Source organism: Thermodesulfobacteriota bacterium (assembly GCA_025062045.1).
In the GTDB taxonomy this organism is placed as follows: Bacteria; Desulfobacterota; Syntrophorhabdia; order Syntrophorhabdales; family JANXAF01; genus JANXAF01.
Map to the genome: position 1 here is coordinate 113,766 of JANXAF010000003.1, position 99,807 is coordinate 213,572.

Below are 99,807 nucleotides of genomic sequence, written 5' to 3' on the forward strand. Positions count from 1 at the left end.
GGTGTTCTCTCTAAAATATCAGGTGTACTCGCAGAATATAACATAAGCATCCAGGCAGTGATTCAAAAGGGAAGGAAGGAAGGGGGATGGGTTCCAATTGTGATGCTTCTCCATGAGGCAGAAGAAGCTTCGCTAAAAAAAGCAAAGGAAGAGATAGATCGTCTACCTTTTATAAAGGAAGAGAGTCTGTATCTCAGGATAGAAGAACTGAACATATGAAGTACCTAGTACTTATCGGTGATGGAATGGCAGATTTTCCGCTGGAAGAACTGGGCGGAAAGACTCCTCTGATGGTCGCAAAAAAAAGGTACATGGATATGATGGCTCAAAGAGGTATCTCTGGTAGGGTGATAACCGTACCGGAAGGTTTTCCCCCTGGAAGTGATATCGCCTGCATGTCCCTTTTTGGATACGATCCGAGGATTTATTATACCGGTAGAGCTCCTATTGAATTTTACGGAATGGGCTATGATATGGAAAAAGACGATGTGGCCTTCAGATGCAACCTCGTGTACCTTATAGAGACTGAGGATGGACTGATAATGGGGGACTATAGCGGAGGGCATATCCCCAGGGACGAGGCAATTTCTCTGATCTCGGCACTCAACGCTAAGCTAAAAGATAAAGAGATCTCATTCTTTCCGGGCATGGGTTACAGAAACATAATGCTCTGGAAGAATGGAAAATGGATGATGGAAACAACACCTCCCCACGATATTCAAGGAAAGAGGATCGATAATTTTGTCCCTAGGGGTGAAGGAGCCAGTTTTCTTATCGAAATCATGGAGAAGGCAAGGAATGTGCTTAAGGATCACGAAACGAATAAAAGACGGATTATGAGAGGGGATCATCCTGCCAATTCCATCTGGCTTTGGGGACAAGGAAAGAAGGGAGACTTCGTACCTTTTAAAGAAAGATTCAGAATGGATGGAGCAACTGTCTGTGCAGTCGATCTTATAAAGGGTATAAGTAGGCTTGCAGGTCTTTTTACGCCTTATGTTGAAGGAGCAACCGGTTATCTCGATACAGACTACTCGGCCAAAGCAAAGAAGGCTATAGAGCTTCTCAGTGAGTTCGATGTGGTCTATGTTCATGTAGAGGCACCCGATGAGGCATCACACGAAGGAAAGATTGAGGAAAAGATAAAAGCGATAGAGAACATAGACTCCAAGATCCTAGGGCCCATATACGAGGAAAAAGGGGATGAGGTGAGATTTTTAATTGTGACAGACCATTATACGCCCATACCGCTTAGGACCCATTATGCCAATCCGACCCCCTTTGTGATATTCGATGAAAGGGCAGAAAAGAGCAAAAGTGATCAAAGGTACGATGAGACAATCGGAGATCCCCTTTTAGACGCAAGAGATTTACTCTCCCTCTTTTTTGGAAAAGATTTGCCATGAGGCAGAAGATAATATTCGTTACAGGTGGAGTTGTCTCTTCCCTGGGGAAAGGCATCGCATCTGCATCTATTGGAGCCCTTTTGGAGTCGAGAGGGCTTACTGTCTCTCTCAAAAAGCTCGATCCATATATAAATGTCGATCCTGGGACTATGAACCCTTTTCAGCACGGAGAGGTCTTTGTGACCGAGGATGGTGCAGAAACGGACCTCGACCTTGGCCACTACGAAAGATTCACAAACGCGAAGATAACCCAAAAGAACAATTTCACAACAGGCCAAATTTACGACACGGTGATCTCAAGAGAGAGAAAGGGAGAGTATCTGGGTGGCACGGTCCAGGTGATTCCGCACATAACCGATGAAATTAAAAGGAGGATACTCGATGTAGAAGAGAACGTCGATGTACTTATAGTAGAGATCGGAGGAACGGTTGGAGACATAGAAAGTTTGCCTTTTCTTGAAGCGATAAGACAGCTAAGAAACGATCTTGGCAAAGAGAACACCCTTTTTGTTCATCTTACTTTGGTCCCTTATATAAAAACTGCCGACGAGATGAAGACCAAACCGACCCAACACAGTGTTAAGGAGTTAAGAGAGATAGGGATCCAGCCCGACATAATCATCTGTCGGACTGAAAAGCCCCTCTCCAAAGAACTCAAAGAAAAGATAGCCCTTTTCTGCAATGTTCAAAGGGATGCAGTTATCACTGCACTGGATACGGATATTGTATATGAGGTGCCTGTTCTTTTTCACAAAGAGGGCCTCGACGACAAAATCACAGAGATGCTGAACATATGGGCGAAAAGACCTGATCTTGAGAAATGGGAAAAGATTATCCATGCCATAAAGAATCCGAAGAGATCCGTAGATATAGCTATGGTTGGTAAGTACGTAAGATTCAAGGACTCATATAAAAGCTTAAATGAGGCATTAGTTCACGGTGGGATAGAAAATAACTGTCGGGTAAATGTTCACTACATAGATTCTGAACTTTTAGAAAAAGAGGACTTTTCGTTGCTTCAAAACGTAGACGGAATATTGGTACCGGGTGGGTTCGGTGAAAGGGGTATTGAGGGAAAGATCCTTGCGATAAAATACGCCAGAGAGAAAAACATACCCTTTTTAGGTCTCTGTTTGGGAATGCAGCTTGCAGTAATTGAGGTGGCAAGGAATGTGCTGGGTTACAAAGAAGCGCATAGTACCGAATTTAACGAATCGACTCCCCACCCAGTAATCTATCTAATAGAGGAATGGGTCGATAGAGAATCGAAAATCCAAAGGAGGGACAAGTATTCAGACAAGGGTGGGACCATGAGGCTCGGTTCCTATCCATGCAAAATAAAGGTAGGAAGCTTGGCTCATAAGGCATACCAACAGGAGCTTGTTTACGAAAGGCACAGACACCGTTACGAAGTTAATATGCGGTATAGAGAAGAACTTGAAAAAGCAGGTCTCGAAATAACAGGTATTTCACCGGATGAAAAATTCGCTGAGATAGTTGAGTATAGGCCACACCCATGGTTTGTTGGCTGTCAATTCCATCCAGAGTTTCAGTCTAAACCGTTCAAACCGCATCCCCTAATTAAGGAGTTTATCAGAGCTTCCGTTAAGTACAGGCAGGAAAGGAAAAAATGGAAAAAAAAGTAAGAGTTTGGAATGTTGAAGTCGGTTCAAGACCTTTCGTTTTCATAGGTGGTCCTTGCGTTATAGAGGGGGAGTACATAACTCTGAAGACGGCAGAAGAGTTAAAAAAAATAACGGAGGAACTTTCGATCCCATTCATATTCAAGTCGTCTTACGACAAAGCAAACAGAACGTCGATTTCAAGTTTTAGAGGGCCAGGCCTAAAAGAGGGGTTGCGGATATTAAAAAAAGTCAGGGAAGAGGTGGGGGTACCGGTTCTTACGGATGTTCATTCCGTACAGGAAATCGAAGAAGTTAAGGAAGTTGTGGATGTTTTACAGGTACCTGCTCTCCTCTCAAGGCAAACTGACCTCCTTCTTGCATGCGGGAGATCTAAAAAACCAGTAAACATAAAGAAAGGCCAATTTATGTCTCCGTACGATGTGAAATACGCGATAGAGAAAGTTGAAAAGACTGGATGTGAATCCATAATGGTGACAGAAAGGGGAACCTGTTTCGGATACAGAAACTTAATTTGCGACTTCAGATCTATACCTATTATGAAGGATTTTGGATATCCGGTGATATTCGATGCCACTCACAGCGTTCAGACTCCAGGAGGAATGGGCGATAAATCTGGGGGAGATAGGAGGTTCGCCTTTCCCTTAGCAAGATGCGCGATTGCCTGCGGAGCAGATGGGATCTTCATGGAGGTTCATCCGGACCCTGACAGGGCGCTTTGCGACGCAGAAAACTCTGTGGCTTTAAAAGATTTAAAGGAGATACTTGAAGTGCTAAAGGATATAGAGGAAGCTGTATGGACAAAAAAGAGGTAGACTCTATTGTTAAACTGGGCAAAGAAGTCCTAAAAAAAGAGGCGGAAGCTATTTTGAAGGTAATGGAAGAACTGGATGAAAACTTCTATAAAGCCGTACAACTTATAGAATCCTGCAAGGGAAGGATTATCGTTTCGGGCATGGGCAAGTCCGGAATCATATGCAAAAAGATAGCTGCTACTCTTACAAGTATCGGTAGCCCGGCCATATTTTTACATCCTGCGGATTCATTGCACGGAGATCTAGGAATGTTGCGGAAAGGAGATTGTGTGGTGATCGTAAGCCGGAGTGGAGAAACGGAAGAGATCATAAGGATCCTACCCCTTATAAAACGGATAGACCTTTCTACCATAGTAATAACTGGCAACATGGATTCGACCATAGCAAAATACGGAGATGTCGTTTTGAAAATAGACGTTGATGAAGCATGCCCTTTTAACATAATCCCCACATCCAGCACGACCGCATCCCTTGCCCTTGGAGATGCGATAGCCGTAGCCATAATGGCAATAAGAAAGGTAAAATTAGAAGACTTCGCATGCTTCCATCCAGGTGGTACAATAGGAAGAAAGCTACTACTCAAAGTTGAAGATCTTATGCACACTGGTGATGAGATGCCGAAGGTCTACCAAGACACCCTTATGAAGGACACGATCTTAGAGATAACCTCAAAAAGACTAGGTGTGACCGGTGTTTATAACAGAAACGAGGAGCTCGTTGGGGTCATAACCGATGGCGATCTGAGAAGGGGGATAGAAAAGTACAAAAACCAATTCCTTGAGAAGACCGCGTCAGAGGTCATGACATCGAATCCGAAAACGATACTGAAGGAGAGTCTCGCCACAGATGCCCTAAAAAAGATGGAGCATTACGCTATCACTTCCCTTTTCGTACTTGAGAAGGAGGGGGACAAAAGACCTGTCGGAATAATACATATCCACGATCTTTTAAAGGCAAAAATAGTTTAAGGTTCGATCGATCTAATGTTTCTAAGAAGAATAACAGTATATGCCTTCTCAGGGTTGGTATTACTGGTAACGCTCCTTTCATTTTACTTCTTTTTTAAGAAACCTTACAGGTTCAATCCGCCGAAAATAGCCGAAGAAACAAAAAGAATGGTAGTAGTAAAAGATGCGATCTATTCAACCGAAAAGGATGGAACTGTGAATTTTACAGTCCGAGCTAAATTGGCAAGGAAGTATTTGGAGAGAGATGAGATAGAGATGGAAGGTATCGAAGGCACCTATCTCTCAGGACGTAGAGGCAAATTTCATTTTAAAGGGGAAAAGGGGATCATCGACACGGCAAAAAAAAGAGGAACAATTTATGGATTTACGGCTAGTATTCTCGACGAATATCTGATAAAAATAGCATCCGTAAGCTTCGATTTGAAAGATGCTTTAGCGACGAGCGAAGATCGTGTCTACATTGAGGGAGAAAGGCTAATGATGCAGGGAATCGGTATAAAAGGAGATTTAAGAAATGGGAGGTTTACTCTGCTTAGAAGCGTATCTGGACTTGTCAGGATAAACGATGACGGATACAGTTTTCAGTCAAATACTTTCACTTACGACAGGACAAAATCGATGTACACGCTCTCTGGGAAGGTAAAAGTATTGAAATCTGACACTCGGATTAGATGTGACACTATGCACGTGTATATGGATAAAGATAGGCCAAAAAGGCTAGAAGCCATAGGGAGCGCAGAGATGTTTTCCAATGGAACTGTTGCGAAAAGCGAAAGAGCGGTATATGATTTTAGCCAAAAGAGGATCTTTTTTCTCGGTAATGCTTATGTAAAAAGGGATGATCTGGAGCTCAAAGGAGAAAAAATAGAATACGACTTGGAAAGGGGGAGTTTCATAACCGCATCACCAAAGATGAAAATGTTTCGGAGTGGTTTTTAAGTGCTTCAAGCATTAGGCATAAGTAAGTCCTACAACGGAAGGCTAGTGGTGGATGACCTGAACCTTTCCGTAAAGGAGGGTGAAATAGTTGGACTTTTCGGTCCAAATGGCGCAGGGAAGACCTCTTCATTTTACATGATCATTGGCTTTCTCAAGCCCGACAGAGGAAGAATAATGCTTGACAAAGAAGATATAACGGCTCTGCCCATGTTTATGAGGGCCAAAAAGGGCATCACTTACCTTCCGCAGGAGCCTTCTGTTTTTAGGAAGATGACGGTGGAAGACAACCTTATAGCCATTCTGGAGTTTCACGGATTAAGTAAGGAGGCGATAAGAGGCAAGGTAAATGAGTTGCTTGAGGCCTTCAAGCTTGAACATCTGGCTAAAAACAGAGCCGAGTCGCTTTCTGGAGGTGAAAGGAGGAGACTGGAAATAGCCCGTGCCCTTATGGTTTCTCCCAGATTTATTTTGCTAGATGAGCCATTTTCCAGCATAGATCCACTTTCAATATCGGAATTGAAAAAGATAATAAAAAACCTAAAAAAGAAAAACATAGGAATTCTCCTTTCCGATCACAATGTTCGGGACTCTCTTCCCCTGTGTGACAGGGCTTATGTTATAAACAACGGGAAGCTCTTATTAGAGGGTACCCCTGACGAGATAGCGAACGATAGAACTGTTCGTAAAATCTATCTGGGGGAGGAGTTCTCCATAAATGCTTGAGCTAAAACAAGAGCAAAAACTAGCACCGATTCTTACCCAGAGGCTTCAACAGGCAATCAAACTGCTCCAGCTTTCCCGAATGGAGCTTATGGATGTAATTGAGGAGGAACTAAGAGAAAACCCTGTTTTGGAGATCAAGGAAAAAGATGAAGGTGAAACACAAGAAGAAAGTGTAACAAAAGAGGAAATCGTCGAACTTCTGGAGAAATACTCACCTTCCGAGGGCTATGAAGAGTACGAGGAAAAGGAAGTTCCAGACTACGAGAGAATCTTAAAAAAAAATCAGAATCTCAGAGATTATCTTAGGTGGCAGGTGAGTGTTTCTGATTTTTCCCAGGTGGAAAGACAAGTTGCAGAGTGGGTGATAGAGAGTATAGACGACAATGGTTATCTCATGACAGACCCGGAAGAGATATCGAAAGAATCAGGATTTTCAAAGGAGCTCGTAACTAAGGTTTTAGAGAAGATTAAAAAACTCGACCCTCCCGGGGTTGGAGCTCAGAGCTTGAAGGAATGTATACTTTTGCAATACTACTCTAAAGAAAAGGCAGACCCACTCTTTGAGCTAGTTCTTAAAAAGTACTTTGAGTTGCTTAAGGATGGGAAACTTTTAGAGATATCGAAAAAGACAGGAATTCCACTTAGCAAGGTCAAAGAGATGTATAATGAACTTAAGACCTTCGATCCAAAACCGGGCCGAAATTTTGCGGACGAAAACACGATTTATGTGGTGCCTGACGTATTCGTTGTGAGAAAGGATGATGGGTTCGATGTGGTGCTTAACGATGAGGAACTGCCGGAGCTCAGAATAAATAAGTATTACCTTCAACTATACGCCGACGATAAAGTAGACCCTAAAACAAAGAAATTCATAAAGAACAAGATTAAACAGGCAGAGTGGTTCATAAAAAGTTTGGAACAAAGAAGAAAGACACTTTACATGGTGGCAAAAAGTATAGTCAGGTTCCAAGAGGAATTCCTAAAAAAAGGTATACGCTATTTAAAACCTCTGACACTTAAAGATGTTGCCATAGATGTTGGAGTTCACGAATCAACTGTGAGCAGAATCACGACAAACAAGTATATGTCTACTCCTTTTGGAACGTACGAGATGAAATTCTTCTTTCCTCAAGCCATAGATAGCGTTGCGTCCGATTCTGTAATGAATCTCATAAAAGAGCTGATCGACAAGGAGGATAAAAAAGCACCCCTAACGGACGATGAGATAACTTACATACTTAGGGAAAAGTACGGAATAAAAATCGCAAGGAGGACGGTCGTAAAGTACAGGGAGGCACTAAATATAGGTTCTTCAAGGCAAAGAAAAGAAAAAATGTGATGAAGATTTTATCGGAGGGGAAGGATGGAGATATCTATAAGTTTCAGACACATGGAACCGAGTGACTACCTCAAACAATATGTCGAGGAAAAACTAAAAAGGCTCGAACGGTACGTGGAGGCACCCCTTGATGCCCATGTAGTGATGTCTGTCGAAAGGAAGCATCTAAAAAGAATCGATGTTATGCTTAATCTCAACGGGATTGTGATAAACGCGCAAGAAGTGATGGATGATATGAGGGCTGCTATAGACAAGATTCTAGACAAACTTGAAAGGAGACTTAAAAGATACAGAGAAAAGATCAGAAAGATGAGGGAGAAAAGAAAAAAGAGGGAGGAACCTCTGGCTGAAGAAGAGATCGAAAGGGTGGTAATCAGAAAGAACATAGACCTTAAACCCATGGATGTTGAGGAAGCTATCCTTCAACTCGAAGCCTCAGGAAATAACTTTGTGGTATTTAAAGACAGGGAAAATGACCACGTCTGCGTTTTATACAAAAGGAAGGACGGAAACTTCAGTATAATTGAAACAAGGGGCAGAGCCGTTTGAGACTTTCTGACATCCTAAAAGAGACCTGCGTTCTCCCATCGTTAAATGTCAAGACTAAAGAAGAGGCTATAAAATACTTAGTCGATCACCTTCATAAACAGAACCTTATACCTGATCCGGAAGAAGCGCAAAAGGTAGTAATGGAGAGGGAACGAATCGGTTCTACTGGAATTGGCGATGGAGTAGCAATTCCCCATGGTAGGTTAAAGAGCTTGAAAAATCCAGTCTGTGCGCTTGGTGTATCGCAGGCCGGTATAGATTTCGACTCGGTCGATGGTAAACCAGTACACCTGATCTTTTTACTTTTCACTCCTGAAGTTGGTGTCTGCACCCATTTAAGCTTGCTGTCAAAGATATCGAGAATCGTAAAAAACAGTGTGGTAAGTAAAAAGATAACTGAGAGTGGTTCGGCGCAGAAAATATTGGAGATTTTAAAAAGAGAGGCCTTTGATACGGAAGATGGCTAATGATGGGCTTCGTGTTGTAATAGTTACGGGAACTTCTGGATCGGGAAAGACAACCTTTTTGCGCGCCCTTGAGGATTTGGGCTATTTCTGCGTCGATAATTTTCCTGTTGTTATGCTCGATCGATTCTTAGAGCTTTTCTCACTATCAGACAAAAAAGAGAGAAGATGTGCACTTGTTATAGACGTAAGAGAAAAGGAGTTCTTCTTAGAGGGGCAAGATATTGTAAGATCTGCAAAGGAAAAGTACAATGCGGAAATCGTTTTTCTCGACAGCTCGGACGAAGTTCTCATAAGAAGGTTCAGCCAGACGAGGAGAGCTCATCCGCTTTCTTACAAAGGGAGTGTAAAGGCAGCAATTGAAGAGGAAAGGAAACTTCTAAAGTGGATTAAAGACCTCTCGGATAGGATAATCGATACATCTTCAATGTCGGCTAGAGAGCTTAAAAATCTCGTTTTTAAGAACTACTCCGTTTTGGGGAAGGGGATGAAAGTAAACTTGATCTCCTTCGGCTATTCTTATGGAGTTCCTCTAGAAGCTGACTTGCTAATAGATGTGAGGTTTTTGCCAAATCCGAATTATGTCGAAGAGCTGAAGTCAAAAACGGGCCTTGATGACGAAGTGAGATCTTATATCCTTCAAAGCGAGATCTATGGCATTTTTAGCGAAATGCTATGGAATCTTCTCTCCTTTTTGTTACCCCAGTACGAGAAAGAGGGAAAAAGCTATCTTACGATTGGGTTCGGTTGTACAGGCGGTAGGCATAGGTCTGTCTGTGTGGCCACGGATTTCTCTGAAAGGTGCTCAAATATGGGATATAATGTAACCGTAATCCACAGGGACATAGGAAGGTGAAGGCATGGTAGGAATCGTTGTGTGTGCTCATTTCAATTTGGCGAAGGAAATGGTGCTTGCTACTGAGTTAATTGCGGGAAAACAGGATCAGATATGGTACGTAAATGTGAATCCCGAAGTGGATATGGAAAAAGTGAGGATGGAGCTTGAAAGGGCGATAAAAGAGGTCGACTCTGGAGAAGGTGTGATAATATTCACCGATATGTTTGGTGGGACGCCCTGTAATATAAGTCTTTCTTTTCTTGAAAAAGGGCGAATAGAAGTGATAACTGGAGTGAATCTTCCCATGTTGATAAAGACGGTTCTGGAGAGAGAGGGTAAAAAACTCGATGAACTTGCAGAAACAGTTAAGGATTACGGCCAGAAACATATATATTTAGCGAGGGACCTTCTTAAGTAATCGTGGTAAAGAGTAAGTTCGTTATAAAAAATAGACTGGGTCTTCATGCGCGGCCTGCTGCGATTTTTGTCAAAAAAGCAAATGAATATAGCTCTGAGGTCCGTATCGAAAAGGATGGTAAAAAAGTGAATGGAAAGAGTATAACGAGCCTCCTTATGCTTGCATGTCCATTTGGGACTGAAATCACACTTGAAGTGGAAGGTGAAGACGAGGAGGAAGCTTTTAAAGAACTCTCAAAAATAATAGAAGAGGGGTTCTACGAAGAGTGAGTCAAGAAAGAAGGGTAATTAAGGGAATCGGAACATCATCAGGAGTCTCAATAGGAAGGTCCTATGTACTAGAAAGGGGGAAGATCCCCGTACCGAAGAGAAAGATAAGACCTAAATTGCGGGAAAAGGAGATAAACAGATTTAGGAATGCATTGCAGGATGCCCAGTATGAGCTTAGATCTATAAAAGACCGACTCGACGAGGAGATAAGGAAACACGCATTCATAATAGATGCACACCTTTTAATCCTCCAGGATGAGTTCCTCATAAACTCGGTAATAGATGTGATAAAAACCGAAAACGTAAACGCCGAATGGGCACTCGATATTGTGGTATCGAAAATCCTTTCGACCTTAGAAAAGATAGAGGACCCTTACCTGAGGGAAAGGGCCATGGATTTTGAGTATGTGTATAAAAGACTCATGCGACTTATGGTAAAGAAGGTCAAACTGGACTTAGACAAGATAAATGTGTCCGGAAAGACCATAATTGTAGCTCACGATCTCTCACCAGCCGATACCATACATTTGAACCTAAGAAAAATAGCAGGGTTTGTAACTGACATGGGCGGAAGAACATCCCATACGTCGATAGTGGCCAGGGCTTTAGAAATACCAGCAGTTGTGGGAGCACAGGTTGCATCAAGCACCATTAAAAACTTTGAGAGGATAATAATAGATGGGGACGAAGGAATAGTCATCGTAAATCCCACAAAGGAAGATATAAGGTATTATAAGAGGAAGCAAAGAATTTTAAAGCAAAAAAAGAACCAGTATTTGAGAATTGCCAAACTAAAATCCGAAACGAAAGACGGGTTTAAGGTAAAAATCGGTGCCAATATAGAACTCATTCCGGAGATGGAGATTGTGGAAAAGTATGGTGGTGAGGGGATCGGTCTTTACAGAACCGAATATCTTTATCTTTCTAGGAGGGATGTCCCCACAGAAGAAGATCACTTTCAGGTATATAAAAAACTGGCAGAAAGAAAGAGTTTCCAATACGTTACAATAAGGACTCTCGATATAGGGGGGGACAAATTCGTCTCCCATCTTGATCTGGCGAAAGAGCTAAACCCAGCAATGGGGCTTAGGGCAATAAGGCTTTGCATAAGGGAAATTCCACTTTTTAAATCACAGCTTAAAGGTATTTTGAGGGCAAGTGCCTATGGACCCTTGCGAATACTTATTCCGATGGTATCTGGGCTTGAAGAAGTTCTAAAGACAAAAGAGATCATAAATGAGTGCATGAAAGAACTCGATGAAAAGAATATAAAGTACGATAGGAACATAAAAATCGGGGTGATGGTGGAGGTACCGTCCTCCTGTTTGATAAGTGATATTTTGGCAAAGGAAGTAGACTTCTTTAGCATCGGCACAAATGACCTTATCCAGTACACTTTAGCCATAGACAGGGTAAACGAGTACGTATCTTACCTTTACGAGCCTCTCCATCCAGCTGTTCTCAAGCTCATAAAGAATACAGTTGATGCTGCTCACAAGGAAGGGATAGAAGTGGCTTTGTGCGGAGAGATGTCCTCTGAGCCTCTTTACATCCCGGTTCTTTTGGGACTCGGGATAGATGAACTGAGTATGAACCCGTACTCCATACCTAGAGCTAAAAACGTTATAAGAAAATTGAATCATGATTATTGTAGGGATTTAGCGACACATGTTTTGGGAATGAAATCAGGTAAAGAGGCAGAGGAATTTCTAAAAAAAGAGCTAAAGGATCTATTGAAAGAAGAATGGGTTTTAAACGATAATAGGTGGATTCACTGAAAAAGAGCAAAATATCAAGGAGGAAAGAATGGAAATGAAGAGGTACTTATTTACTTCGGAATCTGTAGCAGAGGGCCATCCAGACAAGATTGCTGATCAGATTTCCGATGCGGTTCTCGATTCGCTAATCGAACAAGATAGAACAAGTAGGGTTGCCTGTGAGACACTTGTGACAACTGGTCTTGTTTTTGTCGGAGGAGAAATAACTACCAAAGGCTATGCGGATATTCCAAAAATAGCTAGAGAGACAATAAGGGAAATAGGATATAACAACTCCTCCATGGGTTTCGATTGGGAAACCTGCGCGGTTATCACCGCAATCGACGAACAATCGCCTGACATAGCCATTGGAGTGAATGAAACTGAAGACCACGAGATGGGAGCAGGAGACCAAGGGATGATGTTTGGTTATGCCTGCACAGAAACACCAGAACTTATGCCCATGCCCATAATGCTTGCGCACAAATTGGTAAGAAGATTATCGGAAGTGAGAAAGAAAAATATACTTCCATTTCTCAGACCAGATGGGAAGAGTCAGGTAACGGTCGAGTATATAGACAGAAAACCAGTAAGGGTTGACGCAGTTGTAATAGCCGCGCAACACTCCCCTGATGTGGATTATCAAACACTAAGAGAAGGGATAATCGAAGAAGTAATAAAAAAGGCTATCCCTCCTGAGATGATGGATAAAGATACAAAGATATACATAAACACAACAGGTAGATTCGTAATCGGAGGACCCAGGGCTGATTGTGGTATGACTGGCAGAAAGATAATTGCCGACACCTACGGAGGGGTGGCAAGCCACGGCGGAGGTGCGTTTTCCGGGAAGGATCCGACCAAAGTCGACAGAAGCAGTTCGTACATGGCCAGATACATCGCAAAAAACTTGGTAGCGGCAGGGGCCGCCGATCAAATAGGGATCCAGATTGCTTATACGATAGGTATTGCCCGTCCTATATCAGTGATGATTGACACATACGGAACATCCAAAGTCGATCCCGAAAGGATTCTAAAACTTGTAAATGAACTCTTCGATCTTAGACCGAAAAAGATAATAGAACATCTTGACCTTCTTCGACCAATTTATAAGAAGACCGCCTGGGGAGGTCACTTTGGAAGGGAGGAGCCCGAATTTACATGGGAGAGGCTCGACATGGTAGATGTAATAAAAAGAGAATTGGGGCTCTAAAGTCTTTACGGGGGAATAATGGATTACCACATAAAGGACATAGGACTTGCCAATGAAGGATTGGAAAAGATAGAGTGGGCCGAAAGAAGAATGCCGGTCCTAAAAAGGATAAGAGAGAGGTTTGAAAAAGAAAAACCGCTTCTTGGTGTGAAAATAGCGTGTTGTCTTCACGTAACTACAGAAACTGCGAATCTTTTAAGGACTTTGAAAGATGGAGGTGCGGAAGTGGTACTCTGTGCCTCCAATCCGTTGAGTACCCAGGACGAAGTTGCCGCCTCCATAGTGAAGCATTTCGAAATCCCGGTCTTTTCCATAAAGGGAGAAGATGAGGATACGTACTACACCCACATATCAAAAGCATTAAGCTTCTTTCCCAATATAACCATGGATGATGGAGCTGATCTTGTAAGCTCCTTACATATGATTGCGACGAAGAGGTTCGACGTCCTTCCGAAAAAAGTGAGAGAATGGGCCGAAAGTATAAGCGAAGAAGAAAGAAAAAGGCTTGTAGAAGGTGTTATTGGCGGAACTGAAGAGACCACAACTGGAGTCATAAGGTTAAAAAGTATGGAAAAAAACGGTGTACTTCTCTTTCCTGTGATTGCCGTAAACGATGCCTACACAAAGCACATGTTCGATAATAGGTACGGTACTGGTCAAAGCACAATAGATGGTATACTTAGGGCAACGAATGTACTCCTTGCCGGTTCGAAAGTTGTCGTTTCTGGTTACGGATGGTGTGGAAAAGGCGTAGCCATGAGGGCAAGGGGGATGGGTGCCCATGTAATTGTAACTGAGGTTGACCCAATAAGAGCACTAGAAGCCCACCTAGATGGGTACGAGGTTATGGAGATGAGGCGGGCGGCAAGAATTGGAGACATTTTTATTACTACGACAGGCAATATAAACGTAATCCGAAAAGAGCATTTCGAAGTGATGAAGGACGGAGTTATCGTTGGAAATTCTGGACATTTCAACGTAGAGATAGACATACCCGCCCTCGAGGAGATGAAGGTAAAAAAGAGAAAGATAAGGAATTTTCTGGAAGAGTACCTTTTAAAGGACGGAAGACGGATATATCTTGTGGCCGAGGGGAGGCTTATAAACTTGGCATGTGCGGAAGGCCATCCTTCAGAGGTTATGGACATGAGCTTTTCGAATCAAGCGCTTTGTGTCGAATTCATTTGGAAAAATGGAAAGAAGCTTCAAAGAAAAGTTTATCCTGTCCCAAAAGAGATAGATGAAGAAGTGGCCGCCCTTAAGCTCTCATCGTACGGAATAAAGATAGATAGGCTTACAAATGAGCAACGATCATACCTTTCCTCATGGGAACTTGGAACGTAATCAATCTTATTGCGGTAGGTACGATTGCCTTTGACTCGATAAAGACACCTTTCGGAGAGGCAAAGGGTATAATCGGTGGGTCGGTACTACACTTTGCTAGCTCGGCAAGTTTTTTCTCTGATTGTGGAATAGTTGCCGCTGTTGGTGCAGACTTCGATATGGGTCAAATTAAGTTCTTGGAGGAAAGAAACGTTGATTTAAGAGGGATCGAAATTTTGGACGGAAAAACGTTCAGATGGCAGGGCATGTACGGGTATGATCTTAACGTGGCTTTCACTCTTGGGACTGAATTGAACGTGCTAGAAAATTATAAGCCTGTTCTTCCAGAGGCCTTCAGATCTGCGAAATTTGTGTTCCTTGCTAACATAGATCCGGAACTCCAAGCTTTTGTTATCGATCAGCTAGAAAACCCCATGGCATATATTGCGCTTGATACAATGAATTTCTGGATAGAGAGAAAAAAAGAGGCTCTGCTTAAAGTTATAGAGAGGGTTGATATGCTAGTTGTCAATGAGGCAGAGCTAAGACAGATAACTATGGAGTATAGCCTTCTCAAAGGGACAAGAAAGATCTTGTCAATGGGGCCGAAGACAGTGGTTGTAAAAAGGGGAGAGTACGGAGTTTTAATGGTAAACGGTGAAGACATCTTTCTGTGTCCTGCCTATCCATTGGAAGAGGTCTTCGATCCTACAGGCGCCGGGGACACATTTGCAGGTGGAGTTTTAGGTTACTTATCGAATGTGGGTGAAGTGTCGACCGAGTCTTTAAAGCAGGCGGTGATCATGGGTTGCGTTATGGCCTCCTTCAATGTGGAGGACTTTGGTCCAAGAAGGATGGTTTCGCTAACCCACAAAGAAATAAAAGAGAGGTATTCGAAATTCAAAAAATGTGTTGAGTTTGGAGATCTAAGGCTTTAATGAGCACTAATTAGAACATGGAAAGTCTTCTCATTGCGTCCAACTTTTCCCTGTCTTTCAACTTTGCTTTCTCTATGGCGGATTTTAAAAATTCGATAGTCTCGTCGTAAACTTTTCTATTTACGGGATAAGGATGTCCGTCTTTTCCGCCATGAGCAAAACTGAACCGTGCAGGATCTTTAAAGCTCGGCGGGCTTTGGTATATGAGCTCGGAGACTAAGGACAAAGCTGCGATTGTCTTTTTACCGACTCCGTAAATCTTTATGAGGTCAACGTAAGATTCGGGTTGGTTCTCGTGTATAAGAGTGAGGATCTTTTTAAGCCTCTCCATATCTAGATCGTCTTTTGATATATAGTGCCTTTCAGGCATAGAAAGTGTAATCTTTTTTAGATCTTTCATCATGAGATCAGGGTCCTGTCTTACAAAGTCGAGCATCGCCTCTTGAGCCTTTTTGCTCTCTTTTGTTGCGAGGTTAAGTACAGTATGAGTTTTGTCACAGGTGATACCGGTGTGCGGATCTGCGACTAGATCCAGATTTTCACTTGACAGCCACTGGTAGCGACGGGCCATTCGAGAAGTCTCGTTTAATCCCTGCTGAATTACGGCCCAACTACCGTCCTTTGTGAATATGAAGGTATGGTGGTAGAGATCATATCCATCCTGAAGTAAAACATTATCGATTTTTGCACAAAGCCTACTTTTTTCGATGAGTGAATCCACATCAATCCCCCATTTCTCTCCGTAAAAGATTATCTCCTTTGGCGTCTCGAGAGCCTTTTTTGCCTTCCCGCCACAAATCGCGATAGGTAGATCTGGAAGCACCAAACTTGCCTCCTTTATAGCAGCGCAAACGGTTGTTGTTAGGCCGCTACTGTGCCAATCGAATCCTGCAGCCGAGCCAAAAGCCTGAAACCAGATAGGATCAGAAATTCTTTTCAAAAACTCATGCGGGTTGTATTCAAAAAGGATGATCTCCATCACACTACATGCAAACTTCACCATCCTCTCAAATAGCCAAGAAGGAGCCTTTCCATGGTGAAGAGGCAAAAGCGTAACTTTCCTTCTCATAGAGTATGTTTTATAATTTGTGTGGCTTTTCTTCAAGACATAATGGAGATTCTTTTTAGACCCGGAAATCTTTTACCGACGATAGAGGATATGCTAAGAAGAGGTTTTCCAAATGTAGGTGAAAAGATTGCGAAGGTTTCAGAAATATTTCTCGGTGTCCCGTATATGGAGAAGACTTTACCGGATTGGAACTCGCATGAGGTATTAGTTGCCAATTTTGAAGGGATGGACTGCATGACTTTTTTAGAGTACGTTGAAGCTTTACGCCACTCCTCAAATTTTGAAGAGTTTTTCGAATGGCTCAAAAAAGTAAGGTACAAAGAGGGAAAAATAACGTTTAAAGACAGGAAGCACTTCTTCACGGACTGGATATACTACAACACGGGCCTAGATGAGGTCACAGGGTCTCTCAAAAAAGGGGGCTTTAAAAGGATTGTAAAGATTCTCAACGAATCTGAAAATGGTTCGAGGATCATTCCCGGACTTGAAAGAGAAGAAAGAGAGATCCTTTACATACCCAAAGAGATGATCGACAAGGAAGTAACGGAGAAGCTTTTTCTGGGTGACTACGTAGGATTTTTCACCCATAAGGCGGGGCTTGACTGTTCCCATGTGGGAATAATCGTAAAAAAAGGGCCTAAGACCTACCTCAGGCACGCATCCAAAGTAAAGGGGTGCGTATTGGATGAAGACTTTTTGGACTATGTGGAGAAGAAGGAAGGGATAATCGTTTTAAGACCGAGGTAGAAATGCTTGTACCAGTTTTTCTTCCCAACCTTGGGTGCTATTCGAGGTGTATTTATTGTGATCAAAGCTACATAGTGGATTTGAAAAATGAGAATCTAAAAGACTACATAGATCGAGCCTTAAGAAAGGAAGGCCCGTTCGAAGTTGGACTTTATGGTGGAAATATCTTGGGGATGGATAAGGTACAACTACAGAGCATCCTTAGACTTTTCGATCCCTATCTTGAAAAGATATCGAGAATTCGATTATCCACAAAACCTGTAAGACCGGAAGGGGAAGTTTTAGACGTTATACACCTTCTTCAGACCTACAAGGTCGAAATCTTCGAACTTGGCATTCCGATCTTCGATGACGGGATCCTTAACTTTCTCCAAAGAAACCACACGGTAAAGGACTTGGAAGACATGTATAAATACTTGAGGGAAAGCGGATTTAAAGTGGCACTCCAAGTTATGGTTGGCCTTCCCCATGAAACTCGGATACACGTAGTAGAGACCGTAAAAAGGATACTAGAGCTAAAACCCGAATATATAAGGATCTATCCTTTAGTAATCATAAAAGGAACGCCTATGGAAAGGATGCTTTTTGATGGAAAGATAAACCTTGTAGACTTTGAGGAAGTAAAAAAAAGGACTGCTTACATTTATGCCAGTGCTGCGATAAACGGAATTATGACCTTAAAGATAGGGCTTACTGATAATGAAGCCCTAAGAAAAAATACTGTTGGCGGCTTTTACCATCCTTCCTTTGGCTATCTAGTAAAATGCTATATCTTCTGGGAGGCCTTAAAGGGGGCTATGCTGAAATATAGGATTAACGGAAAGACGGATTTGATTATAAACGAGGAGAATATTGCCTATTTTTACGGTTATAAAGGAGAGAATCGTAGAGCTTTAGAAACCTTGGGTATAAGTTTAAAAAAAACCGACCCGTCCTTAGATAGCTGGGAGTTTGTCCTAATACGTGAGGATGGCTCGGAAGTGAAAGGAAAGATTCTCGAAGTTTTTTTAGAGAGCCTCTCATTCTTTCCGCAAACTTGATTGACAGTCTCTTTAATCTGGGGTACAGTATACTAGTGATTGAAATAAAGTTTATCGGCAGGGGCGGTCAAGGAGCTGTTGTTGCCGCCCAGATACTGGCTAAGGCGTTCTTTTTAGGGGGTTTTTATCCCCAGTGTTACTCCCTATTTGGGGGCGAAAGAAGGGGCGCACCGGTAAAAAGTTTTTTAAGGGTAGATTCAAATCGAATCCTTTTAAAATGCGAGATAAAAAGAGCAGACCATCTTATAATCATGGCCAAGGATCTTCTCCTTGAAGAGCCGATCACAGCCAACGTAAAGGATGGAGGGATAGTTCTTATAAATTCGTCCGCTCCAGTTGAGCTAAAAAAAGATATAAAGGTTGCTTATATAGATGCGCAAAGGATAGCTCGCGAGTGTGGTCTCGGTCCAATCATAAACACTGCTATGTTGGGAGCTTACGCTAAGATAAACCCGGACCTCAAAATAGAAGAGCTTGAAAGGGCAGTCAGAGAGTACGTGCCGGCAAAAGTGGAAGAGAACGTTACTGCCTTGAGGAGAGCGTATGAGGAGACCAGTCCCGTTTGAAGAATTAATGCCCATCTCCAGAGTCTCAACTGAGATTCAAAAAACCGGTCTATGGGGAAAATTAAAACCCCTCTACCAGGAAGGGATCGGACCCTGCAGGGAGTCGTGCCCTTTGGGGACCGACATACCCCTTTTCGTCTCCTTCGTAAAAGAAGGCGATTTTGTCCGGGCTAAAGAGACCATCCTTTTCGAGAACCCATTTCCTGCTGTATGCGGGAGAGTATGTTACCATCCCTGTGAAACGAGCTGCAATAGGAGAGAGTTCGATTCATCGGTCTTGGTGAGGGCCCTCGAGCGATTCGTAGGAGATCATATTTCATTTCACATACCTATCTCGGAAAGTAAGAATTCGAAAAAAGTTGCCATCGTCGGCTCTGGCCCCGCAGGCCTTTCTTGTGCCTATTTTCTTTTGAGGCTAGGTCATAGAGTTACAATCTTTGAAAAAGAAAGAAATTTGGGAGGACTTTTGAGATGGGGTATACCCCCCTACAGGTTGCCAAAGGAAGTTTTAGAGCGAGAAATATCGAGGCTTTTGGCTCTGAATCCAAAAATAGAGCTAAAGAGAGAGATTTCGGGAAATGAAATCCTTTCACTCCTTCGTGAGTTTGACTACGTTTTTCTTGGCGTGGGGCTTGGAGAGCCAAAGACTCTAAATGTGGAAGGGGCCGAAAAAAAGGGAATTCATTACGGATTCGAATTTTTAAAGAACCGGACAATAGCAGAAGATGAGGTGTGGGACGTTGTGGTGATAGGCGGAGGCGATGTGGCAATGGATGCAGCCCGAACGGTAAAGAGACTTAGGCCTAAGGCCACTGTGCGAATCTTTGCCCCTGAAACCGTAGATTCGCTTCCAGCTTTAAAGGAAAACTTTGAAGAAGCGAAAGAGGAAGGGATTGAGATTGAGGGTGGATATGTGCCCATTGCATTTAGGGGAAGAGAGGGGGTTGAGAGTGTAATTTTTCGGGAAACGGAAGTAAGAAGGGACCCAATGACAGGTGATTTAGTCTTTAATCCAAAGGATGGCATTATAGAGGCGAAAGCAGATACTGTAATTGTGTGCATAGGGCAGAGGCCCGAAAAAAAATTAGTTGAAAGCGGATTCATCGAAGGGAGGGGGTTCATACTTACGGATAGAATGGGAAGGACAAAGATAAAAGGTATCTACGCCGGTGGTGACGTGACAGGACAAAAAGCCTCTGTTTCTGATGCCTTAAGCTCTGGAAAAAAAGCCGCCATAGCCATAGATATGGATGCAAAAGGGTTAGAGATCCCTCCCGAAGAACTTTCTTTGGGCCAAAAAGGCTCCGTTTCTTTCAAAAAATATTTGGATCTGGAAAAAAAGAATGTGAAAAAGGTAGTCTTCTTTTCCGACCTCAATACACTGGTTATAGAGAGAGAACCGGAAGCAAAGATTTGGAAAGAGCCTCCAAAAGAGAGGATAGTCGATTTCAGGGAGGTATCTAGGACCCTTGAGGAACTGGATGCAAAATCGGAAGCGAGTAGATGCCTCACCTGTGGGCAGTGCAGGAAGTGTGATCTTTGTTTTTATTTATGTCCAGATGTCTCGGTAAAAAGAAAAGATGAAGGGCTTTATGAGGTAAATGAAGATTACTGTAAGTCATGTGGAATATGTGTGAGGACATGTCCTTCCCACGTAATAGAAATGGTGGAGAAAAATGGTGGAGCTACTTTCCGGTAATCACGCAATAGCAGAGGCTGTAAGACTTTGCAAGGTCGATTTTATTGCCGCCTATCCCATAACACCCCAAACACCGATATACGAAAAGATTGCGGAGATGGTTTCGGATGGAAGAATAAAGGGACAGATGATGAGGGCAGAATCGGAACATTCTGCAATGGCTGCCTGTATCTCAGCTTCTCTCACAGGAGTGCGTGTTTTTACGGCAAGCTCATCCCAAGGAATCGCATTCATGCATGAGATGCTCCATTTTGCTTCAGGTAACAGAGTTTCTATCGTTATGGCCTGCGTAAACAGGGTAGTTTCAGCGCCATGGGCGTTTGGCAGCGACCAGACAGATACCCTTTCCCAGAGGGATACCGGATGGATACAGCTTTACTGCGAGGATGGACAAGAGGCACTGGACACGGTGATTATGGCGTATAGAGTCGCCGAGACTGTCTTTTTACCAGTTATGGTCACGATAGACGGTTTTTATACATCCCATTTCATTGAACCGGTTGACATTCCAGATGAGAAGGCCGTTGATAAGTACCTTCCTCCAAAAAGTTTACCCAACAGATTCGATTTGAAAAATCCTGCCTTTATCCAAAATGTCGTGGATTCGCATTACTATTCTGAGTTCAAAAAGAGACAATTCGACGATACAATGAAAGCAAAGGAAACAATTATAGAGGCAGATAAAGAATTTGGAAAATTATTCGGAAGATCATACGGTGTGGTTGAAGCTGATGATCTAGAGGACGCGGATGTAGGTATAGTTACATCTGGTGCTCTCGTCTCATGTGCACGGATAGCTAAGAAGAATCTTAGGGAAAAAGGAATAAAAGTAGGCCTTTTAAAGATAAAACTCTTTAGGCCATTTCCGTATGACGAGGTCATAAAACATTTAGCAAACCTAAAGAAAGTCCTAGTCATAGATAGAAATGTGTCATGTGGCAAAGGTGGCATATTCTGCGATGAACTGAAAGGGGCCATGTACAATTTAGAAAAAAGACCGAAGATATACGGATTTATAGGAGGCCTTTGCGGCGAGGATTTGCCTCCAGAGACGATAGAGAAAATAGCGCTTTACGTCATAAATGAAGATAAGGCCCCGGAGAAGCCGATATGGATACACGGGATGACCTTCTAAGACAGGGACATTACGCGTGTCCTGGATGTGGTCTTGCTATAGCGATGAAACTTGTTCTTTCGGCACTTGGGGAAAGAACCATAGTAGTTATAATTCCTTCCTGTGAGGCAGTGATAAGCGCCACGTATCCCTTTTCTGCTCTCAAAGTACCAGCATTCCATTCCGCCTTTGTAATTGCCGCACCGACAGCAGCGGGAATCTCAAGGGCGCTAAAGGTGAGAGGCGAGGATGATATAACCGTTTTGGCTTTCGCAGGTGATGGGGGTACTTATGACATAGGTCTCCAATCTCTATCAGGTGCGGCAGAAAGGAACGAAGATTTCATATACGTCTGCCTCGATAACGAGGCTTACATGAATACTGGGATCCAAGCAAGTTCTTCAACACCATTTTGTTCTTGGACTGTAACCACACCCAAAGGTAAAAAAGAAAGAAAAAAGAGGCTTATGGATATAATCGTTGCGCATTCTATCCCTTACTGTGCGACCGCAACCATAGGCTATCCTGAAGATTTAATCGAAAAAGTAAAAAGGGCGAAGAAGAAAAAAGGGACAAGGTTCATACATATACTTACCCCTTGTCCCACCGGCTGGAGAATGAGAGAAGATCTAACAGGTATTGTCTCCATGCTCGCCTTTGAGACAAAGATCTTTCCACTTTACGAAGTATACGATGGCGAAATCTATAGGATAACGAAGATGCCCAAGGGGCTACCTGTCAAAGAGTACCTTTCCCTTCAAGGAAGGTTTTCCCACCTAAAAGAAGAAGAGATAGAGGAAATCCAAAAAAATGTCGACAAGGAATGGGCAAGGCTTTTATACCTAGCCAAAAGGAATGCGGAGAATTGCGCTTAAAAGAGCGGAGTCGATAAGAAAAAAGGTCTATAAATACCTTAGGGAAAAGATACTGAAAGGAGAACTGAAGCAGGGCGAACGGATTTATGAGGGACGAATTGCGAAAGAGATAGGTGTTTCCCGTACCCCAGTGAGGGAAGCACTCCACGCTTTAGAGCACGAAGGGCTTTTAGTTTCACGTTCCAGGGTTGGCTATACGGTGAAAATTTTAAGCAAAGAAGAGGTTTACGAAATATGCGAGATAAGAAAAGTTATCGAAGGACTCGCGATTTTATGGGCAATGAAAAAGAATAGAGAGAAGCTCATCCGGGAGCTGAGAAAGAATATAGAGCTTTCTGAAAAGAGATTGAATGACGGTGATGTAAGGTCATTTATAGATCTCGATGCAAGATTTCACGAAGCAATCGCGAAAATAAGCGGTAGCGAAAGGATCCTAGAGCTTGCGCTCACTTTAAGACGCCATATGCTCATGTATAGGATTGAGAGTATTTACGCCAGAGAGAACGTGGAAAGAGCAATAGAGGGACATAAAAAAATACTTATGGCATTAGAAGAAGGCTCTGAGGATCAAATAAAAAAGGCGCTAATGGAGCACATAGACACATCGAGAGAGGATATTTTAAAATACGCCTTTTGAGGGGTTTATGGGGAACGTCTTCCATATAAATTACGAGGATAAAAAGCTACAATTTGTTCTACCCTCAAATTGGAATGTGAAGGTTTTGGAGGGAAAAAGATCTTTTGATAGCTGTCTCGATGATGAATCGGAGATAAAAAGAGCCATAGATGAGCCGATCAAATCCAAAAGACTTGAGGAATTGGCTAAGCTTTCTTCTGAAATTGCGATTCTTTTCGATGACGCACAAAGAAACACACCGTGCCATAAGATAATTCCGATTGTTGTCGATAGGTTAAACAGAGGAGGAATACCAGACGAGAGGATAAGACTCGTATGTGCCGTGGGAACCCATCCAGTCCTTACCGATGAAGAGCTAAAAAGGAGAGTGGGTGAGTCTCTCTATGAAAGGTTTAAAGGTAGGATATTCTCCCATGACCCATTCGGGGAACACGTCTTTATTGGAAGGACAAGACGGGGTACGCCAGTAGAGATTAGTAAAATAGTACATGAGTCCGATCTTATAGTCGGTGTTGGTAGTTGTATGCCCCACCCATCCGCAGGGTTTGGAGGGGGATATAAGATAATCATGCCAGGGGTTGTCTCGTATGAGACCACAGAAAGGCACCACATGACCTTTCTGAGGAATAGAAAAAGTACCGTGAGCCTTCTTCGGGGGAACCCTTTTTACGAAGAGATCAAAGATATAGGAGAGATGGCCGGTCTAACCTTCAAAATAGACGTGGTCCTTGACGAGGCTGGAAGACTCCTTAAAGCTTTTGCTGGCCATCCTTACTTTGAGCATGTTTCCGCTTCTCGATACTCCGCTCGGGTGCATGAAACTTTGGTAGATGGTCTTTCAGACGTCACAATCACATCGGCCCATCCGCTGGAAGTGGGTGTTCAGGCAACAAAGGCCCTTCTTTTTGCCCAGTATGTGACAAAAAGGGGTGGCGTAATTGTGTGGGTTGCACCGCACAGAAAGGCAGGTTCCATAGGTCCTCTTTTGGAGGAGATGAAAAAACCACACTCCGCCTCCGAGTATCATAAACGATTCATTTGTGAGGGGATTCCGGAAAATCTAAAGCATCTGGGGGTATCGTACGTAATGCAGATTGTCCATTTTAAAGAGATAGCTGAAAGGTACAAAGTCATACATGTAACGGAAGGTCTTGGGGAGGAAGATGTGAGAAGAATGGGATTTCGCTACGCAAGATCGATGGATGAGGCGATAGATTTGGCACAAAGCATGATCAGAAAGGACGCCAACGTTTATGTCATACCTTCTGGGGGTAGCATCCTACCGAGGGTTGTCAATTTATAAAGACCCTTTTATACCTTTCCATATCTTCCAATGTTTTACCCGCACCTATAACTACCGATGTCAGTGGATCTTCCGCCATTCGCACAGAAATCCCAGTTTCAAGCTCAATTCTTTCCCTTAGACCTTTTAAGAGGGCACCACCTCCTGTCAAGACCATCCCGGACTCATTAAGATCCGAAACGAAATCAGGAGGAAGCTTCTCAAGTGTTCTCTTTATCGCCTCAACTATCGCAGCGACAGGTTCCTCCACGGCCTCCGCCAGTTCTTTTTTCGATATTTTGACACTCTTTGGTGTTCCTGTCAAAATGTCCTTCCCGACGATTGTTACGTACTCATCGGATGAAGGATAAAGAGATGCGTGTTCTATTTTAATTTTTTCAGCGGCTATGAGACCTATGGAGATCTGATGTTTTTTTTGCAAGTACCTCACTATGGACTCATCGAGTTCATCCCCAGCAACCCTTAAAGACTCACTGAAAGCGACGGCAGATAGACTTATTATGGCTACCTCTGTGGTTCCCCCGCCTATATCGACAACCATGTTGCCCCTTGGAAGCTCAATCGGCATCTCAGAACCGATTGCCGCTGCCATCGGTTCTTCTATAAGATAGATATTTTTGACACCCACCTGTAGACAGGCGTCTATCACCGCCTTTTTTTCCACCTGCGTTATTCCGGATGGCACCCCTACGACCATCTTTGGTCTAGATACCTTTCTTTCCTTCCTGACCTTTTCAAGAAAGTACTTTATCATTGCCCTTGCCACATCGAAGTCGGCAATAACCCCGTCCTTTAGGGGCCTTATGGCACTTATATTGGGAGGCGTTCTGCCGATATATTCCTTTGCCTGTCTTCCAACGGCTATAACCCTGCCTAGGTTGTTGTCTATCGCCACAACGGATGGTTCATTAAGTACAATGCCTTCTCCCCTCATGTATATGAGAGTATTGGCAGTTCCCAGATCCATTGCCAGATGCGATGAAAAAAACCTCGATATTCTATCAAGGAATCCCATTATCCGCCCCCTTATTCTCCGAGTTTTTCAAGAAGCGAGGCTAATTCTACACCATCTTCCGGAAAAAAAACTAGTCTTGACTGAACAGCCTCCTCTTTTCTTTCGAACTTGGTTTTTCCGTTGTAACATTCGTAGATGGCCTTAAAAATAGTATAATCGATTATCTTTGCCGTATTTTTCACACTCGATGGGTCCTTCCTCGGAAAAATTAGGTAGAATTTCCCCCCGCTCTTCCTTGCCACAAAAGAGGTCCCTCCTGAAATATTCACTATTAGATGGTAGGCCTTTCTCAAGACTTCTTCGGTAAAGTCTATGCCCCTTTCACGGTTAAACGTCCGGATATTCAGTAACGCAACCTTAAGAAGAGCAAATTTTATCGGTTTTTTTATAAGCTCTTCGGCAATACGCAAAAAGTAATTAAACTGCAAAGCACCCGTCACGGGATCTGCCTCTTTTAATTTCTCAAGGTACTCCTTTGTCCATAATGCCGAATAGTACATTGAAAGCATTGTAGAGATGTCCCTCAAAGTGGTAATGGAACTCTCAAAGAGCGGTCTATTTTTACTTGTTGCGAATCCTAAGACGCCAAAGACGATGTCTTCGACAAGAAGAGGAAAACCGAAAAATTGTCGGGCTCGAAAGACTTCACCTTCAAAAATTAGAGGTTTCTCCTTGAAATACCCAGTGTCGAAGGGAAGAAGGAGTTCACCCCCTCCCTCTATGACGCTTGAGGCTATGCTTTCCCCAATGGGAGAGATTCTGCCGTTATACTCGGTTGCTCCAATTCCAACCGCGTCCTTTATTTCGAGTTTTCTTCCCTTTTCCAACCCAACAAAGCACGTATCACCACCAGAAAGTCTAAGTGCTTCGAAGAGTAAATCTCGAATGGTTAGCTTTTTAGAAAGTAGATCTCTGAACATAGAGAATATAAACTTCTTTGTGTTAAGTTCGTTTATCTTTTCTTCCAGTTCCGAACCTTTATCCTCCTCCTCTATCTCCTCGATTATAAGGGGAATGAATCCGGCTAAATTTTTTTTCTCCTTATCCGTGAAGGAATACTTCTTTTTACTGTCAAGACATATAACCCCTACTTCTCCTATAGGATAGGCCATAAAAGACTTTATCTCCTCATCTTTCTCGTAGTAGCCGAGAGCTCCGGTCTCAGTTGAAAAATTGGCTATTATGAGAGGTTCTTTATGCCTTAAGACCCATCCCGCCAAGCTTTCGTCCAAAGAGAGGGTTTTCCATTTTGTGAAGTTTGTGGAAAGTGTATAGAAAGAAAGACATCTAAGTGCGTTACTTTCTCTTTTGTAAATGGCGACTGTGTGTGCCTCGTAGATATTGAAGATAAGCCTGCAAAGACTGTCAAGCCTTTTCATAGACTGAAATCCAACTTTTCGTATTTAAAAACACCATCTGGGTTTATCTTTTGAAGGAGCGAGCAAAATGCACATTTTTCACCGACGGATGGATAATTGCACAATCTGCAATAGTTCGAAGGCTTCTCTTTGCAATCTTCAGTCTCTTTCTCGACCCTTTTGAGATAACCTTTAACAAAATTAAGCTTTGTTCCGGGAGACTCATTCTCTATTCTATTTAAGATCTCTTTGTATAGAAGGGTCTTAGCACCTACCGAGTAAGGACACTCATCTTGTACATAATCTATGCCGTTTAGTAAAGCATACGCGGCTATTTCTCTCTCGGATAAGAGAAAGAAAGGTTTTATTTTCCTTGAAAGGCGGTCTTTTTCAGCTTCCAAAGCTATATTTTTCTTCCAAAGGTAGGGTTCCTTCCAGTATAAGAGGTTTCCCAAAAGAGAAGAAGCTTCGTCGTCTAGATTGTGCCCCGTTGCCAGAGAGTCATATTTTTCTTCGAGGGCAACCCTGTTCATTATGTACCTTTTGATGGTTCCACATGCAGAGCAGCTCTTTCTCCTCATAGTATGGGATAATTCTCTGATACCTTTTTCGAATATCTCTTTTAGACGGACAACGAAAAGCTTTCCACCTATTTTTTTTGCGAAATTGACAGCCTTCTCCAAAGAGATATCAGAGTATCTGTCTATGCCCAAATGAATGTAAAGCCCATCCGATTTATAGCCGAGATTTTTTAAAATGTGCCAGAGCGAAAGACTGTCTTTCCCACCAGAGACAGCGACGAGAACCGACTCCCCCTCTTTTAGCAAGGCAAAGGTTCGAATAGTTTCTTTTGCCCTTCTTTCCACAAACGACAAGAAGTGGTCAGAACAGAAGGCTGTGTTATAGGCCCTTATTTTTATCACAGCCTTACTGTTACAGAACCTGCATCTCAACCGCCAGAAACCACCTTGACAATTTTTACAATGTCACTATTTTTTACGACTTCTTCCTCTGTGGCAAGCCTTCCATTTACAAGGACGAGAAAACTTTCGGGATTGAGGGAAAGCCTCTCAAGTAATCTTTTTACCGTAGTAGGCTCATCGATATCGATTCTCTTTCCCTCGAAATCACAAGGCATGAGAATTGATAACATATAAAGCCTTAATTTTCAAGGGCCTTATAGCAAGATTGCTAAAAAAAGCCTCTTTTCAATCTTGTTTTTTATAACCCTTTTTTGATCTCGTCGAATACGTTGAACTCCGGAAAAGGTGATGGAGTAAAAGAGAGGGCGAAAATGAAAAAGATTAAAATTGCAAGAAACTTTCTCTTTCTGTCTAACTCCGTTTCCATATCGTACGGCTCAGGATGCCTCATTCCAAAAATCATAAGAAGCAAAACTAAAGCTAGCCATCCGGGATTGTAAAAAACCGAAAGAAGAATCATAAATACCATCGTACCAAAATAGATTACCCTCGAGCTCGGACCGAAGATAGCATAAATTACGTGACCGCCATCCAGCTGACCAACAGGGAGAAGATTTAAGGCTGTTACAAATAGACCTACCCATCCGGCGTATCCAAAAGGGTGAAGCACTATATCGTAGCCGGAGGGAAGCTCGCCAAAGAGGATCCTTTGCACTATCTTGAAGAGGTAGGGATCTCCAAGCCTTATAAATCCTGGTCCCTCTGGAATCTTCTGTACGTTCGAGAGTTTCATTCCGATTACAGTAAATGGTAAGGAAAAAATAAAACTCATTATAGGACCCGCAACGCCGATATCGAAAAGGGCTTTTTTGTTTATTATTATTCCTTTCATTTTTATTATGGCGCCAAACGTTCCAAATGGAGAAAGAGGAAAGGGGATGAAATAGGGGAGACTCGCAGGAATCCCGTATCTTTTGCTCATAAAGTAATGGCCCATCTCATGGGCAAGAAGGATAGTCATTATGGCAAAGCTGTACTGCGGACCTCCAACGAGTGTGGTGGATAGAACGGTAAGTATAAAGAGGATGAGCTTAAACATCGAAGCCCCTAAGAAGGATCAATTCGAGTAGCGTTCTTTCAAACTTAGTTCCCGTTTTTAACTTTAGATCGTATGTACCAAGCGACCTCAAAAGGTCTTTGAGCCGAATAAGCGACACTCTACTAGCAAAAGCAGCAATATTCATTGCATGCCTTGGGTTTAGACTTAAAAAGTAATTTTTTTTGTCTTCCGAAGGAACAGGGTACGTCTGCTTTATACCGTAGAACTTTCTCATAAATGAACTTTCCGAATTGTAAGGGTCTAAAAGATGGGAGAAGTCCTTTGCCTGTAAAAGGAGCCTAAGTATGCGTGATAAATATGAACTTACGATCAAAGGGGCAAGGCCCCTATCAAGAAGGCCGTTAAGTACTTTTGTAGCCTCTTTTCGATCCCCACCTTTTATAGCATCGAAGAGGCGGGATACGTCGGCTTCGTCGGAAGACGTGACGATCCTTTCAACGTCCTTCGATTTGATCTCCGTTCTCTCGCCTACATAGTTTACAAGCTTCATAAGCTCAGCCTCTAGAAAGTCCGAATTTCCCACTCGCCTAGTAAAGAGTAAGAAAGCCTTATCTGTCATGGTCTTTTGGTGTTTCTTCAGAAATGAAAGCACACTTTTTTTCAAATCTCTCTCCGTTTCATCAGCCCTCTTTGAGATTGTCCTATCGTCCTCTTTTACCTCGTATATAACGACCCAGATCTTTTTGCTTACCTCGTCAATCTGATCCTTTAGAACCTTTAACGTGTCTCTTTGAGGATCGACAAGGACTAAAATCAAGTTTTCTTCAGGGAACAATGAAGAATAGATTTTCATTATCGCATTTTTTATCTCCTCTCTTTCTGCAACAAGGACCTTAGGAAAATGGTGTAATCTTCTTGCCGTCTCACGAATGTCTGATACTAGTTCACCTTTCTGAACCGATCTGATTAGAATACCGGCCACGACGTTTTCACGCTGGTCTTACTTTAAAGGTGGGATGCGGACGATAAATTTTGTCCCTTTCTCCTCTTCACTGTGTATCTGAATATCTCCTCTTGCTCTTTCTAAGATGACTTTAACACAACTCAACCCGAAACCCAATCCTTCCACATTACCATCTTTTTTCAGACCCATATGAGCGAACCTTTTAAATATACATTCCTTTTTTTCCTGGGTTATGCCAGGACCATCGTCTTCGACTTGAATATATAAGTCCCTATCGCCAAAAACGTTGATCACGACATTCTTTCTTCTGTACTTAAGTGCGTTACTAAAGAGATTCCTCATAATTTGCAACACCTTTGTACGATCGTGGAAGAAGTCTTCATTTAAATACCTTCCCTCAATTGTCACAAATATGCAAGCATTTTGGAGCTCGGATATGAAATTTTCGTCGTCCTGACAAAGATAAAGCCTTTCCGCCAATTCAGGAAGTTGCAGATCGAGTACTTCTATGAGTGCTTCTTTTATCGCGTCTTTGACAGAAAAGTAAGAACCGTCAAATCTTCCCTCTTCGGATTTTAAAGCCTCCACCATCTCTGAAAGGAGATACTGCGCCTTTTTTGCATTTCTTAGAGTCCTTTTGAGCACTTTTTTCTGCTCTTCTGTGAGTTTTCCGTACCTCTCTTCCTTAAAGAGAAGGTTTGTAAGGTCACTATTGATTATAGAGATAGGACCCCCAAGGTCGTGGACAAGAAGATCGTGTAGACTTTCTTTCTTTCGCACAGCGAGTAATATGTTCTAAAATTATGAAAGGTTTGTCAACAAGCTACCCAAGCTTTTGCGCGAAAAAAGCTTCTGTGGTATAAGTTTTAAGGCAATGGAAATCTTCGTTCTTATGGATAGCGCTTTCTTCGGAAGGGGTGTATTCGGAATATTTACGAGTATGGAACTTGCTACAAGTTACAGAGACTCCATCGACGATGTGATCTCTTGGTGGGAAATAAAAAAGTTAAGTTTGATCGGCGGAGAACCTGACGACGAAAAGGTGTACGCCGCCTACACTTATTATGAACTTTACGACTGTTATAGCCTCGAAGGCATCTACGCAAACGGAGAAGACGCGAAGGAAGCTGTTGGGAAAAAAGGCATGGTAGTCGAGTTCGTTCTGGATCGTCCTAATCAAAAAAGACTCCTTCTTGAAACTTAAGGTTTCTCCTTCTCGATCCCGTACTTTTTCATCTTGTACCTCAACATTCTTTCACTTAACCCTAAAATCTTCGCAGCCTTCGTCTGAATCCAGTTACTTTCATCTAAGGCCTTAATTATCATGCTTTTTTCGATAGATTCGGTAAATTCTCTAAGTGTTGTTTTTTGCTCCAATTTAGAGCTTTGAGGAAGCCCAAAAAGGTCCTCTGTCTTTATGTACTCGTCCCTTGTGAGAACTACTGCCCGTTCAATTATGTTTTCGAGTTCTCTCACATTTCCGGGATAGTCGTGTTTCAAAAGAGTGTCTCTTGCTTCCCTCGATATGCCTTTTATGTTCTTTTTATGCTTCAAACTATATTTTTTTATGAAATGCTCAACAAGGGGCGGTATGTCCTCTTTTCTTTCTCTCAAAGGCGGAATGTATATCCTTATCACGTTCAGTCTAAAGTAGAGGTCCTCACGGAATAACCCTTTTTTAATAAGCTCTTCTAAGTTTTTATTAGTTGCGGCAAGAATTCTCACATCAACCTTTATCGGCCTTATAGAACCAAGTGGGTGAATCTCTCTGTTTTGGATCACCCTTAGAAGCTTTGCCTGTATAGAAAGCGGCATATCACCAATTTCGTCAAGAAAAATGGTTCCTTTCTGTGCCAATTCAAATTTTCCAGGCTTTCTTTGGTATGCACCGGTGAACGCCCCTCTCTCATATCCAAATAGCTCACTTTCTAGCAATGTTTCTGGAAAAGCTGCGCAGTTAACCTTCACGAGCGGGTGCTTAGCCCTATCACTCAACGCATGCATAAGATCAACAACTACCTCTTTCCCCACGCCGCTTTCGCCTTCTATAAGACATGTGGAATCAGTTTTTGCAACCCTTACTATTAGGCTTGCCACCTCCTTCATGCTTACGCTTTCAAAAATGAAGTCCTCGGTTTTGAGTCTTTCCTTCAACGTCTCCCTTAGGATTCTGTTTTCCGAAATGAGAGCTCTTTTTTCTTCTAACTTTTTCAGTTTTATCAGTAGATCTTCGAAGTTTATAGGTTTTGTTAGATAATCCTCTGCGCCGGATTTTAATGCCTGAACAGCACTCTCTACACTTCCGTAAGCAGTTACAATTATGATACTCAGTTCGGGGTCCTCTTTTTTGAGTTCTCTCACGAGAGTGACCCCGTCTATGTCAGGAAGCCTAAGATCGAGAATGCAAAAATCGATAGGTAACCTTTTTACTATCTCCAATCCATCGTAGGCCTTTTCTGCTTCGTAGACTGTGTACCCATCCTGTCTTAAAAGGTGGCAAAGGAGCTCCCTTTGGAGTCTTTCATCTTCTATAACGAGTACATTAGCCATAATTGAGCCTTTTTTCTAATTGGGAAATAGGATGGAAACTTTTGTTCCTTTCCCTTTCATACTTTCAACCTTTATTTCGGCTCCGTGGTCTTTAAAAATCGCGTAAGATATTGGGAGTCCAAGTCCTAGCCCCTTTTCCTTCGTTGAGTAGTGGTACTCGAATATCTTTTCTAGATCCTCACGATCTATTCCGCAGCCACTATCCTTTATGGAAATCACAAGACCCTTGTCTGTCTTTCTTGCGTCGATTTTTACAAAACCACCGTTTTCTGTGGCCTCTATTCCATTCAAGATAACGTTTATAAAGGCCTGTTTGAGTTTTTGCCTCCGACCTGATATTTTGAGGCCTGGCGGGACAAGATTTTGAAGCTCTACCCCTCTCATTTTTGCCTTCTCCTCAAGAACTAGGATAATGTCATCCATGAGAACTTTTAAATCGAGATTCTCCTCTTTCGTCTCCTTTTTAGAAACCACGATAAACTCCTCAACAATTCGATTTATCCTTAGTACTTCATCTTCCACCGCCCCGAGAAACCTCTCGAATTCCACTCTGCGTGAGTCATTTGGCAGAAAATCTCTTCCTAGCCTTTTCAAAGATAGGGAGATAGCGTTTAGTGGATTTCTTATTTCATGAGCCATGGCGGATGAGAGTAACCCAAGGGACATAAGCCTTTCGTTTCTAGCCTTTTCTTTTTCGATCTCGATCATCTTAATTTTTAGTCGCTTCTCAAAGAAAAGTATAGCAGAGATTGCAAGCAAACTTATGCCAAGGAGGAGGAATAGCGTAAATACCACCATAAAACTCATTCTTTTTATTGTTTCGTCTATGATGTTTCGAGTAAGTAGAATCTCTACCGAATAACCCCTAAAGTAATTTGATTCAAGCCTTTTAAAGTACCTGTAAAGTCCGTCATGAGACTGGCAAGCTATGTAATAAGGCCGGCCATCCGCATCGTAAATATTGATGCCTTTGAGCTTCAATCTTTCCATCTCTCTTTCGACAATTTTTTTTAATATCGATTTTCTTTTCAGCTCGAGCATTTCATCTTTAGTGAGAGATAGAATCACTATCCTATCTTGAAAATTAAAGCCCAAAATCACATAGGATCCCTTTTCCTTCATTTTAAAAAGAATACGATCCTTTCCCGAAAGCAGACTTTTTAAAAGGTCAGTTTCGTCCTTTATCTTTCCCTTTCTTTCTATGGGAAATCCTTTTGAATCAAAAATGGTGTATGTGGCTACGGGAGCATCTCTTTTTTCTTGAAATGCTTTTATCACCTCATCAAGAAGTTCCTCGATTAGTACCTCCTCGTAGGTTATAAGATCGAGAAATGCCTGGGTTAAAAAAATGTTCGAGTGTTCTATAAGGTCGAGGTACCCAAAAGTTAAGTCTATCTCCCGGGCCAAATGGCGGTGTATGATTTCGGCTTCTTTGACGAGAAGATCTTCCATACTCTTTTTTATGTTGGCAATCTGAGCATAACCAATAAACACGACAATTCCAAAAAGTGCACAAAGGATACAAAAAAGATAGACCGATCTTTTTCTCGCAGTGAAGTTAAACATTACTCAAAGATGCGTTTTAACCGTCTTCTCTCATTTTTGCAGAAATCTTCAAAAATTCTCCTTTGGTGGGGATTGAGAACGGAGCTAATCTCGTCTTTATACCTTTCGTAGAGCATCTCCCTTTTTAATTTTAGATCTCCGATCTCACGCCTAATCCTTAGTATCCTTACCCTATTGGCATCCCCTTTTTTCATTTCATGTATCATCTCGAGTCTTTTCCGTAAAAGTTCCTCCCTTGTTGCTAAAATTTCTTGGAGGTACCTTTTTTTTATCTCTTCTATCTTAATTTTCTGGTCCAAGCTCAGACCGAGCTCCTTTTCTAAATCGTGATCCTGTGCAAGAAGGGGGAAAGAAAAAAAGAAAAGAAAAAGAATGTGTAAACTAAACCTTTTTTTTATTTTAACAATCTCGAGCAATTTGGCCAACATTGAGACTCTATTATAACGCGAGGATGAGGAAATAAAAAAGGGCCAGAAGGCCCCACAAAAAGAAGAACTTTGAAGTCCGATTGAGCTATCCACACCTAAAAAACCGTCCAAAGCGACAGTCCCTCATTTTTTCCAACTCGCTTGGTGAAAAAAGCTTCCTCTCTTCTAGTTTGCGTTCCAAAATTTTCTCCCTGAGCCTTTCAAGAAGGCTGGCCAATTCTTTATGCTTAGCCCTTATTTCTTCTTCTTTTGCCTGAGGATCGAAATAGAGCCTTCGAAGCTCCATCTTTGTTTTGATGATCTCTTCCCTTAATAGCTCGGCTTCTTTTCTAAATCTTTCTCTTATTTCTTTCAACCTTTCTAGCTTCTCTTTGGAAAGGTCGGCAAGGATTGGGATGTCACGTTTTTCCTTTAGGCATCCTATGAATCCTTGGGCATACGTATGACTTAAGCTTCCGAAAATGAAAAGAATTGCGATGAGCATTACTTTTAGGCTTTTCCGCATTTTCTGACCTCCTTCTTTATTAGCTCTTTAACTGAAATATAGCAAGGACCGTACCGAAAATGGCCTCTAGAAACAGAATGACTTAGGCTAAGATGTCGGAAGATTCTGTCGAGATTAAAAAAATGACTCGACATTTTTGTCGATCTTCGCTAATATTACCTTGTGACCAAGGTTGGGGTTTTTTTCCATCCGCATTTTGCCGAGATGGATTGGCCTGTGATTGGAAACAAGTACAAGAATTTTCCATTGATCCTTAAACGCTTTTCGGGGAGAGAAGACATCAGGATCTTTGAGCCTCCGGATCCGGACATTGAACTCATCCTTCTGGTCCACAAAAGATCTTATGTCGAATCGCTAAAGAGTATGTGGTATTTCAGAGCTGCCGCCCTTTCAGTCTCCGGGACTCATATGGCCTTAAAGATGATAAAGGAAGGGTTGATTAGAAACGCCCTCGTCTTTTCCTGTGCGGCCGGGCATCACGCAGAGAGAGACTCCGGATGGGGGGGAACGTATCTCTCATGTATAGGTCCTGCCGTTTACTCTTACTGGAAAGATTACGGTAGGGAAAGGTTCGCCATAATAGACACCGATAGCCACCACGGAAACGGGACGAGGGATATCTTTAGAAACGAACCGGATGTTCTCCATGTTTGTTTCTGTTCCATGAACAGAGTGGAAGGTCAGGGGGAAAAGGTAGATGTGGACGTGGGTTTTGAAATATCCGATGACGATTATCTTAGTCTCGTGGAAAGAGAATTCTACCCACGTGTTGAGGCCTTTAAGCCCTACGCCATATTTCACAACTTTGGACACGACACCTGTAGGGGCGACTACGGAGATCGGGGTTTGAGTGAAGATTTCTTTTTAAGACTTGCAAGACAGGTTAAGTCTTACGCATCCTCCCTGTGTGAGGGGAGATACATAGTTATAACCCACGGAGGAGCAAGAAGAGACGTAGCCGAATACATTTTTCCGGAGATCATAAACATTCTGGCGGAGTAAAAAGGAAGGGTTCGCAAAAAGAGTCTTAAGTTTTTTGAGATTTTTTTATCTCTAAGAAGTTCAGGCAGAGATACCCGCTTTGGTTCTGCCAGCATATTTTTGGTTCTTTCTTTGACCAGTCGTAGGTCACTCGATAAGAACCCTTATCAAGCGTGAGGATCTCCTTTTGTCTGAGATACTCACCCGCAAACCATATATCCTCTATGATTTCTCCGATGGGAAAATAGAGTAGGTCCCTAAATTCTTCATTTTCTTCTCCAAATGTTACGTAACTGCGCGATCCTTTCAAAGTGAGAAGTGTCGTTCCAAAAGGTCCTAAGATTTCGGCTCTGAAATCTGGGTAATTCAAGTTAAAACTGATAAATCCCTCAAATGAGAAACTGCTAGTAGCTACACTTAATTCGCAGTATGCAATTATAGTTGATGCATCTTTAGGCCACTCAGTTCGGTATATCTTTTTGGAACATGAACTAAAAATAAAAAGGATCAAAAAGACGCAGAAACCGAACCTACGCATAAAAACTACTGATTTTTTCTTTCAAGCCTTTCTTTGAGTTCTTTTAACTTCTTTTCCAAGTCCCGTTTTTTCTCCAACCTTTTTTCTAGCCTCAGAGACTTCTCAAAGTACTCGATAGCCCTCTCCAAGTTACCAAGAGCCATATACACATCCCCTAGATGTTCTAAGACAGTGGGATCATCCGGTAAAAGTTCGTAGGCCTTAAGTAACTGCTCTAGAGCTTCCTCTAGACGGCCCTGTCTATAATACACCCACCCAAGACTGTCTATTATGTATCCGGCATTCGGCTTTTTCTTTAAGGCTTTTTTTATCATCTCTTCTGCCTGCTCTAGGTTTACGTTTCTGTCGGCAAAAGTGTAGCCAATAAAGTTTAAAGCGTCCGCGTGCTCAGGATCTATCGAAAGTATTCTTTCCATGTATTTTAGTGCTTCTTCTGTTCGTCCAGATCTCTCGTACAACATCCCTAGGCCGTACAAAACCTCAATGTTTCGCTCGTCCAGTTTTTCAGCTTCCTTTAGGATTTCAATACCAACCTCGTAGTCCTCCTTTTCCTCGTAGAGCCAGGAAAGCATAAGGTACACGTCCGGTTTGTTTTTCAGCCTTGGGAAAAATTCTTTGAGTCTTTTTATCCCTTCGTCGACCATGTTAGCCTTTATGTAGAGGAACGTCAAGTGCCTTAGAGCTGTCGGAAACTCCTCCGAGTCAAGAGGAACTTTCAACAACTCCTCGATCGCGTTCTTGTATAATCCTTTCTCCCTCAGTGCCTGGCTGAGATACAACCTTACAGTTCCGTTGTTAGGGTCAGAGCCGAGAAAGAGGTTGAATTCACGGATTGCTTCATCGTAACGTCCCATTTCCATGTAAAGAAGACCTATCTTTACCCTAAAAGAGAGATCTTTCCTGTCGATTTCGGAAAGTTTCTCGAACTCAGATATGGCTTTCTCGTAGTTTTTCTCTCTCACGTATATGTTTGCGATTCTTGCCCTCACAGCCCTGTTTAGAGGATTGATCGTTAGAATTTTTTGATACGTCTCTTTGGCTTTCGCCAATTCCCCCTCTATCTCGTATACGGTTGCCAGATCGAAAAGCCCTATCTCGAAATTCGGTTTTATCTCAAGTAGTCTTATGAAGTATTCTTTTGCAGCTTTGTAATCCTTTAGTTCCGCCCTTATCCTTCCCAGATAGTACAGGGCAATTATATTTTCTGGATCGTAAGATAAGATCTTCTCGTAAATTTTTTGAGCATCTCCAAAAGCTCCCTGAAGTAACATTACCGATCCTAAATGGATGTAACACTCTGTATCATTCTCGAAGAACTCGGCACACTTTTCATACATTTTTTTTGCACCTTCTAGATTACCTTGCGAAGAGTAAAGTCCTCCAAGAATGATAAGAGCATTCCTATTTCTTGGATTGATCCTTAACGCCTCTTTGAGATGGAATTCGGCCCTTTTTAGGTCCCCCTTTCGGAGATAGAAACTGCCGAGTTCCTCCCTTAATTGGGAAGACGATGGATCAAACTTTATCGCTTGTTCTAGATCCGCTATAGCTTCATCGTAATTACCTTTGACGGCCTTATCGATTGCCCTAAGGAAATAGTATATTGCGGAAGAGTGATAAAAACCCCAAACTAGTGCTGGAGAGAAAAAGAGAAGAAAAAGAAGGATCCATTTTTTCACACCCTCATAATACCATACGGTAGGATGGAAAATCTAGGAAGGCAAACCGAAGCAAGGAGATTCCATCCTTGCTTCGGTTTGCTGTCAATCTAATTTAGGCAGCTTTCGATATTTTTACGGCTGTAAATTTGAGTTCAGTAATCTTACATTCGGGGTCGAAACTCGTGCCTGTTAAGACATTCACGGGAGAATTGGGGTAGTGGAAGGTAGTAAAGACAGTCCCTTTTTGAACTCGGTCCGTCAGTTTAGCTTTGAGAAGTACGGACCCTCTTCTACTTTCTACTTTTACATTCTCCCCATCTTTTATCCCCAGATACTCAGCATCCTTCGGGTTCATCTCTAGGGTTGCTTCAGGAGCCAAGCTGTTTATGAGAGCTGACTTTCCGGTCATCGTTGCGGAATGGTAGTGATAATAGTGTCGGCCGATGATTAGTACAAATGGAAAGTCGTCATCCAAGGCGTCAGCTGGGGGCCTATATTCAACCGGTAAGAATAGACCCTTTCCCCTTACTATCCCACCCACATGAAGGATAGGCGTTCCAGGATGGTCTTCCGATGGGCATGGCCAATGGATCCCGCCCTGTTCTAATCGCTCGTAAGTTATCCCGGCGTATTGCGGCGTAACTTTCCTTATCTCTTCAAAGACATCTTTTGGCGATTTGTAGTCCATCCAATAGCCCCACTTGTTTGCGAGCATCATTATGATTTCCCAATCCGGCTTTGCACCATCAGGCGCTGGAATGACTCTTCTTACTCGCTGAACCTTTCTTTCCGTATTTGTAAAAGTCCCGTCCTTCTCAAGGAAGGAACACGCAGGAAGTACAACGTGGGCAAGCTTTGCAGTCTCTGTTAAAAATATGTCCTGGACAACCAAAAACTCTAAAGATTCGAAAGCCGTCCTTACATGGTTCAAATCCGGGTCCGTAACAAGTGGATTCTCCCCCATTATGTACATGGCCTTTATTTTGCCTTCTTGCGCGGCTTCCACCATCTCAGTTAAGGTTAAGCCAGGGCTTTCCGGCAATTTATGTCCCCATGCCTCTTCGAACTTCTCTCTTATTTGGGGTATATCGATTCTCTGATATCCTGGGTAAACATTAGGAAGCCCCCCCATGTCACAGGCACCCTGAACATTGTTCTGTCCCCTAAGCGGATTTATACCTGATCCAGGCCTACCTATGTGCCCACAGAGAAGGGCTAAATTAGAAAGAGCCTTCACATTATCTGTTCCGTGGGAATGTTGTGTAAGACCCATGCAGTAAACTATGGAAGCCCTTTCGGCAGAAGCATACATTTTTGCAACTTTAATTAACTCTTCCTTCGTTATTCCTGTTATCTGCTCGACAAGGTCCGGGTTATATTTCTCAACGGTCTTTTCGAAAGCTTCGAAATTATCAGTGTTAGCTTCGATAAATTCCCTCTTGTGCAAATTTTCCTTTATTATTATGTGGCAAAGGCCATTAATTAGGGCGACATCAGTCCCGGGCCTTATTTTTAAGAACACGGTAGCTTCCTCTGTTAAATCTATCGCCCGCGGGTCAATAACTACAAGCTTTACACCCCTGTATTTTGCCAAGTGTTTAAGCCACATCCCTATAACAGGGTGATTCTCGGTAGGATTACTTCCAGAAACTATTATCACCTCCGAATTTTTTAGGTCATCAATGTTATTGGTCATTGCACCAGAACCGAGTGTTGTGGCAAGCCCTGCCACCGTAGGAGAGTGTCAGAGTCGGGCACAGTGGTCCACGTTGTTTGTTCCTATAACTGCCCTCATAAACTTCTGAAACAGATAGTTGTCTTCATTCGTGCATCTGGCGGAGCAGAGCCCTCCAATAGAGTTGCTGCCATAAGTTTCCTTTATCTCCGAAAACCTCCTTACGATGAGATTTAAGGCTTCGTCCCACGTTGTCTCGATAAAGGTGTCTCTTACCCGAATAAGGGGCTTTGTAAGCCTTTCTTTGCTCATCGCAAACTCGTAGGCAAATCTGCCTTTGACGCACAAGGTCCCTTTGTTTGGTCCGTTGGTGCCGTCTGCCGTAACCTTGATGATCCTTTTGCCCAAAACGTGAAAATCAAGAACGCAACCCACTCCGCAGTATCCACATACGGTTTTGACTCTCTTCGTTTGCCAAATTCTCCCCTTTATCGGACTTACGTTTTCGGTCAAGGCCCCGACTGGGCATACGGACAAGCACTCTCCGCAACTTATGCACTTTTGCGGATTTACGGCCTCTATTTTCGCTTCCATACCTTGTCCAACGATGTCTAGCACCTCCCTGCCAACCCATTCTCTGCAAACCCTCACACATCTCTGACAGAGGACACACCGCGCTGGATGATGTTTTATTGCTTGAGTGGCCCACCCATTTCCGTTCTTTTTCGGTTTCAGTTTAGGAAGGGTGACCTTTTCGATCTCATATTCGTATACCAAATCCTGTAAAACGCATTCCCCTGCTTTGTCACATATCGGACAGTCAAGAGGATGATTCATAAGCAAAAGTTGGAGGATCTCCCTTCTTATGTTTTTAATTCTCTCTGTGTGCGTAAAAACCCTCATTCCGTCAGAAACGTAACTCTCACACGCCGGAATCGGTTTTTCGAACCCTTCAACCTCGACTACGCAGATCCTACATGAACCAATAGGAAGCACTTTCTCGAGATAGCAGAGTGTAGGAATCCTAATACCGGCCCTTTTCGCGCACGCAAGGATAGTCTCGTTTTCTTTTGCCTTGATTTCTTTCCCGTCGATGTAAACTATCATCGCCTGGCCCCCTCCTTTTGATTATGGCTAGCTCTTTACGCGAGCGGCCAAAAATGAATAAGAGACGACTTGGAAGGCTGGGCCTCCGAAAATTTGAAAATCCATTACCTTCCCAGCTTGGCTTTGAACTTTTCTATAAGCTTTGGAATCACCTGATAGAGGTCTCCCACTATCCCAAACGTGGCAATTTTAAATATGGGAGCATCAGGGTCTTTGTTTATGGCCACGATACAGTCTGATGTCCTCATACCGGCAAGATGCTGGATTGCGCCAGAGATACCACAAGCGATGTAAAGTTTAGGCTTTACAGTCTTTCCTGTCTGTCCGACCTGATGTTCGTATGGGATCCATCCAGAATCTACAGCCGCTCTAGATGCCCCAACAGCCCCACCTATAAGATCTGCAAACTCCTTAAGGAGATTAAAGCCTTCGGGTTTTCCGACTCCTCTTCCCCCTGAAACTATAATGTCTGCCTCGACCAGATTTACTGTAACTGCTGATTTAACAAAATCGAGGATTTTGATTAGGGCGTCCGATTCTCCAATTGACACACTTTCCTTTATGATCTCTCCTTCCTGACCGTCCTTTTTTTCGGGCATTTCGAAAGCTTTCGGCCTCACAGTAACGAGTTTAGGAGTAACTCTTTCATTTGCCACTGTGACGTTGAATCTTCCACCAAAGGCGGACCGAACCATCTTTAAAACATTACCGTCATGGTAAACATTTATAGCATCGGCGCAAAGTCCAACCTGAAGTTTTCCCGCAACACCAGAGGAAAGGTCAGTTCCCTGCGTTGTGGATCTAAAGAGGACGATGTCTGGTCCATACTTACTTATAAGTTCGCAGGCAGATTTAGTGAAAAGGTCACTTCTAAAACTTTTAAGAAGAGGGTTAGATACAACGTAAACCTTTTCGGCCCCGTACGAGAAGGCTTCTTTTGCAAGAGGGTCAACATTTTCTCCGATTATCAGCGCACAGACCTTCCCGCCTCTTTCCTGAGCAAGTTTTTTACCTATTCCTAAAAGTTCGAAAGAGAGTGGGGATGCAACACCGTCTTTATGCTCTATGTATACCCAAACGTCTCCCATTTTTTCCTCCTTACTTTATAATTTTGAGATCAAGTAGCTTGGAAACCAAAGTTTCTGCTATCTCTTCTAAATCACCTTTGAGTATCTCTCCCTGTCCTTTTGGGGGTGGCACAGATATCTCTGTTACCCTTGTTGCTGAAGCTGCGAGTCCAATTTTGTCTTTTTCGAGCCCCAAATCATCGCAGTTCCACTTAGGTATTTCCATCTTAGCCGCTTTTCTGATACCCATAAGGTTTGGAAGTCTAGGCTCATTTATGCCCTTAATTACCGAAACAACAGCAGGTAATTTGCCTTCCACCACCTCAAATCCACCCTCGATTGCTCTCTCAACAACTATCCTTTTAGCCTTGAAGTCTATCTCCCTTATCTTTGCAACATAGGTAAGTGGAGTATAACCTAAGATCGAAGCGATTTCACCGGGCACGGCACCAGTGGAACCATCGGTTGATTGCCTACCCATAAAAACTATATCCACATCCCCTATCTTTTTTATGGCATTTGCCAAAGCGTATGCGGTACCGAAGGTGTCAGATCCTGAAAGCTGAGGATCGTTTATGTGGTAAACACCGTTCACACCCAGCGCAAGGGCATTTCTTAAAACCTCTTGGGCTCTTTCAGGTCCCATGGATATCGCATATATCTCGCAGTCGTATTTCTCTCTCGTAAGTAGTGCCTCTTCAATTGCAAACTCGTCAAAGGGATTTGTTATGGGGTCAATGGCATCCCTTTTTAGTACACCCTTCTCAGTATCCCATTTTATTTCGGCTTCGGTATCCGGGACCTGCTTGACACAAACAGCAATCTTCATCTTATACCTCCCCTGGAAGTTTATAAAAAATTTCACAATCTTTTATAACAAAAACTGGGGCTTGTCAACGAAAATCAGACCTTGAGGAGGGGGAAGAAATCGTCCCCAGGGGGATTTGAACCCCCGTTGCCGGCTTGAAAGACCGGTGTCCTGGGCCTGACTAGACGATGGGGACTTATGGGCCGTGGAGGACTCGAACCTCCGACTCTCTGCTTAAAAGGCAGATACTCTACCAGCCTGAGTTAACGGCCCGTGGCGTATAAGCATATGAAAATTCGGCCGTAAAGTCAAGAATAGAGGGTTAAGAAGATTCCTAACCGACAGAAACTTAGCTAAAATCTGCTCACTCTGTCTATTACCGTACCTTTCGAATCCCGTATCTCTATCATAAGAGGCATTCTTCCTGGAATTACGTGTGTTGCGCAACCAAAGCAAGGATCATAGGCACGAAATGCCATCTCCACATAGTTTAAGAGTCCTTCCTTGTCTTCCAATCTTCCCTTACTTATGAATGCCTTTGCAGCTTTTTTCACAGAGAGAGCTATGGGAGCAGCGTTGTGCTGGGTTGCAACGATAAGATTAACCCTTGTTACAATGCCTTTTCCATCTACTTCGTAGTCATGAATGAGAACCCCCCTACAGGCTTCCAAGCACCCCACACCTTTTCCTGTCAGTTCGTAGTTTGTGTTTCGTATATCTTTTCCAGTAAGGAGTGGATCATTCGCTATTTTTTGCATCTCCTCAGCAGCCTGCAAGGCCTCAATTAGTCTTGCCCAGTGATACGCCAAAGTGCTATGAACTGGCTTTCCCAAAAGGGAGACCATTTCTTCATGCTCCTTTTGAGCAAGGGGAGTGGCCATACCGTAACAGACGTTGTATCTCGCAAGGGGTCCCACTCGGTAAAGAGAAGAGTCCCACCCTTCTTTTATGCCCTTCCAGCCGAATCTTCTAAGATAGTTCAACTTCACATAAGTCCAAGGCTCAACCCATTCTGCAATATGCTCCACGTATTCCCTGGGATGAAAGAATGCGATTTCGTTTCCATCAGGATCCACAATCCTCAACATACCTTCATAATAACTTTGCCTCATATAGTCATCAACCATTCCCATATAGTAAGTTTTTAGTGTGTATGCATCACTCATTATCAGATCTAAATATTCGCGTCTTCCTAAAACCTTTTCTTTAAAAAGCTTAAGAGCATATATTGCAAATTTTACACACATATTCGCAGTTTCCAAAATGAAATTCCTGTCCTCCTCCTTTATGCCTTTCGAGACACCTCCTGGAAGCCCTCCTTCAGGGTGTGCAGGTTTACTTGCGATAAGCTTTATGATATTTCTTGTCCTTTTTCTAACTTCAATAACTTCTTTTGCCAATTCGACACCAAGTTCTTCAATGATCCCTAAAATGTTTCTCTTTTTTGGACTAGCATCGGGCCCAACTATGAAATCAGGTGCCCCGAGGAAAAAAAAATGCAAGAAATGGTCTTCCACGTAAGCCGCGCAAAGTTGCAGTTTTCTTATTAGTTTCGCTGTCGGTGTCGGAGCTGCCCCATAAATTACATCTAGAGCCTTAGTAGAAGCCAAATTGTGAGGAGTTGGACAGACACCGCATATGTTCGGAACTATCCTTGGCATCTCTTCTACTGGTCTTCCAATGCAGAACTTTTCAAAGCCCCTAAGCTCAGTGACCTGAAAGTAGGCCTCTTCCACGTCGCCGTCGTCATTCAAGAATATGTCGATCTTTCCGTGGCCTTCGAGCCTTGTTACTGGATTTATCGTTAGTCTTTCGCCCATTTTACCACCTACCTTTCTATCTTCTCTTTCGAATAATTGATGATCCAATTGTGAACCTATAAAAGTAACCTACGGGATCTGCGATACCGTCAATCACACGTCTTCTTTCTTCCTCAGTGTTTCCTTCCACAAGACAAGAAAGCATAGAAAGATACTTTGAACCCATATCCTTTAGAGCTTCTACGGGTCCCATACAACCCCTACAAGGTAGGTTTATATCGAGACAGACATTACCGCATCCGCTCCTTGTGGACGGTCCAAGACAGATAACACCCTGCGCAAGGAAGCATAGATTAGGATCTGCCTCTATCTCGTGTATCCTCTTTACGCTCCTTATCTCCAAGCGCTCAGGTTTTGTGTCGTTTCTTTGACATACAGCACAGAGTGCGACAGATGACGCAAGAGTAGTTCCTTTTGGAGGCAGGTCTCCTGATGATACTATGTTGAACATCTCCCTCACAAGGTCCGAAGAGGGTGGACAGCCAGGTAAGAAGTAGTCCACGTCCACAACCTCAGAGACAGGTTTCACTTCCTCGTAGAATTCGGGTAGGGTAAGGTGCCTACCATCTTTTAAGTAAGATGACAGGGGTGCATTCCTTTCAGGATTCACAACGGTTGGAGCGTCCCTGTAGACAAAACGGAATATATCGTCTTTCGTCAATAGATTTGCAAGTGAGGGAGTCCCTCCGAAGCAGGCGCACGCACCGAATGCCACAACATACGTTGACTTTTTCCTTAAGAGTTTTAGGATCTCGTAATTCTCTGAGTTTCTAACTGAACCGTTTATTACGCTCACAAAGATTTGACCATCCTTTAGAGTTTCGATCTCCTCATATTTAAAATCCATAGCCACGGGCCAAAGAACGATTTCGAATAAATCAGCAATCCTTAGGATATCTTCGTTTAGATCTAGGATAGTCTCATCACATCCTCCGCAGGCGCCGAGCCAGCATATGGCAATCTGAGGTTTCCCCATAACTTCCCTCCTTATCCTCGTAAAGGCTTCAAGGACCGGATTCTGTCAACAAAAGTATTTATGAAACCCTGAATTCTTTGAGCTTCGAGATCTATATCTGTCACTATCTCCAACCTTTCCTTTTCATATCCAAAAGCCTCAAGAACTTTCCTCAACATGTGTATACGTTTTTTTGCCTCCTCGTTACCGTCTTGAAAGTGACATTCGCCATCTGCGCAGCCAAAAAGTAAAACGCCGTCACTACCTGACTGGAACGCAAGTAGAATGTCTGTAGCCTCCACCTTACCTATACATAGAACCGGGATAAAGGCCTTTACATTTTTGATTTCCATTCTATCCGCTGCCGGACCCCATCCGAATTTGCATGCAAAACAGACGATCCCAGTACCTTTTTCTAACTTTAGAGCCTGCTCCACTGGATCTGGAACTATCTGCCTTGCCCCCGATGGACATGCGGCCACGCACATTCCGCAAGCTTTACAGAGTAAGGGATCGGTATATGAAATCTTTTTAAATCCAACCTCCCTCCCTTCGAATACTACCGGAACCTCCCTAAGCTGTGCAGTATGATAGTTGCAAGCCGTAACGCATATGCTACATCCGCTACAGAGATCTTCATCTACCTTTACCGTCGGTAATTCATCCTGCAGATTGACAGCCACACATGCTTTACAAGAGATACACGGTCCGCATTCGAGACACCTTCTAGCCTCTCTTATTGCTTCCTCAAGTGTGAAACCGATTTCAAACTCGTTAAAGTTCATTCTTTCTTCAATTCTTCTCCACTTTGGCTTTGGTTCAGGCTTAAATATGCGCCTATTGGGAGTTTTACTGGCCTCGTAAATTACCACCCATTTTGCAAGACTTACTCCTCTTAAGTACCTGTCTATGAAATCGGCCGCCTCACGACCTTCTGCCATGGCATCAACCATAAAGCCTATTCTCCTTACATCACCGCCAACGAAAACGTTTTTCTTCCTCAAACTCTGTCTCGTGATTGGATTTACAGAGAGTCTCCCTAGTTCGTCGAAAAGCCCTGCCTTGAGAAGCAAAGATCGGTCCGGCATCTGTCCTATCGAAATAAGGAGGACATCACCTTCAATTTCGATTATGTCATTCATATCGAATTTAGGATTGAACCCCTTTTCATCAAAAACAGAAACGCATCTTGGACACTCGATCTTTTTAAACTTGCCGTTTTCTCCGATTACAGATTTTACCCCTCTGGAATAAACTATCCTCACTCCCTCTTGTTCAGCACCCTCTATTTCTTCTTCATCGGCCGGTATGCCATCCTTCGATTTTTTATCCCACGTTTCAAGACAGACTATGGTAACCTCGCCACCTAGTCTTACCGCAGACCTTGCCACATCGAAAGCCACATTACCGCCACCGATAACTATGACCCTTTTTCCCTTGAAGTAGTCTGAGGGAAGGGACTCTTCAGAAAGCTTACTAAGAAAATTGATACCGTAATCGACGTTTTCGATTCCTTGCCATTCAACAGGGGTCGTCCCCAGTGTGAGCGGTCTAGGTTGTGGAGTTCCGGGAGCGATGAATATTGCTTTAAAACCCTGTGCTTCAAGTTCCTCCACAATAGATCCCTCGAACCTCACCTGTGTCTCAACCTTTATTCCGGCTATGCGGATGAGGTTGTCTATAGTTGCATCCAAAACAGTCTCTGGAAGCCTATACTTTGGAATATACCTTAGTGCTCCACCCAGCTTCTTCCTGGCTTCAAAAACAGTTACATCGTAGCCTTTCTTGCTCAATTCGTACGCACACATAAGACCTGCCGGACCCCCACCAAGAATCGCAACAGGCCCTTTATCCTTTCTTAACGATAAAGGTTTCTTTTCGTAAAGGTAGGGTATGTACCACTGAGCCAAAAATTTTTTAAGGAGCCTCCTTTTTATAGCTCCCCCTTTTAGTCTGTAATTACATTCACGCTCGCAGATTCCACAAACATAACCACAGACTGTAAAAAAAGGGTTCCTCTCGTAGAGGAAATCACCTATCTCGATCACTCCTTGCCTTGCCTTTTCTTCGTTTTCCGGAAGAAGGGATATCATGACATTCGTTCTCTGGATAGGTTCCTTTATGGGACACCTTATCTGGCATGGGGGTAAGATCTGCTGGACTGCAGCTTCTGCTTGGGCCTGCTCATCGGTCCTCAGTCTCCACATATTGTCCCTCCCTCTTTTTATTCGGAAGAGATTAAATGAAAAATTTCACAAAGTCAAGAGAAGAGAGGCATCAAAATTGAATGAAAACTTCCACCCAGAGGGGTGGAGGTTGAAATCAAAGATAATACGTCGGACACGGATTCTTTCGGAGATCGAAGCGGTCAAGATTCATAATCTTGTGCCATACGGCAACAAAATCGTTAACGAATTTTTCCTCTCCGTCCGAGCACGCGTAAACTTCAGCAATTGGTCTCAGCTCGGAATGGTGACCGAATATGAGATCTACCCTTGTGGCAGTCCACTTATGTGCGCCTGTCTTTCGGTCATAGCCGTAATATAAATATCCTTTTTCGTCCTTCCTCTCCCATCTCCATCTCATATCGAGCAAATTCACGAAGAAATCGTTACTTAATGTACCTACGTTTTCCGTTAGGACACCGTAATCGGTTTTACCGTAATTTGCTCCAAGCACCCTCATACCACCTAAAAGCACAACCATCTCCGGAACCGAAAGTGTCAAAAGATGAGCCTTGTCGACTAAAAGATACTCTGGAGAGTAAGATGTCTTCCCAGTAAAGTAATTCCGGAATCCACAGGCTACAGGCTCAATTGCCTTGTAAAACTCAACCTCTGTCTGTTCCTGGGTTGCATCGACCCTTCCTGGCGTAAAAGGGACTTTTACTTCGATCCCTGCTCTCTTTGCCGCCTCTTTTATGGCAACACATCCGCCAAGCACTATAAGGTCAGCCATCGAAATCTTCTTTTTTCCAGATCTAGAATTGAAATCCTCCATTATTGTTTCAAAAATGTTAAGAATCCTTTTTAGTTCTTGGGGATGGTTCACCTCCCAGCTGTTCATGGGATAAAGCCTTATGCGTCCTCCATTTGCGCCACCCCTTCTATCAGAACATCTAAATGTTGAGGCAGAGGACCAAGCAGTGTATACAAGCTCTGTTATGGTAAGCCCCTTTGCCAAAATTGCCTGAGAGAGAGCAAGCATGTCTTTTTCATCTATCAAATCGTAGTCCCTTTCTGGCAAAGGGTCCTGCCATACGAAAACTTCTTTTGGAACTTCTGGTCCCACATAGCACGAGAGCGGACCCATGTCTCTGTGGGTGAGTTTAAACCAGGCCTTTGCAAAAGCCCTCTCGAATTCATCCATATTTTCCATAAACCTTTTTGCGATCTTTGCATAGTCTGGATCGAACCTCAAAGCGAGATCACTTGTGAGCATAGTTGGCTTGTGTTTCTTTTGCGGATCGTAAGGATCGGGTATTATCTCCGGCGCATCTTTTGCAACCCACTGATACTTACCGGCAGGAGACTTGGTGAGCTCCCATTCGTAACGAAAAAGGATGTGTAAGAAAGCGTTGCTAAATTTTGTAGGTGTGGGGGACCATATAACCTCGAATCCGCTTGTATAAGTGTCCGGCCCCATACCGGTCTTAAAACTACATTTCCATCCAAGACCCTGCTCTTCGTAAGGTGAACTTTCGGGGTCGGGACCTAGAAAAGTCTCAGGACATGCTCCATGAGTCTTTCCAAAAGCATGGCCACCGGCTATCAAGGCAACCGTTTCTTCGTCATTCATGCCCATCTTCGTGAATATCTCCCTTATCTGCTTTGCGGAGGCGAGAGGATCCGGATTTCCCTCCGGACCTTCCGGGTTAACATATATCAAACCCATCTCTGTTGCTGCAAAGGGCCTTTCAACTTCACCTTCCTTTACACGTTTGTCGCCTTTTAACATCTCCTCTTCTGGCCCCCAGTCAGGACTCTCATCAGGTTCGTACATGTCGACCCTTCCTCCGGAAAATCCAAAAGTCTTTACCCCCATCGATTCTAATGCTACGTTTCCGGCAAGGATTATTAAATCGGCCCAGGAAATCCTACGCCCATACTTCTGTTTGATAGGCCAAAGAAGCCGTAATGCCTTATCTAGGTTTATGTTGTCGGGCCAATTTATCCTTGGAGGAAAACGGATCTGTCCTGTATTCGCTCCCCCCCTACCATCGAATACTCTATAGCTACCGGCACTGTGCCATGCGAGCCTGATCATAAGCCCGCCGTAATGTCCGAAATCTGCAGGCCACCACTCCTGAGAATTGCGAAGAGCTTCCTCAATGTCCTTCTTTACGGCTTGAAGATCAAGTTTTTCAAACTCGCTCACGTAGTCGAAATCAAAACCGTACGGGTTCGAACAAGGGCAATTCTGCCTAAGTATCTTCAAATTTAGCCTTTCTGGCCACCAATCTTGAATCCATCTTTTTCTTATGGTCTTCTCTTTCTCGTCCATGGTAAACTCCTTTTTAGAATTTTTTTAATTTATATTTTGTCCAGCCCACGTTGTCAATCTTTTTTTTGAAAAAACTTTCAACCTTCAGATAGGTGTTGTAAAATTTTGCAAATTATGAGAAGGACCAAAATCATAGCGACCTTAGGACCCTCATCGGAAGACCCGGAGAAGATAAAAGAGCTCATAGAGACAGGCGTTAATGTCTTTAGACTGAATTTTTCCCACGGAGATCAAAATTATCACAGGATCCTCTTTCAACGGGTAAGGTCGGTCGCCCAAACATTGAAGCTTCCAGTTGGGATACTACAGGACCTATCGGGCCCAAAGATAAGGGTATGTGAGGTGAAAAGACCATTTATGGTTCATAAGGGTGAGACTGTGGAGATAATAAAAAAGGAAGTAATTGGGGAAAAGAGAGACGGGATAGCGATAATTAGCATTGACAGACCTCAAATCCTAGAAGACCTAAAAGAAGGGGATACTGTCTGTCTCGCAGATGGTCAGATAAAGCTTACGGTGATTTCTAATCTTTTTGACCGGGTCCTCACACAGGTCGTTCAAGGAGGTACGATTTCATCTAGAAAGGGCGTTAACTTTCCAGGTGTGAGACTATCGATTCCGGCATTTACAGAAAAGGACAGAGATGACCTTATATTTGGATTGAGAATGGGAGTCGATTTCGTTGCTCTCTCATTTGTTAATAACAAAAACGACGTCATGGAGTGTAGGAAGGTGATCGAAGAGTTTGGCTCGGGTCAGCCGATTTTTTCAAAAATTGAGACAGAAAACGCATTAAAAGAGATAGACAGTATACTTGAGGTTTCCGATGGGATACTGATAGCGAGAGGTGACCTTGGAGTCGAGATCCCATTAGAGAGAGTACCTATCGAACAGAAAAGACTGGTGGAAAAAGCGAGAGCAAAGAACAAAATTGTGGTGGTCGCAACGCAGATGCTAAACTCGATGGTCCATTCCAGTGCCCCAACAAGGGCCGATATATCGGACATAGCCAACGCAGTATTGGATGGTGCCGATGCTCTTATGCTTTCGGACGAGACAGCAGTTGGTGAATTTCCTACTGAATCAGTTCGTATGATGGCGAAAACGATAAAGGAGGCTGAAAAAGTTTATCCTTACTTTCAACAGATATTTGACGAAGAATCCCCAGATTATGCCATAGCGAAAAGTAGCTGCATATTGGCCAAAGAGATCAAAGCATCTGCAATTGTAGTCTTCACAAAGAGTGGAAGCTCAGCTTTCAGGGTTGCCAAGTTTAGACCAAGAACGCCAATCGTTGCAAATGTACATGACCCGGAAATCCTAAATAGGCTCACGGTTATTTGGGGTGTAAAACCGTACATGGTTCTATCTGGTATAGATGATCCTTCGCGAATGGTAGAAGAATTTTTGTCCCAAGCGCATAAAGACAGTTTTATTAAAGGCGAAGAAACTATCGTTCTTACTATGGGTTATCCAGTAGGAAAGGTCGGTTCAACCAGTCTTATCCGAGTCCTTAGGCCAGACCAGATAAGAGAGACTCTGCAACGTAAAATCGAGTTTTCCGCTTAAAAGCAGAGCTTTTGCCCTTTTTATGTCTTCCTTAACCTCTTCGATTTTGTCCGGGTTTCTTAAAAGGAACGAAGGATGGTATGTGGGGATAACCTTTATCCCACAAAAATCTCTTAGCTCCCCCCTAACTTTGGTTATCCTTTCTTCGCAATCGAATATGGTGTTATAAGCGTACCTTCCGAGGGTAACCAGTACTTTAGGCCTTACGAAAGCTATTTGGAGGAACAGATACTCCCTACACTGTTCTATCTCATCTTTTTCCGGGTCCCTATTATCCGGAGGCCTGCACTTTAGGACGTTACATATGTACACTTCCGACCTTCTCAGCCCAACATCCTCGATGAGTTGAGTAAGAAGCCTTCCTGCCTTACCGACAAATGGTCTTCCTTCTCTGTCCTCTTCTTCGCCAGGAGCCTCCCCTACAAACATTAGCTCCGCGTTCCAGTTTCCCTCTCCGAAAACGACGTGCGTACGGGTTAAAGAGAGACGACATCTTTTACAGTCATGCACTCTCTTGGAAAGACTGAGCAGATCTATGCCTTCTTCAAGGAAGACTTTTTTTATTCCCATCGTTTCTAAAGACGAAAGAAAACGGAGAGCTTCAGGAAAGGTATTCATCGGGAATAGTTTTAACCTTCATTTCTTTTTCAAGGACATAGGCGACCTTGAGCAAAGTTTCTTCCTCCAGAGGACGGCCAATAAGCTGAAGTCCAATGGGAAGATTTTCCGAATCGAAACCGCATGGCAAAGACATAGCTGGAAGCCCTGCCAGATTAGCAGGGATTGTAAAGATGTCAGAAAGATACATCTTTAAGGGGTCATGTATCTTTTCTCCTAATTTGAAGGCGGTTGTAGGAGAAGTGGGGGTCACAATCACATCACAGACTCTAAATGCATCTTGAAAATCTCTGCGTATAAGTGTTCTTACCTTCGATGCCTTTTTATAGTAAGCATCATAATAACCGGTGGACAGAACATAAGTTCCAAGGATTATCCTTCTTTTCACTTCCTTCCCAAAACCCTTAAGCCTAGTCTTTTTGTACATCTCCACTATGTCTTTTCCTTCAATCCTTAACCCGTACTTAACACCGTCATACCTTGCAAGATTGGAAGAGGCTTCAGCTGTGCAAATTATGTAATAGGTGGCGAGCGCATATTTTGTATGGGGAAGGCTTATCTCATCGACTTTTGCGCCTAAGTCATAAAGTAGCTTTATAGCATTGGTAGTAGCCTCCTTCACATCCCGATCTATCCCCTCTGTGAAATACTCCTTTGGAATTCCTATCCTCAACCCCTTTATATCTTGTCCAAGGAAGGAAAAATAGTCGGGTGGGGAAAACGGAAGGGATGTGGAATCGTAGGGGTCATAGCCGGCGATTATTTCGAGAAGAATAGCAAGATCAGTGACATTTCTCGCCATAGGACCTATCTGGTCTAAGGAGGATGCAAACGCAATAAGACCGTATCTCGATACTGCTCCGTACGTGGGTTTGAGGCCAAAAATTCCACAAAATGAGGCAGGCTGCCTTATAGAACCTCCTGTATCAGTACCTAAAGAAGCGACACATAGCCCCGTTGCCACAGCGGCAGAGGAACCGCCGCTTGAACCCCCAGGAGTCCTATCCTTTTTCCATGGATTTCTAGTAATTTGAAACGCGGAATTCTCAGTAGAAGACCCCATCGCAAATTCATCCATGTTGAGTTTTCCGAGAAGAACACAGCCTTCCTCCTTAAGCCTCTTTATCACCGTTGCATCATAGGGTGGGATGAATCCTTTAAGGATCTTAGAAGCGCAGGTAGTTTCGATCCCTTTTGTGCAGATGATGTCCTTTACCGCTAAAGGAATCCCTAAGATCTTTCCATCTTCCCCTTTTTTTATCCTTCTGTCCGCCTCCTCGGCCATGGCTATAGCCGTGCCTTCTGTAATTTCGATGTACGAACCTATCTCGCCGTCGTATTTCGCTATTCTTTCTAGAAAGAAACGGGTTAGTTCTGAGGAAGTGAATTCCTTCTTTTTCAATCGTTCCCTTATTTCTTTTATCGTCATCCCTAAAATTTCATTCACTTTAGGCTAGGCCTCCGTTTCTATCACTGGGGGAACTTTAAAGAAGGGTCCCATCCTCTGAGGAGCGTTCATCATAGTTTCTTCCTGGGCCAGAGAAGGTCCTCTTTGATCTTCCCTCAGCGAAAGTTTTAATTCGATTGCGTGGGATGTGGGTTCTATGCCGTCAGTGTTGAGCTCATTTAATTGATCCATGTACTTTAAAATTGTGTCGAGCTGGTAGGTGAACTCGCTTATCTCTTCCTTTGTGAGTTCTATCCGGCTTAGATGGGCAAGGTATTTCACCGTTTCTTCATTTATCTTCGTCTTCATCTTATAGCCTCTAAGCGTTTTCTTCCTATGGCGAGTTTCGATCTTTTGTTTCTTAGCTCCTCCAAAGTCTCTTTGTTCTTTTCTATCACTTCCGGAGGTGCCTTTTCGAGGAAATCTTTGTTGTTGAGCTTTTTAAATACTTTTTCGAGCTCTTCGTCCAGTCTTTTCATCTCTTTTTCGATCCTTGAAATCTCCTTGTCAACATCGATAATGTCGGTAAGGGGTATATAGATCTCCACGTCATCCACTACTTCGATTGCGCATTTTTCTTGGATTTCTTCTTCGACAAAAAATACGTTTCTGAGCTTGGCAAGTTCCATAACGTACGGCACGTAAAGCTTTAAAAGTTCTTCCTTATCTTTAGCTTTTATGTGCGCGTCGATCTTCACATTTGGCTGGATATTTACTTCTCCCCGTATCCTTCTTATGGCATCTATCGTTTCTATTATCACAGACATCTTTCTTTCCGCTTCTTCATCCATTAATGATTCGTCCGCTTTAGGATAGCTATCTATCATTATGCTTTCTTTTTCCTTATGAGGGAGCATCTGATAGATCTCCTCAGTGATAAAAGGCATAAAAGGATGAAGGAGTTTGAGGATCGAACGAAATGTAAAAAAAAGCGTTAACCTTGTCTTTTTGGAGTCGAATACGGAGACTCTTCCGTAAAGGTTCGGTTTTATAAGCTCCAAATACCAGTCACAGAACTCGTGCCAAATAAAATCGTAAAGGGCTATCGATGCCTCATTGAAATGGTAGCTTTCTAAAGCGTCCGTCACTCTTTTTATCACCTTTACGAGTCTCGTTACTATCCATCTGTCTGGCAAGAAAGTCGAATCGTTCCTGAAGCTTCCTTCTTCAAAAAAGTCCATACCTTCAAGGAAAGGAAGGGAAAGTCTTGCAGCATTCCAGATCTTGTTTACAAAATTTCTGGACCCTTCTATTCTCTCAGTGGAAAGTAAGATATCCCTTCCTTGCGAAGTAAGCATAGCTAAAGTAAATCTAAAGGCGTCGCATCCATATTTCTCTATCATTATAAGGGGATCTATCACGTTTCCTCTCGATTTGCTCATCTTCTTTCCTTCGGCATCCCTTACTAAAGCGTGTATGTAGACTTCCCTAAAAGGGACATCCCCCATAAATTTGAGGCCCATCATAATCATTCGGGCAACCCAGAAAAAGAGAATATCGAACCCGGTAACGAGAAGGGATGTGGGATAAAAGATCTCTAAGTCTTTAGTCTTTTTAGGCCATCCAAGTGTTGAAAAAGGCCAGAGAGCCGAAGAAAACCAGGTATCCAGAACATCCTCATCCTGAATAAGTCTTTGACCACAAGATTCGCATAGCTCCAAATCTTCCCTGGATACGTAAGTTTTTTCACACATCTTACAATACCAGACGGGTAACCTGTGTCCCCACCATATCTGTCTAGATATACACCAGTCTTTTATGTTATTCATCCAGTCAAAGTAAACCTTCTCCCACATCTCAGGTATTATCCTTACCCTTTTACTTCTGACAACCTCAATTGCTGGCTCCGCAAGAGGTTTCATTTTCACAAACCACTGGAGTGAGAGAGAAGGCTCAACTACGGTTTTACACCTGTAACACTTTCCCAAAACCAAAGAATAAGGTTCCTGCTTTTCAAAGAGATTCCTTTTTTTGAGTTCTTCCAAGAGTAATCTTCTACATTCAAATCTGTCAAGACCCGCAAATAAGAAAGCGTTTTCATTCATACGGCCATCTTCATCAATGACCTTTATCTGTGGCAGGTTGTGTTTTTTTCCTATCTCAAAATCGTAAAAGTCATGGGCAGGCGTGACCTTCAAAACTCCAGTACCGAAATTAGGATCCACGTGAGGATCCGCAATTATTGGAATCTTTCTCTCAGCAATGGGGAGAACGGCGAAACTTCCAACGTACTTTTTGTATCTTGCATCTTCGGGATTCACGGCTACTGCCGTATCACCCAACATTGTCTCCGGTCTTGTTGTGGCAACTACTAGAAATTCGGCTCCCCTTTCAAGAGGGTACCTTACGTAGTACAAAAAACCTTTCTCTTCTTCATGTTCGACCTCCAAATCTGAAAGGGCCGTTTTGCATCTGGGGCACCAGTTTATTATGTAATACCCTCTGTATATTAGACCCTCTTCATAAAGCCGGACAAAGACTTCTCTTACAGCCCTGGAGAGGCCTTCGTCCATTGTGAACCTTTCCCTTGTCCAGTCAAGAGAACACCCAAGCTTCATAAGCTGTTCCATTATCGTCCTTCCGTACTTCTCCTTCCACTCCCAGACCCTCTTTAAAAATCCATCCCTTCCTAAATCCTCCCTTTTTAGGTTTTCCTTTGCTAGTTCCCTTTCTACCACATTCTGTGTCGCTATTCCCGCATGGTCAGTGCCAGGAAGCCAAAGGGTATTGAATCCGGCCATTCTTTTGTAACGGACAACTATATCCTGCAAAGTGTTATTGAGAGCATGCCCCATATGGAGGGAACCAGTCACGTTAGGTGGTGGAATGACAATAGAGAACGGTTTTAACTCTGAGTCAGTTTTGGCAGTAAAGTACCCCTTATCCAGCCAGAACTTATACCATTTTTCCTCCACATTTTTAGGATTGTAGACTTTTTCGAGCATAAGTCACTCCCTAAGGTTCGAATTATAGAGGAATCTTCCATGGCAAGGGAAGGAATATCTTCTCAAAAAGGTAAAAGGCATATCTATCGGTCATGCCCGATATAAAATCGACCACACACTTTTCCGGTTCGTCATAAAAGTCAGGCTTGTTTATCTCTTTGAGAAACACATCCGGATGCTTAAGGAAATAGAAGTAAAGATCCTCAATTATTCTCGCACACTTCTCGAAATCACCGTGGACAACATCGTTTTCGTATACCCTTTCGTAAAGAAAATCTCTTAGCTTGTATATGTGGTACGTGAGTTCCTCGCTCATAGATATCATTAGATTCTCTGTCTTTAAAGTCTCCTCTATAACACCTCTCACCATCGTGTCTATCCTTTTTGAACTGGTCCTTCCCAAGAATTTAACCGAATCTTCTGGAAGGTCTTCTTCGCGAATAACATTGCCCCTTAAAGCGTCATCTATGTCGTGGTTTATATAGGCTATGACATCTGCCACTCGGACTATCTCAGCCTCTTTTGTGAGTGGTTTCTCATCCGACTCTTTTGGAATTACTTCTCCCTTTCCTTTGGAATGCTTTAGAATTCCGTCTCTTACTTCGTACGTCAAATTGAGTCCCCGGCCGTCCTTTTCCAACATATCTACGACCCTTAAACTCTGTTCATTGTGCCGGAAACCCCCTTTGTGTATCCTATTTAAAACTTCTTCTCCTGCATGTCCGAAAGGCGTATGACCTAGATCATGGCCCAGACAAATGGCCTCCACAAGATCCTCGTTTAAAGACAGAGATTTTGCTATGGTTCTGGCGATTTGTGCCACTTCAAGCGTGTGAGTTAATCTCGTTCTGTAGTGGTCACCCTGAGGGGAAAGAAAGACTTGGGTCTTGTGCTTTAATCTTCTGAAAGCCTTGCTGTGTATAATTCTGTCCCTATCATGCTGGAAAGCGGGCCTTATGTCGCATTCTGGCTCCGGTTTGAGCCTTCCTCGAGAATTTTTGCTCTTCTGAGCAAAGGGAGAAAGAAGAATCTCCTCTTTCTGCTCAAGGAGTTCCCTTATTTTCACAAAAAGCTAATCTATCACAATAACATTTTTTATTTCAAGAAACGTACCTCAAAATCCACGGTCTCCTAACAATCCGAGGCTAAAAAACTAAGGTAAGCCTTCTTGTTCCTGCTCAAAATTTAAAAACGTGATATATTATTTAACGACGGGGGGTTATAGTAATCGGTTTAGAAACTCATCGATTCTATATTCAATCCTTACGAAGGTTGACTTTCACGCTAGTTGGATTCTTGGAAAGGTTTGCTATCCCGTAAGATGGCTTATTGGAAAACCATAAGGGGCAAATCTAGCCTAAATACAAAACTGCAATGGGGCTCAAAGAGCTTTTAGAAAAGTATAGAAAACAGGTAATTGAAGAGTGGATAGCAAGACTAAAGCGGGAAGTTAGTGAAAGATACAAAGAAAGACCTTACGAGGAACTTTCCATCACTGTGAGCGCAGCATATGATGCAAGCACCTACGTTCTCCTTTTCAACGATTATTCAAAAATCAACTGCCACATCGAATGGATTACCCGTGCAAGGCTACATGGGGGCTTTACGCTCTCTGAGGTCCAGCACGCTTACGAATTGATCCGCGAGATTCTAACCCCCATATTCCTTGACAATCTCCAAGGGGAGGAATTGAAAGAGGCTCTCATCAAACTAAACAGGTGCACTTTTTACACAATTACGCAATTTAGTAGAAATTTTCAGTCCCTTCACGAAAGTAAAATTAGAGAACACGCCCAGAACCTGGAAAGGATGGTTGAGGCAAGGACAAAAGAGCTTACTGAATCTGAAGCAAAGTACAGGACACTGGTCGAGGACATAAACGACGGCTATTTTGTGAATCAGGGTGGAATAATAGTGTTCGCAAATAAAGCATACTGCGACATGCACGGATACGATATTTCAGAGGTTGTCGGAAAATCGTACTACGAGTTCATTGCTGAAGAATCCCTCGAATTTGTAAAGAGCCTTTACGATGAAAGGATAAAAAAGGGGGAGGCTCCCGAATTATACGTTTACTTAAGAAAACATAAGGATGGTAGATGTTACCCAACGGAGAACAAGGTTAAGATAATAACTTACGACGGTCAAATGGCGGTTGCGGGTATATGTAGGGACATAACGGAAAGGGTTGAGATGGAAAAAAAGATAAGGGAAACCGAAAACTTGGCCCAAATAGGGAGGCTTACAACATCTTTGGCGCACGAAATAAGGAATCCGTTATCCTCTGTAAAGCTCAACATACAGATCTTAAAGAGGAATGCTTTTCTAGACGGTAACGACAGAAGAAGGATAGAGATCGTATTGAACGAGATAACCAAGCTCGAAAGGATTCTCACGGAGATGCTAGACTTCGCAAGACCTATAAAGCTTAACGTTGAAAAGGCGGATATAAATCGGATTGTGGAGTCGAGCATTGAGGTAATAGAGGTGAGAGCTAAAGAGAAGAAAATCCGTATCAAAAAGCTCTACTCGGCGAAACTTCCACAACTCAATCTCGATAAGGATAAGATAGAACAAGCTCTCATCAACATACTTTTAAATTCAATCGACGTACTCGACGGCGGGGGAGTCATAACCGTTGCCACTAGGAAGGCAAATAAAAACGGGGGTGTTATTGTAGATATCTACGACAATGGTCCAGGAATCGACAAAGATTCTCTCCCTTTCATCTTTGATCCTTTTTTCAGTAATAAGAAAAAAGGCACAGGTCTCGGTCTTTTCAACGTGAAACGGATAGTTGAAGCACACGGTGGAAAGGTTGAAGTCTACCCTGGAAAGCGAAAGGGAGCCCATTTTTCGATATTCCTACCTTAAAAGGATGACATGCCATGAGGCACAAAATTCTAATAATCGACGATGAGGATGCCATACTTGAATCCCTTGACATGTACTTTACCGAAAGGGGCTACTCTGTTATGTGTGCTAAAAACGCGGCCGAGGGTTACGAAAGTGCGGTCAAGTTCGATCCTGATGTGATAATTCTCGACGTGAGACTTCCTGACGACGACGGTCTCCAGCTCTTAACGAGACTTAAAGACAAGAACAGAGATGTACATGTGATAATCATTACGGCCTTCCATGATATGGAAACGACTATAAAAGCGGTCAAAAAAGGTGCTTACGAGTATATACCTAAGCCTATAGATATTGAAGAGTTGGATCGAGCTGTCTCTAAAGCGTTAAGACTGGAAGACGCGCTAAACGAGAAGGATGGGTTAATTATTAGAAATCCATCAGCCCACGAGAGAGGCAAGATCATTGGAAAAAGCAAAGCGATGAAAGAGATTTTCAAGGCAATAGGAATACTATCGGAAAATAGGGTCACAGTTCTAATAGAAGGAGAAACTGGAACGGGAAAGGAGTTAATCGCTCAGGCTATCCACTACAACAGTCCTTTCAGAGATCACCCTTTTATACCGATTAACTGCTCTGCAATAGTGGGAACACTTCTCGAAAGCGAACTTTTTGGCCATGAAAAAGGAGCATTTACCGGAGCCCATTGCACGAAGAGAGGAAAGTTCGAACTTGCCGGAGATGGAACTATATTTTTGGATGAGGTAAGTGAGATACCTTATGAGCTTCAGGCAAAGCTTTTGCGATTCCTTCAAGAAAAAGAGTTTGAAAGAGTGGGAGGAGAAAAAACACTAAAATCTAACGCACGGGTCATAGCCGCCTCTAATAGGCCTCTCTCACAACTCGTGAAAGAGGGAAAATTCAGGGAGGACCTATACTACCGGCTGTCAGTGGCAAAGATTTACGTTCCTCCGCTAAGAGAAAGAAAATCCGACATTCCTTTACTTGTAGAATATCTTATAGGAAGGCTCAACCTGGAGTTGAAAAGACAGATAAAAAAGGTTGAAGAAAAAGCGATTGAGAGGATGATGGAATACCATTGGCCAGGTAATGTAAGGGAGCTCGAAAACGTGCTAACTAGGGCAGCGATTGAAGTAAGGGGTGAGGTGATAACCGAGGAACATATTCTTCCGCTTTTGGAGGCTAGGGATACTCCAAAGAAAGAGGAAATGGAAAGCCTTATGAGTTTAAGTACTGTGGAAAAGCAGCATATAAAGAAAGTTCTCGAATGTGTTGGATGGCATTTTGGAAAGGCATGTGAGATTTTAGGAATCTCTAGACCATCCCTTAGAAGAAAGATAAGGGAATACGGTATTGAGAGGCGTAATTAAAAGGCTGGCATCCTCATTGCAATTCTTATCTTTGTGAAAACGTTAAAAGAGGTAAAAAGAGAATACATCTTAAAGGTTCTTCGAACAACGGGCTGGGACATAAAGAGGGCAAGTGAGATACTAAAGGTCAATGAAAGATATCTAAGGAGGGAGATTGAAAGGATAAGCCGTGATGAAAAAATGTTTCAAGAGTTGAAAGATTTTTTCAAAAAACCCTAATCTGGAGAGGAAAGAAACAAAGGTATTAATGTGCCGGCTCCTAAGCTATTCTGGCACGAAAGATGCTTAAATAAAAACAAAAACCTAAAGGGGGTTACCATGAAAAGGTTTCTAATCACGATCCTTGGTATTTTTCTATTGACTTTTTACTCCTCCACCCTGCTTTGTTCTGAAAAGCCGATAGTTATTGGTTCTCCACTTGCTACCGCGTTCCTTTACGGATGGGTTGCGGAACGGGGGATTAAGCTTGCAGTTGAAGAGATAAATGCCAAAGGTGGGGTAAATGTTGGCGGTGTGAGGAGACCTTTCAAAGTCGAAGTTATAGATACGAGAGATTTGGAACCAGGGGTTCCGGTAAGTGAAGCTCTCCTTGCGGTAGAAAAACTGATCCTTGAAAAGAAGGTGGACTTTTTGATCGGAGGCCCTGTGAGATCGGAGGCAGCACTTGCAGCAATGGATATAGTGAGCAAGTACAAAAAGATAAGCATAATAACCACTGGCGTTTTAAGTCCGGCTCTCACCCAAAGGGTTGCTGAAAATTACGAAAAGTACAAATACACCTTCAGAAACACAAACCATGTGGGAAACATGATGAAGGAATTCATAACGTTCTTGGATGAGATCCAAAAGCCTTTTGGATTAAAAAGTGCCTACATTATGGTTCAGGATGTAGAGCATGCAAGAAGAGGCGGTGAAGCGATGAAAAAAGCATTGACAGAAAAAGGCTGGGAAGTGATAGACATGAAGATTTACCCAACAGGAACAACGGATTACTCGGTTGGACTTGCAGATGCTAAGGCAAAAGGTGCCGATATTCTCTTTTTATGGATGGATATGCCGGAAAGTGCCATCCTTCTGAAACAGTGGTCAGACTTAAAGATGAAAGCCCTTCCTATAGGTTTTGTATGCGCTGCGGAACAGCCCGGTTTCTGGAAGGCCACAGGTGGAAGGGGTGAATATCTTATCGTAAATGTGGTCAACGGAGGGAACGTTCCCGGCAACATAACACCCTGGACAATGAAGTTTGTGGAAGCTTACAAGAAAAGATGGGGATTGGAACCGGAAGGGTATGGAACCTCTTCCTCCTATATGGCTGTTTACCAGTTAAAAGAAGCCATAGAGAAAGCGAAAAGTCTTGATACGGACAAGGTGATAGCTGCCCTTGAGGAGCTTGACATAATGGGTGTTTACGGAAGAATGAGGTTCGATAAGAAAACACATCAGATTATCCCCTCATTCGATCCTAAGGAGGGGGCTGTAACTTGCATATTCCAGTGGCAGCAGGGAAACAGAGTCCAGGTTTTTCCTCCTAAAGTTGCCCAAGGCAAGGTGATGTTACCACCGTGGGTGAAAAAGTAAGGGGATAATATGCACGTTTTAGTCTACGGTGTGATAAATAGCGTCACTTTAGCCCTTATATCACTTGGGTTCACTTTAGTTTACAGCATAAGCAGGGTGCCGAACTTCGCTCATGGTGCTCTGTATGTGACAACTGGCTACATAGTCTGGTTATTTCTAAATAAAGTCCCGAAAATTCCCTACCTTTTGGCTATCGTATTAGCCATTCTTATAACAGGAGCGATCGGTGCCCTAATCTACAGATTCATCTTGGTGAGAATAAGGGGTATGGAGATATCGGAAATCATAGCCACCTACGCTATCGGCGTTGCAATCCTTGAAGGGCTGAGATGGGGCGGTCTTAGGGGAATGACGTTCACGCTCCCCGTTTTTTTTGGCGGGTCGTTTGAAATATTGGGGGTCACAGTAGACTATCAGAGGATGATAGTTGTCATATGCGGGGTTTTGGTCTTTTTGTTTTTGTATTTCTTCACACACCACACAAGGATAGGGCTTGCCCTAAGGGGAATAGCTCAGGACGAGCGGGCTGCGATGATGCTTGGGATCGATTCTGACATGACTGCCATTTTGGCTTTGGCAATCGGTTCTGCCCTGGCGGGTCTATCTGCCCTTCTCCTTTTACCTCTAGGGAACATAATCGTTGAAGCCGGTTATAGCGTTCTTATATTCGCAGTTGCAGTATGCGTCATAGGGGGCCTTGGAAGCCTTTTCGGAACTGTAGTTGCATCCTTTATAATCGGTTTTGCGCAAATTCTTACAGACAAATTCCTTTCGACCCACTATCAGATGGTCGTTGCACTTTTGGCAATAATAGTTACGCTTATTGTCAAACCATCGGGGCTTTTTGGAAAGCAGAAAGAACTGGAGGAGCGGGTTTAAGATGGAACAGTTAAGAAAAGAGAGGATTGATAGGAGTCTCAAAGTTAGAACCGAGGGCATCTACGCGATATCCTCCCTGGAAGAGATCCTATACCTTGTAGGACCGAGGCTCATTTTTGTTGTTGGGGTGCTCATCCTTCCTATATTTCTTGAAGCAGCTCCTTACTGGAAAAGAGTGATAAACATAATGTGTGCATATGCTATATTGGCTTTGAGCTTCGATTTTTTAGCAAATTTTGTAGGTCTTGTCTGTCTGGGAGGCGCCCTATTTACAGGAGTTGGCGGGTATTTTGCAGCCATATATAACCATTACCTTTCCCTTCCAATCTATTTATCGATTCTTCTTGCGACTTTGAGCGGGGCCTTCTTCTGTACTTTGGTTCTTCTTCCGGCTTTGCCATTGAGAGGAGTCTATTTCGCCATTGTGACCCTCATGTATCCGCTCCTTTTTTCAAGAATAATAGAGGCCCTAAACATACTTGGCGGTACGAACGGTATATCGGGATTAGGGAGTTTTCCGAGCCCTAACGTGGAACACTACCTTGTGATTCTGACTCTGCTTTTTTTCCTGTTCGGTCTTAGAAGATTTGTAAATGAAGATATAGGGCTTGTGTTTCGAGGGGTAAAGGACAATGACCAAGCCGTTAGGGCATCCGGGATAAATGTTACTACGATAAAAATATATGCGGTCTTTATCGCCTCTTTTATGGGTTGTTTTTCTGGAGCCTACATAGCCCATATGTACATGTGGGCAGGTCTTTCACTTTTTGCGCTTGACTTCTCAGTAATTCCTATTGCTTCCACTGTGATAGGGGGTGGGGGAACCCTAATTGGGGCAGTACTTGGCAGTTTTATCCTTGTTCCCCTTTCGGAGATCTTGAGAGCCGCAGGCACCCTTCGAATAGTCATCTACTGTGTGCTGCTGACCCTATTTATAGTGATCAAAAGTGAAGGACTTATGAACTATCTCCAGAGGAAGTACCATCAGTTCGAAAGGTGGGTGAAAGTATGAGCGAAGAAGTGATACTTTCCGTCAAAGATCTTTCGAAGTCTTTTGGGGGGTTGAAGGCCCTTATAGATGTATGTTTTGAAGTGAGAAAAGGTGAAATATTCGGAATCATAGGTCCCAACGGGTCCGGAAAGACAACCCTTATTAACTGTATAACGGGCTTTATCAAACCAGACTCCGGCAAGGTTTATTTCAAAGGGAAGGATATAACAGGCCTCAAACCGCATAAGATAGCCCACATGGGAATAGCCAGAACTTTTCAAATCATGAGACCATACTATTCCCTTCCAGCCTACAAGAATCTCATAGTACCGCTTTGGTCACCGAGGGCAAAAAAACTTGGGGGTTGGAGGGGCGGTGGAAGACATGGGGATAGAGATACGGTTGCTGTCGACATTCTAGAAGAGATAGGCTTTGAGAGGGATTCTAGAGTTCCTTATAAGCTTGCCTCCACACTCCCTACAGGATACCAAAAGAGACTGGAGCTTGCCCGTTGCATAGCCTTAAGACCAGAAATTATCTTTTGTGACGAGGTTTTTTCCGGTTTGAGTATGAGCGAAATAGCGGGGATGATCCCCATCCTCGAAAAGATGAAGATGGAGGGTATAACTTTGATAATGGTGGAGCATAGGCTTAGAGAACTCTTTAGAGTTGCGGATAGGGTGATGGCTTTGAACTTTGGTGAAAAGATAGCGGAGGGAGATCCACATGATGTGATTGAGGATAAAAGGGTAAAAGAGGCCTATCTGGGAAGCGAAACTATCTAGTACAGATTAGAGGGTCAAGATATGTTAGAGGCAAAAGAGCTTATGGTTTTTTATGAAAACATGTTGGCTCTGAACAACGTAAGCTTAAAGTGCGAAGAAGGGAGTATAGTTGGAGTTTTCGGCTCGAACAGTGCTGGCAAAAGCACTCTCATGTATACGCTTTCAGGGATAATCCTCGACATAAAGTTCAAGGAAGAGATGAAGGGTGGGGAGAGGATATCAGTCTTTGGCAGTATCATATTTGATGGCATGGATATAACCTTTATGAAACCCCACGAGAGGGCAAGGCATGGAATAATCCTCTGTCCCGAAAGAAGAAGGATATTTCCTGAAAGCACTGTACTTGAAAATCTTCTCATAGGTTCTTATCTGGCAAGAAAGCAGAGACGTGAAAATTTGGAGTACGTCCTGACCCTCTTTCCAAGACTGAAGGACCATCTAAAAAGACAAGGAGGGTTTTTGAGTGGGGGCGAACAGCAGATGCTCGCTATCGGAAGGTCACTTATGGCAAATCCCAAGTTACTCCTTCTCGATGAGCCTCTTTTGGGTCTTAGCCCCGCCTATCAGGAGATAGTTGTCAGGGGGATAAAACAGATAAGGGATACGAAAAGAATAAGCATAATAGTGACCGAACAGTATGCAAGACCCGTGACTCCCATAATAGACTACGGCTACATTTTGGAAAACGGTTCGAGTGTCCTTTCTGGAACTAAGGAGGAGTTACTGGAAAATCCGGATGTTAAATCGGCGTATTTTGGGGTATAGGGGGGATCATTATGCGGGAGTTTACTTTCACAGGCTTTGAGGAGAGTGCAAAAAAATACGGTTCGAATGTAGCTCTCATCTATCTAGGTGAGAAGTTTACCTACGCACAGCTAAAAAGGCTGATAGACAAGTGCGCATCGGGTCTTTTCAAACTGGGGGTAAAACCGGATGATAGGGTGATGCTGTATCTTCCAAATACTCCCCAGTGGGTCATAGCGAATTACGCAATAAATAAGATAGGAGCCTGTGTTGTACCAGTGTCCCCGATTTACACTGCATACGAGATAGAATACATGATAAAGGATGCCGGTATAGAGACAGTCATATGTTTGGATACGAATTTTGTATACGTAAAGGAAGTGATGGAAAGAACTAACATCAAAAGGGTACTTGTAACGACCCTTGTCGATTTTGTCCCTTTTTGGAAAAAAGCGATTGGCTACCTTTTTAACAAAATACCCTCCGGAAAAGTCGAAAGATCCGAAAGAGTTTATTCTTTAAAGAGGGTTATACTAGAGGGCGAAAACGATCCCCCAAAGGTTGCCATAGATCCTGACAAAGATTTAGCCTACATAATGTACACAGGCGGAACGACTGGATTTCCAAAAGGTGTTCCCGGGAATCACACAGGAGAGGTCACATACGTCAGGAATATAATGGAGGAAGTACTCAGAGGATACATAGATGAGGGAAGGGATAGGATTTTAATGGTTAATCCTCTTTTTCACATAATGGCTAAAGGATTCGCGATAGCCTTCGGATTCAACTTTGGAAACACCGTCGTACTTATGCCTTTTCCTGAGATTGATCCTATCCTTAAAGCGATAGAAAGATATAAAATAAGGTGGATGCTGGGAGTACCTGCCCTTTACAGAATGATTCTCGAAAATGACAGGCTCGACCAGTATGATTTGAGTTCCTTAAAATACTGTTTTTGCGGTGGAGATGTCCTTCCGGTGGAAGTTTTCAGGAAATGGAGGGAAAAATACGGAATATTTATTTACCAGGTTTATGGTTCTACAGAGGCGGGCCATGTCACGTATAGTCGTTTAGATAAAGAGCCGAAACCGACGGTGGTGGGAACCCCTCTAAGCTCAAGAAAGTGTGTCGTCGTTGATAGCGAAACCTTAGAAAAACTACCCTCAGGAGAGGTCGGTGAACTTCTTGTCACTTCCCCCTACACGATAAAAGAGTATCTCAACAAACCTGAAGAGACTCGAAGATCGTACGTAACTCTAAATGGCGAGATTTACTACAGAATGGGTGATTACGTAAGGATGAATGAGGATGGAGAGATCGAGTTCGTTGAAAGGACAGCAGATATCATAAAATACAAGGGTTACAGGGTTTCTGCTTCTGAGGTTGAGGCTGTGCTCCAGGATCATCCAACCGTAATAGGGGCATGCGTTGTCGGTGTCCCTGATCCGAAGGTGGGAGAAAGGATAAAAGCTATAGTGGTGCTCAAGGAGGACGCGAAAGGTATTGGTAGCGCGGAACTCATAAAATGGTGCAGGGAAAGACTCGCCCCTTATAAGGTTCCACAGTACATAGAGTTTAGAGACATGCTTCCCAAGTCCAAAGTGGGAAAGCTTTTACGGAGAGAGATAAGGGACGAAGAAAGAAGAAAAATGGAAAAGGAAAAAAGGAAGAAGAGTGCTTAAGTTCCTTTCCCATCGGAGATCATAAATTTAGCTTCCCCTTCAGCAATTACATTCGAGTTTTCATCTCGAATAACAGCCTGTGCCTCGATGAGCCTTGATCTCACGATCTTCGCATAAGAAGTGACGAGAAGCTTTTCACCAGTGCGGACAGGTCTTTTAAATCTGACCTCCATTCGCGCCGTGTAAGCTTTGACACCTAAGGACAAAGTGGCATAAGCACAAGCTTCGTCAATTATCGCAGAGATTATTCCACCGTGCACTATCCCCTTGTAACCCTGATATTCTTTATCGATCGTGATAGTAGCCTCTGCGTGACCATTTTCATATTTGAACTCCGCTTTTAAGCCTTTTGGGTTACTCTTTCCACATATGAAGCAGTAATCATCTAAAATGAGCATTTCCACTCTCACCCCTTTTTCTTTTTTACCTGATTACTCTATTTTAGTGCCATTAAAATTTCTTTTCTCAACCCTTTAAAGTTGTAAAAATTTTTATGCCGATAAGGAATAACGATGAATCTGGCTTTTAACACAGATTTGAGCCTAGAAAAACTTCTGTTCTTAAGATCTACTCACCTCAAGGTCTGCACTGTCTGCAGGGTGAGTATCCTATCCTTATTGCGTCAAAACGGCTCCGAAATATAATCTTATTCATCTCGCTTATCTTATCTGCCTTTGTGCATTTTGGCCTGTGAAAAACGTATGACCTTTTGTTTCCCACATAAAAGGTCTCTGTATCAGGTTTGCTTTCCTGCCAAAGCCCTTTTTGTTCCGCCATAGCCTTTTGCTGGAGGGAGAGAAAAAGGTCTTTGTATTTCACATTTGGAGGCTTCACGATTGCTCTTGCGTAACCGAGCCTTATAAGCTCCGCATTTACAAATGTGTTTTTTACATACACGTATGCCAGAGTCCTGCCATGGGAATCCTCTTTTTCAACATCGTACTCGAGTCTTACCTTTTTTAAAAAAACGAGCTTTTTATTGTAATGGGCAGCCTGTTTTGCATAAAACTCACTAATTCCCTCTTTTGTTCTCAGTTCTGGAGCATCAACACCTATGTATCGGACTATCACACCGTTTTCGATTTGGATAGTATCGCCGTCGATAATTTTAGTAACCAGATACTCTTTAGAGAATCCGGAATGCGAAGTAAAAAGGAAAAGAAGAATAAAAAGGACGAACCTTTTCAACCCCTATCTCCAAAATTCGATCCTCACGTGTCTTGGGGACTCGAGATTGAAGCTAATTATTATCTCTGAATTTTTAAGAACGTCGCTTAGCGTTCTTCTTTTGTCGATTAGCTCGTAGACTTCCATTTTTGGTATGTTGAAATGGGCGTATTCAATAAAACCGCCGTACTCTTTACACACCGAAAAATCCCTAACTGGCCAGTAAATACCGATTGTCAGACCGTCGAAATTTACCAAGTCCTCCTTTTTTATAGAAAAGACGTATCTGGGCAAGTAAACATGAACGATCTCGGAGAATCTTGTCTTTTCGGAAGTAGCTCTTAGATCGAACGCCAGATCATGGGGACGGACAAGTATCATAAGATAATAGAGTAATTTTTCTTCCTCGTCTTTTACAGCCATTATCCCCAACCCTTCTTTTACGAATTTGCACCCGAGAGCCGTAAACCTCGCGTAAATTTCCCTTAATAACTCTTCGCTCTTATAAAATAGCTCGTTTTGTCTTACGGTCTCGTAGTTTGATCGTATCACTTCCGAGGGTTTTACGGCGTAGTACCGAGGACCTGCGGCACATCCGAATATACCAAAAAGAAATATAAAAAGGGGCAAAACCCTATTAGTCTTCATTTTTCCCTTTTAGGATCATCAGTATCTCTTCGAGGTCCCTTCTTATCTCATCGAGAAGGTTTTTACGCTGGGCGAGATACTTCTTTGCTCCATCGATTGTGAATCTGTCTTCGTACAACAGTTTTTTTATGGTTAGAATAGTCTCTAGATCACTTCTCCTATAGAGTCTGTGACCTTTGGGACTTTTGGCGGGTCTTATATTTTTGAACTCCTGTTCCCAGTATCTTAGGACATGGGGTTTAAGCCCTGTTATATCACATACTTCTTTTATCCTGTAAAAAAGCCTTTCCGGCTTCTCCTTGTCGAACATTTATCTTTGGTTCATCGTCTCTTTGAGAACTTGACTGAGTTTGAAGTTGAGGACCCTCCTTCTTGGAATAACCATTTCTTCGCCCGTCTTCGGATTCCTCCCTTTTCTCTCCTTTTTGTCTTTGAGGACAAAGTTTCCGAAACCGGAAATCTTAACATTTTCTCCCTTTGATAAAGTCTCTTTAATTATATCGAAGACAGAATCGACGATATTTGCACATTCTCTCTTGGAATATCCGAGTCTCTCATAGAGGTCGTTCACTATATCTGCCTTCGTCATAAAGACCCTCCTTAAGTCCTAAGAGAGACACCTTCGATCTGGGTAAGATCTTTTATTATCCTCTCCTGGATTGCGTCTATCTCCTCATCTCTGAGCGTCCCCTCATGGGACTGTAAAAAGACTCTGAATGTGACACTTCTTTTTTCCTTTCTAAAAACATCGAATACCGAAACTGAAGACACATAATCTGAGACATTCTTTATTTTTTCAATGAGGGATGAAACAGGGATCTCATCGTCTACAAAGAAAGAAAAATCTCTGAAGGCGTAAGGGTACTTTGATATTGGCTTAATCTTAAGCTCTATCTTTCCGTGTTCCAAGATATCGTCAAAGTCGATTTCTGCCATAAAGACTCTCTGCTCGATCTCATATGCAAGAAGAACTTCTTCTTTTATTTCTCCCATCCAACCTATTTTTTTGCCAAAGACAATTAAGTCTGCCGAATCGTTTTCTTTAAGATGAGGTTCGCTCGTCCAAGTCAAAGAGAGATCTACCCTTAAAGAGTTCATAAGTCCGTCAACTATGCCTTTTATATCATAAAAGTCATACTCGGTAAATCTTTCCTTCCAGAACAATTCCCGCTCCTTTCCCGTAAGGGCAATGGCAAGTGATCTTTTCTGGAGAGGAAGACGATCTCCTTCGTCAAAAAATACATTGCCCAACTCAAAGAATCGGAGGTTTTTTTCTCCCCGCTTTATATTGTAACTCAAAGTCTTAAGAACAGAAGGTGCCAGAAAAGTTCTCATAAGCGCCATATCTTTTGATAAGGGGTTGACTATTCGTAAAGCCTTCCTTCTTCTATCCCATGGTCCTATTAAGAATAAGGAGATATCCTTCTCTCCAAAGAAAGAAAAGTTCACAATTTCATAAAGTCCCGCGGCTACGAGATAATCCCGTGTTAGAGCCTCAAGACGCTCTTTCCTTTGCTTTGTTATTCTTTTCATTTCAATAACAGGAAGGGTCTCCGGGATAGCATCATAACCTTTAATCCTTGCAACTTCCTCCACTATATCCATGTATTCGTTTATGTCGTGTCTGAAATAAGGGATTTCGAAGAAAATGCCAGACTCGTCTTCCCCTTTTGTCTCGATTTCTAAGGAGGCGAGTAGTTCTTTCACTTCTTCTTTTGGTATCTCTGTTCCGAGAACGCTCTTCAATTTGGCCAAAGGCACATAGATAAATCTTTTCTGCCAATTAACTGAACTTTCTAGCTTGCCTTTTACTACTTTACCTCCGGAAAGCTCTTTCATTAGATTTATGGCTCTTATGGAAGCTCTATCAACCCCTTCTATGTCCACACCTCTTTCGAAGCGGGAAGAAGCCTCTGATTTTATTCCCAGTCTTCTTGATGTTTTTCTGATATAGGAAGGATTGAAATAGGCGCTTTCTAAGGCCACACACCTTGTTGTTTCCCTTATTTCCGAGTTTTCCCCACCCATAACTCCTGCTATTGCCACAGGTCCCAACCCGTCACAGATCAAAAGATCACCGGGTATTATGAGTCTATCCTGTCCGTCCAACGTTCTAAAGGTGAATTCTTTTTCAGATAGCCTAACCTCTATCTTCTTTTCGCGAAGTAAAGAGTAATCAAACGCGTGAAGCGGTTGGCCGAGCTCAAGCATCACGTAATTCGTAACATCAACGACGTTATTTATAGGTCTCATTCCACATTTTATGAGTCTGGATCTCATCCAGTAGGGAGCTTTTTTTACCTCCACATTTTTTACAATCCTTAAAACGTATCTAGGACAGGCTTCGGAATCTAAGACATCAAGGCCTATGTACTCTTCTATTAAGTCCTCCCCATCCTCGATTTCGAAGTTTGGCAGATTGAGTTTTGTTTTAACTATAGAAGCAACTTCCCTTGCGATTCCGAGAATCGAAAGAAGATCCCCCCTGTTTGGAGGACAATTAACGTCGAGGACGAAATCTTTTAACCACGGTAGATCTTTTACATGTAAGCCGGCCTCAAGTTCATCGGGAAGGACAAATATGCCAGTGTGGTCGTCAGAAAGACCGAGTTCCATTTCAGAGCAAATCATCCCTTCTGAGACAACTCCACCTATTTCCTTTTTCTCTATTTTTATTCCTCCCGGTAGATAAGAACCTGGTAGAGCAAGGGCCACATTCATCTCTTGAGATAGATTTTCTGCCCCGCACACGATACTTAGCGTTTCTTGCCCGGTATACACTTTTGCAACCTTTAATCCTTTGGAAACTGGGTGTTCCGAAACTTCCAGTACCCTTCCAACTATTACGTCCCTGAACTTTGGCGAGATGACTTCGACGGATTCCACTTCAAGACCCCTAAGAGTCAATCTTTCCGCAAGTTCATATGGGTCCGGAAGATCCTCGACGAACTCTTTAAGCCAGTCGTATGAGACTCTCACCTTATATCACCTTTTAAAACTGTGATAGGAATCTTAGATCGTTGTAATAGAAAAGCCTTATGTCATCTATTCCGAATTTTATCATTGCAATCCTTTCTACACCCATTCCGAAAGCGAATCCCTGTACCTCCTCAGGGTCATACCCCACGTTCCTCAGTACCTGAGGGTGGACCATACCTGAACCTAGAATCTCGAGCCACCCAGTGTTTTTACAGACTCTGCAACCTTTACCTCCGCATATCACACACCCTATGTCGACTTCCGCTGAGGGTTCTGTGAAGGGAAAGTAACTCGGTCTAAATCTCACAGAAACGTCGTCTCCGAACATCTCCTTTGCGAAGACCGTTAAAATCCCTTTTAGATCCGAGAACCTTACATTTTTATCAACCATAAGCCCCTCAACCTGATGAAACATAGGGGTATGCGAGATATCCTGGTCACACCTGTAGACAGTACCAGGTGCGATTATCCTTATAGGCGGTTTTCGCGATTCCATTGTCCTTATCTGGACCGGGGATGTGTGAGTCCTAAGAACAACATCCTCCCTTATATAAAAAGTGTCCTGCATATCCCTTGCAGGATGGTCTTTAGGAATGTTTAAGGCTTCGAAGTTATAGTAGTCGAGCTCAACGTCGGGACCTTCTGTAATCTCGAATCCCAATGAGGTAAAGATTCTGATTATCTCCTCAAAAGTTATAGTGATTGGATGTTTCTTTCCAACAAGGGGTAACTTTCCAGGAAGGGTTATGTCGATTTTAGAAACCTTCTCTTCGGTTTTGCTCTTTAGGCTCTCTTCAAGTGTTTTTAACCTTTTTTCTGTCTGTGTTTTAAGCTCGTTTAGTTTTTTGCCGAAATCCCTTCTTCTCTCGGATGGCAGATTTCTGATATTTTCGAAAAGATTTGAGAAAAGCCCCTTCCTTCCAAGTAGTCTTATTCTCGCGTTTGCAAGGTCCCTCTCATCCTTTACTTTCCCTACCTCTTCCTCGACAATCCTTATTATTTCTTCAATCTCCATCAAGCACCCTGAATAGCCTTTACCTTTTCAACAAGGCTCTGAAATGCTTTTGGATCGTTTATAGCCATATCGGCAAGGACTTTTCTATTAAGATTTATGTTTGCGAGCTTGAGTCCATGGATAAATCGGCTGTACGAGATGTCGTATGCCCGGCAAGCGGCATTTATTCTCGTGATCCAGAGGGACCTGAAATCCCTCTTTCTTTGCCTTCTGTGTCTGTAAGCATAAAAGAGCGACTTGTAAACAGCCCGCTTGGCCACACTGTATATGTTTTTTCTCCTCCCAAAGTAACCTTTTGCAAGCTTTAGCAATTTCTTTCTTCTCCTTCTAGCTTTAAAACCTCTTTTGGCTCTTGGCATTTTCTGTCACTCCTTTTTTTAAGAATGAATTTAAGAATAGGGAAGAAGCCGTCTTATCTTCTGTGCATCGACGGGGCTTACAGTATCAGCCTTCCTAAGTCTCCTTTTCCGTTTTGATGACTTTCCGGAAAGAAGGTGACTGTGAAACGCCTTTCTTCTAATAAGTTTTCCATTTCCCGAGATTTTAACCCTCTTTGCAACACCCCTGTGGGTTTTCAATTTTGGCATTTTGAACCTCCTATTCTAAGCTGGAGCAAAAACCATCACTATGTTTTTACCCTCAAGCTTCGGTTTTACCTCCACCTGTCCAACCCCCTCTACCAATTTTATTATCTTATTCGCCAGTTCCTCACCCATATCAACCCTCTGTATCTCTCTCCCTTTGAAAACTATCACTACTTTAACTTTGTGGCCTTCAGAAAGAAACTCCTTTATGTGTTTGATCTTGAAGTTCAAATCGTGATCCTCTATTTTTAATCCGATTTTCATTTCCTTTACGTGAATAATCGTCTGTTTTTTCTTTGCCTCATGTGCCTTTTTTGCGAGTTGATACTTGTACTTTCCGAAATCCATTATCTTGCATACAGGCGGTTCGGACTTCGGAGCAACCTCGACAAGGTCCAGATCTTTTTCTCTTGCGATCCTCAAAGCCTCACTCAAAGGCATGATCCCTAGCTGCTTTCCTGTTTCGTCGACAACCCTAACTTCTTTTGCCTTTATCTTTTCGTTTACGTTTATCTCTCTTATATCTCTAACTATAGCTTCACCTCCTATGGATGATATCTTCTTTTAGCGTACGGACAAATTCGTCAATTGAGATCCCTTTCATTTCGTTTCCCAGTCTTGCCCTCACACTAATTGTACGATTCTCCTTCTCTTTTTTTCCTACAATTACGATATACGGGATCTTTCGCAATGTTGCCTCTCTTACTTTAAAGCCCAGTTTCTCATTTCGAATATCGAGTTCCACCCTTATATCCTCTTTTTTTAACCTCTCATATATCTCTTTTGCGTAACCTTCTTGGTCGTCTGTTATATTCAATACTACTGCCTGGATAGGCGAAAGCCACACAGGAAAATTCCCCGCGTAATGCTCTATAAGTATGCCTATAAACCTCTCTATCGCTCCAATTATTACCCGGTGGAGCATGACAGGTCTTTTTCGTTTTCCATCACTGTCGATATAGTAAAGGTCGAATCTTTCAGGGAGTGCAAAATCACATTGGATTGTTGCACACTGCCATTTTCTTCCCAAAGCGTCCTTGAGCTTGACATCTATTTTGGGTCCATAAAAAGCGCCTTCGCCTTCGTTTATCTCATAAGGTATCCCCATCTCGTCGAGGACCTCTTTAAGCACCCCTTCTGCCTTTTCCCAATCTGCTAATGACCCTATAAACTTTTCCGGTCTAGTACTTATCTCCATCTCGTACTGAAAATCGAATATACCCATGACCTCTTTAACGAAGTCTATTATATCTGCTATCTCCTTCTTGAGCTGGTCCTGCCTAAGAAATATATGGGCGTCATCCTGGGTAAACTCTCTTACGCGGAGTAACCCGTGGAGAACCCCAGATTTTTCGAACCTGTTTACAGTTCCAAGCTCAAAGTACCGAAGAGGGAGGTCTCTGTAACTCCTTATTGCGGATTTATAAACCATTATATGTGATAGACAGTTCATAGGTTTCAGTCCGTACTCAACGTCTTCCACTTTTGTGAAGAACATGTGTTCTCTATAGTTTTCGTAGTGACCGGACCTTTTCCACATATCAAGTTTGAGTATATGAGGTCCGTAGACGAGTTTATATCCTCTCTTTAAGTGTTCTTTCCGTTCGAAATCCTCAAGTATATAACGAATCATGGCCCCGTTCGGATGGTAAATAACAAGTCCGGGCCCAACCTCGTCAGATATTGTAAACAGATCGAGTTCCCTTCCGAGCCTTCTGTGGTCCCTCTTTTTAACCTCCTCTAAAAAGTTTAGATAGGCTTTCAGGGATTCCTCATCGAAGAAAGCAGTCCCATATATCCTTGAAAGCATTTTGTTCTTTTCATTACCCTTCCAATACGCGCCAGCCACACTTAAAAGCTTAAATGCCCTTATCTTTCCTGTAGAAGGCAGATGAGGACCTCTACATAGATCTATAAAATCGCCTTGGGAGTAAAGAGAAACCTCTTCATCCTGTATTTCTTTTAGAATCTCAACCTTATATGGTTCATTTAAATCTTCGAAGAGCTTTATGGCATCCTCTCTTTTCATAACGATTCTCACAATCGGCAGATCCCTTTCTATTATTTCTGCCATCTTCTTTTCGATTTTCGGTAAGTCTTCCTCTTTAAACCCCTCTTCGTAGTCAAAATCGTAATAAAAACCGTTTTCTATTGCGGGACCTATTGCTATCTTTGCGGAGGGATAAAGTTCCTTTACGGCTTGAGCCATTACGTGGGCAGTGCTGTGCCTAACTACTTGGAGATCTTCCTCCAACTCTCACTCCGAACTGGAAAAGTTGAAGATGACTCAACAATTGAGTGTTATTCTTACCATTTTGGAATTTCGGTGTCAATTCGAAGTTTCAGGGATCCAAAAGTACGACTCAACGTTCCTGCTCAATAACTTTTATTTCAGGGAGCTTTTCTTTGAGAAGCTTGTCAACCCACAAACTGAGGGCAAAATCGCCACATCAGTGGAGCCTTCCGCCAATAAGTCTCACTTTGACCTTCATTTCATTCTCATCCACGTCGATAACTTCCGCATAGCCCTCTGCCAACTCATCGAGCTTCGGTTTCAACTCTTCGAGGACCTTTTTTGCTTTTTCAAAAAGTTCTTCTTTTTTTGTCATAAGCCAACCCCATGGATTTTGGCACCGCAAAACTGACAGCTACCGTCTCTTATGCGATATGAAACGATGGAAAACCCGAACCTTTCCACAAGAAGCTTACCGCAGTTGTAACAGAACGTATTTTCACCCTCACTACCTGGAACATTCCCCTCGTAGACGTAAAAAAGGCCTTCCTCGAGTCCTATCGTTCTTGCCTCTTTGAGTAGTCTCCTATCAGTACGCGGTCTATCCGTTAGTTTATAAGTCGGATAAAAAGCGGTTACGTGCCAGGGAGTCTCCCTCCCAAGTTCGTTTTTTATAAAGCGTGCTATCTCTCTTAACTCTTCGTGAGAATCGTTGAGTCCAGGTATTATTAATGTCGTAATTTCAACCCATATCCCAAGCCTTTTGTACAACTTTATGGATTCAAGGACCGATTCAAAATCTGCTCCACAGATCTTTTTATAGAATTCCTTGCTAAACGATTTAAGGTCTATGTTTGCTCCATCCAAAAAACCGCTTATATCTTTCAACGGTTTTTCTTCAATGTAACCGTTCGTGACAAAATTGTTAAAAAGTCCTTTTTCCTTTGCTATCCTTGCCACATCGAAGGCGTATTCAAAAAAGACGGTGGGTTCAGTATAAGTGTATGATATACTTTTGCAGTTGTACCTTAAGGCCATCTCCACTATTTCTGCAGGCGTAAGCTCATATCCAAGTATTCTACCTCCTTTAGGAAGCTGGGAAATCTCGTAGTTCTGACAGTGGAGACACCTAAAGTTACAACCGACAGTGGCGATGGAAAATGCGGATGAACCGGGAAAAAAATGAAAAAGAGGCTTCTTTTCTATTGGGTCCACATGATATGAGCAAAGCCTATTGTAAACAAGGGAGAAAAGAATACCACCCCTATTTTCCCTTACCCCACATATACCCCTTTTACCCTCACTAATTACACAATTGTGGCGGCATAGGCGGCATTTCACCCTTTGACCGTTTAGAGCTTCATAATAAGAAGCTTCTCTCATTTGATCCCAAAGACCGTTTCAATCACTTCGTCCATTGAGGATACTGGCACGAACTCTATCTTCGCTCTAGCATACTGAGGTATATCTGGCATCTCCTTCATATTCTCTTTGGGGATAATGACCTTGCTTATCTTTGCTCTGAGTGCTGCAAGAACCTTCTCTTTTAGTCCTCCTATGGGAAGGACTCTACCAGTTAAAGTGATCTCTCCAGTCATTGCTATTTTTCTGCTTACCGGTCTATTAAGAAGGGCGCTTATCATTGCGACGGCTATGGTTATTCCGGCAGAAGGACCGTCCTTTGGAATCGCCCCCTGTGGTATGTGGACATGCATTTCCAAATTATCAAAAAGATCGTTTTCTATACCAAGCTTTGAGGCCCTCGATTTTATGTAACTCAGAGCAGCCTGAGCCGATTCCTTCATTACATCACCCATGTTCCCTGTCAAGGTGAGGTCCTTTTTACCCTTCCTCCACGTGACTTCTATGTACATGATCTCGCCGCCTAGCTCAGTCCAAGCGAGTCCGCAGGCTATCCCAGGTATATCTTCTTTGAGCTCTCCTTCGGGTAAATACTTGGGTGGGCCTAAGAAGCTGTCTAAGTTTTTCGCTGTTACTGTAACCTTTTCTTTTTTGCCCTCAGCTATTTTCCTTGCCACTTTTCTCATTATGGATGCTATCTCTCTCTCTAGATTCCTCACTCCTGCCTCACGAGTGTACTCCTGGATAATCTTCAGTATCGCCTGATCTGTAAAACGGATGTACCTTTTTTTGAGTCCATTTTCCAGAATTTGCTTCGGGATCAGATATTTCTTTGCGATCATTAACTTTTCCTTCTCGGTGTAACCCGGGATATTTATTATTTCGAGCCTGTCCCTTAGTGCGGGCGGGATTGTGTCAACCCTATTGGCTGTAGTTATAAACATGACTTTTGAGAGATCGAAAGGAACATTGAGATAGTGATCGTTGAAAGAATGATTCTGCTCTGGATCAAGAACTTCAAGAAGCGCACTCGCCGGATCCCCTCTAAAATCAGTACCGATCTTATCTATCTCATCCATCATAAAGACGGGATTATTGGAACCCGCCTGTTTTATACACTGAATTATCCGACCAGGCATGGCGCCTACGTATGTCCTTCTGTGACCTCTTATCTCTGCCTCATCTTTCAATCCGCCTAAGGACATGCGCGAAAACTTTCTTCCTAGTGCCCTTGCTATAGACTTTCCAAGGGATGTTTTACCGACTCCAGGTGGACCCACAAAGCAGAGAATCGGACCCTTTATTTTGCCTTTTAGCTTAATCACGCTCAAAAATTCCAAAATCCTCTCTTTAACCTTTTCGAGTCCGTAGTGATCTTCGTTCAAGATCCGCTCTGCCCTCTTTATGTCCACATTATCCTTTGTGGATACGCTCCAAGGAAGCTCTATCAACCATTCTAGATAGTTTCTCAGCATTGACGATTCTATAGCGTCGGGGTGCATAGAATCTAAACGTTCTAGCTGTCTTATCGCCTCTTTTTCCACCTCTTTTGGCATTTTGGCCTTTTTTATCCGCTTTCTCAGATTCTCTATCTCCTCCGTCCTTTCGTCCATTTCCCCGAGTTCGCTTTTTATGGCTTTTATCTGCTCTCTCAAGAAATACTCCTTTTGACTCTTCGTCATCTCTTCCTTAGCCTGAGAGAGAATCTTGGCCTGCATGTTGAGAAGTTCTATCTCTTTTCCCAGTATCTCGGACAACTTCCTCAATCTCAAGACAGGATCTATGATTTCCAATAATTCCTGAGCCTTCTCAACGGTCAAACCTAGATTGGCTGCACAGAGATCGGCAAGCCTTCCTGGTTCATCAATAGTGTCTATGACCATCAATATGTCTGGGCTCACCATCCTGCCCATCGACACAACTTTTTCCATCTGCTCTTTAACATACCTTATGAGAGCCTCAACCTCTAAAGTTATCTCCGTTACGAGAGGTTCCTCTATAGGCTCAATCTCTACAATATACGCGGGCGTCTCCTGTATGTAGTTTACAATTCTAGCCTTTTTTATCCCCTGGATTAGAATTTTGACCCTCCCATCAGGAAGCCTAAGCATCCTCATTATCTGGGAGACGACCCCAACCGAATATATTCTTTCTGGAAGGGGATTGTCGTCTGAGAAGTCCTTTTGGGCGGCAACGAGTATCAGCCTGTCCTTGGCCAGTGCCTTCTCTACGGCGCTTATTGAAGAATCCCTGCCCACAAAAAGGGGAAAGACACATGAGGGATACATAACCATATCACGAACGGGAAGGAGTGGTATTTGTCTAGGAATTTTTATGTTTTCGCCTTCCCACATTGCGCTTTTTCCTCCGGAAGTCTTTTATGATTCGTAAAATGCCTTATAGGCCCTAAATGTTTCGTACACGTCGAGTTTGGAAGTTATCTCGAAGGGAGAGTGCATTGTAAGCACTGGAGTGCCACAATCAATGATATTCATTCCGTAGGCTGCAAGATATTTGGCTACGGTTCCTCCACCCCCTTCGTCCACCTTCCCGAGCTCGCCTGTTTGCCACACTATTCCATGGGCATCAAATATTCTTCTTATTTCGGCAACGTATTCTGCGTGGGCTTCACTTGCACCAATCTTTCCACCGTGTCCTGTGAACTTCTCTATACATACACCGTATCCGAGATAGCAGGCGTTTTGCTTTTCATGAACATCCTGATACATGGGATTGACTGCGCCATTTACGTCTGCGGAGATTGCCCTGGATGAAAAAAGAGCTTTTTTTATTGTAGGATCATCCGGTTTTATACCCATAGATTCCATAATCTCATAGAGCATCATAAAAAGAAACGTCGATTTAATTGCCGTATCCCCTTCGGAGCCTATCTCCTCCTTGTCTGTGAAAATGGCAAGACATGGTCTTTTTGGCCGATCGAGTCCTACTAAAGCCTGAAGCATGGCATACGCGCAGACTCTATCATCCTGCCCGTACGCACCGATCATACTCCTGTCTAAGCCAACATCCCTTGCTTTGAAGGCGGGTACAACTTCTATATCTGCACTTATAAAATCCTCCTCGCCTATACCATACGTATTTTTGAGGATCTCTAAGACTCCTGCCTTAACAGCTTCTCTTTCCACACCAACAAGTGGTATGTTTCCACAAAGAACAGTAAGCTTTTCAGCTTCTGGAGCCTCAGAGAGTTTTTTTTCGTCTAAAGTCTTTCTAGAGAGGTGTGGAAGGAGATCGTCGATCACAAAGACGGGATCGTTTTCTTCCTCACCTATTCTGAGCCTTATCTTACGACCGTCAGCTTTAACCACAACCCCGTGTATGGCAAGAGGGATAGCGACCCACTGGTATTTCTTTATTCCGCCGTAATAATGGGTCCGGAAGAGAGCAAGGCCAACCTCTTCAAAAAGAGGATTCTGTTTAAAATCCAGCCTAGGAGTATCGATGTGGGAAACAATAATATTCATGCCAGACGTTAAAGGCTCCACCCCTTTTATAAACGCAAAGACAGATTTTTCTCTGAAAACTTTCAAGACTTTGTCGCTTCTTGGATCTTCAGAAAAACCTGATTTCTTTAATACTTCAGAGATGTATGTAACAGTCTCTCTTTCAGTCTTTGCCTCATCCAGAAACCTTTTATAGGTTTCAGCAAACTGAAAGATTTCAGCGTATTCCTCCTTCGACTTTCTTTTCCAACCGGACTCTCTCACCATCCCATAGTGTTAATATAATCAGAAACGACTAGTTTCGTCAACGCGCAGAAAGTTTACATTGAACGAGCCTATTATTATATTAAAAGACCAAATCTGCGGAGGAACCATGGCAAAGCCCTACGAGGAATGGATCGAAGAAATGGCAAAATTTTTGGAACCTAAAAGAATCTATTTTGCGGACGGTTCGGAGGATGAGGCGCGAAGACTCGTCGAAATAGCAATGAGGGAGGAAAAGATTGAAGGAAAACCAGTCCTCTACGAGCTTAACCATGCCTTATGGCCAAACGCGTACCTTCATAGGAGCCATCCATCCGACACTGCAAGAACCGAACATTTAACATATGTTTGCCATCCCGAGAAAGAAAAGTCCGGACCAAATAACAACTGGATGGATCCGAAATCGGCAAAGGATCTTTTGACTAACCTCTCGAGAGGTTGCATGAAGGGAAAAACCATGTACGTCCTTCCTTACATGATGGGCCATCCGGACTCGCCGTACGCTAAGGCGTGCATCCAACTTACAGATATAAGCTATGTTGCAATAAGTATGAGGATAATGACAAGACTTGGAAAATTCGTACTTGAAAAGATAGGAAATTCTCCTGACTTCGTAAGAGGAATACATTCTGTTCTCGACTTTGACATAAACAAACGCTTTATAATGCACTTCCCGGATGAGAATCTGGTTTGGAGTGTCGGTTCCGGTTATGGAGGAAATGCGCTTTTGGGAAAAAAATGCTTCTCATTGCGAATTGCATCTTGGCTTGGCTACAAGCAAAAATGGCTGGCTGAGCACATGATAATTATAGGGGTTGAGGACCCAGACGGGGATGTGACATACATAGCTGGGGCTTTTCCGTCTGCCTGTGGAAAGACAAACCTTGCCCTTCTTGAATCGAAACTCGAAGGCTACAAGGTCTGGACAATAGGCGATGATATAGCCTGGCTAAATATAGGTCCTGATGGAAGACTCTACGCCATAAATCCGGAGACAGGATACTTTGGCGTTGCCCCTGGAACGTCGCATGAGACAAATCCCAACATGATAAGGACCTTAAAGCACGATGGTTTCTTTCCAGTTCTTTATACAAACACTGGGCTTGATGTGAAGGCTAACGAACCGTGGTGGGAAGGGCTAAAAGAGCCACCGACAGATCTTTTAGATTGGCAAGGAAATCCTTGGAAAAAAGAAAGCGGACTACCCTGTGCCCATCCCAATTCCCGTTTTACAGTCTCAATTTATAATACTCCGAACCTCTCTTCCGAATTCGACAATCCTCAAGGAGTACCTATCTCCGCAATAATCTTCGGAGGAAGGAGATCTGAACTTGTACCCCTTGTGTGCGAATCCTTCGACTGGGTACACGGTGTATTTTTAGCCGCAAGAATGGGCTCAGAGACGACAGCAGCGGCGGAACATAAAATAGGGGTTTTAAGGAGAGACCCCTTTGCCATGTTACCTTTCTGCGGATATAACATGGCCGACTATTTCTCCCATTGGATAGAGATGGGCAGGATGCTTAAAAATCCTCCTAGAATCTTTTCCGTTAACTGGTTCAGAAAGGATGAGAACGGAAATTTTATTTGGCCTGGCTTCGGAGAGAATATAAGGGTATTGAAGTGGATAGTAGATAGGGTAAAAGGTAGGTGTGGCGCAAAAGAGACGCCAATCGGGCTTCTTCCTCACATTGATGACCTAGAGATATCTGGATTGGAAATTGACAAAGCCAAGTTAGAGAAAATAATCTCGTACGAGAGTTCCGGTTGGGAATCCGAAGTAAGAGAAATAAAAGAGTTCTTCTCTAAGTTCGGTGAGAGAATTCCCATAGAGCTAAAAAAAGAACTGGAAAGACTTGAGAGATCTGTAAGTGGAAAGATTTGGACTCGGTAAAGAGTGGAGATGTGGAAGTTACAAACGAGGATCGTTGACGGAATTCGTATTTTGATGTATGATTAAACGCGATGGGGCTGTAGCTCAGATGGGAGAGCGCATGACTGGCAGTCATGAGGTCGGGGGTTCGATGCCCCTCAGCTCCAAATCTTAATATCGGCATAAGCCAAATCTTTTTTTCCGAATAAAGAGTCATCGAAAATAAACCTTTTCATCCGAGCCCCATCTAAACCGTGAAATTACATTTTGGGAACTTTAAATCTCAGCTTATCAGTTGACCCTAACTTATATGCAGCCTTAGGTGCTTCCTCCACTCTGAGAGGGTGATGGGCCTTTCATATAAGGCCATCTCTTCGGGTCTCATCTTTGGATTTTCGTGACGTATTCCGAAATAACCGCATAGGACCCTAAATATGTCAGTGTTGTCGATGTAAGGAGGTATTTTCCATGGCAGCGAACTTTTAGGATAAAAGATCGCTATCTGATCCTCAGCCGTGTGGTTAGTGCTCGTAAAACCGACATTTCCCCTTCTTATTTCTGGGGAAGATTTTAGATTGTCCCCATCTTTTGCATAAACACTTTTCATGAGTATCCTTCCCATGGTAGCTTCAGGTTCGTACCAAACGTCAAAGAGGGCGACGTTGTGCGGCTCGTTGAGCTTTTTAAAAATCTCTTGGGCCTCCTCAATAGTTATTGCCCTACGTGTATAGGTTTCAAAGATCTCCTTTACGGTGCTTAAGTCCTTTTTCTTCATTTGATTAATCATATACTCGAATGAGGCTCTGTTCTCGTAGCTAAGGAGCGCCTTTGTGGAATCTACGTACTCAGGCCCTGTGCCGTTTATCCCATACCCGGAATTTCCGTGATCTGATGTGACGATCAAAAGTACTTGAGGGTTGTGCCTTATAAATTCCATTACGACCTTCACGGTACTATCCATCTCATAAGCATCCATTAAGGCTCCGTAAGCGTCGTTTGCGTGATTTGCGTGATCTATGCGTCCTGCTTCAATCTGAAGTATAAAACCTTTTGGGTTCTTTGATAGCCTCTCTAGGGCAACGAGAGTCATTTCAGGAAGACTTGGCTGTGAACCTAAGGAAGGATCATTTATCCTATCGACAAAATAAGCCATATGGGAGGAACTAAAGACACCTAAAAGTTTACCCTCGCTCTTCTGGGCCTTCAAAAGCTCGTCCCTATTTTTTGCAACTGTGTAGCCTTTTTCTTTGAATTTGGTATAAAGATCCTTCTTATCTTTTCTCCTTTCCGGATTTAGGTGCCTATCTCCGCCACCCATGGCAACGATAAGACCAGAGTTTAGTAGATCTTCCGCAATATCGTCTTCCGAATCCCTGTTTGGATTATGGCTATACCAAGCCGCCGGAGTTGCGTGGGTTATCCTAGTTGTTGTGACGAAGCCACAAGCTATTCCTTTCTCTTTTGCCAGTTCGAAGATGGTCGTCAATCTTCGCCCGTCTGGAAGAATAGATAACATTCTCTGTGCCGTCTTAGAACCCGTAGCCCAGGCGGCCGAAGCTGGTGCTGAGTCTGTAACGACGGAGTTCAATGAAGAGGTATTCTGAATCGAAATGCACGCTTTTGGGTCCATAAGAAGACGGTGAATGTAACTCTCTTCCTTGAACTTCTTTAGTTTGAACTCGTATGTGGCTTTTATAACGCCAAGCGGGAAACCATCTCCGACAAGGAAAATGACCCCTTTAGCTTTCCTTTGAGGGTTTTGAAGGGCCTTTGCAAAGATCTCCTCTGCCGGTGCCATAAGAGCCAGAAAACTGGCCATTGAGACCTTTAGAAACTCTCTCCTTTCCATGATCGTACCTCCTTCATTTTTGGTTAATATTTCCCATGTGAATGTTTGGAAAAGATTAAGTTCCTGTAAAATTTCTGTTAAGTTCTAAATCTACCCCTTTGAGTCTTTGAGGTCTTTTTAAAGCTTCACACAAGTTGCCAAGCGAGTTGAAAGAAGCCTATTATGTATGGATGAGCCCTTAAAATTGGTATGAGAGGTTCGAAATCGATAACTGAAAAATGAGACAAAACGAGTTTTTGAGGGAAACTGGACTAAACGTTGATCCGTTTTTGATCAAAAAAGCTACGAGTCTCTACAAGATGTTTTACATTCGGCGAGGCTCAGAATTTTTTTAGAAATTTTTTCCTTTCACTTCTTTTAGTGGGAACTCTGTGTTATCCTTTTTTATGCTCCTTATAACCCACTATAGCGGAGAACCTTGCGGCCTTTTGGGACCACAGAGGGTTGCAACCTACTTGTCGAAGCTTCTATCCTACCCTGTGATTGTTATAGGTCTCAAAAGGGGCTTTAATTTTCAGAAATTTCTCAGGTATCTTGAGGAGCATTATAGAAATAGGGAAAAGATAATTCTCTTTTCCTATCACTGTGGAAGGCCAGATATTTTTGAACTGGCAAGGGTTTTAAAGACGCTTAATTACCGCCTCGTTCTTGGAGGACCCCAGGCTCAAAAGGATGCAAAAGGTGAACCGAACGTCGAAAGATACTCACATAGAATAAAGGGCCTTTTGGAGATCTTTAATCTCGTTTACTCAGGTCCCGTAGATGGAATGGATATCGCTACGCTTTGTAAAAAGGAAGGGCTTGTCTTAAAGGAATGGGAAATCTCTGTAGGAGTTACCGTTGATTGGCATAACTTTTACTCTTTTGACGAAGGATTAAAAAAGGTCCACGTAAAAGAAGCCCAGGTTTTGCGGAGTATCGGTTGTCCTTATGCACTAAAAACTAAAAGCATAAGAGTCGATCCTCCGAATTTTATACCCGATATAGGAGAGATTGAAATTGAAACGAGCGGGTGTTCTTTTTGCGATGTAGCGTGGGATAAAGGTTATAAGGGAACTCTGAAGGACGAAAAAGTTTTTGAGCAGATAGAGAATCTGCCAGAGATAGAAGGAAAAAAGATACCTTTTGAACTGATAGATGAGTATCCCCTTTCTTTCCTTCCTAAGCTTTTAGCCTACGTTCAATCTCAAAAGATTAGACTTATGCAGATAAATTTGGTTCTCAGAGCGGATGACATCCTTAAAAATTGTAAACTCCTAGAAAGAAGCCTTTTTGAGATGGGGAGACTCAAAGTAAAACTTCTTTTATCATCCGTTGGTTTTGAATCGTTTAGCGATAGGATACTAAAAAACCTAAACAAAGGTATCACTGCTTCAGAAAACTTAGCCGCAATCCGCATAATGAGAGAGCTCAAAAAAAATTATCCGGATGTTTTTTTTTACGCAAGGCAGGAGGGGGCAAACCATGGATTTATCCATCCCACACCCTGGGATTCTGAAATAACTAGAGCCGAGATCCAATCAGCAATAGGTGCCTATGATCTTACAAAGGACATACTTCCGCACCATAGCACGCCTTTGATTATCCATCACGGATGTGCCCTTGGTGAGTGGTTAAGGAAAATAGAGGAGAGGCATTCTTTTGTGTTTGGAAGACAAACGAACATAATAGAGTGGTGGGAATGGAAAAGGGACTGAATTTTGGGGTTTTGGATAATGGAGATTAAAGAAATTAGAACAAAAACTGTGCTAACCAAATCAAAAATCTATGAATACACTGTCAACCCTTACATCGGGTGTGCCCATGCCTGCCATTACTGTTACGCGAGATTTGTAAAAAGGTTTCTCGGCATAAAAGAAAGATGGGGAGATTTCGTTTTTGTTAAGAAGGACGCTCCGGAGATTTTAAAAGAAGAAGTAAAGAGAAAGAAAAAAGGGCAAGTGTGGGTAAGCGGTATTTCCGATCCGTATCAGCCAATAGAGAAAACCTTAAGACTCACAAGACGTTGCATTGAGACTCTCCTTTTGGGTGGTTTTGAGGTCTATATCCAGACAAAGTCACCCCTTATTCTAGACGATATCGACATCCTCAAATCATACGAGAACGTCCACGTTTTTTTAACGATAACAACATCAGATGACAGGGTGAGAGAGATGTTTGAGCCCAACGCTCCTCCCATTTCTGAACGGTTAGAGGCCCTCTTTGTTTTACACTCGCACGGAATAAAAACACATGTTATGATCGCGCCTTTACTTTTGGGCGCGGAAGGTCTCGTACCTCACATAAAGGACAAAGTACGTTCGGTAGTTGTGGATAAGGTGAATTACCACTACGCGGACTGGGTATATAAAAAAAACGGAATTGAGTGGGCAAAAGACGAGAGTTTCTTTTTAAGATGTGGATCAGCGATAAAAAGCTCGCTCGATAAAGAGGGGGTCCGTTGTGAGATCCTATTTTGAATCAAGCCAGTTGGTGAAATATTCGACTCCGTATGTTTCTATGTCCTCGCTCTCTACTACTATCCTTCCCAAGAACGTGTTTCTTTCAAGCTCTTTAAGTATTCTTCTGAGATCAAGACGAGACTCGTAGAGTAAATGACTGTCAGTTCTTCCTTCGTTACCGTGAAGATGGATTTGGGCTATATGATCCTTATTCTCAAGTATCTCACGGATGATAGCATCTTCTGGTGATGGAATTCCTTTTTGCACTTTCGAGATAAAGGAATGGCCGACATCGTAACAGATCCTTACGGGTACTGTTTTCAATATGACCTTCGAGTCTTCCATGCCGTTAAAAAATGAGAAAGTAAATGGTACGTTCTCTATGAGGACCTCTATATTTTTCTCTTTGGCGAAAGATTCGATCTCTCTGAGCTCATTGAGGAAAAACTGATAAGACAACTCTTTAATCTCTTCATCTTTGAAAAAGTTATAGCCCGGATGGAGTATTAGAGGATTCAATCCCCATTCATGTGCTATCTTTATGGATTCAAAAATTCTACTCTTTGCGAAATTCCGTATTTCTTCAAATATGCTACCCAAATTGCACTCTATCCATGGTCCGTGGAGCGAAAAGGAAGCCCCTTCCTTTTGCAAATTTTTGATTTCTTTCAAAAACCCAGAATCTATATTCAGCCTTTGGGGGATCTCAAAGGCGATTTCGAAAAAGCGTATGCCTTTTTGTAGAGCTCGTTCTATGAGGAAAAGCACGTTTTTTGGGGTTATGAAATAGGTTGAGAAACCTACTTTCACACTAAATAATGGCAGAAAAGGATGGGGTTTTGCAAGTGCCAAGTGGAGAGAATTCTTCTTTACAGGCAGGAAAAAAAGCATTAATAATCTATCTCAAAAAAAGGAGAGAAGTCATGCTAAAGATGGCGCAGAGGATGCAAAGGATCCCCACTTACCTTTTTGCGAAAATCGATAAGAAAAAAGAGGAGGCAAAAAGGAAAGGTATTGATTTGATAGACCTAAGTATTGGAGATCCAGATATCCCAACCCCTGCTCATATTGTCGAAAAGATGAAAGAGGCTGTTTCTGATCCGAAAAATCACCGTTATCCAAGCTATGAAGGAATGATAGAGTTCAGGGAGGCTATAAGTGAATGGTACAAAAAAAGGTTTGGGGTCGATCTGGATCCAGAAAAAGAGATTCTTACACTTTTAGGTTCAAAGGACGGTATCTCCCATATTCCTTTCGTTTTTCTCGATAACGGTGATCTCTCTCTCGTCCCTTCTCCGGCATACCCTGTCTATAAGATAATGACCCTCCTTGCAGGAGGCATACCTTACATTATGCCTCTTTACGAGGAGAACGATTATTTACCGGAGATAGAAAAAATCCCTGCCTCTGTGGCAGAAAAAGCCAAGCTTATGTTCATAAACTATCCAAATAATCCAACTGGCGCTCACGCAAACGACAGATTCTATGAAGAACTGATCGCCTTTGCAAAAAAGTACGGGATAATCGTCTGTCACGATGCCGCCTACTCGGAGATCTACTTTGACGATCAAAAGCCAAAAAGCATCTTAGAGTACGACCGAAAAAAAGAGATCTCCGTAGAATTTCATTCCCTTTCCAAGACATACTGCATGACGGGATGGAGAATCGGATTTGTGGTTGGAAGAAAGGATGTTATCTCTGCTCTTGGCAGGCTTAAAGCAAATATAGATTCCGGTGTCTTTCAAGCAATTCAACTTGCGGCGAGGGAGGCTCTGCTTGGAGATCAAAGTTGTGTCGAGGAGATAAGGCAGATTTATAAAAAGAGGAGGGATATCCTTACAAGCGGCCTTGAATCGATAGGCTTTTCTTTTCGTAAGCCTTTTGCAACTTTTTATCTATGGGTTCGGGTTCCTTCAGGTTTTAACTCCGAGAGCTTCTGTGAATACTTGATAGAGAAGGCAGGAATCGTTGTAACACCGGGAAGCGGATTTGGGGAAGAAGGGGAAGGTTATTTTAGGATCTCTTTGACGACTAGTGAAGAACGGATAAAAGAAGGTTTAGAAAGATTAAAGAAGCTTTTTTCATAGCCGAAAGATGTCTTGTGAGAAAAAATCGAAAGCAAGGATCCTCATAGGGACTTCAGGATTTTCTTTTCCAGACTGGAAGGGAAATGTTTACCCACCTAACATCAAGAATAAGGATATGCTTTACTTTTACGCCTACAAGCTTAACTTCGAGACCGTAGAAATAAATTCCACCTATTACGCGATCCCTTCTGCCAAAACCATAAAGGCAATGGAAGAGAAAACGCCAGATCTTTTCGAATTTACGGTGAAAGCCCCAAAAACTATAACCCACGATCCTTTTGATCCCAGGCTGGAAGTAAAACCGAAAGCTGATGAGATAGAAAAAAACTCTAACTCGTTTTCTGAGGCCTTAAAACCACTCGTTTGCGCTAAAAAACTGGGGGCTATACTCTTGCAATTTCCGGTTTTTTTCTACAATACGAGCAAAAACAAGGATTATATACTTTTTGTTAGTGAAAAACTCTCATTTTCTCCCATTGTTTGCGAGTTCAGGCACATAAGTTGGTTAAAAAAAGAGACATTCGACTTTTTAAAAAGATCCGGGATCGGATTTTGTATTGTGGATGAACCTCAGCTTCCTAAGCTTTTGCCGCCTGTATTCGAAGTGACATCTTCTTTAGCTTACGTGCGATTCCACGGAAGAAATAAAAACTGGTTTAACGCTCCGTTATCAGAACGGTACGACTATTTGTACTCCGATGAAGAGTTGAGATCCTTTATTCCGGAGATAAAAAAGATATCGACTCTCGCGGAGAAGACCTACATTTTCTTTAACAACTGTCACATGGGTAAGGCACTAAAAAACGCTCTAAGATTTAAAGAGATGCTAATTGAGGAGGGAGGTATCTAAATGTTTTTGCCGGTGGACAGAATCTCGCAAAGACTATCCTCAAAGGACAAAGGTATACTAATACTCCTTTCGACTTTTTTTGGATTTTTGGGAGCGGATAGGTTCTACAGAGGTCAAGTCGGAATGGGTATTCTCAAGCTCTTAACGTTTGGTGGATTCGGTCTATGGTCTCTTGTGGACAGCATCCTTTATATGGTCGGCAAAATACCGAAAGATTCGGAAGGAAAACTCATAGTCGATAAAAAGACGTTGGAGATTCTCACTTCTTCTGATTTTTAATTGTCGTATTCGAAAGACCCGAAATTTTTTTGGCGAACCAAAATCGACAGATTTTCTTATTAAAAAAAAGCGATTTATGTTACAATAGTTACCAACTTTTAAGCCGGAGGTAGATATGATAAGTGTTTCCATTCCGGGGTGGGGAGACATTGAGATCGAGTACCTTCTCGTGGATTACAACGGAACCATTGCCTTGGACGGCAAACTAAAGGCGGGCGTTAAAGAGCTTCTGGAGAAGATCTCCAGGTATATCAGGGTCTTCATAGTTACGGCAGATACGTACGATAGTGTGGACAGTGACGTAGACGTTATGGGATTCAACGTGCTCAAGGTAAAAAAGGATAACAGTGCGGAGGAGAAGGCAAAGATAGTAAAAGAGCTCGGACCAGAGAAGGTTTTAGCTATTGGTAACGGTGCGAACGATGCCCTTATGCTCAAAGAAGCAGCTCTTGGAATAGGCGTGATAGGAGAGGAGGGTTGTGCGAAGATCCTTTTAAAGGAAGCTGATATAATTGTAAAAGACATTACTGAAGCCCTTAACATCGTACTACATCCAGAAAGAATCATAGCCACCCTCCAGTCATGAAATGATCGGCAAGCTCATAAAGAAGATTATCGGAACCAAAAACGAAAGAGAACTAAAACGTATCCAGCCGATCGTAGAAAAGGTCAACTCTCTCGAGGAGAAAATGAGAAAACACACCGATGCTGAGCTTAAAGCCTACACGCCTTATTTTAAAGAAAAGATAGAGAAAGGCGAGTCGCTCGACGAAATACTTCCTGTGGCTTTTGCTGTTGTAAGAGAAGTTGCAAGAAGAACGCTAAACATGAGGCACTTTGACGTACAAATAATAGGTGGGGTTGTGCTACACGAGGGAAAGATAGCAGAGATGGCTACAGGAGAAGGTAAAACCCTCGTTGCAACATTGCCTGTGTATCTAAACGCGCTAGAAGGCAAAGGGGTTCATGTGGTAACGGTAAACGATTATCTGGCAAAGAGGGATGCCGAATGGATGGGCCCGATTTACAATTTTCTTGGACTTTCCGTAGGAGTCATAACTCATGAAAAAACGGATCTGGAGAGAAAAAAAGCTTACCTGTGCGATGTTACATACGGTACCAATAACGAGTTCGGTTTCGATTACCTAAGAGACAATATGAAATATTCACTCGATGACTGTGTACAGAGAGAGTTACATTACGCAATAGTGGACGAGGTGGACAGTATCCTCATAGACGAGGCAAGAACCCCCCTTATAATTTCGGGTCCATCAGAGGAGTCTACGGACAAGTATTACAAGATAAATAGGCTTGTCTATCACTTAGTCAAAGGAAAGGACTACGTCGCTGATGAAAAGCTAAAGGTCGCCTACCTTACAGATGAGGGCATCGCAAAGGTGGAGAGGCTCCTTGGAATAGAGAACCTTTATGACCCGAAGTATATTGAGATTCTTCATCACATAAATCAGGCTCTCAGAGCGCATAACTTTTTCCATAGAGATGTGGACTACATAGTCAAGGACGGAAAGGTCATCATAGTAGATGAATTTACAGGAAGGCTCCTTCCTGGAAGACGCTACAGTGAAGGTTTACACCAGGCGCTTGAAGCAAAAGAAAACGTAAAAATAGAGAGAGAAAATCAGACACTTGCGACCATTACATTCCAGAACTATTTCAGAATGTACAAGAAGCTTGCGGGAATGACAGGAACAGCCGACACGGAGGCATACGAGTTCAAAAAGATATATAACCTCGATGTTGTTGTTATCCCCACAAACAGACCGCTTATAAGAACCAATTATCCCGATGTCGTGTACCGGACCGAAAAGGAGAAGTTCAAAGCTGTGGTGAAAGAGATCGAGGAGTTATATAAGATCGGAAGACCAGTACTTGTCGGAACTTTATCCATAGAGAAATCTGAGAGACTCTCGGAGATGTTAAAGAAGAGGGGAATTCCCCATAACGTGTTGAACGCCAAAAATCACGAGCTCGAAGCGGAAATAATAGCTCAGGCCGGCAGGCTTAAAGCGGTAACGATTTCTACCAACATGGCGGGAAGGGGGACCGATATTCTTCTTGGAGGGAACCCGGAGTTTTTAGCACTGAAAATGTGCAAAGGACAGAAAGGAACTGATGAGTACTACAAAGCACTAGAAGAGGCAAAAAAGATCTGCGAAAAGGAAAAGGAGGAAGTTGTAAAACTTGGTGGGCTCCACGTCATAGGAACGGAAAGGCACGAGTCCCGAAGAATAGATAATCAGCTGAGAGGAAGGGCGGGTCGACAGGGAGACCCTGGGTCATCAAGGTTTTATGTATCTTTAGAAGACGAGATAATGAGACTTTTTGGTTCAGATAGAATCTCTCCCATACTAGAAAAATTGGGAATGAAAGAAGACGTACCGATAGAACACCCTCTAATATCTAAGGCAATTGAAAATGCTCAGGCAAGGGTTGAGGCCCACAATTTTGAGATAAGGAAGTACCTTCTAGAGTACGACAATGTGATGAATAAGCAGAGGGAGACCGTCTACGGTATGAGACGTAACATTCTTTCCCAGTCGGATGAAGAAATAAGAAGGGAGATACTTAGCATGATTGAGGAAGTGTGCGAGGAAATAGTGGATGAGTGCTGCCCTGAAAAGCTTTACCCGGAGGAATGGGATCTTAAGGGACTCAAAATGAGGTTAAAGGAAACTTTCTTTATGGATTTTGACTTTGTGGGTCTCGACATGAAAGATGCTACAAGAGATGGTTTTTTAAACTGGATAAAAGGAAAGCTCATAGAAGCCTATGAAGAAAAGACCAAAAGATTCGACGAGAAGGACTTTTCATCTCTGGAACGCTTTATCGCTTTAAATTCACTCGATAATCATTGGAAAGAGCATCTTCTTGCTTTGGATCACCTAAAAGAAGGTATAGGGTTGAGAGCTTACGGACAGAAGGATCCACTTAGGGAATACCAGAGAGAAAGTTATGAGCTTTTTATGGAGATGCTCTATCTTACGAAGGTCGATACTGTCAGAAAACTTTTTGCAATTCAGCCGGCGAAGGAAGAGGCGTTAATCGTAGAGCACAGACAACCCGAGATTTACCTTTCGAGGAACGGTATGAACTACAGAGCTCCTTCATATACGACAAAACAGAGAAAAGTTGGTAGGAACGATCCGTGTCCCTGCGGAAGCGGAAGGAAGTATAAGAAGTGCTGTGGAAGAAGTGTGTGATATAGGAAATATAAAATTTTCAGCTGTCTCAGCTGGGATCAAAGGAGAAGGTCTTGACTTGGGGCTTGCCCTATTCGAAATTCCGTTCTCCTTTATTGGCCTTTATACCAGAAATAGAATAAAGGCTTCCCATATTCACTACGCGAAAAAGCTCGAAGGAAGAAAAATAAGAGCGCTTTTTGTAACAAGTGGTTGCGCGAATGCGGCAACAGGGAAAGAAGGAATAGAAGATCTAAAAAGGCTTGCCAGAATGATATCTGAAAGGACATCCTTAAAAGAAGACGAGATTCTTTTCGCCTCAACGGGAGTAATAGGTAAGAGATTACCTATAGAAAAGATCGCAGATTCAATTCCTTTTCTTGTCGATAATGCTGATCCTTCAAAGCTTGAAGATTTCGCTTACGCAATGATGACAACGGATACGTATCCAAAGGTACTAAAGAGGACTTTTAGTGGGAAAAAGACTTACTCTATCTTGGGAGTCGCAAAAGGTGCTGGCATGATAAATCCGAAGTTAGCGACGATGCTTTGCTTTCTCTTCACTGACTATCCAGGAAAGAGAGAAGTACTTGTGAATCCGTTTCGCGCTTATTGCAGGGAGAGCTTCGAAAAGATCACTGTGGACAGTGAAACGAGTACGAATGATACTGTTATGCTATTTTTTCCCGAAGGTGAAATCGATGAGAAGGCCTATTCTATATTCACTGAGACCTTAAAAGACCTCATGAGAGAGCTCGCATTACTCATTGTAAGGGATGGGGAAGGGGCAACGAAAGTGATCCACATTAAGGTAAATGGTGCGAAAACCAAAATGGCGGCTCAAGAAATAGCAAGAAGGATCGCAAGATCGACTCTAGTTAAGTGCGCGTTTTTCGGAAATGACCCCAACTGGGGAAGGATAATTGCTGCAGTGGGAGATACGGATATTACTATAAGACCCGAAAGGATAAGCATAAAGATTGAAGGAATGGAAGTTGCAAAAGGAGGGGTGGAAACCCCTTTTGACGAGGATGAGTTGAAAAGAAAACTCACTTCAAAGGAAGTTGAAGTTGAAATCGATCTCGGCCTTGGAAAAGCGTCTTATGAGATCTACACCACCGACCTCACATACGATTATGTGAAGATAAACGCCTCATATAGATCTTAGACTTCTCTGTCTTTTTGCCTCATAAAGAGCGATGGCGAAGCAACTTGCCAGATTAAGTGAAGGAAAGTCCCGCGACGTAGGAATTTTTATTATTTTGTCGCATTTTTTCCGGGTCAGAGATCTTAGGCCGTCCTCACGCCCTAGTACGAGACAGGAACTTTTTGTCAAATCCACATCGTAGATTGCCGTCTCTCCGTCTTCGTCGAGACCAAAAACAGCAACATCTAAATCCTTTAAGGTTTCAAGGTAACGGGGAAGGTTGGTGACCCGAACTAACTTTACGTGCTTATACCCACCTTTTGATATCTCTATCACCCTCTCTGTTACGGGACAGCTTCTGTCCTTCGGTACGATTATCCCATCCACCTTGAATGAACCGGCGCTTCTTAAAATGTTTCCGAAATTTTGAGGATCGTAGATTCCATCGAAGGCGAATATGAGCGGACTCTCTCTATTTCTTATAAGTTCTAGGAACTTTTCTGGTTCCAAGTATTCGCAAGGTTCAACCTCAAGGAAGAAGTGGACTCCCTTAGACTTTATTTTGGCCTTTATCGCCGCCTCAGGCACTAGTTTAAATTGGACCCCCTTCATTTTTGCCAGTTCGATAAATTTACTGGCTAAGTAAGCCTTCTCCTTCTCCACGTAAAGCCTTCTTGCTGAGGACGGCCTTTGCTCTAAGATGCGCCTTATATCGTCTTTATCGATAAGATAGGGCATTCTCTATAGATTTGGCTATCTTTCTTAGCTCTGCGTGTGGGTCATCCTTTGTAAGAATCGTTCTTCCAATAACTATGTAAGTTGCACCCCTAAGTATGGCTTCGGTTGGCGTAATAACCCTTTTTTGATCATCGATTTTTTCGTCGATTCTTATGCCCGGTGTGACAATTATGAATTCCTCGCCACAGAGTTTCCTAACTTTCTCGATGTCTTCTCCTCCTGCTACGACTCCGTCCATTCCAGCTTTTTTTGCAAGAACCGAAAGGTTTTGTGTAAGCTCGGAGACCTTGATCTTTAGACCCATCTCTTCCAGAACACCTTGATCCACACTTGTAAGAACCGTCACAGCGAGAATCTTCGGTCTTTTAATCCCCAGTTCTTTTGCTGCGTTGTGAACAGCGTTCTTTGCCTCTTCCATCATCTTTAAGCCGCCCAAAGCGTGTAAGTTCAACATGTCGACCCCTAGTTTTACTGCTTCCACGGAGGCTTTTGCGACAGTGTTTGGAATATCGTGATATTTGAGATCAAGGAAAACCTTTGCATCTTTCATTTTTATGAAGTCTATTATTTTGGGACCACAATGGGTAAATAGCTGTTTTCCCACCTTGAACATACCAACTTCGTCTTTGAAGGAAAGGACAAGTTTTTGGGCTTCCTGGAATCTTTCCACGTCAAGGGCAAGTATTATCCGTTCTTTTGGAAGCATACACCTATGATTTACTGCTTTTTTTTGGCCCTGTAAAGAGATGAAGCCTTATATATCGAGCCCGCAAATGGCGCCATAAGCCTTGCTTAAGTTCTTTACCTCTCTCATCTCTGTCACTATATCAGCCATCTTTATTAACTCTTTAGGTGCGTCCTTCCCAGTTATTATCACGTGGAGCTTTTCATCTTTTTCAACGAGAAAATTGTGAACTTTCTCAAAGGGTAGAAGCTTTAGATTCAGAACAACGTTCAGTTCGTCGAGGATCAAAAGATCGTAATTACCCTTTTTGAGCTCCTCTTCCATAAAGATCCAGCCCTTTTCAACAATTTCCATATAAGGCCTTATATCATCTCCAACGAATGCAAAGCCCAAACCGAATGCGTGGATCTCTATGTGTTTTAGAATATGCGGACAAACTTTCTGTTCTCCTGATCTTCCCCCCTCCTTTATAAACTCAACCATGAGTGTTTTCATTCCGTATCCTGCGGCTCTTAACGCACAGCCCAGCGCTGCAGTTGTTTTGCCTTTACCATCTCCGGTAAAGACGATGATAAGACCCTTCTTCCCCCCCTTCATTTTTACCCCCCTTAAAACCTAGTAATTAGCCTTTAATGCATCCCAGAGGGAGAATCTTAGCCACTAGCTTCGATATTCCTGCGTTGTGTACGACTTTAACAACACTCGATACATCCTTATAGGCATCCGGGATCTCTTCAAGAAGAGTATCCCTTGTTGCAGCCCTAACGTATATCCCTTTATTTTCAAGTTCCTTTTTTATTTCGCGTCCCTTTGCTGTCTTTATCGCTTCATTCCTGCTCATTATACGGCCTGCCCCATGGCATGTGCTGCCAAAAGTCTCTTCCATCGCCTTTTTTGTTCCACAAAGTACGTAAGATGCTCTTCCCATGTCGCCCGGTATGATTACAGGCTGGCCGAATTTCCTGTACTTTTCGGGAAGTATTTTCTCGTTCGGACCGAAGGCTCTAGTTGCCCCTTTTCTGTGGACACAAACCTTAACTTCGGTGTTTTCGACCTTGTGGGTCTCGATCTTTGCGATGTTGTGACAGACATCGTACACAACCTCAAGCCCTAGTTTTTCATAACCTTGACCGAATATTTGCTCGAAGGTCTCCCTCACCCAGTGAGTTATCATCTGTCGATTAGCGAATGCGTAATTTGCGGCTGCAGCCATAGCCGCGAGGTACTTTTTTCCTTCAGGAGATCGAACGGGCGCGCAGCAAAGCTGCCTATCCGGGAGATATATGCCGTATCTCTCGGAGGCCTTCAGCATCTCTTTTATGTAATCGTCGCATATCTGATATCCGAACCCTCTCGATCCCGTATGAATAAGCACAGTTAGCTGTCCTTTAAAGAGACCGAATGCCTTCGCTATCTCCTCGTCGTATATCTCTTCTACGACTCCTAGTTCAACGAAGTGGTTCCCCGAACCAACCGTGCCTAGCTGATCCTTTCCCCTCTCGTAAGCTTTTTCGGATACGGAGTCCGGATCAGCTCCTTCTATCCTTCCAGAGTCCTCTATGCACTCCAGATCCCCCATCTTTCCATAACCTTCCTCAACAGCCCATTTTGCCCCATCCTTCACTACTTTTCTCAAATCGCTTTTAGAAAGTTTAAAATCCTTTCTGTGGGAACCAACTCCTGATGGTACGTTTATAAAGAGCCTGTCTATGATCTCTTTTATCTTTTCGGATACTTCCCTGGCAAGAAGATTCGACCTTATAAGTCTTACGCCGCAGTTTATGTCGTATCCCACACCCCCTGGAGATACAACACCTTCCTCGACTGTGAATGCCGCAACGCCTCCGATCGGAAACCCGTATCCCCAGTGTATATCCGGCATGGCATAAGAGGCTTTAACAATCCCAGGAAGACACGCAACATTCTCCACCTGTTTTAAACTCTCGTCCTTTGTAAGAACTTCGTATAGCTTTTCGTCGACATACACTATTCCGTCGACATTCATTTTGTCGTGCTTTGGAATAAGTATTCTATTAGCGTCTATCCTTTTTATGCGTGTTTTCTCCTCTGCCATCTTTCCCCTCCTAGACGTCTAGAATAACCCTTGCGATGTATCCTTCATCGAGCCTTTTCAATTCGAAATTGTGATAGGTGGCGGCCTTTATCTCTTTTTTTAGAGTATGGATTTGGGGATCAAATCTTCTGCAGAAAAGGGTCGCTCTAAGCCTATTGTCTTCCAATTCTACTTCCAAGTCTCCAATTATGATTCTTTCGGTCTCCCATAGATAAAGAAGCTCGTTTAAGAACGAAATTAGTAACTCACCGTTCTTTTCAAGAATTATACTCTTTGTCACCTCATACCCTTTTTGCTCACTACCTTCCACCATTATCGAAAATAGCGCGTATGCCGCATTTTTGAAGATCTCCTCCTGCGAACTTCCGTAGATCTCAATGCCTATATCAGCTTCGTGATCGAATAACGAGAAACGGACCATCCGGTGAGATTATATATCACAGACCGTATCCTTTCAACGGTGGGTGGTAAAGAGCGGATAGGGGACTTCCGAGACCCGAAGGTTTTAGAATATGGAATTTCTTTTCACAAATATAGAGCCTGGAATTTTACCATTCGAAACTCTGGACAACTATCACACCTTTCTTGGAGGCTTCCCTTAAGAAACCCTTTGTTGCGTAATGTGTCACAAGGAGCCGAATAACTTCTACATCGCCAAACTCCTTTTTAACCGCCTGAACCTTTTCTTCTAGCTCCTCTAAGACCTCATCTACACTCTGGTCCCTTCTCTCATCGAGTCTAAGCTTCGATTCTCCAACTACGTAGACTGTCGTACCGTTTTTTTTCGCCTTTGCCAAAATATTTATTTCCTTTCCGAGGATCTCCTGCCTTATGAATTTTTCTATTACTTCGATACCATACTTCTCCTTTAAAAACCTAGGTAGTGCTCTAAAAGCCTCGTTTTCAAAGGCGTAGCTCATAGTTAAGCTCAGACCGCCTAAGTCGCGGCGAAGATCTCTTAACCCTAAGGCTAGTTTTGCTATTTCCAACTCTGTTTTTTCCTGAGCTTCGGCAAGTCTCTGGACTGTGGCTTCAAGCCTACCTAGTCTCTCCTCTGTCCTCTTCTGAGCCTCCGCAAGCTCTTCTACTATCCTTTCAAGCCTTTCTACCCTCTCCTCTGTCCTCTTCTGAGCCTCCGCAAGCTCTTCTACTATCCTTTCAAGCCTTTCTACCCTCTCCTCTGTCCTCTTCTGAGCCTCCGCAAGCTCTTCTACTATCCTTTCAAGCCTTTCTACTCTCTCCTCTGTCCT

Annotated in this window: 94 protein-coding genes, 3 tRNA genes and 1 pseudogene (1 of these 98 cut by a window edge); 47 read left to right on the forward strand and 51 right to left on the reverse strand. The window is 42.9% G+C overall.

All coding sequences use genetic code 11. The features are described from left to right. The 17 genes in view from NZ583_03400 to NZ583_03480 are tightly spaced (at most 28 nt apart) and all read left to right on the forward strand, a layout consistent with a single transcriptional unit that may run on beyond the window. Positions 1–219 carry the 3' end of a homoserine dehydrogenase gene (locus tag NZ583_03400; protein MCS7280659.1) on the forward strand. The gene continues 1,074 nt to the left of window position 1, outside the view, so only the last 219 of its 1,293 coding nucleotides appear in the window; the start codon falls outside the window, past its left edge; its stop codon occupies positions 217–219. Beyond that, entirely contained in the window at positions 216–1,406 is a 1,191-nt protein-coding gene (locus NZ583_03405) for a cofactor-independent phosphoglycerate mutase (protein MCS7280660.1), read from the forward strand. The genes NZ583_03400 and NZ583_03405 overlap by 4 nt, the downstream gene beginning before the upstream one ends. Continuing rightward, positions 1,403–3,052, forward strand: a complete 1,650-nt coding sequence (locus tag NZ583_03410; GenBank protein MCS7280661.1) for a CTP synthase — start codon at positions 1,403–1,405, stop codon at positions 3,050–3,052. Before NZ583_03405 ends, NZ583_03410 begins: the two co-directional genes overlap by 4 nt. Further along, positions 3,037–3,864, forward strand: a complete 828-nt coding sequence (gene kdsA / locus NZ583_03415; GenBank protein MCS7280662.1) for a 3-deoxy-8-phosphooctulonate synthase — start codon at positions 3,037–3,039, stop codon at positions 3,862–3,864. Before NZ583_03410 ends, kdsA begins: the two co-directional genes overlap by 16 nt. Beyond that, positions 3,846–4,832 (forward strand): KpsF/GutQ family sugar-phosphate isomerase, encoded by a 987-nt coding sequence (locus tag NZ583_03420; protein MCS7280663.1) that lies wholly within the window; start codon positions 3,846–3,848, stop codon positions 4,830–4,832. Before kdsA ends, NZ583_03420 begins: the two co-directional genes overlap by 19 nt. Positions 4,833–4,847: 15 nt before the next feature. Next, complete coding sequence (lptC, locus tag NZ583_03425) at positions 4,848–5,771, forward strand: LPS export ABC transporter periplasmic protein LptC (protein ID MCS7280664.1); 924 nt, start codon at positions 4,848–4,850, stop codon at positions 5,769–5,771. Then, positions 5,772–6,494, forward strand: coding sequence for an LPS export ABC transporter ATP-binding protein (gene lptB / locus NZ583_03430; GenBank protein ID MCS7280665.1), 723 nt, complete (start codon positions 5,772–5,774; stop codon positions 6,492–6,494). Further along, positions 6,487–7,833: an RNA polymerase factor sigma-54 gene (gene rpoN / locus NZ583_03435; protein ID MCS7280666.1), complete on the forward strand. Its 1,347-nt coding sequence runs from the start codon at positions 6,487–6,489 to the stop codon at positions 7,831–7,833. The genes lptB and rpoN overlap by 8 nt, the downstream gene beginning before the upstream one ends. A gap of 24 nt (positions 7,834–7,857) precedes the next feature. Then, positions 7,858–8,382 (forward strand): ribosome-associated translation inhibitor RaiA, encoded by a 525-nt coding sequence (raiA, locus tag NZ583_03440; protein MCS7280667.1) that lies wholly within the window; start codon positions 7,858–7,860, stop codon positions 8,380–8,382. After that, on the forward strand, positions 8,379–8,849 hold the full coding sequence (locus NZ583_03445; GenBank protein MCS7280668.1) for a PTS sugar transporter subunit IIA: 471 nt from the start codon (positions 8,379–8,381) through the stop codon (positions 8,847–8,849). The genes raiA and NZ583_03445 overlap by 4 nt, the downstream gene beginning before the upstream one ends. Further along, entirely contained in the window at positions 8,842–9,702 is an 861-nt protein-coding gene (gene rapZ, locus NZ583_03450; protein MCS7280669.1) for an RNase adapter RapZ, read from the forward strand. Before NZ583_03445 ends, rapZ begins: the two co-directional genes overlap by 8 nt. A 4-nt stretch (positions 9,703–9,706) precedes the next feature. Further along, positions 9,707–10,102 carry a PTS sugar transporter subunit IIA gene (locus tag NZ583_03455; GenBank protein ID MCS7280670.1) on the forward strand — a complete coding sequence of 132 codons (396 nt, stop codon included), beginning with the start codon at positions 9,707–9,709 and terminating at the stop codon, positions 10,100–10,102. Positions 10,103–10,104: 2 nt separating this feature from the next. Beyond that, positions 10,105–10,371, forward strand: a complete 267-nt coding sequence (locus tag NZ583_03460; GenBank protein MCS7280671.1) for an HPr family phosphocarrier protein — start codon at positions 10,105–10,107, stop codon at positions 10,369–10,371. Next, positions 10,368–12,149 (forward strand): phosphoenolpyruvate--protein phosphotransferase, encoded by a 1,782-nt coding sequence (gene ptsP, locus NZ583_03465; GenBank protein ID MCS7280672.1) that lies wholly within the window; start codon positions 10,368–10,370, stop codon positions 12,147–12,149. The genes NZ583_03460 and ptsP overlap by 4 nt, the downstream gene beginning before the upstream one ends. 28 nt (positions 12,150–12,177) lie before the next feature. After that, on the forward strand, positions 12,178–13,341 hold the full coding sequence (metK, locus tag NZ583_03470; GenBank protein ID MCS7280673.1) for a methionine adenosyltransferase: 1,164 nt from the start codon (positions 12,178–12,180) through the stop codon (positions 13,339–13,341). 18 nt (positions 13,342–13,359) lie between these two features. Next, positions 13,360–14,685, forward strand: a complete 1,326-nt coding sequence (gene ahcY, locus NZ583_03475; GenBank protein ID MCS7280674.1) for an adenosylhomocysteinase — start codon at positions 13,360–13,362, stop codon at positions 14,683–14,685. After that, on the forward strand, positions 14,685–15,602 hold the full coding sequence (locus tag NZ583_03480; GenBank protein ID MCS7280675.1) for a PfkB family carbohydrate kinase: 918 nt from the start codon (positions 14,685–14,687) through the stop codon (positions 15,600–15,602). The genes ahcY and NZ583_03480 overlap by 1 nt, the downstream gene beginning before the upstream one ends. A gap of 10 nt (positions 15,603–15,612) precedes the next feature. Here the strand turns inward: NZ583_03480 and NZ583_03485 are convergent, their stop codons facing one another. Further along, a complete protein-coding gene (locus NZ583_03485; protein MCS7280676.1) occupies positions 15,613–16,671 on the reverse strand; it encodes a DUF763 domain-containing protein in 1,059 nt (352 codons plus the stop codon). A gap of 21 nt (positions 16,672–16,692) precedes the next feature. On the opposite strand from NZ583_03485, the gene NZ583_03490 reads away from it, so the two are divergent. From NZ583_03490 to larA, 8 genes are read left to right on the forward strand one after another with little or no spacing between them, the layout of a single operon-like run. Continuing rightward, positions 16,693–17,418: a DUF1460 domain-containing protein gene (locus NZ583_03490; GenBank protein MCS7280677.1), complete on the forward strand. Its 726-nt coding sequence runs from the start codon at positions 16,693–16,695 to the stop codon at positions 17,416–17,418. A 2-nt stretch (positions 17,419–17,420) separates the two neighbouring features. Further along, positions 17,421–18,458 carry a radical SAM protein gene (locus NZ583_03495; protein MCS7280678.1) on the forward strand — a complete coding sequence of 346 codons (1,038 nt, stop codon included), beginning with the start codon at positions 17,421–17,423 and terminating at the stop codon, positions 18,456–18,458. Between the two features lie 35 nt (positions 18,459–18,493). Further along, the gene (locus NZ583_03500; protein MCS7280679.1) at positions 18,494–19,024 is read left to right on the forward strand and encodes a 2-oxoacid:acceptor oxidoreductase family protein; all 531 of its coding nucleotides are present in this window, start codon (positions 18,494–18,496) and stop codon (positions 19,022–19,024) included. After that, positions 19,002–20,723 carry an FAD-dependent oxidoreductase gene (locus tag NZ583_03505; protein MCS7280680.1) on the forward strand — a complete coding sequence of 574 codons (1,722 nt, stop codon included), beginning with the start codon at positions 19,002–19,004 and terminating at the stop codon, positions 20,721–20,723. The genes NZ583_03500 and NZ583_03505 overlap by 23 nt, the downstream gene beginning before the upstream one ends. Then, the gene (porA, locus tag NZ583_03510) at positions 20,701–21,858 is read left to right on the forward strand and encodes a pyruvate ferredoxin oxidoreductase (GenBank protein MCS7280681.1); all 1,158 of its coding nucleotides are present in this window, start codon (positions 20,701–20,703) and stop codon (positions 21,856–21,858) included. The genes NZ583_03505 and porA overlap by 23 nt, the downstream gene beginning before the upstream one ends. After that, positions 21,834–22,712, forward strand: a complete 879-nt coding sequence (locus NZ583_03515; GenBank protein MCS7280682.1) for a thiamine pyrophosphate-dependent enzyme — start codon at positions 21,834–21,836, stop codon at positions 22,710–22,712. The genes porA and NZ583_03515 overlap by 25 nt, the downstream gene beginning before the upstream one ends. Continuing rightward, the gene (locus NZ583_03520; protein MCS7280683.1) at positions 22,693–23,349 is read left to right on the forward strand and encodes a GntR family transcriptional regulator; all 657 of its coding nucleotides are present in this window, start codon (positions 22,693–22,695) and stop codon (positions 23,347–23,349) included. The genes NZ583_03515 and NZ583_03520 overlap by 20 nt, the downstream gene beginning before the upstream one ends. A gap of 7 nt (positions 23,350–23,356) precedes the next feature. Next, positions 23,357–24,652: a nickel-dependent lactate racemase gene (gene larA, locus NZ583_03525; protein MCS7280684.1), complete on the forward strand. Its 1,296-nt coding sequence runs from the start codon at positions 23,357–23,359 to the stop codon at positions 24,650–24,652. Here the strand turns inward: larA and NZ583_03530 are convergent. The 7 genes from NZ583_03530 to NZ583_03560 form a co-directional block, all read right to left on the reverse strand. Continuing rightward, positions 24,642–25,667 (reverse strand): rod shape-determining protein, encoded by a 1,026-nt coding sequence (locus NZ583_03530; GenBank protein MCS7280685.1) that lies wholly within the window; start codon positions 25,665–25,667, stop codon positions 24,642–24,644. The genes larA and NZ583_03530 overlap by 11 nt on opposite strands. Before the next feature lie 11 nt (positions 25,668–25,678). Beyond that, positions 25,679–27,046, reverse strand: coding sequence for a GAF domain-containing protein (locus NZ583_03535; protein ID MCS7280686.1), 1,368 nt, complete (start codon positions 27,044–27,046; stop codon positions 25,679–25,681). After that, positions 27,043–27,948 carry a TIGR00269 family protein gene (locus tag NZ583_03540; protein MCS7280687.1) on the reverse strand — a complete coding sequence of 302 codons (906 nt, stop codon included), beginning with the start codon at positions 27,946–27,948 and terminating at the stop codon, positions 27,043–27,045. Before NZ583_03540 ends, NZ583_03535 begins: the two co-directional genes overlap by 4 nt. A 26-nt stretch (positions 27,949–27,974) precedes the next feature. Beyond that, positions 27,975–28,178 (reverse strand): MoaD/ThiS family protein, encoded by a 204-nt coding sequence (locus tag NZ583_03545; protein ID MCS7280688.1) that lies wholly within the window; start codon positions 28,176–28,178, stop codon positions 27,975–27,977. Between the two features lie 68 nt (positions 28,179–28,246). Beyond that, positions 28,247–29,047, reverse strand: coding sequence for a site-2 protease family protein (locus NZ583_03550; GenBank protein ID MCS7280689.1), 801 nt, complete (start codon positions 29,045–29,047; stop codon positions 28,247–28,249). After that, positions 29,040–29,990 (reverse strand): hypothetical protein, encoded by a 951-nt coding sequence (locus NZ583_03555; protein MCS7280690.1) that lies wholly within the window; start codon positions 29,988–29,990, stop codon positions 29,040–29,042. Before NZ583_03555 ends, NZ583_03550 begins: the two co-directional genes overlap by 8 nt. Positions 29,991–30,008: 18 nt before the next feature. After that, positions 30,009–30,752 (reverse strand): sensor histidine kinase, encoded by a 744-nt coding sequence (locus NZ583_03560; GenBank protein MCS7280691.1) that lies wholly within the window; start codon positions 30,750–30,752, stop codon positions 30,009–30,011. A gap of 94 nt (positions 30,753–30,846) precedes the next feature. On the opposite strand from NZ583_03560, the gene NZ583_03565 reads away from it, so the two are divergent. Then, positions 30,847–31,176, forward strand: coding sequence for a hypothetical protein (locus NZ583_03565; GenBank protein MCS7280692.1), 330 nt, complete (start codon positions 30,847–30,849; stop codon positions 31,174–31,176). On the opposite strand, the gene NZ583_03570 is transcribed toward NZ583_03565, so the two are convergent. The 4 genes from NZ583_03570 to NZ583_03585 all read right to left on the reverse strand — a co-directional run bounded on the left by NZ583_03570 (position 31,173) and on the right by NZ583_03585 (position 35,021). Continuing rightward, positions 31,173–32,522: a sigma-54 dependent transcriptional regulator gene (locus NZ583_03570; GenBank protein ID MCS7280693.1), complete on the reverse strand. Its 1,350-nt coding sequence runs from the start codon at positions 32,520–32,522 to the stop codon at positions 31,173–31,175. The genes NZ583_03565 and NZ583_03570 overlap by 4 nt on opposite strands. A gap of 15 nt (positions 32,523–32,537) precedes the next feature. Further along, positions 32,538–34,088 (reverse strand): ATP-binding protein, encoded by a 1,551-nt coding sequence (locus NZ583_03575; protein MCS7280694.1) that lies wholly within the window; start codon positions 34,086–34,088, stop codon positions 32,538–32,540. Beyond that, the gene (locus tag NZ583_03580; GenBank protein ID MCS7280695.1) at positions 34,088–34,516 is read right to left on the reverse strand and encodes a hypothetical protein; all 429 of its coding nucleotides are present in this window, start codon (positions 34,514–34,516) and stop codon (positions 34,088–34,090) included. The genes NZ583_03575 and NZ583_03580 overlap by 1 nt, the downstream gene beginning before the upstream one ends. 85 nt (positions 34,517–34,601) lie before the next feature. Then, a complete protein-coding gene (locus NZ583_03585) occupies positions 34,602–35,021 on the reverse strand; it encodes a hypothetical protein (protein ID MCS7280696.1) in 420 nt (139 codons plus the stop codon). Positions 35,022–35,183: 162 nt separating this feature from the next. Between NZ583_03585 and NZ583_03590 the strand changes: the two genes are divergently transcribed. After that, entirely contained in the window at positions 35,184–36,023 is an 840-nt protein-coding gene (locus tag NZ583_03590; protein MCS7280697.1) for a hypothetical protein, read from the forward strand. A gap of 25 nt (positions 36,024–36,048) precedes the next feature. On the opposite strand, the gene NZ583_03595 is transcribed toward NZ583_03590, so the two are convergent. The 11 genes from NZ583_03595 to katG form a co-directional block, all read right to left on the reverse strand. Beyond that, on the reverse strand, positions 36,049–36,540 hold the full coding sequence (locus NZ583_03595; protein ID MCS7280698.1) for a hypothetical protein: 492 nt from the start codon (positions 36,538–36,540) through the stop codon (positions 36,049–36,051). 5 nt (positions 36,541–36,545) lie between these two features. Next, complete coding sequence (locus NZ583_03600) at positions 36,546–38,219, reverse strand: tetratricopeptide repeat protein (GenBank protein MCS7280699.1); 1,674 nt, start codon at positions 38,217–38,219, stop codon at positions 36,546–36,548. 94 nt (positions 38,220–38,313) lie between these two features. Beyond that, positions 38,314–40,983 (reverse strand): formate dehydrogenase subunit alpha, encoded by a 2,670-nt coding sequence (gene fdhF / locus NZ583_03605; protein ID MCS7280700.1) that lies wholly within the window; start codon positions 40,981–40,983, stop codon positions 38,314–38,316. A 104-nt stretch (positions 40,984–41,087) separates the two neighbouring features. Beyond that, entirely contained in the window at positions 41,088–42,071 is a 984-nt protein-coding gene (locus tag NZ583_03610) for an electron transfer flavoprotein subunit alpha/FixB family protein (protein MCS7280701.1), read from the reverse strand. A gap of 10 nt (positions 42,072–42,081) precedes the next feature. Then, positions 42,082–42,879: an electron transfer flavoprotein subunit beta/FixA family protein gene (locus NZ583_03615; GenBank protein MCS7280702.1), complete on the reverse strand. Its 798-nt coding sequence runs from the start codon at positions 42,877–42,879 to the stop codon at positions 42,082–42,084. Between the two features lie 100 nt (positions 42,880–42,979). Beyond that, positions 42,980–43,054: transfer RNA gene (locus NZ583_03620), tRNA-Glu, on the reverse strand. Between the two features lie 3 nt (positions 43,055–43,057). Next, a tRNA-Lys gene (locus tag NZ583_03625) sits at positions 43,058–43,131 on the reverse strand. 80 nt (positions 43,132–43,211) lie between these two features. Continuing rightward, positions 43,212–44,678, reverse strand: coding sequence for a Ni/Fe hydrogenase subunit alpha (locus tag NZ583_03630; GenBank protein ID MCS7280703.1), 1,467 nt, complete (start codon positions 44,676–44,678; stop codon positions 43,212–43,214). Positions 44,679–44,694: 16 nt separating this feature from the next. After that, on the reverse strand, positions 44,695–45,654 hold the full coding sequence (locus NZ583_03635) for an oxidoreductase (protein ID MCS7280704.1): 960 nt from the start codon (positions 45,652–45,654) through the stop codon (positions 44,695–44,697). A gap of 11 nt (positions 45,655–45,665) precedes the next feature. Beyond that, a complete protein-coding gene (locus tag NZ583_03640) occupies positions 45,666–47,840 on the reverse strand; it encodes an FAD-dependent oxidoreductase (GenBank protein ID MCS7280705.1) in 2,175 nt (724 codons plus the stop codon). A 115-nt stretch (positions 47,841–47,955) separates the two neighbouring features. Continuing rightward, the gene (gene katG, locus NZ583_03645; GenBank protein MCS7280706.1) at positions 47,956–50,136 is read right to left on the reverse strand and encodes a catalase/peroxidase HPI; all 2,181 of its coding nucleotides are present in this window, start codon (positions 50,134–50,136) and stop codon (positions 47,956–47,958) included. Positions 50,137–50,250: 114 nt separating this feature from the next. Between katG and pyk the strand changes: the two genes are divergently transcribed. Then, a complete protein-coding gene (gene pyk / locus NZ583_03650) occupies positions 50,251–51,705 on the forward strand; it encodes a pyruvate kinase (protein MCS7280707.1) in 1,455 nt (484 codons plus the stop codon). On the opposite strand, the gene NZ583_03655 is transcribed toward pyk, so the two are convergent. The 5 genes from NZ583_03655 to NZ583_03675 are packed head-to-tail and all read right to left on the reverse strand — an operon-like array spanning position 51,628 to position 57,781. Continuing rightward, on the reverse strand, positions 51,628–52,323 hold the full coding sequence (locus NZ583_03655) for a uracil-DNA glycosylase (protein ID MCS7280708.1): 696 nt from the start codon (positions 52,321–52,323) through the stop codon (positions 51,628–51,630). The two genes, pyk and NZ583_03655, sit on opposite strands and share 78 nt — an antisense overlap. Continuing rightward, positions 52,307–53,752: an Asp-tRNA(Asn)/Glu-tRNA(Gln) amidotransferase subunit GatA gene (gatA, locus tag NZ583_03660; protein ID MCS7280709.1), complete on the reverse strand. Its 1,446-nt coding sequence runs from the start codon at positions 53,750–53,752 to the stop codon at positions 52,307–52,309. Before gatA ends, NZ583_03655 begins: the two co-directional genes overlap by 17 nt. Positions 53,753–53,776: 24 nt before the next feature. Further along, complete coding sequence (gatC, locus tag NZ583_03665; protein MCS7280710.1) at positions 53,777–54,079, reverse strand: Asp-tRNA(Asn)/Glu-tRNA(Gln) amidotransferase subunit GatC; 303 nt, start codon at positions 54,077–54,079, stop codon at positions 53,777–53,779. After that, positions 54,076–56,715 carry a valine--tRNA ligase gene (locus NZ583_03670; GenBank protein ID MCS7280711.1) on the reverse strand — a complete coding sequence of 880 codons (2,640 nt, stop codon included), beginning with the start codon at positions 56,713–56,715 and terminating at the stop codon, positions 54,076–54,078. Before NZ583_03670 ends, gatC begins: the two co-directional genes overlap by 4 nt. A gap of 22 nt (positions 56,716–56,737) precedes the next feature. After that, entirely contained in the window at positions 56,738–57,781 is a 1,044-nt protein-coding gene (locus NZ583_03675; protein ID MCS7280712.1) for a deoxyguanosinetriphosphate triphosphohydrolase, read from the reverse strand. A gap of 308 nt (positions 57,782–58,089) precedes the next feature. On the opposite strand from NZ583_03675, the gene NZ583_03680 reads away from it, so the two are divergent. The 9 genes from NZ583_03680 (at position 58,090) to NZ583_03720 (ending at position 67,618) form a co-directional block, all read left to right on the forward strand. Next, complete coding sequence (locus NZ583_03680) at positions 58,090–59,589, forward strand: PAS domain S-box protein (GenBank protein ID MCS7280713.1); 1,500 nt, start codon at positions 58,090–58,092, stop codon at positions 59,587–59,589. A 14-nt stretch (positions 59,590–59,603) separates the two neighbouring features. Then, on the forward strand, positions 59,604–60,959 hold the full coding sequence (locus tag NZ583_03685; GenBank protein ID MCS7280714.1) for a sigma-54 dependent transcriptional regulator: 1,356 nt from the start codon (positions 59,604–59,606) through the stop codon (positions 60,957–60,959). A gap of 33 nt (positions 60,960–60,992) precedes the next feature. Then, on the forward strand, positions 60,993–61,178 hold the full coding sequence (locus NZ583_03690) for a helix-turn-helix domain-containing protein (protein ID MCS7280715.1): 186 nt from the start codon (positions 60,993–60,995) through the stop codon (positions 61,176–61,178). 99 nt (positions 61,179–61,277) lie between these two features. Further along, positions 61,278–62,537 (forward strand): ABC transporter substrate-binding protein, encoded by a 1,260-nt coding sequence (locus tag NZ583_03695; protein MCS7280716.1) that lies wholly within the window; start codon positions 61,278–61,280, stop codon positions 62,535–62,537. A 9-nt stretch (positions 62,538–62,546) separates the two neighbouring features. Beyond that, a complete protein-coding gene (locus NZ583_03700; protein ID MCS7280717.1) occupies positions 62,547–63,416 on the forward strand; it encodes a branched-chain amino acid ABC transporter permease in 870 nt (289 codons plus the stop codon). 1 nt (position 63,417) lies between these two features. Then, positions 63,418–64,428, forward strand: a complete 1,011-nt coding sequence (locus NZ583_03705; GenBank protein MCS7280718.1) for a branched-chain amino acid ABC transporter permease — start codon at positions 63,418–63,420, stop codon at positions 64,426–64,428. Next, positions 64,425–65,192, forward strand: coding sequence for an ABC transporter ATP-binding protein (locus NZ583_03710; protein MCS7280719.1), 768 nt, complete (start codon positions 64,425–64,427; stop codon positions 65,190–65,192). The genes NZ583_03705 and NZ583_03710 overlap by 4 nt, the downstream gene beginning before the upstream one ends. A 21-nt stretch (positions 65,193–65,213) precedes the next feature. Further along, on the forward strand, positions 65,214–65,957 hold the full coding sequence (locus NZ583_03715; GenBank protein ID MCS7280720.1) for an ABC transporter ATP-binding protein: 744 nt from the start codon (positions 65,214–65,216) through the stop codon (positions 65,955–65,957). An 11-nt stretch (positions 65,958–65,968) separates the two neighbouring features. Then, entirely contained in the window at positions 65,969–67,618 is a 1,650-nt protein-coding gene (locus NZ583_03720) for an AMP-binding protein (GenBank protein ID MCS7280721.1), read from the forward strand. On the opposite strand, the gene NZ583_03725 is transcribed toward NZ583_03720, so the two are convergent. The 15 genes and pseudogenes from NZ583_03725 to NZ583_03795 form a co-directional block, all read right to left on the reverse strand. Beyond that, positions 67,615–68,016, reverse strand: a complete 402-nt coding sequence (locus NZ583_03725; protein ID MCS7280722.1) for a PaaI family thioesterase — start codon at positions 68,014–68,016, stop codon at positions 67,615–67,617. The genes NZ583_03720 and NZ583_03725 overlap by 4 nt on opposite strands. A 178-nt stretch (positions 68,017–68,194) precedes the next feature. Beyond that, positions 68,195–68,806 (reverse strand): thermonuclease family protein, encoded by a 612-nt coding sequence (locus NZ583_03730; protein ID MCS7280723.1) that lies wholly within the window; start codon positions 68,804–68,806, stop codon positions 68,195–68,197. A 3-nt stretch (positions 68,807–68,809) separates the two neighbouring features. After that, entirely contained in the window at positions 68,810–69,433 is a 624-nt protein-coding gene (locus NZ583_03735; protein ID MCS7280724.1) for a hypothetical protein, read from the reverse strand. Next, positions 69,423–69,743 (reverse strand): MerR family transcriptional regulator, encoded by a 321-nt coding sequence (locus tag NZ583_03740; GenBank protein MCS7280725.1) that lies wholly within the window; start codon positions 69,741–69,743, stop codon positions 69,423–69,425. The genes NZ583_03735 and NZ583_03740 overlap by 11 nt, the downstream gene beginning before the upstream one ends. Continuing rightward, the gene (locus NZ583_03745) at positions 69,744–70,022 is read right to left on the reverse strand and encodes an integration host factor subunit alpha (protein ID MCS7280726.1); all 279 of its coding nucleotides are present in this window, start codon (positions 70,020–70,022) and stop codon (positions 69,744–69,746) included. It lies immediately after the preceding gene. A gap of 11 nt (positions 70,023–70,033) precedes the next feature. Continuing rightward, positions 70,034–72,412 (reverse strand): phenylalanine--tRNA ligase subunit beta, encoded by a 2,379-nt coding sequence (pheT, locus tag NZ583_03750; GenBank protein ID MCS7280727.1) that lies wholly within the window; start codon positions 72,410–72,412, stop codon positions 70,034–70,036. Between the two features lie 13 nt (positions 72,413–72,425). Next, positions 72,426–73,427, reverse strand: coding sequence for a phenylalanine--tRNA ligase subunit alpha (gene pheS, locus NZ583_03755; protein MCS7280728.1), 1,002 nt, complete (start codon positions 73,425–73,427; stop codon positions 72,426–72,428). After that, on the reverse strand, positions 73,427–73,786 hold the full coding sequence (gene rplT / locus NZ583_03760) for a 50S ribosomal protein L20 (protein MCS7280729.1): 360 nt from the start codon (positions 73,784–73,786) through the stop codon (positions 73,427–73,429). Before rplT ends, pheS begins: the two co-directional genes overlap by 1 nt. Positions 73,787–73,816: 30 nt before the next feature. Then, positions 73,817–74,014, reverse strand: a complete 198-nt coding sequence (rpmI, locus tag NZ583_03765; GenBank protein MCS7280730.1) for a 50S ribosomal protein L35 — start codon at positions 74,012–74,014, stop codon at positions 73,817–73,819. A gap of 15 nt (positions 74,015–74,029) precedes the next feature. After that, positions 74,030–74,524 (reverse strand): translation initiation factor IF-3, encoded by a 495-nt coding sequence (infC, locus tag NZ583_03770; GenBank protein ID MCS7280731.1) that lies wholly within the window; start codon positions 74,522–74,524, stop codon positions 74,030–74,032. 25 nt (positions 74,525–74,549) lie between these two features. After that, positions 74,550–76,259: pseudogene (gene thrS, locus NZ583_03775) on the reverse strand (threonine--tRNA ligase). Between the two features lie 202 nt (positions 76,260–76,461). After that, positions 76,462–76,620, reverse strand: coding sequence for a hypothetical protein (locus NZ583_03780; GenBank protein MCS7280732.1), 159 nt, complete (start codon positions 76,618–76,620; stop codon positions 76,462–76,464). After that, a complete protein-coding gene (amrS, locus tag NZ583_03785; GenBank protein ID MCS7280733.1) occupies positions 76,617–77,627 on the reverse strand; it encodes an AmmeMemoRadiSam system radical SAM enzyme in 1,011 nt (336 codons plus the stop codon). Before amrS ends, NZ583_03780 begins: the two co-directional genes overlap by 4 nt. Continuing rightward, on the reverse strand, positions 77,624–79,960 hold the full coding sequence (lon, locus tag NZ583_03790) for an endopeptidase La (protein ID MCS7280734.1): 2,337 nt from the start codon (positions 79,958–79,960) through the stop codon (positions 77,624–77,626). Before lon ends, amrS begins: the two co-directional genes overlap by 4 nt. A 24-nt stretch (positions 79,961–79,984) precedes the next feature. Then, the gene (locus NZ583_03795) at positions 79,985–81,337 is read right to left on the reverse strand and encodes an aminopeptidase (protein ID MCS7280735.1); all 1,353 of its coding nucleotides are present in this window, start codon (positions 81,335–81,337) and stop codon (positions 79,985–79,987) included. A gap of 106 nt (positions 81,338–81,443) precedes the next feature. Between NZ583_03795 and NZ583_03800 the strand changes: the two genes are divergently transcribed. Both NZ583_03800 and NZ583_03805 read left to right on the forward strand, forming a co-directional pair. Further along, complete coding sequence (locus NZ583_03800) at positions 81,444–83,228, forward strand: phosphoenolpyruvate carboxykinase (GTP) (GenBank protein ID MCS7280736.1); 1,785 nt, start codon at positions 81,444–81,446, stop codon at positions 83,226–83,228. A gap of 73 nt (positions 83,229–83,301) precedes the next feature. Next, a tRNA-Ala gene (locus NZ583_03805) sits at positions 83,302–83,374 on the forward strand. 134 nt (positions 83,375–83,508) lie between these two features. Here the strand turns inward: NZ583_03805 and NZ583_03810 are convergent. Next, positions 83,509–85,056: an alkaline phosphatase gene (locus tag NZ583_03810; protein MCS7280737.1), complete on the reverse strand. Its 1,548-nt coding sequence runs from the start codon at positions 85,054–85,056 to the stop codon at positions 83,509–83,511. A gap of 386 nt (positions 85,057–85,442) precedes the next feature. Here NZ583_03810 and NZ583_03815 point away from each other — a divergent pair, with 386 nt between their 5' ends. Together NZ583_03815 and NZ583_03820 are read left to right on the forward strand one after the other, a co-directional pair. Then, the gene (locus NZ583_03815; GenBank protein ID MCS7280738.1) at positions 85,443–86,753 is read left to right on the forward strand and encodes a hypothetical protein; all 1,311 of its coding nucleotides are present in this window, start codon (positions 85,443–85,445) and stop codon (positions 86,751–86,753) included. Positions 86,754–86,771: 18 nt separating this feature from the next. Further along, positions 86,772–87,515, forward strand: a complete 744-nt coding sequence (locus NZ583_03820) for a radical SAM protein (GenBank protein MCS7280739.1) — start codon at positions 86,772–86,774, stop codon at positions 87,513–87,515. On the opposite strand, the gene NZ583_03825 is transcribed toward NZ583_03820, so the two are convergent. Beyond that, entirely contained in the window at positions 87,507–88,349 is an 843-nt protein-coding gene (locus tag NZ583_03825; protein ID MCS7280740.1) for a sugar phosphate isomerase/epimerase, read from the reverse strand. The genes NZ583_03820 and NZ583_03825 overlap by 9 nt on opposite strands. Positions 88,350–88,420: 71 nt before the next feature. On the opposite strand from NZ583_03825, the gene NZ583_03830 reads away from it, so the two are divergent. From NZ583_03830 to argJ, 6 genes are all read left to right on the forward strand, one after another. Continuing rightward, positions 88,421–89,584 (forward strand): LL-diaminopimelate aminotransferase, encoded by a 1,164-nt coding sequence (locus tag NZ583_03830; GenBank protein MCS7280741.1) that lies wholly within the window; start codon positions 88,421–88,423, stop codon positions 89,582–89,584. A 7-nt stretch (positions 89,585–89,591) separates the two neighbouring features. Further along, positions 89,592–90,434 (forward strand): DUF72 domain-containing protein, encoded by an 843-nt coding sequence (locus NZ583_03835; protein MCS7280742.1) that lies wholly within the window; start codon positions 89,592–89,594, stop codon positions 90,432–90,434. After that, positions 90,435–90,713 (forward strand): TM2 domain-containing protein, encoded by a 279-nt coding sequence (locus NZ583_03840; GenBank protein MCS7280743.1) that lies wholly within the window; start codon positions 90,435–90,437, stop codon positions 90,711–90,713. Between the two features lie 115 nt (positions 90,714–90,828). Further along, positions 90,829–91,299 (forward strand): HAD family hydrolase, encoded by a 471-nt coding sequence (locus NZ583_03845; protein MCS7280744.1) that lies wholly within the window; start codon positions 90,829–90,831, stop codon positions 91,297–91,299. 1 nt (position 91,300) lies between these two features. After that, positions 91,301–93,934, forward strand: coding sequence for a preprotein translocase subunit SecA (gene secA / locus NZ583_03850; protein MCS7280745.1), 2,634 nt, complete (start codon positions 91,301–91,303; stop codon positions 93,932–93,934). After that, positions 93,864–95,081 (forward strand): bifunctional glutamate N-acetyltransferase/amino-acid acetyltransferase ArgJ, encoded by a 1,218-nt coding sequence (gene argJ / locus NZ583_03855; GenBank protein MCS7280746.1) that lies wholly within the window; start codon positions 93,864–93,866, stop codon positions 95,079–95,081. Before secA ends, argJ begins: the two co-directional genes overlap by 71 nt. Here argJ and rlmB read toward each other — a convergent pair. The 6 genes from rlmB to NZ583_03885 form a co-directional block, all read right to left on the reverse strand. Beyond that, positions 95,067–95,798, reverse strand: a complete 732-nt coding sequence (gene rlmB / locus NZ583_03860) for a 23S rRNA (guanosine(2251)-2'-O)-methyltransferase RlmB (GenBank protein ID MCS7280747.1) — start codon at positions 95,796–95,798, stop codon at positions 95,067–95,069. The genes argJ and rlmB overlap by 15 nt on opposite strands. Next, positions 95,779–96,504 carry an orotidine-5'-phosphate decarboxylase gene (gene pyrF, locus NZ583_03865; protein MCS7280748.1) on the reverse strand — a complete coding sequence of 242 codons (726 nt, stop codon included), beginning with the start codon at positions 96,502–96,504 and terminating at the stop codon, positions 95,779–95,781. Before pyrF ends, rlmB begins: the two co-directional genes overlap by 20 nt. Before the next feature lie 48 nt (positions 96,505–96,552). Beyond that, on the reverse strand, positions 96,553–97,080 hold the full coding sequence (locus NZ583_03870) for a cob(I)yrinic acid a,c-diamide adenosyltransferase (GenBank protein ID MCS7280749.1): 528 nt from the start codon (positions 97,078–97,080) through the stop codon (positions 96,553–96,555). A gap of 25 nt (positions 97,081–97,105) precedes the next feature. After that, the gene (locus NZ583_03875; protein MCS7280750.1) at positions 97,106–98,557 is read right to left on the reverse strand and encodes an RtcB family protein; all 1,452 of its coding nucleotides are present in this window, start codon (positions 98,555–98,557) and stop codon (positions 97,106–97,108) included. Between the two features lie 10 nt (positions 98,558–98,567). Further along, a complete protein-coding gene (locus NZ583_03880) occupies positions 98,568–98,978 on the reverse strand; it encodes an archease (GenBank protein ID MCS7280751.1) in 411 nt (136 codons plus the stop codon). Positions 98,979–99,105: 127 nt separating this feature from the next. Beyond that, positions 99,106–99,807: hypothetical protein (locus tag NZ583_03885; protein ID MCS7280752.1), on the reverse strand; the 702-nt coding region annotated here is incomplete at its 5' end.

Bases quoted from the DNA above. Each gene is read 5' to 3' on its own strand.
- rapZ (MCS7280669.1), top strand. From the start codon at position 8,842: ATGGCTAATGATGGGCTTCGTGTTGTAATAGTTACGGGAACTTCTGGA.
- porA (MCS7280681.1), top strand. From the start codon at position 20,701: ATGGTGGAGCTACTTTCCGGTAATCACGCAATAGCAGAGGCTGTAAGA.
- NZ583_03410 (MCS7280661.1), top strand. From the start codon at position 1,403: ATGAGGCAGAAGATAATATTCGTTACAGGTGGAGTTGTCTCTTCCCTG.
- NZ583_03545 (MCS7280688.1), bottom strand. From the start codon at position 28,178: ATGTTATCAATTCTCATGCCTTGTGATTTCGAGGGAAAGAGAATCGAT.
- NZ583_03830 (MCS7280741.1), top strand. From the start codon at position 88,421: ATGCTAAAGATGGCGCAGAGGATGCAAAGGATCCCCACTTACCTTTTT.
- NZ583_03845 (MCS7280744.1), top strand. From the start codon at position 90,829: ATGATAAGTGTTTCCATTCCGGGGTGGGGAGACATTGAGATCGAGTAC.
- NZ583_03715 (MCS7280720.1), top strand. From the start codon at position 65,214: ATGTTAGAGGCAAAAGAGCTTATGGTTTTTTATGAAAACATGTTGGCT.
- NZ583_03780 (MCS7280732.1), bottom strand. From the start codon at position 76,620: ATGACAAAAAAAGAAGAACTTTTTGAAAAAGCAAAAAAGGTCCTCGAA.
- NZ583_03870 (MCS7280749.1), bottom strand. From the start codon at position 97,080: ATGAAGGGGGGGAAGAAGGGTCTTATCATCGTCTTTACCGGAGATGGT.
- NZ583_03680 (MCS7280713.1), top strand. From the start codon at position 58,090: ATGGGGCTCAAAGAGCTTTTAGAAAAGTATAGAAAACAGGTAATTGAA.
- NZ583_03520 (MCS7280683.1), top strand. From the start codon at position 22,693: ATGCGGAGAATTGCGCTTAAAAGAGCGGAGTCGATAAGAAAAAAGGTC.
- metK (MCS7280673.1), top strand. From the start codon at position 12,178: ATGGAAATGAAGAGGTACTTATTTACTTCGGAATCTGTAGCAGAGGGC.
- NZ583_03505 (MCS7280680.1), top strand. From the start codon at position 19,002: ATGAGGAGACCAGTCCCGTTTGAAGAATTAATGCCCATCTCCAGAGTC.
- rplT (MCS7280729.1), bottom strand. From the start codon at position 73,786: ATGCCAAGAGCCAAAAGAGGTTTTAAAGCTAGAAGGAGAAGAAAGAAA.
- NZ583_03595 (MCS7280698.1), bottom strand. From the start codon at position 36,540: ATGCGTAGGTTCGGTTTCTGCGTCTTTTTGATCCTTTTTATTTTTAGT.
- NZ583_03835 (MCS7280742.1), top strand. From the start codon at position 89,592: ATGTCTTGTGAGAAAAAATCGAAAGCAAGGATCCTCATAGGGACTTCA.
- NZ583_03820 (MCS7280739.1), top strand. From the start codon at position 86,772: ATGGAGATTAAAGAAATTAGAACAAAAACTGTGCTAACCAAATCAAAA.
- NZ583_03685 (MCS7280714.1), top strand. From the start codon at position 59,604: ATGAGGCACAAAATTCTAATAATCGACGATGAGGATGCCATACTTGAA.
- NZ583_03810 (MCS7280737.1), bottom strand. From the start codon at position 85,056: ATGGAAAGGAGAGAGTTTCTAAAGGTCTCAATGGCCAGTTTTCTGGCT.
- NZ583_03815 (MCS7280738.1), top strand. From the start codon at position 85,443: ATGCTCCTTATAACCCACTATAGCGGAGAACCTTGCGGCCTTTTGGGA.
- NZ583_03615 (MCS7280702.1), bottom strand. From the start codon at position 42,879: ATGAAGATTGCTGTTTGTGTCAAGCAGGTCCCGGATACCGAAGCCGAA.
- ahcY (MCS7280674.1), top strand. From the start codon at position 13,360: ATGGATTACCACATAAAGGACATAGGACTTGCCAATGAAGGATTGGAA.
- rpoN (MCS7280666.1), top strand. From the start codon at position 6,487: ATGCTTGAGCTAAAACAAGAGCAAAAACTAGCACCGATTCTTACCCAG.
- NZ583_03485 (MCS7280676.1), bottom strand. From the start codon at position 16,671: ATGAGAAGGAAAGTTACGCTTTTGCCTCTTCACCATGGAAAGGCTCCT.
- NZ583_03710 (MCS7280719.1), top strand. From the start codon at position 64,425: ATGAGCGAAGAAGTGATACTTTCCGTCAAAGATCTTTCGAAGTCTTTT.
- pheS (MCS7280728.1), bottom strand. From the start codon at position 73,427: ATGGAGATTGAAGAAATAATAAGGATTGTCGAGGAAGAGGTAGGGAAA.
- NZ583_03420 (MCS7280663.1), top strand. From the start codon at position 3,846: ATGGACAAAAAAGAGGTAGACTCTATTGTTAAACTGGGCAAAGAAGTC.
- rpmI (MCS7280730.1), bottom strand. From the start codon at position 74,014: ATGCCAAAATTGAAAACCCACAGGGGTGTTGCAAAGAGGGTTAAAATC.
- NZ583_03745 (MCS7280726.1), bottom strand. From the start codon at position 70,022: ATGACGAAGGCAGATATAGTGAACGACCTCTATGAGAGACTCGGATAT.
- lon (MCS7280734.1), bottom strand. From the start codon at position 79,960: ATGTGGGAAGGCGAAAACATAAAAATTCCTAGACAAATACCACTCCTT.
- NZ583_03735 (MCS7280724.1), bottom strand. From the start codon at position 69,433: ATGAAGACTAATAGGGTTTTGCCCCTTTTTATATTTCTTTTTGGTATA.
- pyk (MCS7280707.1), top strand. From the start codon at position 50,251: ATGAGAAGGACCAAAATCATAGCGACCTTAGGACCCTCATCGGAAGAC.
- NZ583_03405 (MCS7280660.1), top strand. From the start codon at position 216: ATGAAGTACCTAGTACTTATCGGTGATGGAATGGCAGATTTTCCGCTG.
- larA (MCS7280684.1), top strand. From the start codon at position 23,357: ATGGGGAACGTCTTCCATATAAATTACGAGGATAAAAAGCTACAATTT.
- NZ583_03585 (MCS7280696.1), bottom strand. From the start codon at position 35,021: ATGCGGAAAAGCCTAAAAGTAATGCTCATCGCAATTCTTTTCATTTTC.
- pyrF (MCS7280748.1), bottom strand. From the start codon at position 96,504: ATGCTTCCAAAAGAACGGATAATACTTGCCCTTGACGTGGAAAGATTC.
- NZ583_03565 (MCS7280692.1), top strand. From the start codon at position 30,847: ATGGAAATCTTCGTTCTTATGGATAGCGCTTTCTTCGGAAGGGGTGTA.
- NZ583_03455 (MCS7280670.1), top strand. From the start codon at position 9,707: ATGGTAGGAATCGTTGTGTGTGCTCATTTCAATTTGGCGAAGGAAATG.
- NZ583_03670 (MCS7280711.1), bottom strand. From the start codon at position 56,715: ATGCTCGAAAAAGTCTACAATCCTAAAAATGTGGAGGAAAAATGGTAT.
- NZ583_03705 (MCS7280718.1), top strand. From the start codon at position 63,418: ATGGAACAGTTAAGAAAAGAGAGGATTGATAGGAGTCTCAAAGTTAGA.
- raiA (MCS7280667.1), top strand. From the start codon at position 7,858: ATGGAGATATCTATAAGTTTCAGACACATGGAACCGAGTGACTACCTC.
- NZ583_03550 (MCS7280689.1), bottom strand. From the start codon at position 29,047: ATGTTTAAGCTCATCCTCTTTATACTTACCGTTCTATCCACCACACTC.
- NZ583_03630 (MCS7280703.1), bottom strand. From the start codon at position 44,678: ATGGGCGAAAGACTAACGATAAATCCAGTAACAAGGCTCGAAGGCCAC.
- NZ583_03495 (MCS7280678.1), top strand. From the start codon at position 17,421: ATGCTTGTACCAGTTTTTCTTCCCAACCTTGGGTGCTATTCGAGGTGT.
- secA (MCS7280745.1), top strand. From the start codon at position 91,301: ATGATCGGCAAGCTCATAAAGAAGATTATCGGAACCAAAAACGAAAGA.
- NZ583_03875 (MCS7280750.1), bottom strand. From the start codon at position 98,557: ATGGCAGAGGAGAAAACACGCATAAAAAGGATAGACGCTAATAGAATA.
- NZ583_03725 (MCS7280722.1), bottom strand. From the start codon at position 68,016: ATGCTCATTTTAGATGATTACTGCTTCATATGTGGAAAGAGTAACCCA.
- NZ583_03880 (MCS7280751.1), bottom strand. From the start codon at position 98,978: ATGGTCCGTTTCTCGTTATTCGATCACGAAGCTGATATAGGCATTGAG.
- NZ583_03740 (MCS7280725.1), bottom strand. From the start codon at position 69,743: ATGTTCGACAAGGAGAAGCCGGAAAGGCTTTTTTACAGGATAAAAGAA.
- NZ583_03575 (MCS7280694.1), bottom strand. From the start codon at position 34,088: ATGTTTAACTTCACTGCGAGAAAAAGATCGGTCTATCTTTTTTGTATC.
- NZ583_03720 (MCS7280721.1), top strand. From the start codon at position 65,969: ATGCGGGAGTTTACTTTCACAGGCTTTGAGGAGAGTGCAAAAAAATAC.
- NZ583_03655 (MCS7280708.1), bottom strand. From the start codon at position 52,323: ATGAATACCTTTCCTGAAGCTCTCCGTTTTCTTTCGTCTTTAGAAACG.
- NZ583_03795 (MCS7280735.1), bottom strand. From the start codon at position 81,337: ATGGTGAGAGAGTCCGGTTGGAAAAGAAAGTCGAAGGAGGAATACGCT.
- katG (MCS7280706.1), bottom strand. From the start codon at position 50,136: ATGGACGAGAAAGAGAAGACCATAAGAAAAAGATGGATTCAAGATTGG.
- gatC (MCS7280710.1), bottom strand. From the start codon at position 54,079: ATGAAGACGAAGATAAATGAAGAAACGGTGAAATACCTTGCCCATCTA.
- lptC (MCS7280664.1), top strand. From the start codon at position 4,848: ATGTTTCTAAGAAGAATAACAGTATATGCCTTCTCAGGGTTGGTATTA.
- NZ583_03570 (MCS7280693.1), bottom strand. From the start codon at position 32,522: ATGGCTAATGTACTCGTTATAGAAGATGAAAGACTCCAAAGGGAGCTC.
- NZ583_03530 (MCS7280685.1), bottom strand. From the start codon at position 25,667: ATGGGATTCCTTGATAGAATATCGAGGTTTTTTTCATCGCATCTGGCA.
- NZ583_03610 (MCS7280701.1), bottom strand. From the start codon at position 42,071: ATGGGAGACGTTTGGGTATACATAGAGCATAAAGACGGTGTTGCATCC.
- NZ583_03515 (MCS7280682.1), top strand. From the start codon at position 21,834: ATGGATACACGGGATGACCTTCTAAGACAGGGACATTACGCGTGTCCT.
- amrS (MCS7280733.1), bottom strand. From the start codon at position 77,627: ATGAGAGAAGCTTCTTATTATGAAGCTCTAAACGGTCAAAGGGTGAAA.
- kdsA (MCS7280662.1), top strand. From the start codon at position 3,037: ATGGAAAAAAAAGTAAGAGTTTGGAATGTTGAAGTCGGTTCAAGACCT.
- NZ583_03800 (MCS7280736.1), top strand. From the start codon at position 81,444: ATGGCAAAGCCCTACGAGGAATGGATCGAAGAAATGGCAAAATTTTTG.
- NZ583_03635 (MCS7280704.1), bottom strand. From the start codon at position 45,654: ATGGGGAAACCTCAGATTGCCATATGCTGGCTCGGCGCCTGCGGAGGA.
- NZ583_03700 (MCS7280717.1), top strand. From the start codon at position 62,547: ATGCACGTTTTAGTCTACGGTGTGATAAATAGCGTCACTTTAGCCCTT.
- NZ583_03580 (MCS7280695.1), bottom strand. From the start codon at position 34,516: ATGTTGGCCAAATTGCTCGAGATTGTTAAAATAAAAAAAAGGTTTAGT.
- gatA (MCS7280709.1), bottom strand. From the start codon at position 53,752: ATGACGATAAAAGAAATAAGGGAACGATTGAAAAAGAAGGAATTCACT.
- NZ583_03840 (MCS7280743.1), top strand. From the start codon at position 90,435: ATGTTTTTGCCGGTGGACAGAATCTCGCAAAGACTATCCTCAAAGGAC.
- NZ583_03640 (MCS7280705.1), bottom strand. From the start codon at position 47,840: ATGTGGAGACTGAGGACCGATGAGCAGGCCCAAGCAGAAGCTGCAGTC.
- NZ583_03535 (MCS7280686.1), bottom strand. From the start codon at position 27,046: ATGAAAAGGCTTGACAGTCTTTGCAGGCTTATCTTCAATATCTACGAG.
- rlmB (MCS7280747.1), bottom strand. From the start codon at position 95,798: ATGCCCTATCTTATCGATAAAGACGATATAAGGCGCATCTTAGAGCAA.
- NZ583_03695 (MCS7280716.1), top strand. From the start codon at position 61,278: ATGAAAAGGTTTCTAATCACGATCCTTGGTATTTTTCTATTGACTTTT.